The sequence below is a fragment of the Moheibacter lacus genome, from assembly GCF_014042165.1.
Taxonomy (GTDB): Bacteria; Bacteroidota; Bacteroidia; order Flavobacteriales; family Weeksellaceae; genus Moheibacter; species Moheibacter lacus.
Window position 1 is genome coordinate 1672303 of sequence record NZ_JACDZE010000001.1, and the last position, 87743, is coordinate 1760045.

The following is an 87743-nucleotide window of genomic DNA, read 5'->3' on the forward strand; positions in this document are numbered from 1 at the left end:
CTTTGCTGTGGAGTTCATTTATTTTACCGATCACATCTGTTAATCTATTGTAAGGTGAATATGCTTCCTGAAAAGTGTATCCATAATACAAATGATGTTTTTCCAATAGGGTCATGGTAGAATCTCCTTTTTCAAATCGATCCATTAGTTTAGAAAAGTAGAATTCCGAGTTTTTATTTTGGGTTTCTTTTTCAATTTGATCGAGATTGGGAAGAACATAATTGTCTTGAGACCATAAAATTGTAGTAAAAAGAATGAGAAAAGAAAAAATGAGGGTTTTCATGTTTTTAGTTTTAATGGCTAAATATAATAGATTAAGTGAAAAACTTCAAAATCTTTTCTGCCCAAGCGTGGCGTTCATTTTGTATTAGCAAATATTATTGACAAATTAAATTTAATATGCAAGAACCTGTGAAAAAAAGAATTTGACCGAGTCGGAATCGAAATTCCTTTCCCACAAATAAAAATGTATATAATTCAGCCGAAAGGGAATTGATTGAAAAGATTAATTGTATTTTGAAATAAATTTATAAAGTTTTTTTGTTAGTTCTTTAGCTTCTTTTGTCAAATCATCAAATTTATTCATTTGATTAATTGCAGTTTGAGCAAATTTTACTTTATTTCGTAATGTTCCACTTTTAGCTTCATATTTATTTTTTATTCCATCAATTCTATTTTGAACGAATCTTCCAATTTGAGTTTTATCGGAAAACGTAGAATTTTTTTTGTATAAAACTTGTTCTTTATCTGTTTGACTATCTAATTCTTTTACAGTATTTAAAATAATTTCTTTAGTAAGTAAGTTTTCAATTTCTCGACCATTTAAACAATAATAATTTTCACCTAAGTTTTTTTTCAAAGTTTGAATTCTCAAAAATTTCTTTGAATCTTTTTTTGCATCATCATTATCCGTAATTACGAATGCTTTTCCACAAAGTCGTTCAATATCGATTGGATTTTCTTCATTATCTAAAAATGACCAATGCGTAATATTATTTCCACTATATTCAACGAAAGAATAATGTACATCTTCAAAAAATCTTTTTTGATTTTCTGGTAATGATTCTTGATATAACTCTAAATATTTTCTAAAATAAATTCGTTCTGTAATTCCTTCAATCCAAATTGTACAATTAGTCAAGAAAACAGATGAGTTTTTAACACCTAAATGTTCTAATAAAGTTAAGTCAGGATTATCAATGTTATCAATCTTAAATTTCTTTTCCTTTAACTTTTCAAATCTATAAACCGAAATATTTTTGTAATCCAAAGTCATATCCAAGAAATGATTTGAATGTGTAGAAAAGAAATATTGGAAATTTTCGAAACCTTCTGTGTGTAATAAAGTCTCGATTAATATTCTTTGATAACCTGGATGTAAATAAATATCGGGTTCTTCTATAAAAATTTTTAAATGTTTTCCTTTATTTAAAAAGAGAGGATAAGTTAAAATAATAATTGATTGAATTCCTTCACCTAATTTATAGATAGGGTATTCGTCCTTGTCTATGTTTATGTGAACAGCATTATCTTCAATGTGTGGAATAATAGTAACTTCTTTATTGTTGAAGAACGTTTTGCTTAGGAATTCTTCGAAATCTTTAATAATCGATCGGTTTTCTCGACTGTTGAGTAGAAGATTTTTTACGTCTTCATAAAATGACAAACCAGTGTAAATATGTTTTTCAGCTTTTTCGTTTCTTATTAAATTTTCATTTACCTCAAAGTAATCTTTTATGGTTCTTATTTTATAACTGTCTGTGTTTGTCAGTTTATTTTCAAGATAATTTACTCCTCGAAGTCCTCTTAATATAGGGATATATATATTTAAATAATTGTTTTTACTTTGAATTATTGTATAAATGTTCTCAATAATCTCATCACAAATAGATTTAAAAGAATTTCTAAAATAATTTTCATGTTGATGGGTAATGTATAGTCTGCTGTTTTGTTTAGAGTAAATTCCACCTTTATGAAGATTTGGGATATTTAAATTCTTTGATAAGTCTTTTAATTTTTCAATTGTTTGATTAGAAAGAAAATCATAGGTAAAATTAATTTTTGATAAATCTAGATTATTAATTCTTTCGACTCCATATTCATCTATTAAATTGTTAAATTTGAGGAGAGAATTATTTAATTTATTAAGTTTATCGTCATTTGATTTAAATTCCAAATCCTTAAAGATAAATAAATCTCTTAAAAATCTACTTTTCCCAGAATTGTTTGGCCCAATAAAAATATTTATTCGGCTTAGATTATTTAAAATATCCGAATCTTCTGACTTATATTGTTTTGTGAGATCAGAATTTAAATGAATAGATGAAAACATAATTTGTAGAGATTTAATTATTCTAAAAATTTAAGAATTATTTTGAAAAAACTTCAAAATCTTTTCCGCTCTCGCATTTCCGACAATTTCTGCGAGTTCTTCTTTTGTAGCAGATTTGATGCGTTTTACAGATTTGAATTTGGACAATAATTCCTGAATCGTTTTTTTTCCGATTCCCGGAATGCCTTCGAGCTCTGAATTGAAAGAATTTTTACTGCGTAAATTCCGGTGTTTCGTAATCCCGAATCGATGCGATTCGTTGCGGACATGTTGCAGAACTTTCAAAGTTTCAGATGCTTTGTCCAAATAAAGTGGAATGGAATCGCCTGGAAAAAAGATTTCTTCCAATCGTTTTGCGATGCCGATGACCGTGATTTTTCCTCTTAATCCCAATTTATCGATGCTCTTCAAAGCCGCGCCCAATTGTCCTTTTCCACCATCTATCAAAATCAATTGCGGCAAATCGCCATCCTCTTCCAAAACCCTTTTGTAACGCCTGTAAATCACTTCTTCCATCGTCGCAAAATCATCCGGTCCGACCACCGTTTTTACGTTGAAAATCCGATAATCCTTTTTGCTCGGTTTTCCGTCTTTGAACACCACACATGCCGAAACCGGATTGGTTCCCTGGATGTTGGAGTTGTCAAAACCTTCGATGTGGCGCGGTTCCACCGGCATCCGCAGATCCTTTTTCATTTGCGCCATGATGCGGTTCGTATGACGATCCGGATCGACGATTTTCATTTGTTTGAGTTGTTCGAGACGGTAATATTTCGCATTGCGTTCAGAGAGTTCGATCAAACGCTTTTTATCGCCGATTTGAGGAACGGAAATTTTGACATTTGGAATTTCCAAATCCAATTCAAAGGGCAAGAAAATTTCTCGAGAATGGCGACCAAACCTTTCCAAAATTTCCACAATTGCTTCTTCGAGCAATTCTTCATCACTTTCTTCCAATTTCTTTTTCAATTCCAAAGTATGCGACTGGATGATCGCGCCATTGTTCACCCGTAAAAAATTGACAAAACCGGAAGTTTCGTCAGAAATAATGCTGAAAACATCGACATTTCCGATCGTAGGACTGACGATCGTAGATTTGGCTTGATGGTTTTTGACCAATTCGATTTTTTCTTTGATAGATTGTGCCGTTTCAAAATCTAATTTTTCTGCATATTCCTTCATCAAATCCTGCATGAAACGAATCGCTTCATTGTAATTTCCTTTAATGATTTGGCGGATGGAATCGATGTTTTTCTGATAATTTTCTTCCGTTTGAAATCCTTCGCATGGCCCTAAACAATTCCCGATATGGTATTCCAAACAAACCTTAAATTTTCCGGCTTCAATGTTTTTTTGACTCAAATCATAGGTACAAGTTCGCAGCGGATAAATTTCTTTAATTAAATCGAGCAAAGCATTTAGAATCAACACAGAAGCATAGGGGCCGAAATATTCCGAACCGTCTTTGATGAGTTTTCGGGTTTTGAAAATGCGGGGAAAAGGTTCGTTTTTGATGCAAATCCAAGGATAGGTTTTATCATCGCGTAACATCACATTGTAACGCGGTAAATATTTCTTAATCAAATTGTTTTCGAGTAGAAGCGCGTCAAATTCCGTTTCGACATTGATGGTTTTGATGTCTGCAATTTTGCTGACGAGAATGCGGGTTTTACCCGATTCGAGAGTTTTATTAAAATAGGAGGAAATCCTTTTTTTCAAACTTTTGGCTTTACCGATGTAGAGAATTTTCCCGTTTTTATCAAAATACTGATAAACACCGGGCGAATTGGGTAGAGTTTGGATGATGAGTTTTAAATTTTCCTGCATTTAATTCACTTCTTTTACTTCAATTTCATCTCCGATGTACACCAAAAATTTTTGTTCAATCTGATAACCTGATTTTGCTAAATTCTCTGCATAATAATTGATCTGAGCAATGTGTTTGACTGACTCTCCGCCGGTTTTATAATCAATAATCATACAGCTATTTCCATCCAAAACCAATCGGTCCGGTCTGAAAATCTCGCCGTTTTCATCGAGGAAATCTCTTTCATTTAATGATTTTAAGTTTTCATCGAAATGGGCTTTTAATTCAGGATGTTGAACGATCGAAATCATTTTATTCTTTAATTCATCTCTTTCACTTTCTTTGATTTCTCCTGAGATCAAAGCTTTTTTCAAAACTTTGTCAAGGTCTTTTTCTGAATGAATTTCTTTCATCATTTCATGGATCAATTCGCCATAAACGATTTCTTTTTTCTTTTTCCATCGTTTGGAGGATTCACGGCTGATTTCGATGCGGTTTTCCCAATTTTCTGAAGTGAAATCTAGATTTTCAGCAATTGTTTTTTCATTTTCAGGTTCTGAATTTCTAACTTTTTCGCCGATGACCGCAATTTCTTCTCCAGTCGGGAATTGGGAATTGAAATATTGCGAAACGCCGGTTTTCAATTTGTCCTCATCTTTGGATTCTTTTCTTTCGGTCAAAATATACAATTGTTCAACCGCACGCGTTGTCGCAACATACAACATATTGAGATTGTCCAACAGGAATTCTTGATGTTCTTCCGTGATTTTAGCAGAAATCTCATCGTTCACCTGATCCAGTTTTCCATAGGATTTTACCAAAAATTCGTCAAACGGAAGTTCTGGATCATCAATCGGAATCCAAAAGTTTGGATAATTTTTTCTATCGCCCCAATCTGCAAAAGGCAGCATCACAACCGGAAATTCTAGTCCTTTTGATTTGTGGATGGTCATCAATTGAACCGCATCAATTCCATCCGGAGGTGAGATGCTGAGGTCGTCTTTTTTTGATTCCCAATGCTCCAAAAATCTTTGAAAATTGTATTCGTTTGACATGGAATATTCCAATACGTAATCCAAAAAATACTGCAAATAAGCATCGGCTTTTCCATTTAATTCTAAATATTGGATAGATTTTTCTACGAAATCATACATCGAAACTGAAGGCTCAAAAGCAAAGGAAATATCAAACCCAAATTGGTCCAAAAGAACTTTCAAAGCAGTTTGATTTTCATCTAAAACAGATTGAATTGATTGGGTGATTTCCGGAAAAATTTGATTTTTTAATTGGTTGAATTTTAAGAGGAAAAGCGTTTTTGAGATTTTGTCTTCTTCGTTGGAAATGGTTTTAAAAAACAATTCCAAAACTTCTATTTCATCAGCATTCTTTAATAATAAGGATTCGGATGAAATCAAAGGAATTTCATTCTTAGTTAAAAATTCGGCTATTAATTTTCCAAGTTTTTTCGTACTATGCAAAATGGTGATTTCATTAAGTTGAAATCCTTGACTCTTAACCGATTGGATGTTTTCCAATAATTGCACTAAAACCGCATCGTGATAATTATAATCTTCAATAGTTTTATCTTTTTTCGAAATAAAATTGAGCTGAACATATCCGCCTTTTTTATCATTTTTCTCTTGGTTATTTCCTTCGAAATAAAGTTTTTGATAAGCTTCAATTTTTAGGTCATTTGCGATGTTTTGGTAGAAAGAATTGTTGAAAGCGATGATGTTTTCATGGCTTCGCCAATTTTTCGGTAAGTTCTCGACTTTGATGTCTAATTTTTGGTGATTTTCCACCAGATTCATCATTTGTTCCGGATTTCCACCTCGCCAACGGTAAATGGATTGTTTGGCATCGCCGACAAGCATCACAGTATCAGAGCCCGCTCGAGCATTTTCGATCAAGGGCAGAAGATTTTGCCATTGTAGCGTAGAAGTATCTTGAAATTCGTCGATGAAATAATGGTGAAAACGATTCCCGATGCGTTCATAAATAAAGCCGGAAGGTTGTTTTTGAAGACCGGAACTGATGCGTTTGTTGAATTCGGAGATCAACAAAACGTTTTGGTCTTCTTTGAGCAAATCGATGGATTTTTCTACTTCATTGATGATGCTCATGGAAACGATCGTTTTCTGAATTCCTTCCCAGAGCGGTAGATCTTTTTGAATTTTTACAGCATCATAAAACAATTGTTGAATACGTGGAAAGATGTTTTCAATAATTAAATTTAATGAAGGATCGGCTTTTCCTGAAGTGAATTTTTTCGGATCCGTATTTTCAATATTTTTTAAGTGGGTTTGGGTTGGATAAGCAAAATCTTCGTTTAAAAATTTTTTGAAATATCCGCCAATTCCACTGGCTCCACTGGCAAAATCTCCAATTGAAACGCCATTTTCTGTAATGAGTTGAATAAATTCCGATGCGTTGTTTTTCAAGGCATTCTTTTTTTGAGCAGTTTGGGAGAAAACAGTTTTTCGAAATTCATTGAATTCTTCCAAATTGTATTTTTGCAATTTGGCAAGTTGTGTCAAATGCGTGTCGTTATACAAAGCACTGGCGGTTTTGACCAAATCACGCGAAATGTCCCAAGTTTTATTGTCATTCAAATTGTCCAAAGCGATATCGATCAAAACGGAAGTCAACAACTCATCTTCGCCGATTTTTGCAAACAATTGATGGACAGATTCTTCAAAGAGTTTTTCTTGTTCCATTTCCACATTGAAATTGGACGAAAGTCCCAAATCCTGTGCAAATGCTTTCATCAGTCTCAAATTGAATTTATCAATGGTGCTGACGGAAAATCGCGAATAATTATGCAGGATTTTCACCAATACATTTTTGGATCGAAGATGCATTTCTTTCGGACTGATTTCCAGTTCTTTGCTTAGGTTTTTTAAATCACTATTTTCCGCAAAATCAGGTTGAGAAAATTTCACCAATTGCTGTAAAATCCGCTCTTTCATTTCGTTGGCGGCTTTATTGGTAAAGGTTATGGCAAGAATGGATTCGTATGCAAAGGGATTGATGTTGGACAAAAGAATAGAAAGGTATTCTTTCACCAAAGTATAGGTTTTTCCTGCGCCGGCAGAAGCATTGTAGATTTTAAATTCGTTGGGTTGAAGCACGTTTTGAAAAATTAGGAATGATGAAATCGAAGATTCGACAAAGTCAATTTTGAATTCTAAATTTAAGGATTTGAAATTAAATTATTCAAATAATTCATGATCAAAGCTGTAGAATTCGGTTTTTGTTGGATGTACTTTTGTGCCGCATCACCTCGCCGAATTCGTTCCATATTGTCCTCAATTAAATTCTCCATTTTTTCATCAAAATCAAATTGATCCACAAACCGAATTGCACCCTGATTTTCAAGTAAATCAATCGCTTCAAAATATTTCTCATAATTCGGCCCAAATATCACCGGAACACCAAAAACAACAGGTTCCAAAGTGTTGTGTACGCCGGTTTTGGTAAATCCGCCACCGACATAAGAAATATCCGAATAAGCATAAATTTTGGTCAACATCCCGATGGTGTCGACGATCAAAACCTGGGCTTTTTCGATTTCAGACGCATTGGATTTCGTATAAATCGCAACCGGTTTTTCTATTTTTTCCGCCAGCGATTTGATTTCTTTTTCATGGATATTATGTGGAGCAAAAATAACTTTCCAGTTCTCTGGTAATTTCGAATTGATAAAGTTCACCAAAATGGATTCATCATCAGACCAAGTACTTCCGGCCACGATCAATTTTTTATCGGATTTGAATTTTTCTACGAATTCTAATTTGGGTTCAGACGCCAGAATCTCTTTTACACGATCAAATCTCGTATCGCCCGAAACAGTTGCATTTTCAATCCCGATGGAAGCCAATAAATTTTTTGAATCCAAATCCTGAACAAAGAAATGGTGGATTGAAGCAATTCTTTGTCTGAACCAATTCCCGAGCGGTCTGAAAAACAAATTGTCCTCTTTGATCACCGCAGAAATCACGATCACCGGAATTTTCCTTTTTTCCAATCGGTTCAATAAATTGTACCAATATTCATATTTCACCAAAATCAAAATTTCAGGATGTAAAAATTTAATCAGATTTTTTGCGTTTTTTTTGGTGTCAAGTGGGAGATAAAAAATATAATCTGCGCCTTTATAATCTTTTCTGATTTCGTAGCCAGAAGGTGAAAAAAAACTCACTGCCAATTTATGGTTAGGAAATTCATTTCTGATTTTTTCCATTACAGGTCGACCTTGTTCAAATTCGCCCAAAGAAGAACAATGCATCCAAATCACTTTGTCATTTGTCGAAATGGCATTTTTCAATTTGTTTTTCCAATTTTTTCTTCCGGATTTCCAAAGTTTGGCTTTTGGATTAAAGGAAGCAGCGACCGAAATCCCCGTTCCATACAAACTGATAAAGGTGTTGTAGATGATATTCATTAGGTTGACGAAGATACAAATTCCGTTTTGTACATTTGTGCTAAATATTTTTAAAAATGCGCAAATTACAAATGGTTGATTTGGGTAGTCAATACCAGAAAATCAAAAACGATATAGACGATGCGATACAAGGAGTGGTAGATTCTTCTGCTTTTATCAATGGTCCGGAAGTGAAAAATTTTCAGACCGAATTGGAATCTTATTTAAATGTGAAACACGTCATTCCTTGCGGAAATGGAACAGATGCTTTGCAAATTGCCTTGATGGCGTTGGATTTGAAACCGGGTGATGAAGTGATCACAGCCGATTTTACGTTTGCGGCGACCGTTGAGGTCATTCATTTGTTAGGGTTGAAATCGGTTTTGGTTGATGTGGATTATGATACTTTTTTAATCGATACTGAAGCCATCAAAAAAGCGATTACACCTCGGACCAAAGCCATCATTCCGGTTCATCTTTTTGGTCAAGTCGCCAATATGGACGAAATCAACAAAATCGCCAAAGAACATAATTTGTTTGTGATAGAAGATACGGCACAAGCCATCGGTGCAGATTTTAAAGGTCAAAAAGCCGGAACAATCGGAACGATCGGAACGACTTCGTTTTTTCCTTCCAAAAATTTGGGATGTTATGGCGATGGAGGCGCAATTTTTACCAATGATGATGCGCTGGCGCATAAAATGAGAGGAATCGTCAATCATGGAATGTACCAAAGATATTACCACGATGAAATCGGGGTGAATTCAAGATTGGACAGTATGCAAGCTGCGATTTTGCGTGTGAAATTACCGCATCTGGATGCTTACAACAAAGCCAGAAGAAAAGCGGCTGATTTTTACAATGAAGCTTTTTATGAAGTTCCTGAAATTTTAACGCCGATTAAAGCTGACGATACAACCCATGTGTATCATCAATATACACTTCGAATAACTAATGGAAAACGGGACGAATTGAAAGAATTTTTGGAGTCTAAAGGCATTCCGGCGATGATTTATTATCCGGTTCCTTTGCGCAAACAAAAAGCCTACGATACTGGAAATTACAAGGATTCCGATTTCCCAAATACCAACAAATTAATCGAAGAAGTTATTTCTTTGCCGATGCATACGGAGTTGGATCAGGAGCAGTTGGAATTTATCAAACAATCGGTTTGGGAATTTTTTAGTGGATATAAAGGTTAATAATTTTTAAATCAACAGTTCATTATAAAAAAACTTATCTATTAAACTAAAAACACATGAAGAAATTTTATATCATTATTTTCATATTCTTTATAAATCATGGATTTGCGCAGAATGAAGTCGAAGCTGAATTGTTGGAGATTAATTATCTCCAGGAATCTGTGCCAAAGAACATTTTTGTTTTCCAAAATCAAGTATATTTCACTGCAGACGATAGTATTCACGGTAGAGAGTTGTGGAAAATTGAAAATGATGTTCCAGTATTGATTATGGATTTAACAAGTGGTTATAATGATTCATTTAATGATAATTGTAAATTTCTTATTACAGAAGATTTTATATACTTTACTACGGCAAATGGGAAAAAACTTTGGAAGAGTGACGGTACAGAAGAAAGTACAACATTATTATTAAGTAATACTGATTCTGAATATCCGTGTTTTTCATTAATGGTTGAGTTTAACTCTAAAATTTATTTTAGTTATAATGATGGAAGCCATGGGTTAGAGTTGTGGGAAACAGATGGTACGGTAGGAGGAACATCCATGTTAAAAGACATTTATTTGGGATCAAATGGAAGTAGTATTGAAGATTTCTTTGTTTTCAACAATACATTATTTTTTACAGCTATAGATGGTGACGGTACTCATAGGAGAGAAATTTGGAAAAGTGATGGGACTGAACCCGGAACCATGATGTTAAAAGATATTGGTGGAGAAACTTATGCTGATGGTGTTAAACCGGGAAATGACTTTTTAATATTGAACAACCACTTTTATTTTTATGGTTATACACAAAGTTATGGTTATGAACTTTGGAAAAGTGATGGTACAGAAGAAGGGACCCAAATGGTTAAGGATATTTTTCCAGGATATAATAGCTCTGAATACACATACAACAGATTATATGGAGCTGTTGGGGATGGATATATTGCATTTAGGGCATTTACACCAGATTCAGGTTATGAGTTATGGAGAAGTGATGGAACTGAATCGGGGACTTTTAAAATAAAGGAAATAAATCCAAATAATGGTTCTTATGGAGATGGCATTCCAAATCCAGGTTGGCTTAATACATCTATAGAAGGTTATAATGGTAAAGTTTATTTTACTGGTAGTCAAGGAGGGTCTTGGAAACTATGGGTGACGGATGGGACGGAACAAGGAACGGTTCAGTTTCTGGATTTAGATGCGGGAGAGGATGAGTATTACAAAGGATTTAAAAAAGTCAACAATAAATTATATTTTTTTAATAGCCGAAGAGTAATGCAAACGGACGGTGTTAGCTCTCAAATATTTGTCAATATGCAAAATGATGGTGGGGTTTCTCAGTTTCAACCATTTCTTGATAAAGTTTTTTTCGTCAAAAATTCTGATGAATTTTATGGGTTAGAGCTTTGGGAATCAAAACTAAATAATGAAGATTTGAAAGTGTATGATGTAAATTTAATTCAGAGTTCTTCTCCTCGCAATTTTGCTAGTCTTGGTGATAAAGTTTTGTTTTTTGGACAAAACTACACTTATTATGAAGTTCCGATGATTTCAGACGGAACTCAAGAAGGAACAAAATCAATTGTTGATAATCCACCTTTTAGGGTAGATAATAATGATGCGGCTATACTTTTTAAAGTAGGTAATAATATGTTTTTTAAAGGCTATATTGGTCAGTATGTCAATATGGAACTTTATAAAACAGATGGTACACCTGAAGGTACAGGATTAGTGAAAGATATAAATGTTGGCAGTGGTGGTAGTGTAACTAGAGAACTTTATGTCAACTATAATGAAATCCTATATTTTCTTGCAAATGATGGAGTTCACGGTGAAGAATTATGGAGGTCTGATGGGACTGAAGAAGGTACATACATGGTTGCGGATTTTAGTGGAAATTATACATCCTCCACAATAATAGATTTTGAAATATGGAATGGGTTTTTATATTTTTCGGGTAGCTTGGTAGATTCATCATTTCCTGACCCAATTGTTGGTATTTGGAAAACAGATGGAACTGAAGGTGGTACAGAGGTAGTAATTCAATGGGAAAGCTCAGGTCTTTATGATAATGGACCTCATAATATTATTGCAGTAGGTGATAAATTGTTTTTCACCAAAGATGAAAGTAATTCTTCTTATGGAGACAATAGTTTATATGTTACTCAAGGCACTAATGAAACTACAGCGAAATTAGGTGAATGGTCAGGACATTCGGTTTTAGAAGAATTTGTTGAATTGAATGGTAAGTTGATATTTGATGCAAATAAACCACAAGGTTCTGAGAATCTTTTTATTTCTGATGGAACAATAGAAGGGACTCATGAGATTAATGAAAATTTATCTTTTTATAATATTTTGAAAACAAAGAAATGTGGGAATCAAATTTATTTTACTGCTGGTTATACTGGGCAAGGAGGAAATTTATGGGTATCAAACGGTACTTCAAATGGAACTATTCAATTAAGCCAAAATATTGTAAATATTGATAAAACAACTTGTTATAATAACAATCTAGTATTTTTAGATTCTGAAGAATATTACGCCTATGAACTTAAAGTTACAAATGGTCAACAAATTAATAGTGTTCTGGTTGATTTTAATTATAGTGAATTAGGGCAGAATGAGGGTATTGATGGTGTATATGCAAATGAAAATTTATTGTTTTTAACAATTAAGACTAAAAAACACGGCAATGAACTCTATGTTTCAAATCCAGACTTCGTTCTAAGCACAGAAGAAATCAACGAAGGATTAGCAAATAATAATCAAAATGTTTTGATTTATCCCAACCCAACTTCATCTGAAATCAACGTAGTTTCAAATGATCAATCCAAAATCAAGCAAATCCAGATTTACGATTTAACCGGAAAATTAATTGAAATCGGAGTTTATAATTCTAACGAAGTGAAATTAAATGTAGGAATATACAATTCCGGAATTTATTTATTGAAAGTAAATACAGAAAAAAATTCTACGACGAAAAAAGTCGTTGTGAAATAAATGTAATAAACCTTTGAAAATAAGGTTTTCAACCTCAAACTTTACACTTTGAACAACAAACAAAAAATACTCGTCACAGGCGGACTCGGATACATAGGATCACATACGGCAGTTGCTTTACAAGAAGCCGGATATGAAGTGATCATCATCGATGATTTGTCGAATTCTGAACTTTTTGTATTGGATCGAATTGCCGAAATCACCGGAATCAAACCGGAATTCCATCAGATTGATTTGAAAAATGAAGAATTGGTAAACGAATTCTTTAGACTAAATTCAATCGATGGTGTCATACATTTCGCAGCACATAAAGCAGTAGGAGAGAGCGTTCAAAAACCGCTGATGTACCATAAAAATAATACGTTGGGGCTTTTGAATGTGCTAGAAGCTATGAAAGAAAACGGACAGGATCATTTCATCTTCAGTTCTTCCTGTACGGTTTATGGCCAAGCCGATCAAATGCCGATTGATGAAAATGCTCCCATCAAAAAAGCAGAATCGCCTTATGCCAAAACCAAGCAAATGGGCGAAGAGATTCTGGAGGATTTTGTGGCGGCTTTTGAGAAAAACGTAATTTCACTGCGTTATTTCAATCCGGTCGGAGCGCATCCAAGTGCATTGATTGGAGAATTGCCCAAAGGCGTTCCGAATAATTTGGTTCCGTTTGTAACGCAGACTGCGGCAGGAATCCGTGAATATTTATCCGTTTTCGGAAATGATTATCCGACGCGTGACGGAACCGCAATCCGTGACTACATCTACGTTTGCGATTTGGCAGATGCACATGTTCGGGCATTGACAAGATTGATCGAAAAGAAAAACAAATCGTTAATGGAAGTGTTCAATCTCGGTACGGGAATCGGTTCTACGGTTTTGGAAGTGGTGAAAGCTTTTGAGAAAATCAACGGTTTAGAATTGAATTACAAATTGGTGGACAGAAGAGCAGGCGACATCATCGAAGCCTTTGCGGACAATACATTGGCGGAAAAAGAATTGGGTTGGAAGCCGGAAACTTCGCTCGACGAATCCATGCGAACAGCTTGGGAATGGCAGAAAGGGTTGAAGTGATGGAGTTTTTGAGTGGTGGAGTAATTGAGTCGTTGAGTGAATGATTGAGTTATTGAGTGTATGAGTAGTATGACAAAAAAAATATTTATAAGTTCAATTTTATTGATATTTAGTTTTAATTTAACTTTTGGATGTACTTGTGGCTCAAACAAAAGTTTTTTAAGAACGATTTCAAATGCAAAAGTGGTTGCACTAATTAAAGTGAAACAATTTTTAACTTATAATGAAATTTATGATCAAAGCACTCCAATGTCTATGGAAGTTGAAATTATTGAACTTTATAAAGGTAAACTATCTGAAAAGAAAATCACAATTTGGGGGGACAATGGAATGTTATGTCGGCCTTATTTGGATAGTTATTTTAAAGAAGGAGAATTTTACATAGTTGGACTTTTTTCAGGAGGTGATGGAAGTAAAGGATATGTGCACAAAAATGAAAGAATTGAAGATTTTTCTATTTCAAGTTGTGGGCTTTATATCTTGTATTTGAACAAGGAAGAAGAGAAAGTTTATGGTGAAATTAACTCCTTCAGAAATGAAATGAATTTTGAAAAATTAAAAAAGAAACTTTTAAGAAAGTTAAACTAAATTGATTAATTCTTGGATTAAACTCGTAATGATGAGAAATGTTTTTTATCATTAGAATTCGAATTTCGAGAAGCAAACATTAATTTGAATATTTGAAAATGAAATATATCATTCTATTGTCATCGATTTTATATTTAGTTTCCTGCGGATCCAATAAATTACCTGCAATTGACAGATCTAAATTGGTTGGGAAAAATATAGTATTTTGTTTAACGGAAGAAAGCAGATCAATATTGGTAGAAAAATCTGGATTAAATTTAGGCGAAACGATGCAACCTAATAATGTGGAAGTGTTTATGTATTCGGTTATGGTTTTGGGAAAAGAGAATCAATTGAATCTTCGACACATATATAATCCGATTGACGCAAAAATTACTGACAACCTGATTGTTGCAGATTTAAAATCGGTCAAATGGGATTTTGGATTTACCAATGCGGTCATGAAGGCTGAACTGGAGTACACTTTGCGAGATGGTACAAAAATTCCCATAATTGGAACTTATAAAACCATGGGCGGTGGGACCAAATCAGAGAATTTATTGATGGCCATGATCGACGCAAATGGTCAAATTTTAAATGAGATCGCTGATTAAGATTTTTCAGCGTTTCTTGGCGAATTGGGTAGAAATATAATTCGTAAATTTGCAGTCATTCTAAATTGAATTTAAAATTCATCATTTAAAATTTATAATTTACTAAGTTGGAAGTAATCATCAAAGAAGACGGAAGAGTACAAAAACCGGAATGGCTCAGGGTGAAATTGCCTACGGGAAAAAAGCACCGTGAACTCAGAGGTTTGGTCGACAAATACAAACTCAACACGATTTGCCAAAGCGGAAGTTGTCCTAATATGGGCGAGTGCTGGGGTGAAGGAACGGCAACTTTTATGATTCTGGGGAATGTTTGTACGCGTTCTTGCGGATTTTGTGGTGTGAAAACCGGACGTCCGGAACAAGTCGATTGGGAAGAACCGGAAAAAGTAGCGCGTTCCATCAAATTGATGCAAATCAAACATGCGGTTTTGACTTCGGTGGACAGAGATGATTTAAAAGATATGGGTTCGATCATTTGGGCGGAAACCATTGGTGCGGTTCGCAGAATCAGTCCCGGAACCACAATGGAAACTTTGATTCCCGATTTTCAAGGCAATACCAAAATGCTCGATCGAATTCTCGAAGCTGCGCCGGAAGTGATTTCGCATAATATGGAAACCGTAAAACGTTTGACGCGTGAAGTACGCATTCAAGCCAAATATGAAAGAAGTTTGGACGTGCTTCGTTATTTAAAAGATCAAGGTCAACCGCGTACCAAAACCGGCGTTATGCTCGGTTTGGGAGAAAAGGATGATGAGGTTTTTGAAACGATTCAAGATGTGCGAAATGCCGGAGTGGATATTATTACTTTGGGTCAATATCTTCAACCAACCAAAAAGCACCTTCCCGTAAAAGAATTCATCACACCGGAACAATTCAAATCTTATGAAGTTTTTGCAAAAGATTTAGGTTTTAGACATGTGGAAAGTGGACCGCTCGTGCGTTCTTCTTATCATGCGGAGAAACATATTTTGTAGCTTTTAGTAATTGGTAATTAGTAATTAGTAATTAGTGAATAGTAATTAGACAAATTTAGATTTACACAATCCCTCAACCATTCCTCTACTAAAAAATCAGTCGCACCAACATTTTTCACGGCTTCGGCGTTCCATATCCCGATTGCGCATCGGGTAGATTTTAAAACCGATGTAGAAATCCGCGCCTTTTAATTTCCCATGTGGAACGATAAAAGGCAAGGCATTTTCGCTTCCGATGATCAGCGGGCCATAGCGTAAAAATGCGCCAACGCGGAAAATTTCATATTCGTAAGCAGAAAGAGAAGCGCCATAAGAGAATTTATGTTGGCTCATGATATAGGAAGCGGTCACGATGTTACTTCGTTTCAGACTGTTTTCAAAAATGGGAAACCGTTGCATCACATCGAGATTGATATAATTATTTTCGCCCATTCTTTTGCTGGCATTAAAATGCAAGCTGGTGGGAAGTCCGATTTTAAATTCGTTGGAAACTAAGGATTGATTGGGGTTGCCATAAAGTTCGTTGGAAATGATTTGGGCGTATTGTTCAGGTGATTCAAATTCTACATCTTCCAGATTGGGATTGTTCGTATACTGAAAATTCTCACCGATGTAACTATGGACAAATCCGTCAAAATTTACTACACCCACATCTAAAATATTGGCACTGATTTTCAGATCATAACCCGAATCGTGATCACCATAATCTACAAATGCCAAACCTACATCAAAACCGATTCCTTTCCCCATGGATTGGTATTCGTACGCATCATTTTCAAAATTATAGCTGGTGGCATAGCCTACTTCTACATCAAAATCCGAAACAAAAAGATTTTTCTGCGTGGCCAAATCTCCATCTTCCAGTGTGATTTCTTCGTCTTCACGTCTCATGCTTGCCACATCATGGTTTTTGACATAAAAAGCGTCGTTTCCCATTAAATATTTGACATTTAGGCCGGCAATCCACGCATAATAAGAATTGGGAAGAATTTCTGTGGCGATGTTAAGCCCAACTTCCGTCCAATTCATAAAATTGGCATCAAATGGATTTAAAGTATACAAAACGGGTTCTATTATTTCCTGGTTGGTGTATTTCATATAATTATCCACTTCGATGATGGAGCTTTGTGTCCGCAATTTGGAAAATAAACCGACTGAAAATCCTTTTTCGGCTATTTCGAAATTCAAGGAAGCTGATGGCCCCATGATTTCGTTGCTGAAATGATATCCGGTGGTTTCATCGTTGAAATAATCCCAAATTTGTTTGGTGTTTTCTCCGGTGATATTGTTTTCGATGTCCGATTCTTTGATTTCGGCACTGGTCAATCCGATTAAACTCGATTTGGAAATATATCCATATCGGTTTTGAATAAAAGCAGATTCCGAAAAAAGATGAACATCGTAGCGGTTGGAATTGAGATAACTTTGTGTAGGCGAAATCCCAACGGCACTGATTCCGCTAAACGGATCATTGCTAAAGATGTAAGGATCTTGAGCTTTAATATAGATGGAAATAACGGTCATTCCGATCGTCAACCAAAACTTAATGTTGAAGTCTGAAAACAAAAATACCCTTTTCTATTGAACGTAAATTTACATGATTTATTTCATGTTTTATAGGTATTGGAAAGAGGATGAAAAGAAAAATGCCCGGTGATAAGCCGAGCATTTTATTTGGATTGTGTTTTTTTTTTTTTTTGTTAGAAGGTGTAACCGATTCCTAATGAGAATACTGAGTTTTTTCCATCAACGTCCTTAACTACATCAGTTAAACCTAGTCCATAACGGATTCCGAAATTCAATCCCATAGGTAACTCATAGCCAGCTCCGATATTCAAACCGAAATCAACTGTTTCAGCATCTTCAATATCACCATCTTGTTGTTCAGTAATAGAACCTTCACTGGTTGTGATCGTTTGTTCGGTATCATATTTTGCGGCAACATTAAAACCTACCTGAGGTCCAAATTCAAAATTTAGCCCATCATAAGCATACCATTTCATCATCAATGGAATCTGAATGTAACTTAAGTTTACTTTACTGTCATAGTCATAAGTAACTTCTTCTCCTAGAATAGTTTCAGTTTCCGAGCCAGAGTACTTAGTTCCTTGCATTGAATAAAGTAACTCAGGTTGGAAGGCAAAAGCTTCAGAAAAGCGAATGTTTGCATAACCACCAACGTTGAAGCCAAATTTCATTTCTGAATCCTCAAAATCATCACCGACAATGTTAGTCAATTGAGGTCCGGCTTTTACACCAAATTTCACTTGTGCATCAGCACTGTTCATTCCCAAAACCGCTACAGCGGCAATTAAAAACATTTTTTTCATTTTTTTAATTTTAGTTTTAAAAAAGGTCTGATCGAATTTCCTAAATAAATTCTGTTTTAGTTTTTCAAGATCTTTTTTAAGATTTCGAGTGGAGAAATAACAAATTCGATGCCAAAGCACAATTGGCTTCACCCAACAACATGAAAAAAGCCGTCTAACTGACGGCTTTTTAATGGGTTATAAAATTTAATTTTTTTAATCAAAATCTTGATTGGTACCTACTTTTGCACGCTGAACATTTAATGCGGCTCTCGTTTTTACCTCATCTCCGTTTCCTACAACAAAAGCTACAATGTAGAGATTGTTTGTGTTGGTAACATTATTAGGTAAAGTTACATTCAAATCTCTGGTCCAAATATTTCCTTCAGCCACTTCAGATGCAGGAATCGCATCCCCAAAGATGTCGGTATAGGATTTTAACAATACATGTTTTTGAGGGAAGTTCGGTATAGGATTTACGTTATAGGCCCCTTGGTTAAAGATACAATCCGGGATATTGCTTCCGGCATAGGCATTGGCTTGATTGTGAACCAATCCTTCTTCAATTAAATTCACTACCAATTTTGCATTCGTAATGTTTCCGGTATCAAAACCGACTTTGACCTGGATATTCAAACTATTCCCACTCAATGTCGAATTAATTGCCAATCCAAGTGGAGCGGTTTGATTTAAATAGGAATCCAACTGTCCGTTAAATGTATCGGGATTTGTAGGACATGGTTCTCCAAATTGATGCATATCTACTTCATTGATACGGTTGATTTTTCCTCTGGGTTGTGCCGGTGCATTGTAATTGTTGATATTGGTCATGGCTTGCCAGTGTTCATACACCCAAGGATCTTCAATTCCTACACCGTCACAATGGATTGCAATCGGAATGACGCGTTCATTGTATTCGGTAAAGAAATCCAGGATTTGCGCCATCCGTGGACAATAAATACACCAGGTTCCGGTATAGTCCTCGACGAGTACTTTTTGGGTATATTCACCAGGGGCAAGGTCAAATGAAGCGAAATTAGCAACGGCACTGGTCATGTCGTTGTAGGTAGCATAAACTTCATTGGCTTCATTGGCGGTTGAAGGAGTAAATGTGTTTCCTTCGATTTGTTCGCCATTCACAAAAAAAGTAGATTCAGCAGTTAAATCCCCATCAGCTGTTGTTGCAGCTGTAAATGTAACCGCTGTTCCGACTTGAACGTTTGTGGAACTTACAGTTACTGTCAATGCACTTGCGTGCGGTTCTTCTTCTGTTCCACAACTGATGGTCAGTCCAAAACAAAGCATTAAAAAAATAAAGATGTGTGTTAGTTTATTTAATTTTTTCATAACTAGAAAATAATTTTTGCTAATTTAGCCCAAATAACACACAAATAATAAATCATGAAAAAAAAGTTTTTATCTGCTATTTTTATGCTCTGTCTTGGCCTGACTTCATTTGCGCAAGATGCAGCATTTCCTGATATGGCAGTTCCGGATCTGAGAGGAAATAAGGTGGATGTGAAAGCCTTGTCTACAGAAGGTCAACCTGTTGTTTTGGCTTTTTGGGCGACTTGGTGTGGGCCTTGTCTATTGGAATTAAATGCGATCAATGACAAAATTCAGGATTGGTCCATCGAAACCAATTTTAAATTTTACGCCGTTTCAGTAGATGATTCCAAAACCGTAGGTCGAGTTCAACCCAAAGTAAACGGAAGCGGTTGGGAATTCGATATTTTATTGGACACTAACAATGAATTGAAGCGACAATTGAATTTTTCAACACCTCCTTATACTGTAATTGTAAAAGATGGAATGATCGTATACAAACATGTTGGGTATCAGCCGGGAGCGGAAGATGAATTGTTTGAAAAAATCAAAGAATTCTCCAATTGATCCACTACCAAAATCAATTGATTAGAAATTAAAGTAGCAAAAAGATAGAATTAACACAGATGAAAAAAATTTATGGATTATTGATGCTAGGGTTTTTAGCGTCAAATTTTTCTTATGGGCAGATCGATGTGGCCGGAGGTACTTTTTCCGGAGGGATTGAATCCACTTCTCAGTGGTACCAATACGATGAAGATTTAGGGTTTGAACAGCCAGATGATCCTTTCCGGTCAAACAATTACATCCGATTGGATTATAATTATGGGAAATTTACAGCGGGTTTACAGTATGAGGCTTATTTACCATCAGCACTTTTGGGGTATTCAGACCGTTTCAATGACAACAAAATTGCGAACTATTATGTGAATTATAAAGGAGAGCAATTGGACATTACCGCCGGTAATTTTTATGAGCAATTCGGTAGTGGATTGATTTTGCGTAGTTGGGAAGACCGTCAGATCGGGATCAACAACTCCATCCGTGGGGTGAAAGTTGCGTATACACCGAATGATTTCACGACGGTAAAAGGTTTGATCGGTAAAAACCGATTGGGATTTGAAACGACTGCCGGAACAGTGGGCGGGATCGATGTCGAAACCAATTTGGTCAGATTATTTGACAAAGAAAATTATAAAAATTCTGTAACGGCAGGATTCAGTTATGTAGGACAACATGAAGATTATACAGGAGGAGTAGAGGATTTTCCACAAAATGTCAACAATTATTCCATGCGTTTGGGATATTCGGGGAATTTTGGTTTGTATGCAGATGCGGAATATGTGATCAAAGGAGAACAAGCCGCTTTGTTCAGTGGGATGCCAACAGAGAATTACTATGATGGAAATGCTTTTTTACTCAATATGGGTTATTCTACCAAAGGATTTGGTGTAAATGCAACTTTCCGTCGTTTAGAAAATATGGGCATGTATGGTCAGCGTGATTTAAGTGAAGCGGGAGAAAATATTTACAACGAAGGAATCGTAAATTATTTGCCGGCTTTAACGCGTCAGCATGATTATTTGTTGACCAATATTTATGTGTATCAGGCGCAACCTCAATTGAACTTCGAACTGGAAGAAGTAGGAGAAATCGGCGGTCAAGTGGATATTTTCTACAATTTCGCAAAAGGAAGTTTTTTGGGTGGGAAATATGGAACCAAATTGGCAGTCAATGCTTCTTATTGGAACGGATTGAATGCAACTTTTAATGATGACATGACTTATGAAACCAATTTCTTTGATTTTGGTCGTAAGTTTTTCCATGATGTGAATTTTGAGATCAATAAGAAATGGACCGATAAATTTTCATCCATCATCACCTATATGCACCAATATTATGACCGAGGCGTCATGGAAGGAGTGACCTATAGTCCGCTTGTGGCAAATGTTGTGGTAGGAGATTTCTTGTACAAATTCAATTCGAAGAATTCAGTTCGATTCGAATTACAACATCTTCAAACCAAACGCGATCGTAAGAATTGGGCAGCAGCATTGGTGGAGTATAATTTGAACCAAAGATGGAACTTTTATATAGGCGACAATTATAATTATGGAAATGATGATGAAGACAGAAGGTTCCATTATTATATGGTCGGTGGAAGTTACGCCAAAGAATCTACACGTATTGCAGTAAACTACGGAAGACAAAGAGGAGGTTTGATTTGTGTAGGAGGAGTTTGTCGTTTTGTGCCTGAAAACACAGGATTTACACTATCCTTAGTAAAAACCTTTTAATCGATTTTAAAAGATATTAATTTTAAAAAAGCAGTCAAGAAAGTTGGGCTGCTTTTTTATTAAATTTTCTTTAAGTAATTTATAAACAATTATTAATTAGATAAATAAAAACAATATATTTGTTAATAGTTAAGAAAATATTTACTAACACACAATTAATTTTATGAGACAATTTTTTACTTTAATCGCAGTCTGCGCATTGAGTACTTTAAATGCACAGGTCTTTTCAGAAGATTTTAACGACGGGGTTCCCGGTGATTTGATTGAAGATACCGTAAATGGTAATTTGAGTTGGACAGATTGTGGCGGTGACACAGGTGGGATAGCTTGTGATGGAGCTGCTACTTTTTACCATGGTAGCCAATCCGCTTATAACACAGCTTTGGATACGCCAGTTTTAGATTTATCAACAGGTTATTATAAAGCGAGTTTTACACTTGCTAAAAGAGAAAAAGACAGCAAAGTCAATTGGTTTTTTATTGAGATTTCCAATGATGGAGGAGTAACTTGGACAGTAGTAGATGAGTTGTTAGATGAAATCATTAATCCAACTACATATACCTATGTTTTAACGCCTTATAACTTAACGGCTCAAACAGTAGTCCGTTTCAGAGGAACCAATAAAGGTGGTTATGCATTGTATTTGGATAATGTTTCTGTAGAAGAAGTAACAGGAGATGATGCATCTATTCAGAATTTAGACGTTCCAAGCATCATCGTTGCAGGTGATGTAGAAGTAAAAGGGACTCTTTCCAATTTAGGAATCAACCCAATTACTTCTTTTGACCTAAACTGGCAAGTAGACGGAGGTGCTACCAATACCCAGACTTACTCAGGACAGAACATAACATCAGGTCAGTCTTTTAACTTTACTCATGAAGATATTTGGAGTGCAACTGGAGGAAACCATAATCTAAACGTTTGGGTTTCTAACTTAAATATAACGGATGTTGATCCTGATAATAATGCATTTTCAAAAGATATCATGGTGGCATCAGATGTAGCCATCAAAATTCCTTTGATGGAAAAATTCTCCAGTTCAACTTGTTATCCGTGTTTTTTATTCAATAGTCAAAATTTCAACCCATTTTTTAATGATTATGGACATGAGAACGGAACTTTTATCAGTTACCAAGTAAATTGGCCTGGAAATGGAGATCCTTATTATACGACAGAAGTAGGAGCAAGAAGAAGCTATTATGGCGTAACAGCTGCGCCAACTTTATATTTTGATGCAGTGGATGTTGGGACTCCTTCTTCCGCTCAGTTGAGAATTCTATTAGAAGAACTAAGGTATGGAAATGATAATATTTCTTTCTTTGATATTCAAGCAGATCATACGATCAACGGAAACACCATCGATGTAAATGTAGATATCCATCCCTATATTTCAGCTAACTACACGGTTCGTGTAATGGTATTTGAGAAAGAAACAACTCAAAATACCGGAGGAAATGGAGAAACTAAATTCCACCATGTATTCATGAAAGCACTTCCTAATCCAGCCGGAACTACCATTGAATTTACACAAGATGAAGTAGAAACTTTATCTTTCTCTCATGACATGAGCAGTACATTTGTAGAAGAAATAGAGGATTTGGCCGTTCTTGTATTCATTCAAGATGATACAACCAAAGCCATCATCGATTCTCGTTATACAGATGCTTCTAACATCGTTTTGGGTACAAATGATTTGACAGCAGCTCAAGTTACTTTGGTACCAAATCCAACTTCAGGAATCGTTAAAATCATGACCGACAGAGCGATGGACGTTCAAGTGTTTGATTTGACCGGTAAAAAAGTATTCAACCAATCAGAAGTTGCAGACAATTCTTCCCTAAACTTGACTCATTTAGCAAAAGGTGTTTATGTAGTCGTAATGACGGACGATAAAGGAGCAGAAACTGTTAAAAAATTAGTAATTAAATAATCATAAAATTCAGGTTGGGCCTTATGCCCAACCTTTTAAAACATACAAAATGAAAAAATTTATTTTATCAGCAGTAGTGGGATTATCCGTAATGGGATTTTCAAATGCGCAGAATCAGGATTTTAGGCTGATGGATATGCATCATACAAACGAATATGATGATGATACAGAAATCAATGAGGGAGATGTTGTGATTTTCAATACTTCTGTTTATGAAGAAGCGAAATTGCAATTTTTGACTTATAATGATGGAACAGAAACCATCGGTATTCAAGTAGAATGTACAGGTTTGACCAATACAGACGGAGATTCCATGGAATTATGTTATGGTGAATGTTATTATGGAATCGATACTTTTATTCCTTATCCGACTTTAGGTCCGGTACCGGTTCAACCAGGACAACATCAACCGATCATGGCGGATTATTTTTCCAATACCGACGGAAACAGTGATTTGGTAGAATACCAATTCCGTTTCTTCCAATTGGACAGCGAAGGATTTGAAATTCCAGATACTTCATTGAATTTCACCTACCGTTATGACGGAACGATGGCTACTTCTGACGTAAATTCGATCGCAATCGCCGAGGTTTATCCAACAGTTGCAAAAGGTTTTACAAACGTTGATTTGAAAGAAAACGCAAAAGTTCAAATCGTGAATTTACAAGGAAAAGTAGTAAAGTCTTTGGAATTGAATGCAGGTCAGTCTACACTGGATTTATCAGGTTTTGCTGCAGGCGTTTACATCATCCAGTTCAAAGGAACTTCAGGATTGACAACGATGAAAAAAGTTGTGGTGAAATAAATTTGATTTCATTTAAAATACAAAATCCGTCTCGGCTTAGCCGAGACGGATTTTTTTTTGGTCTAATTTTATTCTTTAATCCAGCGCTCCAAACACATCTTGTAAAACAGACGTCGTTCTGAAAACTGCATTGTTTCTGATTCCGGATTCTTTATCGGCCACCATTTTAAACACGCCATCAAGCGCTTCTTCCGTTACATATTGGTTCAAATCAGTGGTGACAGTTTGTCCGGTAAACATATTGTAATTGGTGATCAATTTGTTCCAAACCTTATCAGCGCCAACTTTCCCAAGCGAAGCCTGAACTTTTGGTTCAAATGCATTGAACAATTGAACGGAAGTTTTATCTTCCAAATAAGCTGTAGCCGCATTTTCGCCACTGAGCAAAATAGACTTGGCATCATCAAATGTCATGGAAGTTATCGCATCTGCAAAAATCGGCGCTGCTTCTGTAACGGCATCTTCCGCTGCACGGTTGAACAATTTCACACCTTCATCTGCCAATTTACTGAGTCCGAAACTGCGCAATACATTCTCCACTTTTCTCAATTCTTCCGGCATCAAGATTTTCACCATTTCATTTTTAAAATAGCCATCTTCTGCAGACAATTGATCGATTCCTTCTTCTACACCTATGTTCAGCGCTTGTTTCAGTGCAGTCGAAATTTCTCCAGAACTTAAACCGGACAAATCCACATTGGAATTCGAAGAACTTGAATTGGATCCGCTCGTTTTGATTCCGGTTGCTTTTTCTACTTCACCTAGGATGTCACTTAATTTTTGTGCATTGGCATTCAAGGTCAGAAGCAAGATTCCTGCAGACAATATTATTTTTTTCATTTTTTTTAATTCTTTTTGTAATACTAGATTAATTTCTTGGTCCAATCAAAATGAATCGACCAACTTCATTTTTTCATCTATCAACCAACTCATTTTTATTAGGAAATGACTTTCAGTTTCGCGAAATTCAATAATAATTTCTTTTCTCCTGCATTGTCAAACAAGACTGTTGCTTTCACATTGTCCATTTCACCTTCCAGCGAAATCACTTTCCCTTTCCCAAACCTGTCATGCATCACGATTTTTCCGGCACTCAATTCCACTGACTCACCATTCATTTGGTTGATGATATTGGCTTGTGCAACAGGTTTAAATCCTGCTTTCGGTTTTAGTGGGGTTGCCGGCTTTTTTTCTTCCGGTTTTTTGCGTTCGAATTTTGGAACTTGCGAATAATCATCTTCAAACAAATTGGCATTTAGTCCACTTTTATTGATCGGAAGTCCGGCATTTAGGTTTTTCCATTCCAAATATTTATCATCAATTTCTTCTAGAAATCGACTCGGTTCACTGTCCACGATTTTTCCCCAACGAAACCTCGAGACGGAATACGTCATCTGTGCAAATTTCTCCGCTCTGGTCAGCGCGACGTAAAATAACCTTCGCTCTTCTTCCAATTCCTGGCGTGTATTCAAATTCATCATCGATGGAAATAAATTCTCTTCCAATCCTACGATAAAAACCGCCGGAAATTCCAGTCCTTTGGCCAAATGCACCGTCATCAAAGAAACTTTGTTTTCATCATCATCCGAATTGTCGGCATCCGTTGCCAAAGCCACATTTTCCAAAAATCCGCTCAAAGAAGGATCGCCTTCATCCAATTGCTTTTGTTCTTCCACATAACCCTGTATACTGTTCAATATTTCCTGTAAGTTTTCCAAACGGGAAATTCCCTCTGGCGTATCGTCTTCTTTCAACGTTTTGATCAAACCTGTAGTTTTAGCGACATGCGTAGCGACTTCATACACATCATGATTTTGGAGCATCACTTTAAAACTTTTGATCATGGTGATGAAATCATTTAATTTTTGCGAAGTCGGTTTATTCAGCCCAATTTTTGAATTGTATTGACCTATGTTTTCCAGAATTTCATAAATACTTTTGTCCAATTCTCCAGAAGCGACGGTCAATTTATTCAAAGTCGTTTGACCAATTCCTCTCGCTGGATAATTGATAATTCTTAAAAGTGCTTCTTCATCATTTTGGTTGATCAAAAGCCTTAAATACGCCACCAAATCCTTGATTTCTTTTCGTTGAAAGAAAGAAGTTCCACCAAATACCCGATAAGGAAGATTTCGCTTGCGAAGTGCCTCTTCAATCGCTCTGGATTGCGCATTGGTTCTATAAAGAATCGCAATATCTTGGTGTTTCAGATGTTCATTGATTTCCAATTCCCAGATTTGCGAAGCCACATATCTTGCTTCATCGGCATCTGTCAACGCACGATAAATCGGAATGGTTTGACCTTGATCATTGGCAGTCCAAACATTTTTTTCCAATTGGTCTTTGTTCTGCGCAATGATTTGATTGGCTGCGCCAACGATGGTTTTTGTCGACCGATAATTCTGTTCCAAAGCAATCACTTTTGCGTCCGGATAATCTTGTTGGAACGATAAAATATTTCGGATGTTTGCGCCACGAAATGCATAAATACTCTGCGCATCATCACCCACGACGCAAAGATTCTCATATCGGGACGCTAATGCTTTGACAATTAAATATTGGGAATGGTTGGTATCTTGGTACTCATCGACCAGGATGTATTTGAATCTTTCTTGGTATTTCGCCAAAACTTCCGGAAAACGCGTGAGGACTTCATTGGTTCTTAACAACAAATCATCAAAATCCATCGCACCAGATTTGAAACAACGATCGACATAAGCGCGGTAAACATCGCCCATTTTTGGACGCATGGCTGCAGCATCAGCTTCGATCAATTCCGGATTATTATGATAAGCTCGAACGGTAATCAGGTTATTTTTCAGTTGGGAAATCCGATGAAGCACTTGTTTGGGTTTGTAGATGTCTTTATCCAATTGTAATTCTTCCAACACTTTTTTCATCACACTTTGGGTATCTTGTGTATCATAAATCGTGAAATCAGAAGGATAACCAAGTCGCGTTGCTTCAACTCTCAGGATTCTCGCAAAAACAGAGTGAAAAGTACCCATCCATAGATTTTTGGCTTCGTTTGCACCCACTACTTTTGAAATACGATCTTTCATTTCCCGAGCGGCTTTGTTGGTAAAAGTCAAAGAAAGGATGTTAAATGGATCTACTCCTTTTTCGATCAAATGTGCAATTCGGAAGGTTAAAACCCTAGTTTTTCCAGAACCTGCACCTGCGATGACCATCAGTGGGCCTTCTGTGGCTTCAACTGCTTCACGTTGTGGTTCGTTCAGTTCGTCTAAATAATTTTTCATGCGCTACAAATTTAAAAATTAGATAGGAGATTGCTGGTCAGAATGAATTGATTTCTTTATTAAATCGTAAAATATTGTTTTACATTTGGTTTTTATGAATTATCGGATCATATCATTTGCCTTTTTTTGGATTGCAATTGGGCTTTGGGCGCAAGAGTTTCCACCGATTATCAATTTTTCAAAAGAAATTTACCAAGGAGGAAATCAAAACTGGATGATTTCCAGTGCAGAATCTGACTTCATTTATGTAGCCAACAATAAAGGTTTACTAGAGTTTGACGGCTCAAAATGGCGGAATTATCCTGCCCCAAATCAAAGCATCATCCGATCTGTTCAAGTGATCAAAAATAGAATTTATGTGGGATGTTACCGGGAATTTGGGTTTTGGGAAGCAAATAAATATGGAAAGTTAAATTACCATTCTTTAAGTGCTAAGGTGCAAAGCCAAATCAAATCGGATGAACAGTTTTGGAACATCATCGAAAATGGAGAATGGGTTTTGTTCCAATCCTTGAATCAACTTTTTTTGTACCATACTCAAACTGGACAAATCGAAAGAATTCTGACAGATGAAACCATCTCAAAAGTCTACAAAGTCGGAAATCGGATTTTTTATCAGGTATTTGGGAAGGGATTATTTGAAATTTTAAAAGGTAAATCTTTGCTGGTCAGTGAAGAAAATTTGTTCAAAGAAAGCAAAGTCGTTGGGATATTTGAGGGAGCGAATGGTTTTCAAATTCATTTTCAATATGAAGGATTTTATGAATTGAAAAATGGACGTTTAACGCCAAAACCTACTTCACTTCCTGCGCTGAATTTGTATACGAGTTTGCGACTGTCCAATGGGAATTATGCGCTCGGAACGGTTTCAAACGGTTTGTACATCACAGATCATCAGTACCAAACCCTTTACCACATTCAGCAATCTGAAGGTTTGTCAAACAATACGATTCTTTCCCTTTTTGAGGATGAAAATCATAATTTATGGTTAGGATTGGATAATGGTGTGGACTGTATCAACCTGGACGCTACCATACTTTCTTATGATGATAATAATGGAATTCTGGGAACGGTTTATGCCTCGATTTTATTTGAAAATAAATTGTATGTCGGGACCAATCAAGGATTATTTGTGAAAGCTTATGGAAAACCTGATGATTTTCAATTGGTAGAAAATACAAAAGGTCAGGTTTGGTCATTGTTTGCTTTTGATGGGACTTTATTTTGTGGGCATGATTTGGGTGCTTTTACAGTTAAAAACAGTACGGCTCAACCCATTTTCAAGGGGAACGGAACTTGGAAATTTGTGGAAACAGAAAAGGAAAATTTATTGTTGACCGGAAATTATGAAGGATTATCGGTTCTAGAATTAAAAAATGGAAATTGGGCGTTCAGGAATCGGGTGGAAGGATTTGATATTTCGAGTCGCTTTTTTGAATTAATCGGTCAATATGTTTATGTCAACCACGAGTACAAAGGAATCATGCGATTTAAACTGGATGATGATTTAAAAAAGGCATCGGCATTGAAAATCTATAATTATCCAAAAAAAGGCAACAATTCCAGCATCGCAAAATTTAATCAAACCATTTTTTATGGTTCGGAAGAAGGAATATTTCAATTGGATCTCAATTCTCAAAAATTTATCAGAAACAAAAGTTTATCGGAAATCTACCAAAATGGAAATTTTGTTTCCGGAAAATTGGTGGCAGAAGATGAGAATATGCTGTGGGTTTTTGGGAAGGAAAACATCAATCGGATTGAAAGTTTGGCGCTAGGTAAGGAGTTTAAAATCAATTCTATACCGATTGATTATGTTTATTCGGGTGCACTTTCCAGCTTTGAAAACATTTCCAAATTAGAAAAGGATCGGTATTTCATTGGGAACTCAAACGGCTATGTCATATTAAATTCAAATAAAATTGAAAAATCGGACAATCATCTGTACATCAGGGAAATAGTTAGTGCTTCTGAAGGCCAAAAGAGTAGGGATTTAAAATTGACGGGCGAAGAAATTCTAGAGAATCAAGAGAAAAATTTGATCATTTATTTTACGGTACCACAATTCAACAAAATGAATAAAGTCGAATACAGCTATTTGCTCAGCGATGGGAATTCGAAGGATTGGTCGAAATGGAATATCCAGGCTTTTGCGGAATTTAACAATTTGAGTTGGGGTGAATATGTTTTTCAAGTCAAAGCAAGAGTCGGTGATGTAGAACTGGATGAAATCAAAGAATTTCGTTTTTTGATCAAAAAACCTTGGTACATTTCAAACCTTGCGCTATTGGTTTATTTGATCATTTTTGTTTTGCTGGGTTGGTTGATCAACAGGATTTATCAAAAATATTATGAGAAGCAAAATCAAAAACTCATCAAAGAGAACCAAAGGAAATTAGAGATAAATGATTTGGAAAGCCAAAAGGAAATCATGAAACTCAAAAATGAGCAATTGGTTTCAGATGTGGAGAATAAAAACAAGGAATTGGCTTCATCTACGATGAACATTATCAATAAAAATGAAATCCTGACCAACATCAAAAAACATTTGGAAAATATTCAAACCGATAGCAAAGAATTGAAAAAAGTAATCAAACTGATTGATGAAAACATCAACGAAGAGGACAATTGGAATATGTTTGTCGAAACTTTTAACAATGCCGATAAGGATTTCTTGAAAAAGATAAAGGAACTTCATCCTTCTTTGACACCAAATGACTTGAAATTATGCGCTTATCTGCGTTTGAATTTGTCCTCAAAAGAAGTGGCTTCTTTGCTCAATATTTCCACGAGAAGTGTCGAAGTGAAAAGGTATAGACTTCGGAAAAAAATGAATTTGGAACATGAAGCAGGTTTGGTCGAATATATTTTACAAATTTAGACTACAACAAAGCTAAATTTTACCACAACATTACCACAACATTTGTTCATTTCAAACGGTTTCGTAAATTTAAATTAAGATTCAATTAACATACGAAATCCTTTATTTAATAAGTCTTTAACGGTTTTTGAAGTTGAGCTATTGCGCTTTTTTTAATTGTATATTTTTTATAGCAGATAAAAATTATGGATTCAGAAATTCATTTGCTTATTTAGTGTACATAAAACACTACATATGAAGTACAAAATTTTACTATTGCTGAGTATGATGATTTCTGCGATTTCCTTTGCACAGGTCGTCAACTTAAGTGGAACTGTAAAAGATGAGGCTACCGGATTTCCTATAATGGATGTATCTGTTACAACAACAGATTCCGGTCAAGAAGTCTTTACAGATGAGGAAGGAAACTTTTATTTGGAAAACCTGTCGCCAGAAGATCGTATTTTGATCTCGGGGCTGGGTTATGAAGTTTTGGAATATCAGATAGGTGAGGAATCTGATGTTCAAATCAATTTAAAACAAGAAGGCGTTACTACATTAAATGATGTAGTGGTGATAGGTTATGGCGCTCAGGTGAAAAAGGAAATCACCGGAGCAGTTGGTGTGGTGGACAATTCCACCATCGAAACCCTAAAACCTGTCAAAGTCGAACAAGCGCTACAAGGAACGGTTTCCGGTGTAAATGTAACCGGTCAATCCGGTGCGCCCGGTTCTGGGTTTAACATCAACATCCGTGGGATTGCGACCAACGGCGTTACAGCGCCTACGGTTATCATCGATGGATTTATCGGTGATATGAGCACCTTAAATCCAAGCGATATCGAGAACATTACGGTTCTAAAAGACGCTCAGGCAGCCATTTATGGAACCATCGGAGCTAATGGTGTGATTTTGGTGACGACAAAAAAGGGTCGGAAAAACAAATCCACTTCTTTTGAGTACAATGCTTATTATGGTGTTCAAGAGACTTCCAGAAAATTGCCACTTTTAAATGCAACCGAATATGCTTTAATGCTCAACGAATCTTATGCAAACGGTGGTCAGGACATTCCTTTTCCTGAAATCGGAAATACATTGGGTGCAGGGACAGATTGGCAAGATGAAGTTTTCTCATTGGCGCCGATCATGAGCCATGATTTGAATATTTCAGGTGGAGGCGAGAAAATTGCTTATGTTTTAAGCGGTTCCAATTTGGAACAAGAAGGAATCGTCGGTGAGGACAAATCCGGATTTAATAGAAATACGGCCAGAATTGCTTTGAATGTTGATTTGACGGAGAGATTGACTTTCAGTACAAATATTAATTATGTGAATTTTAACCGTAGAACTTTAAATGAAAATGGACTTGGTTCTGTGTTGTTCAACGCTTTGAACGCTCCACCAACTGTTCCGGTTTACAATGATGATGGAACCTTCTTTTTGATGCCCAATACGACAGGAATCGGAAATGAGGTCATCAATCCTTTGGCGCAAATTGCCAATACCTATAACCAATATACTTACCGAAAATTCAGTGGGAATTTGGAATTGAATTATGATTTGTTTACGGGATTTGATGTGACGGGTAGAGTTGGGTTTAATTCTGCTAACGATGACTCTAGAAGTTTTAGTCCAATTGTGGATTATGGTGGAACCAAAGTGTTTAACAATCCAAGAAGCAGCGTCACCCAATTCAAATCGAATTTCTATGACTATACATTTGATTTATTTGCCAATTATAATAAATCTTTTGGAAATCATGACATTACAGTAACGGCTGGAACGACCTTTTTTAGAACTTGGGGAGACCAACTTTCCGCAACAGGATTTGATGTGCCTAATAATTCTTGGGATTTTGCGGACATCAGTTTGACCACAGGAGTAGTCGACAACATCCCAAATGGTGCTTATAATTATGACAACAGAAGACTTTCTTATTTCGGGAGATTACAATATGATTTCATGGGGAAATATTTGTTGTCCGCTATGATCCGTCGTGATGAGTCTACGCTTTTTGCTGAAGGAAATCGAGTAGAATGGTTTCCATCTTTAACTGCTGGATGGATCGTTTCTGATGAAGGATTCTTTGGAGATGATGGTTTTGTGAATTTCTTAAAATTACGAGGTAGTTGGGGGCAATTGGGGAATGACCAAGTGACCGGAACTTTTCGTTCTTTGTTGAATGGAGAAGGAGTTTACGTAATCGATGGAGCCATCACAACTGGAACCGCCATTGGTGCTATTGCAAATGAAAACATGAAATGGGAAACCGCTGAGAAATTGGATTTCGGATTGGACATGAATTTCTTCAATAACCGATTGAGTTTGGTGGCAGATTATTTCATTGACATCCGTAAAGATTTGTTGATCAACAATATTCCGATTTCAGGCATCATCGGCATCGGTGCTCCCGGAAGTGGCGCTCCGACTTTAAATGCCGGAACGGTTGAAAATAGAGGATTTGAATTCGCCTTAAATTACAAACAAAATTTTGCAGATGACTGGTCGATTTCAGTTGGCTACAATGCAACTTTTATTGAAAACGAGGTAACCGAAGTCAACAACAGTACAGGATTTATGGAAGGCGGTGCTTTTGGAGTTGGTCAACCTGCCCCATCTCGTATGGAAGTAGGTCAACCGATGGGTTATTTCTACGGATACCAAACCGATGGAATCTTCCAGAATCAATCAGAAGTGGACAACCACGCCGACCAAACCGGACTAGGTTCTGTAAATGTTCAACCGGGAGATTTGCGTTATGTAGACCAAAATGGTGATGGTGTGATCAATATCGATGACCGAGTGTACATCGGTGATCCGATTCCGGATGCTACCATGGGATTCAATTTACAATTGAACTATAAAGGAATAGATTTCTCTTCGTTTGTGTTTGCTTCGATCGGAAATGATATGGTCAGAAATTATGAAAGAGCTTTGAGCGATATCAACCGTTTGGATTATGTCTTGGATAGATGGCATGGCGCCGGAACGAGCAATGAAGTGCCGAGAGTCACGACAGGCGCTACCAATAATTATATTTTTTCTGATTATTATGTAGAAGATGCGTCTTATGCCCGAATTCAAAATGTACAATTGGGATATTCTTTCAGTGAAAGACTCTTGAGAAACAGTTTCGTTCAGAAATTGAGGATTTATGCTGCGGTCAACAACCTCTACACCTTTACCAAATACAAAGGATATGACCCTGGAGCTTCTGCTTCATCACCAATTGGTGCAGGGATCGACTATGGATTCTATCCTATTCCGAGAACATATATGATGGGAATTAATGTTAAATTCTAAAAAGATGAAAATGAGATTCAAAAAAATTATACAAATAGCATTGGCGGGATTTTTCATGCTTTCCGCTTACAATTGCGAGATGGATCAAGAACCGGAATATGTTATCGATGCAGATAATTATTTCAATTCTGAAGACGATTATTACAAAGCACTTGTCGGTGCATACGATCTTTTACAATCGACTTACCAAAATGTTTTGATGGGCGAAATTGCCTCTGATAACACCTTGAGCGGTGGTGAAAGTGCAAACGACGTAGTTGGATTTCAACAAGTAGATGAAATGACACATGGTCCTGTAAATGACCAAATTAAAAAAGTTTGGGACTGGATGTTTGCTGGAGTTCAACGATGTAATTTCATCATGGAAAACAAAGACAAAACAGAATTTGAAGGCAAAAACCAAATCATTGCCGAAACCCGATTTTTACGGGCATATTATCACTTCGAATTGGTCAAATGGTTTGGTGGAATTCCATTAAAAGGTGATGAAATGTTCGTTATAGGTGATGAGAAAACCATTCCTCGTTCTTCTGTGGAAGAAGTTTATGCTTCGATCGAAGCCGATTTGATCTATGCTTCAGAAAACCTAGCTCCGGTTGCTCCTCAGTTGGGAAGAGTGACGCAAGGCGCTGCATATGCACTTCTTGGTAAAGTTTATTTGTTTCAGGAGAAATACCAACAAGCCGCATCTGCACTCGATCAAGTCATCGGTTCCGGTCAATATTCATTGGTCCAAGATTATGCAACTTTATTTGAATTCGAACAAGAAAACGGTCCAGAATCCATTTTTGAAGTACAATATGTCGACAATGAAGGCGCCGGATTTGAATGTTTGCAGTGTAGCGAAGGAAATGTGGCAGTTGGATTCAATGGCATTAGAAATTATAGTGGAGATCTTTTTACTTCAGGCTATAGTTTTAACGTTCCGACAGAAGCTGTTTACAATGCTTTTGATGAAGAGGATTTGAGAAGAGATATCGCCATTTTAAACATAGAAGCTTGGGCAAATGAAACCGGCGCAACATATGGAATCGGCTACAAACATACGGGCTATTTCAACAGAAAGTATTTGCCAAGAGTGAGAAGTGATCAATCTGCCGGTGATATGAATTTGACCAATCCAAATAATTACAGAGCCATTCGTTATGCAGATGTTTTGTTGATGGCAGCCGAAGCTTATAACCGAGGAGGACTGAGCGATGCAACGGCCAGGAATTATTTGAACCAAGTGCGTGAAAGAGCATTTGGAAATACCAATCATAATGTAACGACTTCAGGTTCTGCTTTGACAGAAGCGATTTGGAGAGAAAGAAGGTTGGAATTGGTAGGAGAAGCACATCGGTTTTTTGACTTGGTCAGAACGGGACAAGCTGCCGCAAATATCGACGGATTTGTAGCAGGAAAACATGAATTATTCCCAATTCCTTTTGAAGAAATCCAATATTCAAACGGAAACTGGCAACAAAATCCAAACTATTAAAAATTAGACTATGAAAAATATTTTTAAAATACTAAGCATCTTCATCATCCCATTACTTTTTGGATGTTCAGATGATGATGGATTGACTGATGTTGATAATGGTGCTCCTGTCAATTTGGCGATGGATTTTACCATTACACAGGACAATTCAGGACTGGTGACTATCCTGCCAACTGGCGAGAATGCCAATGCTTTCCAGGTCGACTTTGGGGATGGGTCTGAACTTTCTGAGAAATTTGCACCAGGTGGAAGTTTGGAACATATATATCCTGAAGGAAGTTATGAAGTGAAATTGATCGCTACCAATTTATCAGGCGATCAAACCGAATACGTTCAAACGCTAGACGTTTCATTTGCGGCACCTGAAAATTTGGTCGTTACCATTACCAGAGATTCTGTCAACCCATTTATCGTTCAGGTTCAAGCTGAAGCCGATTTTGAAACCAATTTTTTAGTGTATTTCGGAGAAACAACACCTGAAGATCCTATTTCAATTCTAGAAGGTGAAACGGCTACGCACGAATACCAAAACATCGGAACTTATACGATTACCGTAATCGCTCAAAGTGGTGGAACACAGACCACGACTTATACTGAAGAAATTCAGATATTCCATCCGATGGGATTGCCGGTAACATTTGAAAATCCGGATTTGAATTATTTGTTCTATACTTTTGGAGGAGGAGAACCGGTTTTGCCAATTATTGATAATCCAGCACCAAATGGCGTAAACAACTCTGCAAAAGTGGCAGAATATACCAAACCAGCAGGTTCTGAAACTTGGGCAGGAACCGTTTTAACGCTCAATGAAAGCATAGATTTCTCCACTTCAAATAAATTGTCTGTTGATGTTTATTCGCCAGCAGCCGGAACACCTGTATTGTTGAAACTGGAAGACCATACCAATCCTGATATTTTTGTAGAAACCATCGTCAATACAACGACTTCTGGGCAATGGGAGAGATTGGTTTTTGAGATGGCAATTGATCCGACTCAAAGTTATACCAACGTGGTTTTGTTCTTTAATTTTAATGTTTCCGGAGCAGGAGAAACCTATTATTTTGACAACATTCAAAAAGTGCCAATGGCTTTACCGCTCGATTTCGAAGTTTTTGCACCAGAAGATTATGTATTTACCGGATTTGGTGGAGCGGGATCTGCAGTAGAATTGAATCCATTTGTAGATGGGACCAATCCAAGTGAGCATGTCGTGAAAGGAAATAAAGGGATGAATGCCGAAACTTGGGCTGGAACCTTTATCAATTTGGATCAAGCAGTTGATTTCTCACAAGGAAGTAAAATCAGTATGAAATTCAGATCACCGCAAGCAGGCGTTACGGTTTTGGTAAAATTTGAAAATCCGGATGATGCTACTTTATTTGTAGAAGCTCCAGCTGTTACCACAGTTGCTGACGGATGGGAAACCATAGAAGCAGATTTTACGGGAATGCCGCTTGGGAATTGGAAACGTTTGGTAGTTTTCTATGATTTTGGAAATCCGGGAACGGGAACGGATTATTATTTTGATGACGTAGAACAAGTAAATTAATTCAAATGAAAATTAAACAATATATATTACCATTGATCGTCTTTTTTGGAGGAATTCTTACGCTGAATGGCTGTAATGAAGATGATCCGACCTTTGGCGAAATCATTGCACCATCAAATTTGGCGGTGAATTTTGAGATCCAAAATGTATCTGGAGAATTTCCGGATGGAGATGGAAGCGGAATAGTCAATTTTACGGCAACCGCAGATCATGCGATGAATTTTAAATATTATTTTGGAGACAATACAACCGGATTGACTTCAAACGGAACCATTGCCCATGCATTTGCAATGACTGGTGTAAACACTTATACTGTTACAGTTGTCGCAACAGGAACTGGTGGGACAAGTACAAGTACTACGACCGAAGTAACGGTCTTCAGTAGTTTTTCAGATCCGGAAACCAAAGCATTGCTGACAGGTGGTTCTACAAAAAATTGGTACATCGCAAAAGCATTGCCCGGACATTTAGGATTGGGGCCTATGACTTCGAGTACACAAGACTGGTACAGCGCAGCACCATTTGAAAAAGATGAATGTTTTTACAATGATCTGCTCACTTTTACAGAAGATGCTGATGGCGATGTAACCTATACTTTAAACAACCAAGGTGAAACATTTTTTAATGTATCCTTTTTAAGTGTCGGTGGTGGAAGTGGAAGCGAAGATACCTGTCTTCCTTTTGATACTTCTGGTGTTAAAAATGTAACGCTTTCTTCTGCGACTTCTGGTTTCCCTGAAGATGTATCGACTGGGACGCAGATCATGATTTCTGATGGAGGATTTATGGGTTATTATGTAGGGCAAAGCAATTTTGAAATCATGGAAATTTCAGATGATTATATGTATGTGCGTTTCCAAATGGCTCCTCCGGGAGATACCGGAATTGCTTGGTACATGAAATTCACAACAGATCCAAATGGAGGTGGAGATCCTGGTGGAGGTGATAATGAATTGGAAACAGAATTTACAGATTTGTTTTGGGCAGATGAATTTGACCAAGAAACATTAAACATGGACAATTGGAATTTCGAAATCGGAAACAATAATGGTTGGGGAAATCAGGAATTGCAATATTATACAGAACAAAACACTACGCTTGAAAACGGAATTTTAAGAATTTCTGCAAAAAGAGAAGCCTATGAAGGATTTCAATATACTTCTTCCAGAATCAACACAAAAGATAAATTCAATTTCACACATGGACGCATGGAAGTCCGTGCCAAACTACCACAAGGTGGTGGGACTTGGCCGGCGATTTGGATGTTGGGTTCAACTTTTGACAACGTAGGTTGGCCTGCTTGTGGCGAAATCGATGTGATGGAACATTGGGGAAATGAACCGACAGTCGTCCAAAGTGCACTCCATTTTCCTGGAAATTCCGGAGGAAATGCAGTTGTAGGCATGACAAATGTCGATTCCCTAGAGTCAGCTTTCCATCTCTACACTGTGGAGTGGACCGACGAACACATCCTTTTTGCCATCGATAACATCGTGTACCATGAATTTTCAAACAATCCGGGCATCCCTTTTAATGCACCTTTTTTCATCATTTTAAATGTGGCAATGGGTGGAGCGCTTGGAGGAGAAGTAGATCCAAATTTTCAAGAAGGAACATTTGAAATCGATTATGTGAGAGTGTATCAATAAGCAACAGAATTTAAGTTTTATATCAATTGAGGTGGGTATTTTCATAGCTACCTGCCTCAGTTTTTTCAAAAATTATCATTTATGATAAAAAAAATAATAAAAAAGCCCTTGATCATTTTAGGGGTGATCATTTGTTCCAACACTTTATTGGCCCAGAAAAAATCAACGGAAGAGAAGATTGATTCTTTGTTGAGTTTGATGACCCTGGAAGAAAAAATAGGTCAAATGGTTCAATACAGCGCCTCTTGGGACGTGACCGGTCCGGCCAATGACAGTTACAACCAAAATAAATTGGATAACTTAAAAAATGGGTTGGTAGGTTCGATGTTGAATGTAACAGGGGTAAAAAACACAAGAGAAGCGCAACGACTCAATATGGAAAATTCGAGATTGAAAATACCATTGTTGTTTGCTTATGATGTGATTCATGGTTATAAAACCATTTTTCCTGTTCCGCTGGGAGAAAGTGCAAGTTGGGATCTGGAAATCATGGAGTTGACAGCGAGAGTCGCAGCAAGAGAATCTGCAGCTTCGGGAATTGGGTGGACTTTTTCACCGATGATCGACGTTTCTCGTGATGCAAGATGGGGAAGGATCATGGAAGGTTCAGGTGAAGACCCTTATTTAACTTCTTTAATTGGTGTAGCAAAAATCAAAGGATATCAAGGCGATGATTTATCGCATCCAACTTCTATTGCGGCTTGTGCCAAACATTTTGCAGGATATGGTTTTGCTGAATCAGGGAAGGATTATAATACCGTAAACATTGGGATTCATGAATTGAACAATTCCATTTTACCGCCTTTTAAAGCTGCTTCAGAAGCTGGTGTCGCCACTTTTATGAATTCATTTAATGAGTTGGATGGAATTCCTGCCACTGCCAATTCTTATCTTCAACGTGATTTGTTAAAAGGCGAATGGAATTTTCAAGGTCTGATGGTTTCGGATTGGGGTTCTATCGCCGAATTGATTAATCATGGTTATGCCAAAGACAAATTTCAAGCCGGAGAATTGGCACTAAAAGCAGGAAGTGATATGGACATGGAAGGTGCTATTTATGAGAATTCATTGAAGGAATTGGTTCAAAATAAAGTCATCGATATTAAGTTGGTCGATGATGCTGTGAAGAGAATTCTTCGGGTGAAATTCCAATTGGGATTATTTGACGATCCTTATAAATATTGTGACGAAGAATTAGAGAAAAATGAATTGTATTCGTCAGAAAACCAAGAAGTAGCACTAGATGCAGCAAAGAAATCCATTGTTTTGTTAAAAAATGATAAACAAATTTTACCGATTTCCGGTGATGTGAAATCTATCGCAGTAATCGGACCACTTGCAGATGATAAAGATTCTCCTTTAGGAAATTGGCGTGGACAAGCTGTGCCCAATTCTGCTGTTTCAGTGCTGGAAGGAATTAAAAATCATGCCCCGAAATCTGTCAAAATCCGATACGCAAAAGGAGCAGATTTATCGATTGGAGAAAGAAGTTTCTTGAAACCGATGACGATAAACCAGACCGATACATCAGGTTTTGAAAAGGCCATCAATTTGGCTGAAAAATCAGATTTGGTGATTTTAGTAGTGGGTGAAGATGCTTATCAGTCAGGCGAAGCTAGAAGTCAGACCGACATCGGTTTTGCAGGTGTACAAAACGAATTGATCGAAGCCATCTACAAAGCCAATCCAAATGTCGTCATGGTTTTGATGAATGGTCGTCCGATGGATTTGACTTGGAGTGATCAACATATTCCGGCAATTTTGGAAACTTGGTTGTTGGGTTCCCAACATGGGAATGCAGTCGGAGAAGTGCTTTTTGGGAAATACAATCCTTCCGGGAAATTGACCGCTTCATTTCCAAGAAACGTAGGACAACTTCCGCTTTATTACAATTACAAACAAACAGGTCGCGGAAATGAAATTCCTGATGTGACCTATGCTTCTTATCGGGATTCAAAAAGAGATGCATTGTATCCGTTTGGATTTGGGTTGAGTTATACTGAATTCGAATATGGGAAAATCAAATTGTCCCAAGAAAAATTCTCAAAAGGAGAAAGCATTCAAATTTCAATTGACGTAAAAAATACAGGAAAAGTAAAAGGAGAAGAAGTGGTTCAAATGTACTTACAGGATTTGTTTGGGAGTGTTACCAGACCTATCAAAGAGCTAAAAGGATTTGAGAAAATAACTTTAAACCCGGGTGAAACCAAAACGGTTACCTTTAAAATTGATGAAAAAACCATAGAATTTTTTACTGCCAATCAAAAATGGGAAGCTGAAAAAGGAGAATTTAAAATTTACATCGGAACAAATTCTAGAGACCTGCAAAATACCTCGTGCTTTTATCAATAATTCTTCAATTTGTTTTATGAATCGAGATGATTTTCTCGGAAATGGCCGAATGATGTGTGTTCGGTCATTTTTTATGCCTTGATTTTCCATACTTTTGTTTTTATAAATAGCAGCATGAATACATTTGGTCGAATTTTCAGGTTAACAACATTTGGAGAAAGTCATGGGAAAGTGATAGGTGGAGTAATCGATGGATGTCCTGCCGGAATCAAATTGGATTTTGAAAAAATTCAACACGAACTCGATCGTCGCAAACCCGGTCAATCCAAAATCGTCACTCAACGCAAAGAAAGCGATACGGTTCAATTCCTTTCCGGAATTTTTGAAGGAAAAACGACTGGAGCATCCATCGGGTTTTTAATCGAAAATGAAAATCAAAAGTCCAAAGATTATGGTCATATTGAAGAAATATTTCGACCATCGCATGCCGATTTTACGTATCAGAAGAAATACGGAATCCGCGATCATAGAGGAGGAGGGAGGACTTCAGCTCGTGAAACTGCCAATTGGGTAGTAGGTGGAGCTGTAGCCAAACAAATACTTTCCGATATTAAAATCAATGCTTACGTTTCATCGGTCGGAGATTTATTTTTAGAAAAACCTTACCAGGATTTGGATTTTAATCAAACGGAATCCAATATCGTTCGCTGTCCGGATCAAGAAGTTGCAGCGCAAATGATTGAAAAAATTGAAAAAGTAAGAAAATCAGGTGATACCATCGGTGGAACGGTTACATGTGTGATTCAAAATGTGCCTATTGGTTGGGGAGAACCTATTTTTGATAAACTACATGCAAGATTAGGTCAAGCCATGTTGGGTATCAATGCAGTAAAAGGATTTGAATATGGGAGTGGTTTTTGTGGAGCGAAAATGAAAGGTTCCGAACACAATGATTTGTTCAATGTAGATGGAACGACAAAATCCAATCTTTCTGGTGGTATCCAAGGAGGCATTTCAAACGGAATGGATATTTATTTCCGGGTTGCATTTAAACCGGTAGCAACCATCATGCAGGAACAAGAAACCATAAACTCAAAAGGAGAATTGGTTCAAATGCATGGAAAAGGAAGACATGATCCTTGTGTCGTTCCGCGTGCTGTGCCGATTGTGGAAGCTTTAGCTGCAATGGTTTTGACCGATTTTAATTTTCTGCAAAACTCCAAAACGTTTTAATTTATGCCGGCAAACTGATCAATGGTGAAGTCACATTATCCGTTTTTTCCAAAAAGATTTTTCCGCGTAAAACACTTTGAATGGTTTTGGATAAATTTTCTTCAAATGATTTTCGTAGGTTGGATTGATGATAGACCAAACTTACTTCACGTGTGGGTGCAGGATCTTTAAAATAACGGATGTTTTTCTGGTATTCTTTTGGTAAATCTTCGGCTTGCATACTTGGCAAAAGCGTCATTCCATATCCTTCGTTTGCCAATTTTACCAAAGTATCCAAACTTCCACTGTCTAATTTCACCGGTTGTGATTTTAATTTAGCAGGTTCGCAAAGACTCAAAACATTGTTTCGGAAACAATGACCTTCTTTGAGAACCAATAAATCATCAATATCCAAATCGGAAGTTTCGATTTGTTTTTTGGAATGGTAGGCATGAGAAGCAGGGACATAGCCGACCATCGGTTCATAATAAAGTACTTTTTCTATGATTTGATGTTCAAATAAAGGTGTCACGACAATTCCGAAATCCAAACTTCCATCCTGAAGTTGGGCGATGATTTCGTCTGTTTGCAATTCTCGGATGATGAGATTGGCTTTTGGATATGCTTTTTGAAAAGTTTTATAAAATAAAGGAATCAGTGTGGGTAAAACCGTTGGAATCACGCCGATTTTAAAATCGCCTTCGAGTTGGCCTTTTTCCTCAAAAACCAATTGGGACATTTTTCCGGATTCTCTTAAAATGGTTTTGGCTTGATCCACTACCTTTTCGCCAATTTTTGTAAGTTTAATAGGATGGACACTTCGGTCAAAAATTTCGATTTCTAACTCTTTTTCTAACTTTTGAATCTGCATGCTTAAAGTGGGTTGAGTCACAAAAGATTTGTCTGCAGCCAAAGTGAAATTTTTATATTCTGCTACCGCTAAAACGTATTCCAGTTGTACAAGAGTCATGTATAAATATTTTCAATAAAGGTATTGAATTAATCGAAAATTTTTATCCAAAATGGTATGATTTTCGTTATATTTCTATAAATTTAAATTAATACTTAAAACAAAATAAAATGAAAGTTTCAACCATTGGATTAAAAAATTCAACATCAAAAGAATTATCAGAAGATTTGAATGTGTTATTGGCCAATCTTCAGGTTTATTATCAGAATTTAAGAGGAGTACACTGGAACATCAAAGGGGAACAATTTTTTCAATTGCACCCGAAATTTGAAGAATTGTATTTGGATGCGCAGGAAAAAGTAGATCTAGTTGCAGAAAGAATTTTAACGCTTGGCGCAACACCTTTACATACTTTTGAAGATTACGTTGCCAAATCTTCTGTGAAAGTTGGGAAAAATGTATCGGAAACTGAGAAATCAGTTCAATTGGTTTTAGATTCGATTCAAGAATTATTAAAAATAGAAAGACAAATACTGGATCGTTCAGCGGAATTGGATGATGAAGGAACCAACTCGATGATGAGTGATTTTATTTCTTTTCAAGAAAAAACAGCTTGGATGCTTAATGCATTTTTAGGAGGAAAATAATAATTATTCAGATAAAAGTTAGTAAAAACCCTGTTTGGAAACCCTGCAGGGTTTTATTTTAAATTGAACTTTATAAAATTTGACCAACCAAAGCGTATTGCTTACATTCGCTTTTTAAATTTATGCTTTCCAATTCATGCCCAAATTAAAGTTCAAACACAAAAGAATTTTGGCAAAAATCCGACATAACCGTTGGGTACAAACGATCACTTATTTCGGGCATTATTATTATGAAAAGTCAGTTGAAACCAATAGCAGTTTAAAAAAGCAGTTTTTTCAATCTTTGCCTTTTTTATTTGCTGCGGCCATCACAGGTTTGGTGGCGGTTTTATATGCTTTGCTTTTTAATTATGCAGAACATTTGTCGTTTTATATTTTGGATCTAAATCCTTATTTGATTTTTATAGTTGCACCGATTTGTTTCTTGTTTTCCTGGTGGGTAACGAAGAAATATTCGCCCAATTCAAAAGGAAGTGGAATCCCGCAAGTGATGAGTGTGATGGAATTAAAAAACCATCAAAAGGGACATGCCTCCAAATTATTGGGTTTGAAAATCATTTTTTTTAAAATCATATCGAGTTGTATAAAAGTTGTGGGAGGCGGAATTTCAGGGAGAGAAGGCCCAACCATTCAGATCGCTTCTTCCATATTTTATTTGGTTCATAAATATTTACCAAAATGGTGGGAACCGATTTCCCAAAAAAACATGTTGATTGCAGGTGCTTCATCGGGACTGGCAGCGGCTTTCAATACGCCTTTGGGTGGAATTATTTTTGCGATTGAAGAATTATCCAAATTCCACATCAAATATTACAAATCACCACTTTTCATCGCAGTGATCATCGCCGGTTTGACGGCTCAGGGATTGACCGGGCCTTATTTGTATTTGGGTTATCCAAAGGTTTCTGCATCAGGTTTTAAGGTAGTTTTGGCGGTATTACTGGTTACGATCGTTTGCGGTTATTTCGGAAGCAGGATGTGTGTGGTGATATTCAAGGTCATGGGATTTTTCAAGAGAATTAAGAAATTGAAATTTCAGGCTTTATTTGTTGTGGTATCCGGTTTATTTGTTGCCGCTTTCATTTATTGGATGGGCGTTGATGCGATGGGTTCAGGGAAAGAAATCATCGAAACCAGATTGTTTACGGACAATAAACATGTCGAATGGTACTTGCCGTTTGTGCGGATGAATGGACTGATTGCTTCATTTAGTTTCGGTGGAGCAGGAGGTGTTTTTGCACCATCGCTCAGTGCAGGAGCCAGTTTCGGAGCATTAACGGCTCAGCTTTTAGATTTTACCGGACAAAATGCCAATTTGATCATCTTAATCGGGATGACGGCTTTCTTGACTGGAGTGACCCGAGCTCCTTTTACTTCTGCGATCATCGTTTTTGAAATGACCGACAGACATAGTGTGATATTTTATTTATTGCTAGGCGCTATTCTGGCCAATATCATTGCCAGTTTGGTGGATAAAAAGTCCTTTTATGAACGGCTAAAAGACAATTATTTGGAAGAGATTTCAGAAAAGGAAAAATCCAGTACGTTTACACCAAAAGTGCAGGATTGATATCCAAAATGTTTTCACGTTTATACTTTTCTACAAATTCATCGGTAAAATTTTCACTTCCCATCAATTTGTTTCCTTGAAGTATCTTTTTGATATCCAACTCTTTGTATTCTTTTAGCATTCTTGTGGCAATGGGTTTGTACGTAAAATGCCATGGTTCATACGCAAATCCTTTTCTGTTGGGATCATTTGTGTACACTAGATAAAATCCAAAATTCTCCGTATTTTGATCCAACCAGAGTTTAAATTTCCGCATACGGCCACCTTCGTTAAAATGAACTTCACTTAAAGGATTGGAAGGAATGCCTTTTGTAGCATCGATGATGTCCAAATCGGTCCCCCAATGGTGACGTGAAGTTCCCGGAATGGTGCTGTATTCGATGATTTTTGCAATTGTTTTTTCATGCGAAAGTCCTTGGTTTCGGTAGTTTTTGTATTTCCGCTCCCAAATTCCGTTTTGGTGGGTATAACTTCTGTAACTTGATATGACATGGATGTTGAAACCACTTTCTTTGGCAGCAATTCGCATCATATTGAATTGAAGAAAAGCTTCATTTCGCAATTTAAAATCGTCTCCCAGTAGAATGGGTTTTCCTTTTCCAATCAATTCATCCTCAGAGAATTCGTTAAAAATCGAATAATTAAATTTTGGGTTGAGGATAATTAATCCGCCCATTAAAGATGATTTTTTCAGAAATTCTCTACGCTGCATCTTTTTTTGAATAAAGTTTAAATTATTAATTCACACACTCAACCACTAGGAACTGTCAGTGAATATGAATTTTTCCTCCTGCCAGAGTTTGCTGTGCTACTTCAGCACCGCCAAATATATGAATATTTCCTCCGGCTCTGGTTTTGGCATCTACTGTTTTTGTAGCAAGAACTTTGGCTTCGCCACCAGCGTTAACCGTGACTTCTGTGGTCGAGGTTTCCAGTTTTTGACCATCATAATTTCCACCGGAATTGGAAACAACTTTTTGATAATCAGCTGTTCCGTTTGTGATGATTCGACCTCCGGTATTGGTTTTAACTTCCAAATCATTTACATCGATGGTCAATAGGATTTCAGCTCCTTCTTTTGCGTTCAATATTAATTGATCAACCGAAATCGTATTTTCAGCTGTGATCATTGAACCTTCGTTGGCATGAATTTCATTTAATCCGATATACTTTAGCGTCACTCGAACATCTTCTCCACGTAAAAAATCATCAGTTTTCATCCTGATTTTCAGTTGATTGTTTTTGGAGATGACTTCAACATCGTTTGCTTTTGGTCCTTCAATTAAAATCGAATTAACATCTGATTTTACAAGTTTTACGGGAATTTTGTCGTAGACTTCTACAAAATTAAATTCGCCTAAATCTTGTTTGATTTGCGCAAAAGTGAAACTCGAAAAGACCGCAAAAAGAAGGATGATCATTGATTTCATTTGAATTGTTTTGATTCAATTCAGACAAAGATCAGACCAATTCTTAACTGAAGCGGATGGAATGTTTTTCTTCCATGAATTTGAAAAATTGATACAATTTGTATTCGAAATCTAATCCGTAATATGTTTGCGAATCATAATCAATCGGCAATTCATAGATTTCCGGATTTCCGCTGATGACTCGTTGGTTCCAAACCGAAACGTAACGTTGATTTTTATTTTGTAAATAACTCAAAGAATAAGTTTTGGCAGAAGGTTGCATCGCTAAAAATGATTCGTAACCTAAATCGAGAACTTCGAGGTCGTAAGGATTTTTTTTAATTTCTAATTCTTCTAAATATTTATTTGTTTGGATGATGATTACGCCATTTCTACCGTTGCTACCATAAATGGCTGTTGCCTCCGAATCTTTTAAAACAATGATATTAGCAATTTCATTTGCACTAATTTCATCTAACGAATAATTTATTTTTTTCGAAACACCATCAACCACATATAAAGGTTCTCCTTTTCGTGTATCCTTTGAAGGTAACCCACATCTAATATAAATGGGTTGTGAAGAAGAAGTAATATTTTTTATTCCAGGAACAGTTCCACTAAGAACTTCTTTTATGTTTGATGAATCAGTTTTCTTTTTCAAAATTATCTCTATCACCCCATTTTTTCCTTCGTCACCATATTTTTCAATTGCTTTTTCGCCTTTCAACACGTTGATTGATTCGATTTCATCCGGATTTATTTTTTCAACTTCAGATTCCTGAATTAATTTCCCTTCCACGAAATACAATGGTTTTGTCGAAGGCGAGGAAGGCTGAACTTCTGTTCCGATTTTACCTGATGATTTTTCATCCAAACGCAAACTGTCTTGCTGCGCAAAAGCAATTGCCGGAATTAATAAAAGGAAAATTAATTTTTTCATAAAATTCAATTTTGAAATTGAAAGATAAGAAAATATCCTAAAAACGTAGAGACGCGATGCATCGCGTCTCTACCATAATTTATTTGAAAATTTTTTAGTCTTTTTCCGCAACCAATTCTCCGATTCTAACGATAACTTCCACCGCTTTTTCCATCGATTCAAGTGGAACGAATTCAAAAGGTCCGTGGAAATTATGTCCGCCCGCAAAAATATTTGGACAAGGCAATCCCATAAAACTTAGTCGGGAACCATCCGTTCCACCACGGATTGGTTTGATATTTGGCGTAACTCCAACGTCTTTCAATGCTTGTTCTGCGATTTCTACGGATTGGAATTTTTCTTTGACCTTTTCAATCATGTTGAAATATTGGTCTTTCATATCCAATTCGATTCTATGATCTCCATATTCAGCTTTCATTTCATCGGTAATTTCTTGGATCAATGCTTTTCTGGCTTTGAATTGTTCCATATCGTGATCGCGGATGATGTATTGGATTTCCGCTTCTGATACGTTTCCTTCCATTTTGGTCAAATGAAAAAATCCTTCACGACCGTCGGTCAATTCCGGAACTTCGTCTTCCGGCAATTGGGCTGCGAATTCTCTTGCGAGTGTGTTCGCATTTACCATTTGGTTTTTTGCATAACCGGGATGGACGCTTTTTCCGTGGAATTTGATGTGCGCATAAGCCGCATTGAAATTTTCATATTCTAATTCGCCGATTTCACTTCCGTCCATCGTATAGGCCCATTCTGCCCCAAATTTTTCTACATTAAAGAAATCCGCTCCGCGTCCAACTTCTTCGTCCGGTGTAAATCCAACGGCGATTTTTCCGTGTTTGATTTCAGGATGCGCCACCAAATATTCCATTGCAGTAACGATTTCGGCCACGCCGGCTTTGTCATCTGCACCGAGCAAAGTCGTTCCGTCAGTTGAAATGATGGTTTGGCCTTTGTATTGTTTCAATTCCGGGAATTCTTCCGGACTCAATTTCATTTTTTCGTTTAAAATGATTTCGCCTCCGTCATAATTTTCCGTGATGATTGGTTTTACGTTTTCTCCTGAAAAATCAGGTGAAGTATCAAAATGCGAAACAAAACCGATGGTGGGTACTTTTTTGTCCAAATTGGAAGGCAAAGTTCCCATGACATAAGCATTATCATCGATGGTAACATTTTCCAATCCTATGGATTTTAATTCTTCAAAAAGATATTTTGCGATGTCCCATTGTCTTTCAGAACTTGGGAATTCTTCTACGAAGGGAATGCTTTCCGAATAAAAGCTTACATATTTCAGAAATCGTGTTTTGAGTTTATCACTCCAGATTTTTTCCATTGCATCAAATTTTTTGGTAAAAGTAGGAAAATCTATATCTTTCAACCGCAAAACAGTTCAAAAATGAGTGAAAAGATCAAAATTGTGGATTGTCCCCGAGATGCGATGCAGGGCATGCATGATTTTATTTCGACTGATGATAAAATAGATCATTTGGTTAAATTATTGAAAGTAGGATTTGACAGGATAGATTGCGGTAGTTTTGTTTCGCCTAAAATCATTCCTCAAATGTCTGATACAAAAGAGGTTCTTGAAGCGGTGAAAGATTTGGTTTCTAATTCTAAATTGTCTGTTATTGTAGCGAGTGAAGGAGGAGCTGAAAGAGCTGTACAGCACACCAATGTTGATTATTTGGGATTTCCTTTTTCGATTTCGGAGCAATTTCAAAAAGACAATACGCACAAATCAAGAGAAGAAGCTTTTCAAAGTATTTTGAATATTTCAAAAATGATTGAAAACACCGGAAAGGAATTGTTGATTTATTTTTCAATGGCTTTTGGGAATCCTTATGGTGAAGAATGGGATGTGGAATTAGTAAAAGATTGGGCGGCTAGATTTTCAGATATTGGGATAAAAAATATCAATCTTTCAGACACGACTTCTGTTGCAGATCCAAAGGATGTAGAAGAATTGTTCCATAATTTGATCGAAAAATATCCTCAAATTGAGTTTGGTGCGCATTTTCATTCCACCTATAATGAATGGTTTCCAAAAGTGGATGCAGCTTTTCAGAATGGTTGTAGAAGATTTGATGGCGCCATAAAAGGATTTGGTGGTTGTCCGATGGCCAAAAGTGATTTGATAGGCAATACGCCTACTGAAAAATTGATTTCTTATGCAGAGTCAGTTGGTGCTCATCATGGATTGAATTTGTTTGCTTTTGAGTCGGCCTATAATTCTGCATTAAAAGTAATGGGTTGACCATAATGAATGGAAAAATATTTCGTTAAAGGAAGATGGAAAGAGTGAAAGTTAAGATTGGGACACTTTTGGTATTGAGTGTTTTAGTTGGTTGTAAAGGGAAGTTGGATTTTTCAAAGAAAAAAGCGGAGGATGAGAAGGTTATCGTACAATTTGGGGAACATTTTCTTACCGATCGGGACATCAGATTGATCTTGCCAAAGGACATTTCGAAAGATGATAGTACAAAGCTTGTGAATACTTACATAGAGGAATGGGTGAAGAAAAAAGCAATCGTAGACAAAGCTGAAGACAATATCGATGAATTGACCTTAAAAGAAATTGACAATAAAATGGTGGAATACCGTCAGGATTTGTTGATCAATGCATATAATAATTATTTGATAGAAAAAAACCTTACCGACTCTGTTTCTGATGCAGAAGTTCTTGCGTATTTTGAAGAAAATAAAGAGAGTTTTCCATTGATCAAAGACGTTGTGAGGTATAGGGCAGTTACGGTTATGAAATCAGATGAAGACAGAGTGAATCGGTTGTTTAATTCGGGAAGGGATGAAGATTTTGATGAAGTGATGAAAGTAGTTTTGACTTCCGGAACACCTTTTCATGACAAGGATAGCATTTGGTATTCGACAGATGTTTTACAAGGTCATTTTCCGGAATTGGTAGAAGGTGACAATTATAGTCAGTTGATGAACAGAAGGAGATTGAAAATTTCAAATGATTCCACAGTAACCTTTATCAGAATTCTTAATTTAAAGCCAAAAGGAGAAAAAGCGCCTTATGAATTTGTTAAACCTACGATAAAAAATCTTATACTTAACAAAAGAAAGTTAAATTTGCTCGGCGATTTACAAAATCAATTGTATAAAGAAGCCATCCATAATAATCAAATAAAAATCAATGAAAATTAAATTGTATGTTCTTTTATCGGTTTTTAGTACTTTATCCGTTTTGGTAAGTGCTCAACCGACTCAAAACAATCCTTCAGGCCAATTGAAATTAGATGGAGTTGCAGCGGTAGTAGGTGGCGAAGTGATTTTGGACTCCGATATCGAGCGAGATTATGTTCAAGCCAAAATGCAAGGATATGAAGTCGAGAACGAGTGTGACTTTCTAGAAAACATATTGGTAGACAAATTATTATTGACCAAAGCAAAAGAAGATACTTTGGTTATCATCACCAACGACCAAGTAGAAAGAAGAGTAGATGGAACTATCCAGCGATTTTTAACCCAAGGAAGTGAAAAAGAAATTCTAGAGTATTTTGGTTATACCACGATGCCTGAATTCAGACAAGAACTGGTAGGCATCATGCGTGATCAGGCTTTTGCAGAACGCAAACAAGAGTTGATTACACAAGGAATGGATGCTACTCCTGAAGAAGTTCGTACATTTTATGAACAGTACAGCAGTGAATTACCAGATATTCCTGAAGAAGTAAGTTTGGACCATATCGTGGTTTATCCGGAAATTTCTCCGGAGAACGAACAAAAAGTCATCGATGATTTAGCAGGATATAAAAAAGAAATCGAAGAGGGAGCCAGTTTTGCGACCAAAGCCATTTTGTATTCAAATGACCCTGGGTCATCATCCAATGGAGGTTTGATTGAGAACGTAAAAAGAGGACAAATGGTTCCTGAATTTGATGCAGTTGTTTTTAATCTGCAAGAAGGTGAAATTTCAGATCCATTTAAAACCGAATTTGGTTACCATATTGCACAATTAGAAAAAAGAAGAGGACAAGAATTGGACATTCGTCATATTTTGGTTCAATTAAAACCTACTCCGGAAGAAATTGCAATTACACGTCAAAAATTGGATTCCATCATTTTAAAGGTAGAAACAGGAGAAATGACATTCAAAGAAGCTGCATTTCGCTATTCGGTTGATAAGTATACGAAATTCAATGGAGGAAGATTGGTAGACAATAGCTCCGGAGAAGATAAAATGGATCGCACCAAGTTACCAGCCAATGTTCAGGCAGCTATTTCCGGTTTAGAAGATGGGGAAATTTCGCAGCCATTTGAAGATGAATTTCAGCGTCAACCAGTTTTGCGTGTTATCAAACTTCAACAAACCATTCCTGCTCATAAAATCAATATAGAAGCGGATTATGCTCGTTTGAAAAATCTTACCATCAACACCAAAAGACAAGAAACAGTCATGAAATGGGTGGGAGAGCAGATCAATGATACCTTTATTACCATCGATTCAGATTACGATAAATGTGATTTTAGATTGAATTGGAGAAAGACGGAATAAATTCCAAATTTTAACAATAATAAAAGAAACATCTGCTTGAAGTAGGTGTTTTTTTTTGGATTAAATTATTGGATAAAAAAAGGGGGTTTTTCCCCTTTTTTTTGAGGAAAATACCTCTTAAAATTATAAATATAAACGTCTAATTTTGTGGGAGTTATTAATGATGATTAGTAATTGTATTTTCTTTAGTGTGTGTAAAATAATATAAAACTCAATTGCTAAACTAATCTACTTAACAACTGATTAACCTTACCTCCCTTCCGGAATCTCTACTTTCGGAAGGTTTTTTTTATCAATAATTGCTGATTTTTATTTGGATTATTTCCCAAAAAAGCTGTCGACAAATTCAAATTTGTCAAATGGCTGAAGGTCGTTCATTCCTTCTCCTACGCCGATGTACTTTACAGGAATTTGAAATTGATCAGAGATACCGATGACAACTCCTCCTTTTGCAGTTCCGTCTAGTTTGGTTACGGCGAGCGCAGAAACTTCGGTAGCTTGGGTAAATTGTTTGGCTTGTTCAAAGGCATTTTGACCGGTAGAACCATCGAGGACCAAAAGTACTTCATGTGGCGCATCTGGATAGACTTTTTGCATCACACGCTTGATTTTGGACAATTCGTTCATTAAATTGATTTTGTTGTGCAAACGTCCTGCGGTATCGATGAGAACGACGTCTGCGTTTTGCGCTTTGGCAGATTGTAGCGTATCAAAGGCAACGGAAGCTGGGTCAGATCCCATGGCTTGTTTCACAATCGGAACGCCGACTCTTTCTGACCAAATGACCAATTGATCTACGGCAGCAGCCCGAAATGTGTCTGCAGCTCCGAGAACGACATTTTTCCCATCTTGTTTGAATTGATGTGCGAGTTTCCCAATTGTCGTGGTTTTCCCGACACCATTTACGCCTACTACCATGATGACATAAGGATCGCTTTGCTGTGGGATTTCGTAACCTTTGGCGTCAGAGGAATTGTTTTCAGAAAGCAATCCGGCGATTTCTTCACGTAGGATTTGGTTGAGCTCATTTGTACCGACATATTTATCACGTGCGACACGTTCTTCTATGCGTTTGATGATTTTTAAGGTGGTTTCAACGCCGACATCTGAGGTGATCAGAACTTCTTCCAAATTGTCCAGAACATCATCGTCTACTTTTGATTTTCCGGCAACGGATCGGCTTAATTTGTCAAAGAAAGATTGTTTGGATTTTTCCAATCCTTCATCCAACTTTTCTTTGCTTTCTTTTCCTAATATTTTTTTGAACCAGCTCAACTTTCTTTCTTTTTATTTCACAAAGATACAAGATTGTTAGAATAAAAAAAGGTCACAAAATGCGACCTAAAACCTTTAAAATTTATGTACAAATACTATTGTATCATGTTTTTATTTAAAAAAGTCGTTTACGCTGTCAGCATTTACAACTTTCTCGTCAAAATAGTAAGCACCAGTTTTTGGAGACTTTACCATTTTGATAACCTTCGTCATTTTTTTGGATGCACCTGTTTGTAAGGTTGCTACGGTCTTCTTTGCCATGGTTTACTATTATTTGATTTCTTTATGTACAGTATATTTCTTCAAAACAGGATTGAATTTTTTCAACTCAATTCTATCTGGAGTGTTCTTTTTGTTTTTCGTCGTGATATAACGAGACATTCCCGGCATACCGCTTTCTTTGTGTTCAGTACATTCAAGTATTACTTGTACTCTGTTTCCTTTCTTTGCCATGATGAATAGAATTAATCGATTAATCCGTTTTTACGTCCGCGTTTAACAGCTTCTTCAATACCTATCTTGTTGATGGTTTTCAACCCGTGAGCAGATACTTTTAAAGTGATCCACTCTCCAGTTTCAGGCATGAAGAATTTCTTCTTAAACAAGTTTACTTCAAACGTACGTTTTGTTTTATTGTTTGCATGAGAAACATTGTTTCCCACCATTCTTTTCTTTCCTGTGATTTGACAAATTCTTGACATTTGTTCGTGATTTTTTTCGGACTGCAAAGATAGGAATTTAATTTTCAGAAAAACAATACTTTCTGCATTAAATTTTATTTTTCTTTTTCTGCCAATTTAAAATTTGCATCGCAACCGTATAGCCTATCAAAATTCCTGCGATCAATAATGCGATTCTAGCCAGATAATCTCCATGTTTTGAATAAAATGTCAATTCATTGTTCAATTGGGCTTTGCCAATTAAAGCACCTTGTTTTTCATAGGCCAATGAAGAGGTAATTTCACCTTTTTGATTAATGAATCCTGAAATTCCTGAATTGGCTGAACGGACGATGTCACGCCGATTTTCTATCGCTCTCAAATTTCCAAATAACAACAATTCTCTATGTCCGTCCGAATCTCCCCACCAACTATCATTGGTCATGATAAACAAAATATTGGCGCCATTTCGTACATATCCTGTGGTGAAATCTCCATAAATGGATTCATAGCAAATGATGGGTGCGACGACAGCATTATTAAATGAATTTTTAAATACTGTTCGCTGTTCTTGTGTCAAATGCGTTCTGACCGTTCCGCCAAAATTCATCATTAAATCACCTAAAATGGGTTTTAAAATGCTCATATAAGGAAAATGTTCAACGCCGACCACCAATTTGGATTTATGGTAATATTGAATAGAATCTTTTTGGTTCAATTGAATAGCAGAATTCGTGACATCATACAACATATCTGTATTCCCAAATCGGGAAGCAGTTTTGGTAGCAAATTTTTCATAAGGATAAAAACGCATCAACTCAACGCCAGAGACAAATGTCATTTCAGGATACCGGATGAAATTGGATTGAAATTGTTGAAGCAAATAATCTGCTTCCAATTTGTCGATGTTCAAACCCGGGCCAGAACCCGGAAATGCCGTTTCGGGAGCTACTACGAAATCTACTTTGGGTTGCATGTTTTGATGGGTCATTTGAATCAATTCATTGACAATTTCAAATGAACTTTTGTTGTATTTCTCTGTATAAGGATTTAACTCCGGTTGCAAAACCATCGCCGTAATTTCTTCTCCTTTTTCTTCGTATGAATTGTATATCCAATAAGAAATCCCAATCGGAATTCCTATCCAAAGCACCGTAAACAGAATCAATTTGTTTCGAAATTTCTTTTCTTTTAAATTCAAAAAACCATACAAATAATAAAATATGATGAGATTTCCGACCAAAATCCAAAGCGTTCCGCCAAAGGTTCCGGTGAATTCATACCATTGGACCCATTTTGGGAAATTAGCAAAACCATTTCCTAAATTGAACCAAGGCCAAGTCATTTCCCAATTGAGGTGGAATTTTTCAAAACTCATCCAAATTACCGGGAAAAATGGAATGCCATAAAAATTTCCGGCTTTGGATTTTACCCAATGGTAAAGTTGAAATACAAGACTCATCAAAAGAGAATTGGCGAATACAGGGAATAAATAAGCGGTCCACGAATTCTGCCACTGCCCATCTGAATTTAATTCCTGCGCATAATGCAACCACCAAATGCCGATCGCATTCCAAATGAAAAATGCCAAATAAGACAAGCCAAAGAGTTTTAGTCCTTTCCTTTTGGTGTCTACTTGTTGGGCAATTTTATTTTCTATGAACAATAAGGGAACGAATCCTACAAATAATATTAAAGGGAAACCCTTGGAAGGCCATCCAAAAGCCAATAATAGCCCGGATAGAATAGCTAAAAGTATATATCGAAACATTTTTCAAAGGTAAAGGCTTGGATGGAGATATTCAAAGGATAATTTTAATCATCTGTTATTTTATAGAAATTGTAAATTTGTCGTTTTTGGATAACCAACATTAATCATTTGATTTCATTATGACTTTTAGAAATAAGGTTTTGCGATTTGTTTCCTTACATGCAGGTGAGGAGGATCGAAAAAAGGTTTATGAAAATGTCCGATCCGGAATTTCATTCCGTGGTTCCAATTTATGGATTTTGGCGTGTGCTATCGTTATAGCGTCTGTCGGTCTGAATGTAAATTCGACTGCAGTCATAATCGGTGCCATGTTAATTTCCCCTTTGATGGGACCGATCGTCGGTGCCGGATTTGCATTGGGGACTTATAATTTTGATTTATTGAAAAAATCCATGCGCAACTTGTTGATTTCAACTGTTGTAGGTCTTGGTGTCTCGGCGATATACTTTTTCATTAGTCCTTTTAAAGAAACCCAGTCCGAACTTTTAGCTCGAACAGCACCTAATATTTATGATGTGATGATTGCATTTTTTGGTGGGATTGTCGGTGTGATTGCCATCACCAGAGTGGAGAAAGGAAATCCGATTCCGGGTGTGGCGATTGCTACGGCCTTGATGCCACCACTCTGTACGGCAGGATATGGTTTGGCGATCGGGAATTTTTATTATTTCCTAGGTGCTTTTTATCTGTATACGATCAATTGTTTTTTTATCTGCATCGCTACCTTTTTGATTATCAAATATTTAAAATACCAACCGGTTGAGATTTTAAATCCAAAAAGGTCGAAATTGATCCGAAATTGGATTTCATTTATTATCATCATCATGATTGTTCCGAGTTTTTATTTGGCTTATAATTTATACCAGCAAAGATCTTTTGATGATAATGTCAATAAATTTATAAATGAAGAATTCAACAACAACGGTTATACAGTCATTTATAAAAAGACCAATTTCAATTCTGCACCAAAAAAAATAGAAGTGGCGACGTTAACGAAGCGATTTGACAGTGCGCAAATTGTCCAATTAAATCAAAGGTTACAAGACTACGGTTTGAGTCAAACCGAATTGGTCATTCGTCAAGATGAAATCGATTTGAAATCTGAAATTTTAAGTGAACTCAATACCCAGCAAAATGTAGTATCTGAAAAAGATTTGATCATCACCAACTTACAAAAGGAACTGTCCGTCTATAAGTTTGATAATATTACCATTTTGCATGAAATTGAAATTCTGTTTCCGGAAATGAAAAACCTTTCAATAGGTAGGCAAATAACCGAAACTGAGTCGGATAGCGCGTTTATAGAGACCGTTGTGATTTTTAATTCGGAAGAGGAAACTGAAGAAAACGAAGTCAAATTAAAAAAATGGCTTGAACAGAAACTTTCACTCAAAAATGTGGTGGTCATCAATCGGGGTCAATAATGAATTTATTTCATTCTAAGAGCCTGTTTGAAATTTAAATTGGCTCTAAGTTAACGAGTTAAAGAAGTTGAATTATTTTTAAGTTAAATTATCTTGCATAAACAGAATAAATGTTTTTACCTTTGCAGCGGGCAAGTCCTACACAACCAGCTCCTGTTGAATCCTCCAGGACGGGAACGTAGCAAAGGTATACGGTCGTAGCGGTGTGATGTAGGTCGCTTGCCTTTTTTTATTTCCTATAATTTATAATCTAAATTTTACGGGAAATTAATGAGGAAAATCTTTTTTTCTAATTGGAATTCAAGAGGAGAAACTCAATAATTTGTCGTAGTTTTGCACCCATTGAATTTGAAATCAATGAAACCAGAATCTGCAAAATACATCTTTGTTACCGGTGGTGTAACTTCTTCACTCGGTAAAGGAATTGTCGCTTCTTCTCTTGGAATGTTATTACAAGCTAGAGGCTATTCAGTAACCATTCAAAAACTGGATCCTTATTTAAATGTTGATCCGGGGACTTTAAACCCTTATGAACATGGTGAATGTTATGTGACCGAAGATGGAGCAGAAACCGATCTGGACTTAGGACACTATGAGCGTTTTTTAAACAGAACGACTTCACAAGCCAATAATGTTACCACAGGTAGAATCTACCAAACGGTAATCGAAAAAGAACGAAGAGGTGATTATTTAGGTAAAACCGTTCAGATCGTTCCACATATCACCAACGAAATCAAAAGACGCATCAAACTACTTGGAAGTAGTGGGAAATATGATATCATCATTACGGAAATAGGAGGTACTGTCGGTGATATTGAATCATTGCCTTATATAGAAAGTGTACGTCAGATGATTTGGGATTTGGGAGAACAAAATTCCATGGTCATTCATTTGACTTTGGTGCCATATTTGGCAGCCAGTGGCGAATTGAAAACCAAACCCACACAGCATTCCGTTCGTCAATTGATGGAGAGTGGAATTAGAGCAGATGTTCTGGTAACGAGAACAGAACACCATTTGCCAAAAGATGTGAAAGAGAAATTGGCACTTTTTTGTAATGTAAAGAAACAAAATGTAATCGAAAGCATAGATGCTGAGTCTATCTATGATGTTCCTGTTTTATTGCATGACCAACAGTTTGATGAAGTGGTGCTGGAAACTTTAGATTTGCCGACTGCAAAAGAACCTGAATTAGAAAAATGGAAAAATTTCCTCGAACGTCATAAAAATCCATCCAATCAAGTCGAAATCGCATTGGTTGGGAAATATACTTCTCTTCAGGATTCTTATAAATCCATTTCAGAGGCTTTGACTCATGCGGGAGCAGAAGCAGATACCGGCGTTAAAGTACGTTGGGTTTATTCTGGTGATTTGTCTGAAGAAAACATCGGTGAAAAACTCAAAGGTGTAGGCGGGATTTTAATCGCTCCGGGATTTGGAGACAGAGGAATCGAAGGAAAAGTAATCGCAGCCAATTATGCGCGAAGAAATAAAATTCCAACTTTTGGAATCTGTTTAGGGATGCAAATCATGGTCATTGAATTTGCTAGAAACGTATTGGGACTGGAAAATGCAGATACTACTGAAATCAATTCCCAAACTGAACATCCTGTGATCAATTTAATGGAAGGACAGAAAAACGTAACCCACAAAGGTGGAACCATGCGTTTAGGGAACTGGAATTGTCAGTTGGAACCATCCTCCCAAACCTATGAAATCTACGGTGAAGAATTGATCCAAGAACGTCATCGTCATCGTTATGAATTTAATAATGAATACCTTGATAGTTTTGTAAATGAGCAGTTTATGCCGGTGGGTAAAAATCCAGATACAGGACTTGTCGAGATTTTAGAATACAAAAACTTACCTTTTTATATAGGTGTTCAATTTCACCCCGAATACAGAAGTACGGTTGCCAATCCGCATCCGCTGTTTGTGAAATTTATAGAAGCCGCCTTAATGCAAAAACAAAACGAATTGATTCATGCAACAAGAAAGAAAATTTGATAAAAACACCTTAGTTGCTTTACTCTTAATGGGATTGATGTTGATGGGGTATTTTTATCTCAATCAACCTTCTGAAGAAGATTTAAAGGAACGCGAAAAACAAGAGCAATTAGCCAAAGAAAATAGCCAGAAAGCAATCGATAGCATTGCTTCTGTTCAGAAAACAGATTCCTTAAATGCAAAAAAGGATTCGATCATCGTTCTTGCTGAAGCCAAAGATTTTGAAACGGAAAATGAAAAATTTCAAGTGAAATTTTCCGGAAAAGGAGGTGGGATTTCTCAATTGTTATTAAAAGAATATTCAGCATTTGATGCATATGCAACCGACCATAAACAGCCACTTTATTTGGTTAAAGATGGTAACAATGATTTCAATTTAAAATTTAAAGACAAATCTGGAAAGGAAATCAATACGGCTGATTTGTCATTCTCACCAACTGTTCAAAAGTTAGATTCTACCACGATCGTATCCATGAGAGCTCCGGTAGTTGGTGGTGATATTAATTTTGTTTATACAATTGGAACCAATTATACGATTGGTTTTGAAGTGAAATCAAATGGTATCCACCAATTGACCAATGATAAAAATTTGGAAATCAATTGGAATTTGAAATCTTCTTCCATCGAAAAAGGAAAACAACAAGAGCAATACTGGGCGCAAACTTATTTCCGATTCAAAGGAACGGATGACGTTGAATATGAATTATTTGGTGCTGACGAATGGGACGAAAAGGAAAGCGTCGATTGGATTGCATTTAAACAGCAGTTTTTCTCATCCATTCTTTCATTTGACGAAGGATTCCATTCTCCAAAAGGTGGATCAGTTGTGATCGATGAAGAAGTAGATCCTTTGCATAGTAAAGATTATCATTTTACAGCTTTGATGCCAATTTCCGGTAGCGAGTTAAATTATAAAATGCAATGGGATTTCGTTCCATTGGATTATCGACTATTGGCGCATGATCAATACGAAGGAAAGAATTTCGATGAAATCATTCCATTTGGTTGGGGAATTTTGGGATGGATCAACAAGCATTTCTTTTTGAATATTTTCCAATGGTTGGCAAAATTAGGAATGAGTTATGGTTGGGTGATTTTCTTGATGACCATCGTCGTGAAATTGGTTTTGTCACCTGTCATGTACAAACAGTACCGACAAAGTGCAATGATGCGGGTTTTGCGTCCGGAATTAAACGAAATTAACGATAAACACAAAGGTCAGGACAATGCGATGAAACGTCAACAAGCGACCATGGAACTTTATCGAAAAGCAGGTGTAAATCCACTCTCGGGATGTTTGCCGGCTTTGATTCAGATTCCGATTTTCTATGCTTTGTTCCGATTTTTTCCAAATATCATTGACTTGCGAGGAAAGCCATTTCTTTGGGCAGAAGATTTGACGGCTTATGATTCACCGATTCCTTTACCGGACTGGGTGCCGTTTATGGATAATCACATCAGTATTTTTGCGTTGTCCTATATCATTGCGATGGTGGTTTACTTTAAAGTTTCCGGTTCTATGGAAAGTTTTAACCAGCCACCACAAGAAGGAATGCCTGATATGCGCATGATGAAATACATGATGTACCTGATGCCTGTGTTTTTCTTTGTATTCTTAAACAGTTATGCTTCCGGTCTTTCTTGGTATTATTTGGTGTCCAACGTGATCAACATCGGAATCGTGATATTCATAAAAAATGTGATGATCGATGACAAAAAGATCCATGAAAAAATTCAGGAGAACAAAGCAAAACCGAAGAAACAAAGCAAATGGGGTGCGAAAATGTCCCAATTGATGGAGCAAGCACAAGAAGCCCAAAAACAACAAGAAGCGCTGAAAAAGAAAAGAAAGTAAATTCTTTTTTGAAATATTGAAAACCGGATGCTGAAAAGTTTCCGGTTTTTCTTTTGTACACAGTTAGTTTTAATTCTAATCCTTAACTTTGAACGCAAAATATTCTAAAATGGAACAGCTTACCGAAATATTTATCCTCATCATGTTGGCAATTGTTTTCTTACAATCAGGAATCGATAAAGTAGTAGATTGGAAAGGAAATCTCGGTTGGTTAAAAGGACATTTCGCCAATTCTCCGATTAAAAACATGGTGCCATTTTCGCTTTTCACCATAACGGTTCTTGAGATCATATCCGGACTATCTGCAGTTGTAGGAATTTTTGCATTGTTAACCTGTGGCGAAACCTGTTTCGCTATGATCAGCGCAGTGCTTTCAGCGGTTACCTTTTCATTTTTGTTTTTGGGACAGCGTTTGGCGAAGGAATATCCCGGCGCACAAGGAATCGTTGTCTATATGATTCCGACTTTCTTTTTGATTTATATCCTATTGAATTAAATTTTGGAGCCGAACCTCGTACGTCGAACTTCGTATTTCGTATTTTTACCAAATGATTTCACGCCAAACCATAGATTCAATTTTTTCCGCTGCCAGAGTGGAAGAGGTCATAGGTGATTTTGTCAGTCTAAAACGTGCCGGAAGTAATTTAAAAGGGCTTTCACCATTTGTGGATGAGAAAACACCTTCTTTTATGGTTTCGCCTGCCAAACAGATTTGGAAAGATTTTTCTACTGGAAAAGGAGGAAATGTCGTCACTTTTTTGATGGAACATGAACAATTTACGTATCCGGAGGCACTTCGTTGGTTGGCGAAAAAATACAACATCGAAATCGAAGAAGACCGAGAACAAACGGACGAACAAAAAGAAGAACTCAAACTCAGAGAAAGTCTGTTTATCGTTTCTGAATTTGCCAAAAAATATTTCATCGAACAATTAAATGAAACCGAAGAAGGAAAAAACGTCGGACTGAGTTATTTCAAAGAAAGGGGTTTTACCAAACAAACGATCGATAAATTTGAACTCGGTTATTCGCCGACAAAAAGAAATGCTTTTACCGAGACTGCAGAAAAAAAGGGATATGGTAAAAATATTTTGGAAGCATCCGGTTTGTCGATTTACAAAGATTCGGAGAACGGAATCGATCGTTTTCGGGAAAGAGTGATGTTCCCGATTCATAGTTTTTCTGGACGGGTTTTAGGATTTGGTGGGCGGATTTTGCGTAGTGATGTAAAGGCGGCCAAATACCTGAATTCTCCGGAAACGGAAATTTATCACAAAAGTAAAATTCTCTATGGTATTTTTCAATCCAAACAAGCGATCTTGAAACAGAACGAATGTTTGTTGGTGGAAGGCTATACAGATGTGATTTCGTTGCATCAATCAGGAATTGAAAATGTGGTGGCGAGTTCCGGAACGGCTTTGACACCCGACCAAATCAGATTGATCAAAAGGTTGACGCCTAACGTTACGATTTTGTATGATGGAGATTCAGCCGGAATCAAAGCTTCGTTTCGGGGAATCGATTTGATTTTGGAGCAAGAGTTGAATGTGAAAGTTTTGTTATTCCCGGAAGGAGAAGATCCTGATTCTTTTGCGCAGAAAAATTCTTCAGAAAACATCCAAAAATACATAGAGGAAAATGCTTTGGATTTCATTCAATTCAAAGCCAAAGTATTGCTGGAAGAAGCCAAAGACAGTCCGGTAAAAAAAGCTGAATTGATTCGCGACATCATCCATAGTATTTCTTTGATTCCCAATGTGATTCAGCGCGAATTGTACATTCAGCAAACTGCAGAATTGATGCAGGTTAGAGAAGAGGTGTTGTTCAAAGAATTGGGTCAAAATTTAGATAGAAAACATAAAGAGGCAAAAGAAAAAAGGGAAACGGAAAGGCGCTCTCATTCACTGGAAGTCGTTAAAGAAGAGGCGATTGCGATAAACCCAAGGATGATAGTTGAGGAAGAACTCATCAAACTGATCATGCAGTTCGGGAATTTGGTGGTAGATTTAAAAGATGATGCGGGTGAAACTTATGCCACGACTGTAATTGAAGAAATTTTACAACAATTTGAGTCCAATGACTTGAAATTTGGAAATGAAATTTACCAATCCATTTTTGAGGATGTTAAATTGGGCTATGAAAAAGAAGAATTGCGGACAGGAGATTTCTTTGTCAAATTATTTGACGAAGGTAAAACAGAAATCGCATCTGAAGCGATGATGGAGAAATATTCTATTAGTGATAATTGGGAGAAAAAGTTGAATATTCATATCAAAGCCAAAGAAGATAATATATCGAAGGACATTTCAGACACCATTTTGCGTTATAAAACTTTTTATTTGGATGATTTGATCAAAGAATTTTCCGAAATCTTAAAACAACAAGAAGTCGATGGTGAATTGCGTATGGAGCAATTGGAAAAAATCATTTTGCTGACTCAAATGCGCGCAAAAATCTTCAAAGCACTTAATCGTGTGATTTAATCAATTAATTTACAGCGAATTACTTCTTCAACAACCAAAGCAGATGGAAAGCTTCTTCTGGCTTTGTTTAAAGTGGATTGGGCTGTTTCTCTTGATTCGAAATACCCTACTTTGACTTTATAATCAGGAGAAATATAATCTAAATCTGAGTATAAACCAGGAAACAAAGATTTCAATTCTTTTAATTTGGATTCAGCTTCCGTTCTGTTTTTCGAATAAAAAACCTGAATCCTTGCTCCATGACAAAATTCCGGAACTGGAGCCGGTACAGGATCTGAAGTCGGACAAATCGCTTTTTCTTTTGATTTTAAAAGTTGATCGATTCCTTTGTCCATTTCTATGGTAAGATTTCCAGAAGCTGTCGTAACAAAATTGTCTTGACTGTATAAAAAATTAGAAAGAATAAGGGTGATCATCGTTAATCTCAGCAGCATATTTTCAATTTATATTAGACAAACGGAAAAAATAATGCCGAAGTATACGTTGGAAAAAAGAATGGGAAAATTTAACTTCAATTTTAGACAGTAGAAATTAACATCCGTCCTTCGTCAATCGTCCTTCGTCAATCAAATTGCTTTCCTACACCATACACGCCATTGGACTGCAAAAGCAGAAGGATAGATCCGCTGAATACGGCGCAAATCAGCGCTTGCAGATTGTCTGGTAAAATAGTCTCCCACCAAGATTCGCCAATCTGGGCTGGCATAAATCAATTCAGGTGTGAGATTGGGGTGTTGTCTCGAGAAATCGTTTTTCACTTTATTGGCAGCATCGCGGTCTTTGGTATAGAAAATTTGGATTTTATAACCCATGATTTTTTGTTGGGTTGCGCATTTATCGGCAGGAGTCAATTTTTTTGGTGGAACGTAGACATTCTTCTTACAGACTTTTTGTTCTTTGCTTTTGATCAGATTTTCTAAACTTTTATCGAGATCGATAGATACTTTTCCTCCGCTGATGGAGTCGTTTAGAACCCAATAACTCGGTGATTCAGATTGAGTTTGGGCTAGGTTTTGAATTCCTAAAAATGCGAATATTAAAATGAAATATTTAGTCATACATTCAATTCTCTAAATGGTTATACAAATATATCAGAAGATTATAAATTAGTTGATACATATTGATAAAAAGATTCTGCTAATTGGTGTTTGGGATTGGGAGAGGAGTTAAGGATTGATTATGTGGTAGTTTGGTTGTTATTTTATTTAGAAACATTTTAAATTAATTAAAATGATAAACTTCATTATCGAAATCTTATGATTTTATTAAGCATTGAGCCTATTTTTGTCGGGTTAAAAATCAAGTTTTAACATTTGTAAACGAACTCAATGTTTAGTAAATGAAGGCAAGACCACTTTACAGAATGCAATTATTGAATTTGGCCATATTTTTAGCCTTATTCTCCTTTTCTTATTCACAAGATGAAATCACCGGTGACGGCGCAAAGGGATATGAATTGTTCCAAGCGAATTGTACTGCTTGTCACCAAGTAGACGGGACATTAATCGGTCCGCAGATTCGTGGTGTAGTAGACCGTGTGAAAGAAGAAGGAGGAGTAGGAAGAGAATGGCTTCATGCTTGGATCAAGGACAATAAAGCACTTCGCGAATCAGGCGATGCTTATGCCAACAAGATTTTTGAACAATACAACCGTCAGGAGATGTTGACATTTCCATCTTTGAGTGAGCAAGATATTGACGATATTTTGGTGTATTCAATGGATCCTGATGCGGGGCAGGCGGCATTTGAGGAAGCGAAGAAAAAGGCTGCGGATGAAGCTGCTGCTGCAAAGGCTGCTAAGGCCAGCAGTGGTGGAGGTGTTTCAAGCGGAATCGCTATCGTAGGTTTCTTTATCCTTTCTGTATTGTTAATTTGGATTTTGGTTCGTTTGAATGCATTGGTGAAATTGACACGTGCAGAAGAGTTGACGCCAGAAGACGAAGAAGCAGCTTTTGATTTTGCAGGAATGATGCAGAAATATGACAAAGTATTTAAAGCTTCATTGGTTCTGTTGTTGTTCTTGACATTATTTGGACTTTGGAAATTCTTGTTGCATATAGGTGTAGACAAAGGATACGAACCAGAGCAACCGATTTATTTCTCTCACCAAGTACATGCTGGTGTTCAAGGGATTGATTGTCAATACTGTCACTCCAGTGCGAAATACGGAAAAGTATCAGGTATTCCTTCGCCAAATCTTTGTATGAATTGTCATAAAACCATCAAAGAGTATAAAGGAGATTACTACGAAGAACATTTGGTGGAAAGTGGCGAATATGCCAGTGCAGATGAGGTGAAGAAATTCTACACGGGAGAAATCCAAAAAATGTACAAAGCAATCGGTTGGGATCCAGAGAAAAATGTGTATACAGGAGAGCAAAAACCAATCGAATGGGTGAGAATCCACAATATGCCGGACTTTGTGTACTTTAGTCACGCTCAGCACGTTGTTGCTGGAGAAAAAGCAATCTTGAAAGCCATCGCAGATGGAACGATACCAAATTCGGAAGAATTGAACTTACCGGACAATAGCCAAGTATGTTTTGCTTGTCACGGAGATGTGACCAAAATGGATGAATTAAAAATGGCCAATCAATTTACGATGGGATGGTGTATAGAATGTCACCGAACTACGGAAGTGGATATGTCCAACGAATATAACAATCAATACTACGCTGAACTTCATGAGAAATTGAAAAAAGAATACGGTGATGGAGCCAAAATTACAGTGGATGCCATCGGAGGTTTGGAATGTGGAAAATGTCATTATTAAAAATTAATTAAGAGGTATAAATGGCTTCTAAGAAAACATATTGGAGAAGTATCGAAGAGTTAAATAATCCAAATTTAACAGAACAATTGGCGTCCAATGAATTTGCTGAAGAAGTTCCGGTAGAGGATTTCCTTGGGAACAAACAAGCAATGGAAGGAACGCAAACTTCGAGACGAGACTTTTTAAAACTATTGGGATTCAGTACAGCTGCTGTTACACTTGCTGCTTGTGAGGCTCCGGTGATCAAATCCATTCCTTATGTGGTGAAACCGGATTCTGTAACACCTGGTGTGCCGACTTGGTATGCGTCGACGGTTTTTGATGGCTACGATTATGCAAACGTTTTAATCAAAACTCGAGAAGGACGTCCGATCCGTATCAATACCAATAAATCTGCAAAATATTTTGCAACAACCAATGCCAGAGTTCAGGCTTCTGTTCTTTCATTGTATGATTCCGACAAAGTTCGTGGTCCACAATTGAAAAGCGGAAACAGTTTTAAACCGACTTCATGGAAAAATATCGATGAAGAAGTTTTAGGCAAATTAAAAACAGTTGGCGGAAAGAAAGTGGTAGTTTTAACTTCTTCCTTACCAAGTCCAACGACTAAAAAATTAATCAACGATTTTAAAACGAAATATCCGACTGTAGAACATGTGGTATATGATGCGGTGAATTATTCGCCTGCTCTGGATGCTGCAGAAGAAATCTACGGTCAACGTGTTTTGCCATTCTATAATTTAGAAACAACTGAATTATTGGTTTCTTTCAATGCCGATTTCTTAGGAGATTATAATGGAGGAAGCGCCGAGCATGGTTATGCAAAAGCAAGAAAACCGGGCAAGACGATGATGCGTCATATCCAAGTAGAAAGTAACCTTTCTATGACAGGTGCAAACGCAGATACGCGTTATCCGATGAAACAAACCGATGTTTTGAAAACATTGGCAGAAGTTTACAAAGGATTAACCAGTTCAACTTCTGATAAAGTAGCTTCTACTATTGTTAAGGAAATCAAAGCCAAAGGAAGCAAAGCTGTAGTTTTGGCAGACGGAAACAAAGAAGCATTTGCTTTGTGTTTTGCGATCAATCAATTGATCAATTCTGAAGCAGTTTCCAAAACAAAAGTTACGTTATTAAAAGAATCAAACGATAAAGCATTCAACCAATTTTTGGCGGACGCTAAATCAGGGAATGTAGGAGTACTTTTGATGTTCCAAACCAATCCGATTTACAACCACCCGAAATCCAAAGAAATTGCTGCTGCATTTTCTAAAATTGGATTGAAAGTAGCAATGTCTGAAAAATTGGACGAAACAGCTTCTCTTGCAGATGTTGTAGCTCCGGTTCCACATTTTTTAGAAGCTTGGAACGATGTCAATCCTGCAACCGGAATTTATTCTTTGCAACAACCTACGATTCAACGCATATTTGATACAAGACAATTCCAAGATTCATTGTTGACTTGGATGAAAGACGAAGTCAGCGTTGAAACAATTGCAGCTGATACATTGGTGACCAATCAAGATCCAAACAAGATCGAATTGGTGATGCCAAAACCATCTTATTTACAACCAGCAACTGAGTTCTACAAATATTTAAAAGCCAATTGGGAAACGACGATACTTCCACAATTGGGTTATAGTTTCAATCAGGCATTGTACAATGGTTACAATGAATCAACTGAAACAACAAGTTTAGCAGCTTCAGGAAATGCTGCTGCAGCCGCTGACAAATTAGCTTCAGCAAAAGCATCAGAATGGGAATTGCAATTGTACACAAGTTGTGGAATTGGAGATGGATCTCAAGCCAATAATCCCTGGTTACAAGAATTGCCGGATCCGATTACCAGAGCTTCTTGGGACAATTACATTACATTGAACCCAAATGATGCTGAAAAATTTGACATTGAAATTTCTGAAAACGCAAACGTGAAAAACGGACGTATGCAGTTTGACGGAGATTATGTCAATATTACCGCAAACGGTGTGAAACTGGAAAATGTTCCGGTATTCATCCAACCTGGACAAGCCATTGGAACTATTGGCTTGGCATTGGGTTATGGACGCACAAAAGGAGGAAAAGTAGCCAACGAAGTTGGTGTAAATGCTTATCCGCTTTATGCAAACGGAAACATGAGCGTTTCCAATGTGAAAATCGAGCGTACCAAACAAGGTGATAAACATGAATTTGCATGTATGCAGATGCAAAACACTTTGATGGGACGATATGAAATCGCACGTCAAACGACATTGGCCGATTTCTTAAATAAACCGGTTGAAGAATGGAATGAGCCTGCTGTAATGCCAACTTGGAGAGGAACATCTCCGGTAGGTGAGGTGGACATTTGGCGTTCACATGATCGTTCAATCGGTCCTCATTTCAACTTATCGGTTGACTTGAATGCATGTACAGGTTGTGGTGCTTGTATCATCGCTTGTCAGGCAGAAAACAACACAGCGGTAGTTGGAAAACAAGAAATGAGAATGTCGCGTGATATGTATTGGTTGAGAATTGACCGATATTATTCTGACGTTACCGATAATACCCGTACACAAAAAGTACAATTAGAAGGACTTACAGAAGACGCCAAAGAAGACAAAACGGAAGCGGCGATGTACCGCAAATTGATCAAACCGGAAGCAGAAAATCCGGATGTGATTTTCCAGCCGATGATGTGTCAGCACTGTAACCATGCACCTTGTGAAACGGTATGTCCGGTTGCGGCAACTTCACACGGTCGTCAAGGTCAGAATATGATGGCATATAACCGTTGTGTGGGAACACGTTATTGCGCCAACAACTGTCCGTATAAAGTACGTCGTTTCAACTGGTTCAATTATGCACAAAACGATAAATTTGATTTCAATATGAATGATGATTTAGGTCGAATGGTGTTGAATCCTGATGTTGTGGTACGTACAAGAGGGGTGATGGAAAAATGTTCGTTCTGTATTCAAGATACGCAAGCAGCTATTTTACGTGCGAAAAAAGAAGGAAGAAGAGTTACCGATGAAGAGTTCAAAGATGCATGTTCTTGTGCAGCAGCTTGTGGAACAGGAGCGATGGTATTTGGTGATGTGAATGATGCTGAAAGTGATGTTACGAAGTTAAGTGAAGACAATCGCGTGTACCGAGTGATTGAAGAATTGGGTACAAAACCAAATGTTTTCTATCACGTAAAGGTGAAAAACAGAGCAGAAAAAGCCTAAGTTTAATAAAGAAATAAGTTAGAAAGAAATATGTCACATTACGAATCACCGGTTAGAGAGCCTTTAATTATAGGACATAAAACCTACCATGATATTACGGTAGACATTGCCCGACCGATTGAAAACAAATCGGGAAAATTATGGTGGCTGGCGTTTAGTATAGCATTGGTAACCTTTTTATACGGTTTGGGTTGTATAGCATATACGATTGGAACAGGTATTGGGGTTTGGGGAATTAACAGAACCATCGGATGGGCTTGGGACATCACCAACTTCGTTTGGTGGGTAGGTATCGGTCACGCAGGGACTTTGATTTCTGCCGTATTGTTGCTTTTCCGTCAAAAATGGAGAATGTCGATCAACCGATCAGCAGAGGCGATGACGATCTTTGCGGTTGTTCAGGCAGCGTTGTTCCCTGTAATTCACATGGGACGTCCTTGGGTTGGATATTGGGTTTTCCCTGTTCCAAATAACTTTGGTTCATTTTGGGTAAACTTTAACTCACCATTATTATGGGACGTATTTGCGATTTCGACTTATTTCTCCGTATCGGTAGTATTCTGGTACATGGGATTGATTCCAGATTTCGCGATGATTCGTGACAGAGCTAAAAAACCTTTTTCAAAGAAAATATACGGGATCCTGAGCATGGGATGGGGAGGAAAAGCCAAACACTGGCAAAGACATGAAGAATTGTCTTTGGTATTGGCAGGATTGTGTACACCGCTAGTATTCTCGGTACACACGATTGTATCCTTTGACTTTGCTACTTCGGTAATTAAAGGATGGCACTCTACGGTTTATCCGCCGTATTTCGTAGCGGGAGCGATTTTCTCCGGATTTGCGATGGTACAAACCTTATTGAGTGTGATGCGTAAAGTGATGCATTTGGAAGAATATATCACGCGTCAGCATATCGAATTGATGAACATCGTGATCATCGTAACCGGTGGAATGGTTGCAGTAGCTTATGCAACGGAATTCTGGGTAGGATGGTATTCCGGTAGCCGATATGAAGACTTTACCTATTTCTCTCCGGGAGCAGCCGTAGGGCCTTATTGGTGGGCATTCTGGGCGTTGATTATTTGTAATGTCTTGGTACCTGGATTGTTATGGTTTAGAAAAATCAGAAGAGATTTCGTTTGGACATTTATCATTTCTATTGTGGTAAACACGGGAATGTGGTTTGAGCGTTTTGATATTATCGTAATCAACTTATCGCGAGATTATATTCCGGGCGGTTGGACGATGTTTATGCCTACCTTTGTTGACGTAGGGATTTTCATCGGAACCAATGGATTCTTCTTCGTGTTATTCCTATTGTACTCACGTACATTCCCGGTAATTGCACAAGCGGAGTTGAAAACGATTTTAAAATCATCAGGAGAAAGTTATAAAAAACATCATACAGAAGACGATCATCATCATGAGCACTAAAACAATATACGGCCTTTACGGTGACGACGACGATTTATTAAAAGCCATTAAGACTTTTAATAAGGAAGGTATCGCTATCAAAGAAGTTTATACACCCTTTCCGGTTCACGGATTGGACAAAGTATTGGGATTAAAGAAAACCAGAATTTCTGATGCAGCATTTTTCTATGGACTATATGGGACGACTTTAGCATCAACCATGACTTGGTTCATGATGAATCATGATTGGCCACAAGACATCGGAGGAAAACCATCTTTTACATGGTTTGAAAATATGCCGGCTTTCATTCCGATTATGTTTGAGTTGACTGTATTTTGTGCAGCTCACTTGATGTCTTTGACCTTTTTGGTACGAAATAAATTGTATCCGGGTGCAAAAGCGCAAAATCCAGATCCTAGAACCACAGATGATAAGTTTTTGATGGAAATTGAATCTACTGATGTGGACAAAGTAAAAGAAGCATTTATCAATACCGGAGCAGAAGAAGTAACAGTAAGAGATTTAATCCCGGGTTAATTAGATTTAGAAATGAAAAGAGGAATCCTATATTTAACACTAATTGGCATTGCGTTTTCGCTGAATTCATGTTCAGACAAGAAACGAAATCCTACGGCTGTATTCATGCCAGATATGTATTATCCGGTGGCTTATGACCCTTATATGGAAGCAGATTTTGAGTATTGGCCTGAACGCGAAGGAGAAGAGTCGAACATCCCATTGTTTGCAGAACACCGAAATATGACGGCGCTTTGGCCGGTAGATGGTTCAGTTGCTAGAACGGAAGGTCAAATGATTTTGCCATGGGAGCTAAAAAATACATTGGAAGATTATAACAAATCCAAAGCAATTACCAGTTCTCCGCTTGATCCGATAAATCGTAAAAAAGATTTGGAAAGAGGAGAGAAATTATACGGTCAAACTTGTGCAGTTTGTCATGGAGAAGCCGGTGATGGACAAGGATCAATCGTTCAAAGCAAAGCTTATTCCGGTGTACCAACATATGCAGAGAGAGAATTGACACTCGGTTCGGTTTATCACGTCATCATGTACGGGAAAAATGCAATGGGTTCTTATGCTTCTCAATTGACTCCGGTAGACAGATGGAGAGTAGCGGAATATGTAATGAATTTGAGAGCAAAGAATTTACAGGCATCATCAGCGGTAGCTGCAACAGAAACTGCAGCAGTTGAATCGACAACAGATAATACAAATCAACAATAAAGGAAAGAAATATCATGCAGTATACGTTTTCCCCAAGATTGAAAATGACTTCGCTAGTACTAATTTTAGTAGGCGTACTAATTTATGGAATTGGATTGTACTTGAATATGCAAGACAAGGCAGATCCAACTTATATCGAAAATTTGGTAAAAGAAAATCCTCAAGAGTTTTACGGGGAATTTCAAACAGCCGAATTTCAAAATTTAAATCATACGCCGGAAGCGCATGAAAAACACATGGATCATTTGGAGAACCAATTGGCAAACCGTCCTTGGGCAGCCTTTTTGGTCCCTTCTTATTTGGCTTTAGGAATTGCTGGAGCAGCATTGTTTTTTCTTTGTGTTCAGTTTGTGGCCAATGCAGGTTGGTCGATGGTCGTTTCCCGTGTGATGGAAGGAATTGCAACCTTTATTCCGGTAGGTGGAATTTTGATTTTGATCGTGGTACTAGGTGCAGCTATGCACGGTAACCATTTGTATCACTGGATGGACACTTCTTTAATTGATCCTGAAGGAGGAAATTATGATAAATACATCGCAACAAAAGCCAAAATTTGGTTAAATACACCGAGCTGGTTGATCCGTTCTTTCATTTATGTAGCGCTTTGGACGATCTTTATGTTTTGGATCAAAAAGACAACCAAACAATTGGACGAATCAAATGGAGATAGAAAGGTTTTCAGCAAATTGTACACAAGAGCAGTATTGTTTATTGTGGTATTCTCTTTGACTACTCCGGCGATGGCTTGGGACTGGATCATGTCACTTGATCCGCACTGGTACTCGACATTGTTCATGTGGTACGGAATGGTTTCTTATTTGGTATCATCTGTTGCAACGATGGCGATTATATCGATTTATTTGAAAAGAAAAGGTTCATTGCCTTTATTCAACGATAACCACCAACACGATTTAGCAAAATACATGTTTGGGTTCAGTTTACTATGGACGTATTTATGGTTTGCACAATTCATGCTTCAATGGTATGCAAATATCCCGGAAGAAGTTCAATATTTCCAACAACGTATCGCTCAATATGGTGGATACTTCTGGATGTTGGCAGTTAACTTCTTAGCTGTATTGTTGATCATGATCAGTTCAAGCATCAAAAGAAGATCTACACTGGTTTTTGTGATGGGATTTGTGATCATCGCAGGACACTATTGGGATTTCTACAACCAAATCATGCCGGCATCTGTAGGTGCTTTCCATAACTTTGGATTCCTAGAAATCGGAGCATTATTGTTAGTAGCAGGATTGTTTGTATTTGTTGTATTTGAATATGGAATCAGCAAATTGAACTTGGAAGCAAAAGGACATCCTTATTTCCACGAATCAAAAATTTACGAATATCCATTCTAAAACAGGGGGTTCACTGAGGTTCTTGAAGTGAACATCAAAAAATACAAAAGGGAATTCAGCAATGAGTTCCCTTTTTTAATGAGATTGATTTCCCAATTTTATTTCCCAAACCGTTTTGGTTTTACTTCCAAATCTTTTTTCCATCGGTTGGAACAATATGATTTGCTGAATAGAATAGTCCGAAATTTGATTATCTTTTTTAACCTGAATTGTATACAAATTTGTCCATTGCTTCCATTCCAATTCTTTGGAAATGGGTTGTTCCAAAATTTGAAATTGGTAGGATTCATTTTGAATTAAGGTCAGGAAATCCTGTAAGGAAATTTCAGATTTTGAAGGTAGTGTAAAATCCAGCATTTTTATGGATTCCGATTCCACAATGGAATGGATATTTTTCAAAATCTGATTGCGCAATTCAGCATCTTTTTCATGCGAATACAAAGTCAGATATTCGTAAAACTCATTCAATTTTTGCTGCGAATTTTCCTGATACGCCTTAATGCTTTTTGCATTGAAATTGGCTTTAATCGATTGAGAATGATCCAGAGCTTCTTGTCCGAAAGCCAATCCGGAAAAACTAAACAACACAATAAAGCAGATTTTTTTGATTTTCATAATTGTTGGATTCGGATAAAGGTTATTTGTTTTTCATTGTTGGTTTCGAGATTCAGGATTTTCATTTTTTTTGTTTCGGAAGTGGGAACGATCAATTTTCCGGAAAATTCGTCTTTATTCAAATATTGAGCGCCCAAATTCTCTTTTAACAAAATAATGACTTCCAAATCATCTGAAAGAATTTTCTCCAATTTTGCTCTTCTGTCTTCCCATTCCCTCAAATCAGCATCGATAAAGGTTTTCAAAACCAATGCATAATCTTCCGGTTTGACAAAAATTTCATTTTTCTTTTCGTCTAACTCAACTTCTTTTTTCTCGAAATACGGACTTTCGATGATAATTTTTTCATCCGATGCATCAATTTCAATTTTTGAATCCACCACTTCAACCGGTATTTTTTCATCATCTTTTACTTTATAAACCGCAATTTCTTCCGGCTTTAAAGGTTCATTGGTAAATTCATTTTTGATTTCGATGGATTTTGGTTTCTTTTCTTTTTGAAGGATATAAATCCCAAATCCAATCATAGGAACCAAAAACAACAACCCAATCCAAGGTTTTAATTTGGATTCCTTTTTGACAGGAGAAACAATGGATTTTTTTGAATGATTTTGATTTTTAAAAACAAATTCCTCCCATTCTGAATAACCAACGAATCGCGAAAAAATATCCAGCATATCTTTTCGCGGTAATTTCTCATTTCCTTCAGGTTTCAAATGTGTGTAAATCCATTTTTCGCTGACTCGTTCTTTCAACTGAATTTCTACCAATTCGATGAGCTGTCGTATGTCTTTTGAACTGAATGAATCCCAATCGCCTTGAAAATAAGGATAGGATTTTTGGTAGGTTTCCAAAATCCTTTTTTTCAATTCTTGAAATAATTCCAATTCGTTCATTCTTTCAGTCCAAAAATAAATTGAATGTTTAAAATCAATACTGTAAATCTACTGTAAAACTATGTAAAATCTTTTGCAGTAAAAGGAAAGTTGTTTTACCACAGTATTTTTTACCCAACGAACTATTCTTGTCCGGTAATTTAAAAATCAATTAAAATGAAAACAATTTTGACAGTATTTGGATGTTTTTTGAATATCCTAATTTTTGCACAAGAATCTGGAAATGCCAATTATGGTGGAAATCAATATTCGGTTAACCAAGCAGCAACGATTCAAACTTCGTATGGAAATCAGAATGAAATGGTCATCCTAATCAAAGGTATTTACAATGAAAAAGCCACATCCAAATTGGCTGTTTTTAGTGTATTGCAATTAGGTAAAACGGCAGAAGAAGCAACGAATTTGATAGATGAACGAATCAATTTGGTGAAGTCCCAACTCAAATCGTTTAAACCGGAAATTGAAATTGTTACGGATATGATTTCGTTTGTTCCGGTTTATGAATTTGAAGAAGAAAAGCGAATATTTAATCCTAAAACTTACAATGAAAAACCCTCGGGATTTGAATTGAGAAAGAATTTGATAGTAAAGTTCAAAGAAACGGATGATCTAAACCAAATTCTCAAAATTTGCGCAAAACAGGAAATTTATGATTTGGCAAAAGTGGATTATGTTTCCATCAATCACGAAAAAATCAGAGATGAAATTCAAACCAAAGCGATGGAAGAATTTAAAAGTTTATTGGCGAATTATTCGACTATAATGAATGTGGATTTGGAACAAAAAGAGAAAATTTTACAAGAAGGATATAACATCATCTATCCGATGGAAAGTTATCAAAATTATCAAGCCTATTCTCAAGCCAGTTTAAATTTAGGAAAAGGAGAAACCGTAAATCGCATAACAAAAAATACAACGCAATATTATAATGCTGTTCTTCCAAAACCGCATGCTTTTGTCATGAACGCGGACATAACGGAGCCGACGATGCAATATATTTATGATTTAAAGGTAACCATCCGCTTGAAAGAAGATTTATTGCCCAAAAATACAATTCAGAAGAACAACAAATATTTTCTGGTTACACCAAATGGAGATTTGAAATCACTGGAATTGAATTAATTGTTTTTGTTTTCACCTTGTGAAAGCTTGAATTTGTTTGTTTTCACAAGGTTTTTCTATCTTTCAGCAAATTATCTTTAAAATGAAAATCAACAATTTGCTCATCGGAATTTTTTCAATTTTAATTATTTCTTGTTATGATAAGAATTCAAATTCCGAAATCACAAAAGACCAATCCCAAAGAATTAATGAAAAAGAAATCACACTTGACATCGCACAAGCCAACCGTCTTGCTGCACTTCCTTTAAAATGTATGCAAATCGAATTCCCCAATAAAACCGGTCAAGTCTTAATTTCGGTTTCCGATTTGGGAACGCCAAAGGAATTGCATCCGGCTTTTTATGGCTGTTTTGACTGGCATTCTTCGGTGCATGGGCATTGGTCGCTCGTGAAATTATTGAAAGATTTTCCGGATTTGGAAAATCGCGATTCCATTATTTCGAAATTACAACAAAACCTATCCAAAGAAAATATACAAGCCGAAGTCAACTATTTTAACCGCGAACAAGAATATTCCTATGAACGGATGTACGGTTGGACCTGGTTGTTGAAATTACAGGAAGAATTGGACAATTGGGAAACAAAAGAAGGAAATGAATTGAGTGAAAATTTACAACCTTTGACCGATTTGTTGATCAAAAGATACATAGAATTTCTTCCTAAATTAAATTATCCGCTCCGCGTTGGAACCCATACCAATTCTGCATTTGGGATGAGTTTTGCGTATGATTATGCTATTCATTCGGAAAATTTAGCATTAAAAAAATCCATTGAAGAAAACGCCAAACGTTTGTATTTGAAAGATGAAAATTGTCCGATCAATTGGGAACCGGACGGCATGGATTTTCTTTCGCCTTGTTTGGAAGAAGTCACCTTGATGCAAAGAATTTTATCGGAATCGGAATTTTTAAGTTGGTTGGAATCATTTCTTCCACAATTAAAAAACAAAGATTTCGATTTGGAAGTCGGGAAAGTTTCGGATCGAACCGATGGCCATTTGGTGCATTTGGATGGTTTGAATTTTTCTCGGGCATGGGTTTTTTATCGTTTGGAAAAAGCTTTTCCAGATAAATACGGACACTTAAAGTCGTTGGGAGACAAACATTTGGATTATTCTCTTCCTTCCATTGTAGATGGAAGTTATGAAGGCGAACATTGGTTGGCGAGTTTTGCATTGTATGCATTGTCGGAAAGATAAAAATCAGTTTTTTTAACAAGGGAAAAATCAATACATTTGTGAACCAAAAAATAAAAAATGGCAGTTTTAGTAAACAAAGATTCAAAAGTAATAGTACAGGGATTTACAGGTAAGGAAGGAACTTTCCATGCAGAACAAATGATCGAATACGGAACCAACGTAGTCGGAGGAGTAACTCCGGGAAAAGGAGGGACTGAGCATTTAGGAAAGCCGGTTTTTGATACAGTTGAAGATGCTGTAGTAAAAGCGGGAGCAAATGTTTCCATCATTTTCGTTCCACCTGCATTTGCTGCTGATGCGATTATGGAAGCTGCTGATGCCGGAATCAAAGTTATCATTTGTATCACGGAAGGAATTCCGGTTGCTGATATGATTAAAGCACAAGCTTATGTTGACGGAAGAGATGTTACCCTTATCGGACCAAACTGTCCGGGCGTAATTACGGCAGATGAAGCAAAAGTAGGAATCATGCCAGGTTTTGTTTTCAAAAAAGGAAAAGTAGGAATCGTTTCCAAATCAGGTACGTTGACTTATGAAGCAGCTGACCAAGTCGTAAAAGCAGGATTTGGAATTTCAACTGCAATCGGAATCGGAGGAGACCCGATCATCGGTACAACTACCAAAGAAGCTTTGGAATTATTTATCAACGATCCGGACACGGAAGCAGTTGTAATGATTGGAGAAATCGGAGGTCAACTGGAAGCTGAAGCTGCACGTTGGTACAAAGAAAGTGGTTCTAAAAAACCGGTTGTAGGTTTCATCGCCGGTCAAACCGCACCAAAAGGTAGAACCATGGGACATGCCGGAGCCATCGTTGGAGGAAAAGATGATACAGCTCAAGCTAAAATGGAAATTATGAAAGAATGTGGAATCAATGTAGTAGATTCTCCAGCAGAAATCGGCGTAACCGTAGCAAAAGTTTTAGGATAATTCATCATTAATTGAAATAAAAAAAGTCCGGAATCAATTTTTCGGACTTTTTTGCGTTTTGAAATATAGGTTTATATTTGTAGCGATAAAAAATCAACCGATTATGATCAAAAAATTCGTATTGACAGCCCTTATTTGCTTAGCATTCGCAGAAATTGGACAAGCCCAAATCAGGTTTGGTGTTCGTGCCAGTGGTAGTATGACCAATATTACGGATGTACATGCCAACTCCAGATCCAGAGGTGGTTTTCAGGTTGCAGCACTTGGACTTATCCCGATTACTAACAACGACATTTTATTCTTTCAACCTGAGGTGAACTATTCAGCACAGGGTGAATTTGATGAACATGATCGTCCGGAAGGAAGAGAAAAACAGAAAATATTTGTCAGCAACATTAATGTTCCACTTAACATGAAATTGTATTTTACAGATTCAAGCAGTGAATTTTTTGCGATAGCTGGTCCATATTTCGGATTTAACATCGGTCATAAAACAGACGAAATGGGGTATTCGACAGAAGCAGATGATAACGAATATTCAGGATTTGATTTCGGTGCAACAGCAGGGATTGGATTCAGTTTGGATCGTCAATTTGAAGCTTCACTTCGTTATTCTTATGGTTTTGTGGACCAAATTACAAATGATGCATTGGACAACAGTAACCATACATCCATCCTCAATTTGGGTGTGAGTTATTTTTTCAATTAAGAATTTTGTTTTTAAAAATACCAAAGCCCGGATTTTCCGGGCTTTTTTTTGTTATTATTATTATTATTATTATTTTCTTTCTAATTTCAAATTAAACATTTTATGAAAAAATTATTATTAATGATTCCATTTATGCTGATGATATTTTTAACATGTTCTGAAGAATCGGCTGAATTAGCAGAATTATCTGCTGAATATGATATTCCAGTAGAAGTTTTAAAATCCAATGAATTTAAAGAATTCATGCTTGTGATTGAAGAGTCAACCAGAGCCAAAGCAAAGATTGATGATGAATTTTTTAAAGCAACGTCGGCTAGTTTAGAAAAGAAAGAGGCTGTTCAAAAAATCATAGAGATGAGTCAGAAAAAAGAAATGTCCATTCAAGAATTAGAAAAGGAATACCATGAAAAAGTCGGTGTGAGTCCCTTTAATTCAGAACTTCTTGATAAAGTGAAAGAAAAGCGAGAAGCTTTTTTTAAGAAATTTCCTGAATATGAAGGGAACCGTGAAAAGTTAGCACCTTTTGAAAAGTATTTTAAAAATGAAGTTATGAATTATGAGCAATTTATGTTAGAAAGAGAAGAAGAAATTTTTAATGACATTTTGAGTTTTAGTGTGAGAAATGGACTGGATTAAATGGACTATTTTTATGCTTTTCATTTTTAACACGAAAAAATTTAGGTAGGAATGATTTTTGTTTTAATTTTATCTAAATTCAATTGATATGAAATCCTATACTTTGTTCATGATGCTGGTTACAGCGATTTTGATGACTTCTTGTAATACCGTTCGGGTAAGTTATGATTTTGATCGGTCAACCGACTTTAATGCGTATAAAACCTATAATTTCCATCAAAACGGAATTGATAAATTGGAATTAAATGATTTGGATAAAAGAAGAATCCTCGCAGCGATTGATGTTCAAATGGCTGCAAAAGGTTTTACCAAATCAGATAATCCTCAACTTTATATCAATGTCCTTGCGAGTTCAAAAGAAAAAATAAACATCGATAACGGCGGATATTATGGCGGTTGGGGACCTTACTGGGGCGGTCCATCCAGAGTTTACCAATATACTTCAGGGACCATCATCCTCGACATCGTGGACAATGCTAGAAATATTTTAATATGGCAAGGATCTGGTAGTGGACTGGATGTTTCCAATCTCAACACGAAATCTGACGATATTCCAAGAGCGATAGAAGAAATATTGGCCAAATTTCCACCTCCAGCCAAATAAATGCGAATTTTTATCATCATTTTTTTGTTCCTAGCTGTTCTAGGAAAAGCCCAAATTCAAATCAACGGTAAAGTTGTAGATGAATTTGGGTTTGTCGTTTCAGATGTTTTGGTGTATGTAGATGGTTCTTCTATTTCGACTCATTCGGATATCGAAGGTCAATTTTCTCTCCAACTTTCAAACGGAAACTACCAAATCGTGTTCCGTAAAGAAGGATATGAAAACCAAATCAAACAAGTCAATGCGAATGTTGACTTTTTTGAAATTCAATTACAAACTTCAAAAGCAATAGAATTGGATGAAGCCCATATCGTAAAACTTTCAGAAGAAAAATGGCGGGAATATTATGAATTGTTCAAATTATTGTTTTTAGGGCAAAACAATGCCGCTCAATTATGTGAAATTACAAATCCAAAAGTGCTGAATTTCAGTTATGATGAGGAAAATGCAACTTTAAAAGCTAGCGCAAGACAACCACTTAAAATCCAAAATCAGTATTTGGGTTACGAATTGGAATATGATTTGGTGGATTTTTCTATGGATTATCGAAATCAAATTCAATACATAGCCGGAACGAGCTTATTTGTCGAAATGCAAGGAAGCAAATCAAAAAATAAGAAATGGAATAGAAACCGTTTGAGTTCCTTTCATGGTTCTTTGATGCACTTTGTTCGATCGCTTTACGATGAAAAATTGAAAGAAAATGGATTTATCATCAACAGATTGATCAGAAAAGAAAATCCGGATTTTAAAATCTATAGAGAAAGAATTCAAAAAATGGCAGATAGAGGAGAAGTCATTCATGTCAAGAATCCACCCTCTCAAATTATCCAAACTTTGGTCAAAGCAGATGTGCCTTACGATAGTTTGAGAATTCGTTCAGATAATACAGTGGTTTTAAATTTTGAAGGTTTGTACCATGTCGAATTTACAGGTGAAAAAGAAGACATGGACTATGTGAGAACTACCACTGGCGATCAATTTATTGGAAATCAATATTCCATCATTTATTTATTGGAAAATAAATGGGTTGAAATTGAAGCCAACGGAAATTACTTTCCTCCAAAGGAATTGATGACCGAAGGTTATTTTACCTGGGAGAAAATTGGCAATTTATTGCCGTTAGACTTTAAACCTTGACTTCTACTTATTTTTATTCTTCGAGGACCGATTTGTCACATCGAGCACGAGACGCAGTTTTGCCAGCGAAGCTGTCGAGATGTATTTAAAGGTCAATTAATTACACCTGAACCCACCAATTCATCATCGATGTACCAAGCAGCAAACTGTCCTTCCGTAATGGCCGATTGTGGCTTTTCGAATTCAATATACAATCCGGATTCAGCTTTGTGTAAAACCGCCTTTTGCAAAGGTTGGCGATAACGAATTCTTACCAGCGCTTCCATCGTTTCATCGGGATTTAATTTTAAATCTTCTCGGACCCAATGCAATTCTTCTTCCGAAATAAAAAGTGCTTTTTTATACAAGCCGGGATGATTTTTCCCTTGTCCGGTGTAAATGATGTTTTCATTCACATCGGTATCCAGTACAAATAGTGGCTCAATTTTTCCGCCAACACCCAAACCTTTTCTTTGTCCTTTGGTAAAATAATGGGCGCCTTCATGTTTTCCGACAATTTCACCAAATGATTTTTCATACGAAACACCTTCCGATTCATATTTTAATGCTTCAAATTTCGAATCGAATTCAGGTTTTGGTTGATTGTAAATTTCGTTTTCAGGAGAAATTTCGATGATATTTCCGGTTTTGGGTTTCAATTGTTGTTGCAAGAAATCAGGCAAACTCACTTTCCCGATGAAACACAAACCTTGTGAATCTTTCTTCTCTGCCGTTACTAATTCTTGTTCTTTTGCAATTCGGCGTACTTCAGGTTTTTCTAGTTCACCGATTGGGAACAAAGCTTTGCTTAACTGTTCTTGACTCAATTGGCACAAAAAATAAGATTGATCTTTGTTTTGATCCTTTCCGGCGAGCAATCGATAAACTTTTTCACCGCCGATTTCTATTTCTTCCCGTCTTGCATAATGTCCCGTCGCAACAAAATCCGCACCCAAATCCAAAGCGGTTTTCAGAAATATATCAAATTTGATTTCACGATTGCACAAAACATCGGGATTTGGCGTTCGTCCTTTTTCGTATTCGGCAAACATATAATCCACGATACGTTCTTTGTAAACTTCACTCAAATCAATTACCTGAAAAGGAATTCCTAATTTTTCAGCTACCATCAGCGCATCGGCACTGTCTTCAATCCACGGACATTCGTCTTCGAGCGTCACGGAAGCATCGTTCCAATTGCGCATAAAAAGCCCGATGACGTTATATCCCTGTTCTTTTAAAAGATAGGCAGCCACGCTGCTGTCTACTCCGCCCGATAATCCTACAACTACTGTTTTCATTTCGGATGCAAAATTAGGAAAAAGAAAAGTTTAACGTTTCAGGTTTTTAGTTTAAAGTTTGATGGAGATATAGATTGGATTTATTTTGACTTGAATTCATTTAAAATTTAATATTTGAAACTTAGAATTCATCATTCGTCATAACCAAACAAACTCGAAAGAAAATAGACCACCAAAAAAGTTCAAATCCATTTTACAATTTAAAAATCTTACATTTCTATATAACTCTTTTAAGATGAGCAGAGAAATTCTAATCGAAAATGCAATCGGTAAAATTAAATTGTTACCGGAATCTAAAATTCAGGAAATCAATGATTTTGTTGATTTTTTGCTGTTCAAAATTGATGAAGAAATCACAACGGAAAACATTCAGCAAATCGTTTCTGAATCTAGCTCATTTGACTTTTTGAACGAAGAACGAGAATTGTACAATGAATCGGATTTGAAAATTCGCTTCAAATGAATAAAGGCGATATCGTTTTGATTCCTTTTCCTTTTACAGATTTGACCGGAGCCAAAAAACGTCCGGCTTTGGTTTTAATTAGCTCTGATCTGATATTACGGTTTGTTTCATCACTACACAACATAAGTGGCAATCAGATTTTGATTTCGAAGTTGAACCAACTGAAACAAACGGTTTGAAACAAAAATCATTAGTCAGGTTAAATAAAATGGCAACAATTGATAAAGATTTGGCGATAGGTTGAATTGGGAAATTAGATGAAAATTATTTTCAAAAACTCAATGAAAATTTAATACAGTTGTTCCAAATTAAGCGGTGAATTAAATTCGGATTTATTATTTTTCCATTCAAAATTCAAAATAATCATAACACCCATCATCCAGCTTCGCACATCCAGCAAAATTATTCCCACACAAACTCCACCGTTTTCTTTACATCTTCACTTAACGTCAAAAAAACCGGACAAGTCAAAGCCGCATTTTCAAGTATCGCTTTTTCTTTATCGGAATAGGAATCCTGACCTTTCATTGTCAGCTTTACGATGATTTCACCAATTTTTCTTGGAGCCGAAGTCATAATTTTCGTGATGTCCACTTCCGTTCCTTCGATATTGATGTTGTGCGTATTTCCTGCAATTCCCATGATGGTCAACATACAACTTCCGAGCGCCGTTGCTACCAAATCAGTAGGAGAGAAGCGTTCACCTTTTCCGTTGTTATCGGTTGGCGCATCGGTTTCTACAATTGTTCCCGATTGAAGATGCGTCATTTCAGTTCTTAAATCGCCTTTGTAAATTATTTTTGAAGTCATAAAATTTAGTTTAAAGTTTCATGTTTAAAGTTCCAAGTTAATTTTTGCAAAGCGAAAAATTTAAGAATTAAACAAATCGGAAGATTTTAATTTGATTTTCGTTAAAACCTTTTTGGTATACATTGGGAAATCAGCATTTTGAATCCAACCGTAATAGCCCTGGTCTTTCTCCAAAACTTCCCGCACTACCTGTCCTTTGTATTTCCCGAAATTGAAAATTTCTTGTCCTTTGTCATTGATACCGATCATTCCTGCCAAATCTGCTGTTTTGCGTTGATTGGTATATTCACTCAGAAATTTAATGTCATTTTCCAAATCATCATAACGTTCGATTTGGGCTTTGAAGATTTCATAGGTTGCTTCCACATCTGCAGCTGCCGAATGTGCATTTTCCAATGTTTTATCACAATAAAACTTAAAAGCCGAACTCAAATCTCTGGGTTCTTTTTTGAAGAAAATGACCTGAACATCAACAAAACGATGTTTGTCCATATCGAAATCAAAATCATTTCTCAAGAATTCTTCTGCTAGTAGCGGAACATCAAAGCGGTTGGAATTGTATCCGCCGATGTCCGAATCTTTCATCATCTCCCAAATTTGCGGAGCGATTTCTTTGAAAGTAGGTTCGTTAGCGACGTCTTCGTTCGTAATTCCATGGACGGAAGTTGCTTCAGCCGAAATTGGAATTTCAGGATTCACGCGCAGGGTTTTGCTTTCTTTGTTTCCGTTTGGAAAAACTTTTAAAACGGAAATTTCCACGATTCGGTCTTTTCCGACATTGATTCCGGTGGTTTCCAAATCAAAAAAACAAATGGGTTTGTGTAATTTAAGCGACATTGATGATTTTTTTTCTGAATATAATTGACGTAATAATATATAATAGTATAATAAACGGGACTGCATTCATTTGAAATAAAATCAATGATAAAATACAAATGATGACGAAAACATATTTAAAATGATTGTCTTTCCAAGCCAATCCTTTAAATTTAAAGGAAAACAAAGGAATATTTGCAATCAATAAATAACAGGATAGTATGGTAATTCCAATTAGAAAATAAAGATCCAATTCTTTTGAAATGATAAATCCGTTTTGGTTTTGAATCCAGAAAAGCGAGAAAATCAAAATCGTATTAGCCGGTGTTGCCAAACCTTTGAAATAAGTCGATTGTTCCGTATCGACATTGAATTTGGCCAATCGTAAAGCTGAAAACAATGTAATGAACAAACCCAAAAATGGTAACCATGGGATGTCTACAACAACCTTTAATTCTCCAGAATTACTAAGCGGAAAAATTTGATTCAATAAAATAAGCATCATAATTCCAGGAACAAAACCAAAAGTAACCATATCTGCAAGGGAATCAAGTTGAATTCCAATATCTGAATTGATTTTCATTGCTCTCGCAACCATTCCATCTAATAAATCGAATACTAGTGAAACTAACAATAAGATTAAAATTATAACCAGATAACTTTTGGGGCTTAAATGTTGAGGTTGTTCAATAGCTAATTGATTTTGAAAAGTAAATAAACAAATGACAGCCAAACACCCACAAAACAAATTCCCCAGCGTCAATAAGTTCGGTAACGTAAAAAGTTTCATTTCTTTTTTTTAGTACAGCGAATTTCGAATTTCGAGCTTCGCAAATCGAACCACGAAGATAAGAACAAAACCAACGCAATAAAAAACCCGATTTTGTGTTTTAAAGAAAACATTCGATTTTTGCAACCAAATTTGTTTAGAGTTTGATGTTTCAAGTTCAAAGTTATTTTTATAACGCTAAGAAAACCTGAAACTTTAAACCTGAAACCTGAAACTTAGTTTTACTTTGAAATTAAAATTTACATCATTGCTGATTCTAGCCGGAACTTTGAGTTTCGCACAAGTTACCCGTAAATATTCCAATGAATTTTTGAGCATCGGCGTGGATGCACGTGCATTTGCGATGGGAAATTCAGTCGTGGCCAACACCGGTGATGTGAATTCAACTTATTGGAATCCTGCTGGTTTAACAGAAGTTTATTTCGGGCCACAAATTGCTGCGATGCATGCCGAATATTTCCAAGGCATCGCAATGTATGATTACCTCGCTGGCGCCATGCCGCTTGAAAATAACGCAGTGGTTGGGGTGTCGGTTTATCGATTTGGAGTAGATGATATATTAAATACAACACAATTGATCGATGCGCAAGGCAATATCGATTACGACCGGATCAGTAAATTCTCGACTGCAGATTATGCTTTGAGTTTGAGTTATGCCGGACATTTTCTCGGAAATTCTGATATCACAGTCGGCGCAAACGCAAAAATCGTATACAGACACATCGGTAAATTTGCCAGTTCATTTGGATTTGGGATCGATTTAGGATTTCAGTTCCGGACAGAAGACAAATTTTATTTCGGCTTGATGGCGCGTGATATCACGACGACATTTAATGCCTGGTCGATCAACGAAGAAGAATTAAATACCATAACCGTTACTGAACCCGGAACAGAAAATCAACAAACGGTCAATGAATTACCGGAAGAAACCATAGAATTGACCTTGCCGAAACTACAATTTGGAGTTGCAAAAGACTTCCAAATCAGCGATAAATTTAATGTTTTGAGTGAAGTAGATTTGAATTTCCAGTTTTTTGAAACCAATGATTTGATTTCAACCAGTGCATTAAGTATTTCACCTTCTGCCGGATTTGAAGTCGGTTTTGACAATATGGTTTTTTTGCGAGGTGGTGTAAATAACTTCCAGTTTGAAACCACATTTGAAGGCGAGAAGGAATTGACTTTCCAGCCCAACATCGGAGTTGGATTTAAATACAAAGGAATTTCAGTCGATTATGCTTTGACCGACGTAGGTGACCAAAGCATCGCACTTTATTCAAACATTATTTCATTGAAAATTGATTTGGGCGAATTTTAATATATATACCATTTGGTTCACCCCTTTGTGTATTTTGATTTAAAGAATCATCTATTCGAGTTTCTTCTAAAGGAAAAGTATCGATTAGAGTATTTTTAAAAATCACCCAAATTGACGAATTCGAATTTTCAACAAAGTCAATTATATTTCAAAAAGGGCATAGGATACCAGAAAACCAGAACACAGTCTAGTAGTATCATCTGGTAATTATTATTACAATTATTTCAGGAACGAACAGAAAGAAGCAAATAGAGTTAAAGTATTTTGTATTCTACCTTCTATATTAAACTCCAATCCCTTTTCTTTATTATATTGGTAAACAATTATAAGAGATAAAGAAGCATTAATATTTTTATGGGCGTCCGGGCGGGCTGCTGCAGGGTACGCTTCGCTTCCGTACTCACCGTTAAAACGGTTCGCACCGCCTCCTTTCATTCGGCGCCTTGCTCATCCCTGACGCAAATTGAAAAAAAAAATAAAAAATTTTCAGCGCCAATTAATTGATAATAAATTCATTGAAAATATAACATCTAAAAAAATGATATTTCACTCAAAAAACATTTGGTAAAGTGGGATAGATGATGTTATCTTTGCAACCCCTTACGAAAGGAACTATGTTTAAAATGTGAGGGAAGCTGAATAAGCAGAGACGATCATTAAGGTATAATTATTAGATAGATTAAGATTTGC

General features: G+C 36.6%; 71 protein-coding genes and 1 other RNA gene (1 of these 72 running past the window's edge). 44 read left to right on the forward strand and 28 right to left on the reverse strand.

All coding sequences use genetic code 11. The features are described 5' to 3' along the window. The 5 genes from HU137_RS07755 to HU137_RS07775 all read right to left on the reverse strand — a co-directional run. Positions 1-283, reverse strand: partial view of a DUF4919 domain-containing protein gene (locus HU137_RS07755; protein ID WP_182043206.1) — the beginning only. Its footprint begins 401 nt before the window's first position; only the first 283 of its 684 coding nucleotides appear in the window; the start codon lies at positions 281-283; its stop codon lies off the left edge, out of view. Positions 284-505: 222 nt separating this feature from the next. Continuing rightward, the gene (locus tag HU137_RS07760; RefSeq protein ID WP_182043207.1) at positions 506-2332 is read right to left on the reverse strand and encodes an AAA family ATPase; all 1827 of its coding nucleotides are present in this window, start codon (positions 2330-2332) and stop codon (positions 506-508) included. 30 nt (positions 2333-2362) lie between these two features. Next, positions 2363-4159 carry an excinuclease ABC subunit UvrC gene (uvrC, locus tag HU137_RS07765; RefSeq protein ID WP_182043208.1) on the reverse strand — a complete coding sequence of 599 codons (1797 nt, stop codon included), beginning with the start codon at positions 4157-4159 and terminating at the stop codon, positions 2363-2365. Continuing rightward, the gene (locus tag HU137_RS13095) at positions 4160-7270 is read right to left on the reverse strand and encodes a UvrD-helicase domain-containing protein (RefSeq protein ID WP_182043209.1); all 3111 of its coding nucleotides are present in this window, start codon (positions 7268-7270) and stop codon (positions 4160-4162) included. A gap of 62 nt (positions 7271-7332) precedes the next feature. Next, positions 7333-8583, reverse strand: a complete 1251-nt coding sequence (locus HU137_RS07775) for a 3-deoxy-D-manno-octulosonic acid transferase (RefSeq protein ID WP_182043210.1) — start codon at positions 8581-8583, stop codon at positions 7333-7335. Positions 8584-8639: 56 nt separating this feature from the next. On the opposite strand from HU137_RS07775, the gene HU137_RS07780 reads away from it, so the two are divergent. The 6 genes from HU137_RS07780 to lipA all read left to right on the forward strand — a co-directional run bounded on the left by HU137_RS07780 (position 8640) and on the right by lipA (position 15983). Continuing rightward, positions 8640-9764, forward strand: a complete 1125-nt coding sequence (locus tag HU137_RS07780; RefSeq protein ID WP_182043211.1) for a DegT/DnrJ/EryC1/StrS family aminotransferase — start codon at positions 8640-8642, stop codon at positions 9762-9764. A 56-nt stretch (positions 9765-9820) separates the two neighbouring features. Then, a complete protein-coding gene (locus HU137_RS07785; protein ID WP_182043212.1) occupies positions 9821-12757 on the forward strand; it encodes a T9SS type A sorting domain-containing protein in 2937 nt (978 codons plus the stop codon). Between the two features lie 48 nt (positions 12758-12805). Continuing rightward, positions 12806-13825, forward strand: a complete 1020-nt coding sequence (gene galE / locus HU137_RS07790) for a UDP-glucose 4-epimerase GalE (RefSeq protein WP_182043213.1) — start codon at positions 12806-12808, stop codon at positions 13823-13825. A 69-nt stretch (positions 13826-13894) separates the two neighbouring features. Beyond that, positions 13895-14413: a hypothetical protein gene (locus HU137_RS07795; RefSeq protein WP_182043214.1), complete on the forward strand. Its 519-nt coding sequence runs from the start codon at positions 13895-13897 to the stop codon at positions 14411-14413. 98 nt (positions 14414-14511) lie between these two features. Then, the gene (locus HU137_RS07800) at positions 14512-15006 is read left to right on the forward strand and encodes a hypothetical protein (protein ID WP_182043215.1); all 495 of its coding nucleotides are present in this window, start codon (positions 14512-14514) and stop codon (positions 15004-15006) included. A 107-nt stretch (positions 15007-15113) separates the two neighbouring features. Next, positions 15114-15983, forward strand: a complete 870-nt coding sequence (lipA, locus tag HU137_RS07805; protein WP_182043216.1) for a lipoyl synthase — start codon at positions 15114-15116, stop codon at positions 15981-15983. 96 nt (positions 15984-16079) lie between these two features. Here the strand turns inward: lipA and HU137_RS07810 are convergent, their stop codons facing one another. The 3 genes from HU137_RS07810 to HU137_RS07820 form a co-directional block, all read right to left on the reverse strand. Then, on the reverse strand, positions 16080-17549 hold the full coding sequence (locus tag HU137_RS07810; protein WP_182043217.1) for a hypothetical protein: 1470 nt from the start codon (positions 17547-17549) through the stop codon (positions 16080-16082). A 134-nt stretch (positions 17550-17683) separates the two neighbouring features. Then, positions 17684-18313 carry a porin family protein gene (locus HU137_RS07815; protein ID WP_182043218.1) on the reverse strand — a complete coding sequence of 210 codons (630 nt, stop codon included), beginning with the start codon at positions 18311-18313 and terminating at the stop codon, positions 17684-17686. A 195-nt stretch (positions 18314-18508) separates the two neighbouring features. Continuing rightward, positions 18509-19639, reverse strand: coding sequence for an Omp28-related outer membrane protein (locus HU137_RS07820; RefSeq protein ID WP_182043219.1), 1131 nt, complete (start codon positions 19637-19639; stop codon positions 18509-18511). A gap of 54 nt (positions 19640-19693) precedes the next feature. Here HU137_RS07820 and HU137_RS07825 point away from each other — a divergent pair, with 54 nt between their 5' ends. The 4 genes from HU137_RS07825 (at position 19694) to HU137_RS07840 (ending at position 24650) form a co-directional block, all read left to right on the forward strand. Beyond that, positions 19694-20185, forward strand: a complete 492-nt coding sequence (locus tag HU137_RS07825) for a TlpA family protein disulfide reductase (RefSeq protein ID WP_182043220.1) — start codon at positions 19694-19696, stop codon at positions 20183-20185. Between the two features lie 59 nt (positions 20186-20244). Further along, the gene (locus HU137_RS07830) at positions 20245-21915 is read left to right on the forward strand and encodes a DUF6029 family protein (protein ID WP_220457185.1); all 1671 of its coding nucleotides are present in this window, start codon (positions 20245-20247) and stop codon (positions 21913-21915) included. A 163-nt stretch (positions 21916-22078) separates the two neighbouring features. Next, complete coding sequence (locus tag HU137_RS07835; protein ID WP_182043221.1) at positions 22079-23845, forward strand: T9SS type A sorting domain-containing protein; 1767 nt, start codon at positions 22079-22081, stop codon at positions 23843-23845. Between the two features lie 49 nt (positions 23846-23894). Continuing rightward, positions 23895-24650 carry a T9SS type A sorting domain-containing protein gene (locus HU137_RS07840; protein WP_182043222.1) on the forward strand — a complete coding sequence of 252 codons (756 nt, stop codon included), beginning with the start codon at positions 23895-23897 and terminating at the stop codon, positions 24648-24650. 75 nt (positions 24651-24725) lie between these two features. Here the strand turns inward: HU137_RS07840 and HU137_RS07845 are convergent, their stop codons facing one another. Together HU137_RS07845 and HU137_RS07850 are read right to left on the reverse strand one after the other, a co-directional pair. Then, positions 24726-25490 (reverse strand): DUF4197 domain-containing protein, encoded by a 765-nt coding sequence (locus HU137_RS07845; protein ID WP_182043223.1) that lies wholly within the window; start codon positions 25488-25490, stop codon positions 24726-24728. Positions 25491-25588: 98 nt separating this feature from the next. Next, a complete protein-coding gene (locus HU137_RS07850) occupies positions 25589-27910 on the reverse strand; it encodes an ATP-dependent helicase (RefSeq protein ID WP_182043224.1) in 2322 nt (773 codons plus the stop codon). A gap of 94 nt (positions 27911-28004) precedes the next feature. On the opposite strand from HU137_RS07850, the gene HU137_RS07855 reads away from it, so the two are divergent. The 7 genes from HU137_RS07855 (at position 28005) to aroC (ending at position 42276) form a co-directional block, all read left to right on the forward strand. Then, positions 28005-30791: a helix-turn-helix and ligand-binding sensor domain-containing protein gene (locus HU137_RS07855; protein ID WP_182043225.1), complete on the forward strand. Its 2787-nt coding sequence runs from the start codon at positions 28005-28007 to the stop codon at positions 30789-30791. Between the two features lie 234 nt (positions 30792-31025). Then, positions 31026-34073, forward strand: a complete 3048-nt coding sequence (locus HU137_RS07860; RefSeq protein WP_182043226.1) for a SusC/RagA family TonB-linked outer membrane protein — start codon at positions 31026-31028, stop codon at positions 34071-34073. A gap of 55 nt (positions 34074-34128) precedes the next feature. Beyond that, positions 34129-35553, forward strand: coding sequence for a RagB/SusD family nutrient uptake outer membrane protein (locus HU137_RS07865; RefSeq protein WP_246361525.1), 1425 nt, complete (start codon positions 34129-34131; stop codon positions 35551-35553). Between the two features lie 10 nt (positions 35554-35563). Then, positions 35564-37102: a carbohydrate binding domain-containing protein gene (locus HU137_RS07870; RefSeq protein ID WP_182043228.1), complete on the forward strand. Its 1539-nt coding sequence runs from the start codon at positions 35564-35566 to the stop codon at positions 37100-37102. Between the two features lie 5 nt (positions 37103-37107). Beyond that, entirely contained in the window at positions 37108-38751 is a 1644-nt protein-coding gene (locus tag HU137_RS07875; protein ID WP_182043229.1) for a glycoside hydrolase family 16 protein, read from the forward strand. Between the two features lie 81 nt (positions 38752-38832). After that, positions 38833-41103, forward strand: coding sequence for a beta-glucosidase BglX (gene bglX / locus HU137_RS07880; protein ID WP_182043230.1), 2271 nt, complete (start codon positions 38833-38835; stop codon positions 41101-41103). A gap of 114 nt (positions 41104-41217) precedes the next feature. Beyond that, positions 41218-42276, forward strand: a complete 1059-nt coding sequence (gene aroC / locus HU137_RS07885; protein ID WP_182043231.1) for a chorismate synthase — start codon at positions 41218-41220, stop codon at positions 42274-42276. Position 42277: 1 nt separating this feature from the next. Here the strand turns inward: aroC and HU137_RS07890 are convergent, their stop codons facing one another. Further along, entirely contained in the window at positions 42278-43225 is a 948-nt protein-coding gene (locus HU137_RS07890) for a LysR substrate-binding domain-containing protein (RefSeq protein WP_182043232.1), read from the reverse strand. A 110-nt stretch (positions 43226-43335) separates the two neighbouring features. Between HU137_RS07890 and HU137_RS07895 the strand changes: the two genes are divergently transcribed. After that, the gene (locus HU137_RS07895; RefSeq protein WP_182043233.1) at positions 43336-43812 is read left to right on the forward strand and encodes a Dps family protein; all 477 of its coding nucleotides are present in this window, start codon (positions 43336-43338) and stop codon (positions 43810-43812) included. Between the two features lie 136 nt (positions 43813-43948). Then, on the forward strand, positions 43949-45382 hold the full coding sequence (locus tag HU137_RS07900; RefSeq protein WP_182043234.1) for a chloride channel protein: 1434 nt from the start codon (positions 43949-43951) through the stop codon (positions 45380-45382). Here the strand turns inward: HU137_RS07900 and HU137_RS07905 are convergent. The 4 genes from HU137_RS07905 to pepT form a co-directional block, all read right to left on the reverse strand. After that, positions 45360-46094 (reverse strand): M15 family metallopeptidase, encoded by a 735-nt coding sequence (locus HU137_RS07905; RefSeq protein WP_182043235.1) that lies wholly within the window; start codon positions 46092-46094, stop codon positions 45360-45362. The two genes, HU137_RS07900 and HU137_RS07905, sit on opposite strands and share 23 nt — an antisense overlap. A 55-nt stretch (positions 46095-46149) precedes the next feature. Then, positions 46150-46812 carry a head GIN domain-containing protein gene (locus HU137_RS07910; RefSeq protein ID WP_182043236.1) on the reverse strand — a complete coding sequence of 221 codons (663 nt, stop codon included), beginning with the start codon at positions 46810-46812 and terminating at the stop codon, positions 46150-46152. Positions 46813-46855: 43 nt separating this feature from the next. Continuing rightward, positions 46856-47731, reverse strand: coding sequence for a DUF6146 family protein (locus HU137_RS07915; RefSeq protein WP_182043237.1), 876 nt, complete (start codon positions 47729-47731; stop codon positions 46856-46858). A 94-nt stretch (positions 47732-47825) separates the two neighbouring features. Further along, entirely contained in the window at positions 47826-49064 is a 1239-nt protein-coding gene (gene pepT, locus HU137_RS07920) for a peptidase T (protein ID WP_182043238.1), read from the reverse strand. 63 nt (positions 49065-49127) lie between these two features. Between pepT and HU137_RS07925 the strand changes: the two genes are divergently transcribed. The 3 genes from HU137_RS07925 to HU137_RS07935 are packed head-to-tail and all read left to right on the forward strand — an operon-like array spanning position 49128 to position 52247. Then, positions 49128-49985 carry a beta/alpha barrel domain-containing protein gene (locus tag HU137_RS07925; RefSeq protein ID WP_182043239.1) on the forward strand — a complete coding sequence of 286 codons (858 nt, stop codon included), beginning with the start codon at positions 49128-49130 and terminating at the stop codon, positions 49983-49985. Between the two features lie 35 nt (positions 49986-50020). Further along, positions 50021-50896: a hypothetical protein gene (locus HU137_RS07930; RefSeq protein ID WP_182043240.1), complete on the forward strand. Its 876-nt coding sequence runs from the start codon at positions 50021-50023 to the stop codon at positions 50894-50896. Beyond that, a complete protein-coding gene (locus tag HU137_RS07935; RefSeq protein ID WP_182043241.1) occupies positions 50886-52247 on the forward strand; it encodes a peptidylprolyl isomerase in 1362 nt (453 codons plus the stop codon). Before HU137_RS07930 ends, HU137_RS07935 begins: the two co-directional genes overlap by 11 nt. A 318-nt stretch (positions 52248-52565) precedes the next feature. Here the strand turns inward: HU137_RS07935 and ftsY are convergent, their stop codons facing one another. The 5 genes from ftsY to lnt form a co-directional block, all read right to left on the reverse strand. Beyond that, complete coding sequence (ftsY, locus tag HU137_RS07940) at positions 52566-53522, reverse strand: signal recognition particle-docking protein FtsY (protein WP_182043242.1); 957 nt, start codon at positions 53520-53522, stop codon at positions 52566-52568. 111 nt (positions 53523-53633) lie between these two features. Beyond that, positions 53634-53783, reverse strand: coding sequence for a DUF4295 domain-containing protein (locus tag HU137_RS07945; protein WP_182043243.1), 150 nt, complete (start codon positions 53781-53783; stop codon positions 53634-53636). 9 nt (positions 53784-53792) lie between these two features. Then, the gene (rpmG, locus tag HU137_RS07950) at positions 53793-53975 is read right to left on the reverse strand and encodes a 50S ribosomal protein L33 (protein ID WP_084018523.1); all 183 of its coding nucleotides are present in this window, start codon (positions 53973-53975) and stop codon (positions 53793-53795) included. Between the two features lie 11 nt (positions 53976-53986). Then, positions 53987-54223: a 50S ribosomal protein L28 gene (gene rpmB / locus HU137_RS07955; protein ID WP_182043244.1), complete on the reverse strand. Its 237-nt coding sequence runs from the start codon at positions 54221-54223 to the stop codon at positions 53987-53989. A gap of 67 nt (positions 54224-54290) precedes the next feature. After that, positions 54291-55952: an apolipoprotein N-acyltransferase gene (gene lnt, locus HU137_RS07960; protein ID WP_182043245.1), complete on the reverse strand. Its 1662-nt coding sequence runs from the start codon at positions 55950-55952 to the stop codon at positions 54291-54293. A 119-nt stretch (positions 55953-56071) separates the two neighbouring features. On the opposite strand from lnt, the gene HU137_RS07965 reads away from it, so the two are divergent. From HU137_RS07965 to dnaG, 6 genes are all read left to right on the forward strand, one after another. Next, positions 56072-57376 carry a DUF389 domain-containing protein gene (locus HU137_RS07965; protein WP_182043246.1) on the forward strand — a complete coding sequence of 435 codons (1305 nt, stop codon included), beginning with the start codon at positions 56072-56074 and terminating at the stop codon, positions 57374-57376. A 129-nt stretch (positions 57377-57505) separates the two neighbouring features. Beyond that, positions 57506-57604, forward strand: an RNA gene (gene ffs, locus HU137_RS07970) — signal recognition particle sRNA small type. Between the two features lie 129 nt (positions 57605-57733). Further along, positions 57734-59383 carry a CTP synthase gene (locus HU137_RS07975; RefSeq protein WP_182043247.1) on the forward strand — a complete coding sequence of 550 codons (1650 nt, stop codon included), beginning with the start codon at positions 57734-57736 and terminating at the stop codon, positions 59381-59383. Continuing rightward, the gene (yidC, locus tag HU137_RS07980; protein ID WP_182043248.1) at positions 59361-61238 is read left to right on the forward strand and encodes a membrane protein insertase YidC; all 1878 of its coding nucleotides are present in this window, start codon (positions 59361-59363) and stop codon (positions 61236-61238) included. Before HU137_RS07975 ends, yidC begins: the two co-directional genes overlap by 23 nt. 109 nt (positions 61239-61347) lie before the next feature. Then, positions 61348-61734: a DoxX family protein gene (locus tag HU137_RS07985; protein ID WP_182043249.1), complete on the forward strand. Its 387-nt coding sequence runs from the start codon at positions 61348-61350 to the stop codon at positions 61732-61734. 52 nt (positions 61735-61786) lie between these two features. Further along, positions 61787-63721: a DNA primase gene (dnaG, locus tag HU137_RS07990; RefSeq protein WP_182043250.1), complete on the forward strand. Its 1935-nt coding sequence runs from the start codon at positions 61787-61789 to the stop codon at positions 63719-63721. Here dnaG and HU137_RS07995 read toward each other — a convergent pair. Beyond that, positions 63718-64155, reverse strand: a complete 438-nt coding sequence (locus HU137_RS07995; RefSeq protein WP_182043251.1) for an SPOR domain-containing protein — start codon at positions 64153-64155, stop codon at positions 63718-63720. The genes dnaG and HU137_RS07995 overlap by 4 nt on opposite strands. 132 nt (positions 64156-64287) lie before the next feature. Beyond that, positions 64288-64779, reverse strand: coding sequence for an SPOR domain-containing protein (locus HU137_RS08000; protein ID WP_182043252.1), 492 nt, complete (start codon positions 64777-64779; stop codon positions 64288-64290). Between the two features lie 305 nt (positions 64780-65084). Here HU137_RS08000 and HU137_RS08005 point away from each other — a divergent pair, with 305 nt between their 5' ends. The 6 genes from HU137_RS08005 to HU137_RS08030 are packed head-to-tail and all read left to right on the forward strand — an operon-like array spanning position 65085 to position 73726. Continuing rightward, positions 65085-66494, forward strand: coding sequence for a c-type cytochrome (locus HU137_RS08005; RefSeq protein ID WP_246361493.1), 1410 nt, complete (start codon positions 65085-65087; stop codon positions 66492-66494). A 20-nt stretch (positions 66495-66514) separates the two neighbouring features. Next, positions 66515-69706 (forward strand): TAT-variant-translocated molybdopterin oxidoreductase, encoded by a 3192-nt coding sequence (locus tag HU137_RS08010; RefSeq protein WP_182043254.1) that lies wholly within the window; start codon positions 66515-66517, stop codon positions 69704-69706. Positions 69707-69736: 30 nt separating this feature from the next. Then, entirely contained in the window at positions 69737-71143 is a 1407-nt protein-coding gene (gene nrfD, locus HU137_RS08015; RefSeq protein WP_182043255.1) for an NrfD/PsrC family molybdoenzyme membrane anchor subunit, read from the forward strand. After that, positions 71130-71660, forward strand: a complete 531-nt coding sequence (locus HU137_RS08020) for a DUF3341 domain-containing protein (protein WP_182043344.1) — start codon at positions 71130-71132, stop codon at positions 71658-71660. The genes nrfD and HU137_RS08020 overlap by 14 nt, the downstream gene beginning before the upstream one ends. Positions 71661-71672: 12 nt before the next feature. After that, positions 71673-72365 (forward strand): c-type cytochrome, encoded by a 693-nt coding sequence (locus HU137_RS08025; protein ID WP_182043256.1) that lies wholly within the window; start codon positions 71673-71675, stop codon positions 72363-72365. A 44-nt stretch (positions 72366-72409) separates the two neighbouring features. Then, positions 72410-73726 (forward strand): hypothetical protein, encoded by a 1317-nt coding sequence (locus tag HU137_RS08030; protein ID WP_246361494.1) that lies wholly within the window; start codon positions 72410-72412, stop codon positions 73724-73726. Between the two features lie 75 nt (positions 73727-73801). On the opposite strand, the gene HU137_RS08035 is transcribed toward HU137_RS08030, so the two are convergent. Both HU137_RS08035 and HU137_RS08040 read right to left on the reverse strand, forming a co-directional pair. Next, positions 73802-74341, reverse strand: coding sequence for a hypothetical protein (locus tag HU137_RS08035; RefSeq protein WP_182043258.1), 540 nt, complete (start codon positions 74339-74341; stop codon positions 73802-73804). Further along, positions 74338-75237 (reverse strand): hypothetical protein, encoded by a 900-nt coding sequence (locus HU137_RS08040; RefSeq protein ID WP_182043259.1) that lies wholly within the window; start codon positions 75235-75237, stop codon positions 74338-74340. Before HU137_RS08040 ends, HU137_RS08035 begins: the two co-directional genes overlap by 4 nt. Before the next feature lie 156 nt (positions 75238-75393). Between HU137_RS08040 and HU137_RS08045 the strand changes: the two genes are divergently transcribed. The 7 genes from HU137_RS08045 to HU137_RS08075 all read left to right on the forward strand — a co-directional run bounded on the left by HU137_RS08045 (position 75394) and on the right by HU137_RS08075 (position 81576). Further along, a complete protein-coding gene (locus HU137_RS08045) occupies positions 75394-76359 on the forward strand; it encodes an SIMPL domain-containing protein (protein ID WP_182043260.1) in 966 nt (321 codons plus the stop codon). 82 nt (positions 76360-76441) lie between these two features. Continuing rightward, complete coding sequence (locus HU137_RS08050) at positions 76442-77557, forward strand: DUF2891 domain-containing protein (RefSeq protein WP_182043261.1); 1116 nt, start codon at positions 76442-76444, stop codon at positions 77555-77557. Positions 77558-77614: 57 nt separating this feature from the next. Further along, positions 77615-78487 (forward strand): succinate--CoA ligase subunit alpha, encoded by an 873-nt coding sequence (sucD, locus tag HU137_RS08055; RefSeq protein ID WP_182043262.1) that lies wholly within the window; start codon positions 77615-77617, stop codon positions 78485-78487. Between the two features lie 103 nt (positions 78488-78590). After that, positions 78591-79196 (forward strand): porin family protein, encoded by a 606-nt coding sequence (locus tag HU137_RS08060; protein ID WP_182043263.1) that lies wholly within the window; start codon positions 78591-78593, stop codon positions 79194-79196. A gap of 102 nt (positions 79197-79298) precedes the next feature. Continuing rightward, entirely contained in the window at positions 79299-79832 is a 534-nt protein-coding gene (locus HU137_RS08065) for a hypothetical protein (protein WP_182043264.1), read from the forward strand. A gap of 88 nt (positions 79833-79920) precedes the next feature. Beyond that, positions 79921-80436 (forward strand): DUF4136 domain-containing protein, encoded by a 516-nt coding sequence (locus tag HU137_RS08070; RefSeq protein WP_182043265.1) that lies wholly within the window; start codon positions 79921-79923, stop codon positions 80434-80436. Then, the gene (locus tag HU137_RS08075; protein ID WP_182043266.1) at positions 80437-81576 is read left to right on the forward strand and encodes a carboxypeptidase-like regulatory domain-containing protein; all 1140 of its coding nucleotides are present in this window, start codon (positions 80437-80439) and stop codon (positions 81574-81576) included. It abuts the gene before it with no gap. Positions 81577-81668: 92 nt separating this feature from the next. Here the strand turns inward: HU137_RS08075 and mnmA are convergent, their stop codons facing one another. Then, on the reverse strand, positions 81669-82856 hold the full coding sequence (gene mnmA, locus HU137_RS08080) for a tRNA 2-thiouridine(34) synthase MnmA (protein ID WP_182043267.1): 1188 nt from the start codon (positions 82854-82856) through the stop codon (positions 81669-81671). Between the two features lie 235 nt (positions 82857-83091). Here mnmA and HU137_RS08085 point away from each other — a divergent pair, with 235 nt between their 5' ends. Beyond that, a complete protein-coding gene (locus HU137_RS08085; protein WP_182043268.1) occupies positions 83092-83319 on the forward strand; it encodes a hypothetical protein in 228 nt (75 codons plus the stop codon). Positions 83320-83428: 109 nt separating this feature from the next. Further along, positions 83429-83563, forward strand: a complete 135-nt coding sequence (locus HU137_RS13125) for a hypothetical protein (RefSeq protein WP_394367603.1) — start codon at positions 83429-83431, stop codon at positions 83561-83563. Between the two features lie 158 nt (positions 83564-83721). Here HU137_RS13125 and HU137_RS08095 read toward each other — a convergent pair whose 3' ends face one another. From HU137_RS08095 to HU137_RS08105, 3 genes are read right to left on the reverse strand one after another with little or no spacing between them, the layout of a single operon-like run. Beyond that, positions 83722-84129 carry an OsmC family protein gene (locus HU137_RS08095; protein ID WP_182043269.1) on the reverse strand — a complete coding sequence of 136 codons (408 nt, stop codon included), beginning with the start codon at positions 84127-84129 and terminating at the stop codon, positions 83722-83724. Positions 84130-84189: 60 nt separating this feature from the next. Beyond that, on the reverse strand, positions 84190-84966 hold the full coding sequence (locus HU137_RS08100) for a 3'-5' exonuclease (RefSeq protein ID WP_182043270.1): 777 nt from the start codon (positions 84964-84966) through the stop codon (positions 84190-84192). After that, complete coding sequence (locus HU137_RS08105; protein ID WP_182043271.1) at positions 84956-85735, reverse strand: CDP-alcohol phosphatidyltransferase family protein; 780 nt, start codon at positions 85733-85735, stop codon at positions 84956-84958. The genes HU137_RS08100 and HU137_RS08105 overlap by 11 nt, the downstream gene beginning before the upstream one ends. Before the next feature lie 226 nt (positions 85736-85961). Here HU137_RS08105 and HU137_RS08110 point away from each other — a divergent pair, with 226 nt between their 5' ends. Continuing rightward, positions 85962-87053, forward strand: coding sequence for a putative type IX sorting system protein PorV2 (locus HU137_RS08110; protein ID WP_449560060.1), 1092 nt, complete (start codon positions 85962-85964; stop codon positions 87051-87053). Positions 87054-87743: the final 690 nt, after the last annotated feature.

Bases quoted from the DNA above. Each gene is read 5' to 3' on its own strand.
- HU137_RS08050 (WP_182043261.1), top strand. From the start codon at position 76,442: ATGAAAATCAACAATTTGCTCATCGGAATTTTTTCAATTTTAATTATT.
- rpmG (WP_084018523.1), bottom strand. From the start codon at position 53,975: ATGGCAAAGAAAGGAAACAGAGTACAAGTAATACTTGAATGTACTGAA.
- HU137_RS07915 (WP_182043237.1), bottom strand. From the start codon at position 47,731: ATGAAAAAATTAATTTTCCTTTTATTAATTCCGGCAATTGCTTTTGCG.
- HU137_RS08060 (WP_182043263.1), top strand. From the start codon at position 78,591: ATGATCAAAAAATTCGTATTGACAGCCCTTATTTGCTTAGCATTCGCA.
- HU137_RS08005 (WP_246361493.1), top strand. From the start codon at position 65,085: ATGCAATTATTGAATTTGGCCATATTTTTAGCCTTATTCTCCTTTTCT.
- HU137_RS08040 (WP_182043259.1), bottom strand. From the start codon at position 75,237: ATGAACGAATTGGAATTATTTCAAGAATTGAAAAAAAGGATTTTGGAA.
- rpmB (WP_182043244.1), bottom strand. From the start codon at position 54,223: ATGTCAAGAATTTGTCAAATCACAGGAAAGAAAAGAATGGTGGGAAAC.
- aroC (WP_182043231.1), top strand. From the start codon at position 41,218: ATGAATACATTTGGTCGAATTTTCAGGTTAACAACATTTGGAGAAAGT.
- HU137_RS07905 (WP_182043235.1), bottom strand. From the start codon at position 46,094: ATGCAGCGTAGAGAATTTCTGAAAAAATCATCTTTAATGGGCGGATTA.
- HU137_RS07985 (WP_182043249.1), top strand. From the start codon at position 61,348: ATGGAACAGCTTACCGAAATATTTATCCTCATCATGTTGGCAATTGTT.
- HU137_RS07875 (WP_182043229.1), top strand. From the start codon at position 37,108: ATGAAAATTAAACAATATATATTACCATTGATCGTCTTTTTTGGAGGA.
- mnmA (WP_182043267.1), bottom strand. From the start codon at position 82,856: ATGAAAACAGTAGTTGTAGGATTATCGGGCGGAGTAGACAGCAGCGTG.
- HU137_RS08000 (WP_182043252.1), bottom strand. From the start codon at position 64,779: ATGACTAAATATTTCATTTTAATATTCGCATTTTTAGGAATTCAAAAC.
- HU137_RS07975 (WP_182043247.1), top strand. From the start codon at position 57,734: ATGAAACCAGAATCTGCAAAATACATCTTTGTTACCGGTGGTGTAACT.
- uvrC (WP_182043208.1), bottom strand. From the start codon at position 4,159: ATGCAGGAAAATTTAAAACTCATCATCCAAACTCTACCCAATTCGCCC.
- HU137_RS08025 (WP_182043256.1), top strand. From the start codon at position 71,673: ATGAAAAGAGGAATCCTATATTTAACACTAATTGGCATTGCGTTTTCG.
- HU137_RS07855 (WP_182043225.1), top strand. From the start codon at position 28,005: ATGAATTATCGGATCATATCATTTGCCTTTTTTTGGATTGCAATTGGG.
- HU137_RS07995 (WP_182043251.1), bottom strand. From the start codon at position 64,155: ATGCTGCTGAGATTAACGATGATCACCCTTATTCTTTCTAATTTTTTA.
- sucD (WP_182043262.1), top strand. From the start codon at position 77,615: ATGGCAGTTTTAGTAAACAAAGATTCAAAAGTAATAGTACAGGGATTT.
- nrfD (WP_182043255.1), top strand. From the start codon at position 69,737: ATGTCACATTACGAATCACCGGTTAGAGAGCCTTTAATTATAGGACAT.
- HU137_RS07860 (WP_182043226.1), top strand. From the start codon at position 31,026: ATGAAGTACAAAATTTTACTATTGCTGAGTATGATGATTTCTGCGATT.
- HU137_RS07945 (WP_182043243.1), bottom strand. From the start codon at position 53,783: ATGGCAAAGAAGACCGTAGCAACCTTACAAACAGGTGCATCCAAAAAA.
- HU137_RS07840 (WP_182043222.1), top strand. From the start codon at position 23,895: ATGAAAAAATTTATTTTATCAGCAGTAGTGGGATTATCCGTAATGGGA.
- HU137_RS07835 (WP_182043221.1), top strand. From the start codon at position 22,079: ATGAGACAATTTTTTACTTTAATCGCAGTCTGCGCATTGAGTACTTTA.
- bglX (WP_182043230.1), top strand. From the start codon at position 38,833: ATGATAAAAAAAATAATAAAAAAGCCCTTGATCATTTTAGGGGTGATC.
- pepT (WP_182043238.1), bottom strand. From the start codon at position 49,064: ATGGAAAAAATCTGGAGTGATAAACTCAAAACACGATTTCTGAAATAT.
- HU137_RS07845 (WP_182043223.1), bottom strand. From the start codon at position 25,490: ATGAAAAAAATAATATTGTCTGCAGGAATCTTGCTTCTGACCTTGAAT.
- HU137_RS07865 (WP_246361525.1), top strand. From the start codon at position 34,129: ATGCTTTCCGCTTACAATTGCGAGATGGATCAAGAACCGGAATATGTT.
- HU137_RS08010 (WP_182043254.1), top strand. From the start codon at position 66,515: ATGGCTTCTAAGAAAACATATTGGAGAAGTATCGAAGAGTTAAATAAT.
- HU137_RS08035 (WP_182043258.1), bottom strand. From the start codon at position 74,341: ATGAAAATCAAAAAAATCTGCTTTATTGTGTTGTTTAGTTTTTCCGGA.
- HU137_RS07785 (WP_182043212.1), top strand. From the start codon at position 9,821: ATGAAGAAATTTTATATCATTATTTTCATATTCTTTATAAATCATGGA.
- HU137_RS08070 (WP_182043265.1), top strand. From the start codon at position 79,921: ATGAAATCCTATACTTTGTTCATGATGCTGGTTACAGCGATTTTGATG.
- yidC (WP_182043248.1), top strand. From the start codon at position 59,361: ATGCAACAAGAAAGAAAATTTGATAAAAACACCTTAGTTGCTTTACTC.
- HU137_RS07775 (WP_182043210.1), bottom strand. From the start codon at position 8,583: ATGAATATCATCTACAACACCTTTATCAGTTTGTATGGAACGGGGATT.
- HU137_RS08105 (WP_182043271.1), bottom strand. From the start codon at position 85,735: ATGAAACTTTTTACGTTACCGAACTTATTGACGCTGGGGAATTTGTTT.
- HU137_RS07820 (WP_182043219.1), bottom strand. From the start codon at position 19,639: ATGAAAAAATTAAATAAACTAACACACATCTTTATTTTTTTAATGCTT.
- HU137_RS07800 (WP_182043215.1), top strand. From the start codon at position 14,512: ATGAAATATATCATTCTATTGTCATCGATTTTATATTTAGTTTCCTGC.
- HU137_RS08095 (WP_182043269.1), bottom strand. From the start codon at position 84,129: ATGACTTCAAAAATAATTTACAAAGGCGATTTAAGAACTGAAATGACG.
- HU137_RS07795 (WP_182043214.1), top strand. From the start codon at position 13,895: ATGACAAAAAAAATATTTATAAGTTCAATTTTATTGATATTTAGTTTT.
- HU137_RS07870 (WP_182043228.1), top strand. From the start codon at position 35,564: ATGAAAAATATTTTTAAAATACTAAGCATCTTCATCATCCCATTACTT.
- HU137_RS08030 (WP_246361494.1), top strand. From the start codon at position 72,410: ATGACTTCGCTAGTACTAATTTTAGTAGGCGTACTAATTTATGGAATT.
- HU137_RS07825 (WP_182043220.1), top strand. From the start codon at position 19,694: ATGAAAAAAAAGTTTTTATCTGCTATTTTTATGCTCTGTCTTGGCCTG.
- HU137_RS07930 (WP_182043240.1), top strand. From the start codon at position 50,021: ATGGAAAGAGTGAAAGTTAAGATTGGGACACTTTTGGTATTGAGTGTT.
- HU137_RS08045 (WP_182043260.1), top strand. From the start codon at position 75,394: ATGAAAACAATTTTGACAGTATTTGGATGTTTTTTGAATATCCTAATT.
- HU137_RS07935 (WP_182043241.1), top strand. From the start codon at position 50,886: ATGAAAATTAAATTGTATGTTCTTTTATCGGTTTTTAGTACTTTATCC.
- HU137_RS07965 (WP_182043246.1), top strand. From the start codon at position 56,072: ATGACTTTTAGAAATAAGGTTTTGCGATTTGTTTCCTTACATGCAGGT.
- HU137_RS08085 (WP_182043268.1), top strand. From the start codon at position 83,092: ATGAGCAGAGAAATTCTAATCGAAAATGCAATCGGTAAAATTAAATTG.
- HU137_RS07890 (WP_182043232.1), bottom strand. From the start codon at position 43,225: ATGACTCTTGTACAACTGGAATACGTTTTAGCGGTAGCAGAATATAAA.
- HU137_RS08100 (WP_182043270.1), bottom strand. From the start codon at position 84,966: ATGTCGCTTAAATTACACAAACCCATTTGTTTTTTTGATTTGGAAACC.
- HU137_RS08065 (WP_182043264.1), top strand. From the start codon at position 79,299: ATGAAAAAATTATTATTAATGATTCCATTTATGCTGATGATATTTTTA.
- HU137_RS07815 (WP_182043218.1), bottom strand. From the start codon at position 18,313: ATGAAAAAAATGTTTTTAATTGCCGCTGTAGCGGTTTTGGGAATGAAC.
- HU137_RS07830 (WP_220457185.1), top strand. From the start codon at position 20,245: ATGAAAAAAATTTATGGATTATTGATGCTAGGGTTTTTAGCGTCAAAT.
- HU137_RS07895 (WP_182043233.1), top strand. From the start codon at position 43,336: ATGAAAGTTTCAACCATTGGATTAAAAAATTCAACATCAAAAGAATTA.
- dnaG (WP_182043250.1), top strand. From the start codon at position 61,787: ATGATTTCACGCCAAACCATAGATTCAATTTTTTCCGCTGCCAGAGTG.
- HU137_RS07910 (WP_182043236.1), bottom strand. From the start codon at position 46,812: ATGAAATCAATGATCATCCTTCTTTTTGCGGTCTTTTCGAGTTTCACT.
- HU137_RS07925 (WP_182043239.1), top strand. From the start codon at position 49,128: ATGAGTGAAAAGATCAAAATTGTGGATTGTCCCCGAGATGCGATGCAG.
- HU137_RS07760 (WP_182043207.1), bottom strand. From the start codon at position 2,332: ATGTTTTCATCTATTCATTTAAATTCTGATCTCACAAAACAATATAAG.
- HU137_RS07900 (WP_182043234.1), top strand. From the start codon at position 43,949: ATGCCCAAATTAAAGTTCAAACACAAAAGAATTTTGGCAAAAATCCGA.
- HU137_RS08075 (WP_182043266.1), top strand. From the start codon at position 80,437: ATGCGAATTTTTATCATCATTTTTTTGTTCCTAGCTGTTCTAGGAAAA.
- lnt (WP_182043245.1), bottom strand. From the start codon at position 55,952: ATGTTTCGATATATACTTTTAGCTATTCTATCCGGGCTATTATTGGCT.
- HU137_RS07780 (WP_182043211.1), top strand. From the start codon at position 8,640: ATGCGCAAATTACAAATGGTTGATTTGGGTAGTCAATACCAGAAAATC.
- HU137_RS07850 (WP_182043224.1), bottom strand. From the start codon at position 27,910: ATGAAAAATTATTTAGACGAACTGAACGAACCACAACGTGAAGCAGTT.